The organism is Mycobacterium sp. 852014-50255_SCH5639931 (genome assembly GCF_001665605.1).
Taxonomy (GTDB): domain Bacteria; phylum Actinomycetota; class Actinomycetes; order Mycobacteriales; family Mycobacteriaceae; genus Mycobacterium; species Mycobacterium paraffinicum.
The window spans coordinates 1-115,343 of the sequence record NZ_LZSV01000016.1; the positions used below are offsets into that span (position 1 = coordinate 1).

The following is a 115,343-nucleotide window of genomic DNA, read 5'->3' on the forward strand; positions in this document are numbered from 1 at the left end:
GGCTCCGCAGTCGCGGTGGCCGACGGGATGGTCACGAGGGTGCCCGTGACCGCGGCAAGAACGAGCGTCTTACGGACGTTCTTCAATATCTTTCCTTTCGCGGTGCGCGCGCGCCAAAGCAAGCCCACGGGGGTGGGCTGACGGTCTCTGGTTGATGCGGAAACCTGCTTCGGAACGTGCCGACTTGTTCCGGCACGACAGCGGTGGGCTCGAATCGCCCAGCGGACTGCTGTCCGCCGGCCGCGGACTGGTCTTCGCCGTCCGCAGCCCCGCTCACACGCGGGTCCGTGATTCTGTTTTCAGTTACTCTTCCGTAACCCGTTGGGGGCTAACAGGGACCGTACGAGAACCAGCCGCGTTCGTCATCTTCGGAAAACGGCCATCTCGTTTCGGTAACGGGGTGATCACGGCGCAATACCGCCGTCATTTTGGCAGGTCAGCCGCGCGATTTCGAGAAGTACCCAACAATCGTGCGGCCTTTCAAATCGTGAGCCGAATCACGTCCATTTTGTGAACTGGCGCACGTATTTGCGCTACCACGTTTGGGCCGCTTCGGGTCCAACGGACTCGGGTCCGCCGTCGCGAAGCAGCGTAGCCTACAACAAGTTACGTTGCTTCGCCGCGCGCCACGCCCGACTACGAGAGCGAATTGTGTTGTGCTGCTGGCTAACTTACATCGTTCGAATAACGGGCGCGGACACCGGCGGGCGTCGGCGCGTCGAGAGCGGAGTAAGATGAAACAGTCTTCCGCATAACACTTTTCGGTCACCACGTGCCCCCGATGAGGCCAGACCATGGAAGGCGACTGCTCCGCCGAACGCCTCCGGCACACCGTCCGATTCGGCTATGCCAATTTGCTCACGGGAACTGTGGTTTCGGTCGACGCCCAGGTGCATAGACACCGCGGCCTCCGATGAAGTGGCGGGCAATGGACCTGAAATCTGCGGTGTGCCAACAGATCACGATCCGCGGCCGGATTACCTATTCCACCAATGGCGAGTTACTTAGCCGATATCTAAGCGAGGAGGAGCATTTGTCTTATGTCGAATAGGGCTTGCGCATTCTCGGGCATGGGCGGTGCCCGAATTTACGCAGAATTTATCCGACGCGATTTCGCCGCGGCCGGCTCGCGAGATTGCCGTCAGCTGCGGGGCTGCGCGAGGGCGCGGAGCTCCGCGTCGGTGTTGACGTTGGTCAGCCACCGCGAATCCGACGTCACGACGCGCTGGGCATCCGATGAGTCCACCAAGGCGCGCATTTTGCGCTCGCCGACGGCCACCAACGCGTCGACACGGTCGGCCAGGTCCGTCCGGTACACCGCGGCAAGATAGTGGTCCTGGCCATCCCAGGGCAGCACCACCTCCGCACCGGTCTCCAGCGCCCGGCGCGCGAGGTCGTCGATGAGTTCGACGGCCAGGAACGGCATGTCGACGGCGCAGACGAAGGCGAGGCGGGCGCCGGCATCGGCGGCCGCGCGCAATGCCCGCCCCGTCGCCGGCAACGGGCCCAGGCCGCGCAGTTCGTCGCGCATGACCCGAGCGTGCAGTTCGGGCAACGGCTGCCCTTGGGCGGCCATGACAAGGACTGGGTCGCAACGCTGTTCGAGAATGCCGACGACGTGTTCGACCATCGTGGTTGCGTCGGAGCCCGCGGACCCGGGGACGGGCAGGCTCGCTTTGTCGCGCCCCATCCGTTGCGATGCGCCGCCGGCGAGCACTACGCCGGCCAGTGAACTCGTTTCGCCCACGTCAGTCGACGGTCCAGGTGTCGCGCCCACGCAGCAGCGACTGCAGGGCGGCGTCGTCGAACGGCTTCGCGGCGCGGGCGGCCTGCACCTGCGAGCGCACCGCGTCGTCATAAGTGGGCCGGCTGACATCCCGGAAGATCCCGAGCACGGTGTGATCGAGATTCTGATCGGAGAGCCGCGACAGCGCGAAGGCGTAGGCCGAGTCGTCGGTGTGCGCGTCGTGCACCATGATCTCGTCGACGGACACGTCGGCAGTCTTGGCGAATTCGAGGCCGAAGCCGGACTTCACCACGCAGTACTCGCCGTCGGCGCCGAAGGTGATGGGCTCGCCGTGGCGGATGTTGATCACCCGTTCCTCGGCGCCTTCCTTGCGGAGCACGTCGAACGAGCCGTCGTTGAAAATCGGGCAGTCCTGCAGGATTTCGACCACCGCGGCACCGCGGTGCTCGGCGGCGGCGCGCAACACCTCGGACAGTCCATTGCGGTCGGAGTCGAGCGCGCGGCCGACGAACGTCGCCTCCGCGCCCAGCGCCAATGACGCCGGGTTGAACGGGTGATCCAGCGACCCCATGGGCGTCGACTTGGTGACCTTGCCGACCTCCGACGTCGGCGAGTACTGGCCCTTGGTCAACCCGTAGATCCGGTTGTTGAACAACAGGATCGTGATGTTGACGTTGCGGCGCAGCGCGTGGATCAGGTGGTTGCCGCCGATCGACAACGCGTCGCCGTCACCCGTGACCACCCACACCGACAGGTCCTCGCGGGCCAGCGCCAGACCCGTTGCGATCGCCGGCGCGCGGCCGTGGATCGAGTGAAAGCCGTAGGTCTCCAAGTAATACGGGAACCGGCTCGAGCAGCCGATGCCGCTGATGAACACGATGTTCTCGCGACGCAGCCCGAGCTCGGGCAGGAAGTTTCGGATGGTGTTGAGGATGACGTAGTCACCACACCCGGGGCACCAGCGGACCTCTTGGTCACTGGTGAAGTCCTTGCCCTTCTGCGGCTGATCCGTGGTGGGCACACCGTCGTTTTTCTTCAACCTCGGGGTCAGCCCGAGGTCTGTGCCCGCCAGATTTCCCATCAGGTCGGTCATTCGCTAGCTCCCGCTCCAACCGTTGCTGCCGCCAGTCTGGCGACCATCGTCTTGTCCTGCTCGATTTCGGCGAGCGTGCCGCCCTGTGCGGCGCGGATGAGGCGCCCGATCTCGTCCGCGAGGAACGCGACACCCTGGACCTTGGTGACCGATTGCACGTCGATCAGGTACTTGCCGCGAAGTAGCAGCGCCAGCTGGCCGAGGTTCATCTCCGGGCATACCACCATCGGGTAGCGCCGCAACACATCACCCAGGTTCGCCGGGAACGGGTTCAGGTAGCGCAGGTGTGCATGTGCGACCTTGACGCCCTTGCGCCGCGCGCGCCGGCAGGCTTCACCGATCGGACCATACGAGCTGCCCCAGCCGATGAGCAGCAACTCGGCGTCTCCGGTCGGGTCGTCGACCTCGAGGTCGGGAACCGAGATGCCGTCAATCTTGGCCTGGCGCAACCGAACCATGAGGTCGTGGTTGACAGGCTCGTAGGAAATGGCACCCGAACCGTTCGCCGCTTCCAGGCCACCGATGCGGTGCTCGAGCCCGGGGGTGCCCGGAACGGCGAATTGCCGGGCCAACGTTTCGGGGTCGCGGTTGTACGGCTGGAAGGGCTCGTCGGGTTTGGCGAAGGTGTGCTTGATCGGCTGCAGCGAGCCGACGTCCGGAATGCGCCACGGCTCAGAGCCATTGGCGATCGCGCCGTCGGACAACACGATCACCGGCGTGTGGTAGGACACCGCGATCCGCACCGCCTCGATCGCGGTTTCGAAGCAGTCGGACGGCGAGCGTGGCGCCAGGACCGCAACCGGCGACTCCCCATTGCGGCCGTACAGCGCCTGCAGCAGGTCGGCCTGCTCGGTCTTGGTGGGCAGGCCGGTTGAGGGCCCGCCCCGCTGCACGTCGATGACCAGCAAGGGCAGCTCGGTCATCACCGCGAGGCCCAGCGCTTCCGACTTCAGCGAAATGCCGGGTCCGGACGTGCTGGTGACGCCGAGGGCACCGCCGTACGAGGCGCCGATCGCCGCGCAGATGCCGCCGATCTCGTCCTCGGCCTGGAAGGTGATGACGTTGAAGTTCTTGTGCTTGGACAGCTCGTGCAGGATGTCCGACGCCGGCGTGATCGGGTAGCTGCCGAGCACGACCGAAATGTCGGCCAACTGACCGGCCGCGACGATGCCGTAGGCCAGCGCGGTGTTGCCGGAGATCTGCCGGTATTCGCCGGACGGCAGGGTCGCCCGTGAGACCTCGTAGGTGGTGCCGAATGCCTCGGTCGTCTCGCCGTAGTTCCACCCTGCCTTGAGCGCGAGGACGTTGGCCTCCGCGATGTCAGGCTTGCGGGCGAACTTCTCCTTGATGAATTTCTCGCTGGCTTCGATCGGCCGCCCGTACATCCATGACAGCAGGCCCAGCGCGAACATGTTTTTGGCGCGTTGCCCGTCCTTCTTCGACGCGCCGATCGCCTCGACGGCGCCCAGCGTGAGCGTGGTCATCGCGACGGAATGCACCACGTAGTCGGACAACTCGTCGGACTCGAGCGGGTTCGTTACGTAGCCCACCTTGGTCAGGTTGCGCTTGGTGAACTCGTCGGAGTTCGCGATGACCATGCCGCCGCGCGGGAGGTCACCGAGGTTGGCCTTGAGCGCCGCCGGGTTCATCGCTACGAGCACGTCAGGGCGGTCACCGGCGGTCAGGATGTCGTAGTCGGCGATTTGGATCTGGAAGGACGAGACCCCGGGCAGGGTGCCTGCGGGGGCGCGGATCTCCGCGGGATAGTTCGGCTGGGTCGCCAGGTCGTTTCCGAAAAGCGCTGCCTCCGAGGTGAACCGGTCACCGGTCAGCTGCATGCCGTCGCCGGAGTCCCCGGCAAAGCGAATGACGACTTGTTCCAGGCGCTGGCGGTCTGACCCGCCACCGGAAGGCGACCCGTTCGAGCCGTTGTGAGAATCAGACCCGGCTCCGCTGCCGTTCGGATCCACGTATCCGCCTTCCATTCGCTATCCGGATAGGCACTTCGCTGGAGCTTTACGTTACGCGCTGTTCAAGCGAGTCCCGCACCCTCGCGCTGTGTGTCACTGGTGGTACCAATTATGGCACTTCTTTAAGAGACTCTAAGACGAGAATGGCCGTCTCTAAACCATTACACGCAGCGGTTTTCACCTAAAACCGATGTCAGCCGGGGGACGGTGGCGCCGACCATCAAAAGTGTGGTATTGGTCACTCTTGCGCGGCGGCGGCCAATTCTCTGGGCACCGTTTCCTGCATCGCGATCATTCGAGCGCGCCCGTCAGCCGGCGCGGTACGGGGCTGGGGGTGGCAGCGGCGGCCGGCATGCGCATCTAGTACCAAAATGCGCGGCCGCTCGACCGCCGGGGAGTGTTAGGCGCTCTTGTCGCGGCGCTCGGTGCGCGACGGCTTGCGCGGCACGATCGTCGGCAGCACGTTGTCCTGCACGGTCTCCTTGGTCACCACGACCTTGGCGACGTCGTCGCGGCTCGGGATGTCATACATCACCGGCAGCAGGACCTCTTCCATGATGGCGCGCAGACCGCGGGCGCCCGTGCCGCGGTGGATGGCCTGGTCGGCGATCGCCTCCAGCGCGTCATCGGTGAATTCGAGCTCGACGCCGTCCATCTCGAACAGCCGGGTGTATTGCTTGACCAGAGCGTTCTTCGGCTCGGACAGGATCTTGACCAACGACTCCCGATCCAGGTTGGTCACCGAGGCGACCACCGGCAGCCGGCCGATGAACTCGGGGATCAGGCCGAACTTGATCAGGTCCTCGGGCATGACGTCGGAGAAGTGGTCGGTGGTGTCGATTTCGGCCTTCGAGCGGACCTCGGCGCCGAAGCCCAGGCCCCGCTTGCCGACGCGCTCGTAGATGATCTTCTCCAGGCCGGCGAACGCCCCCGCGACGATGAACAGCACGTTGGTGGTGTCGATCTGGATGAACTCTTGGTGCGGGTGCTTGCGGCCGCCCTGCGGGGGAACCGACGCCTGCGTGCCCTCCAGGATTTTCAGCAGCGCCTGCTGAACGCCCTCGCCGGAGACGTCGCGGGTGATCGACGGGTTCTCGCTCTTGCGGGCGATCTTGTCGACCTCGTCGATGTAGATGATTCCGGTCTCGGCGCGCTTGACGTCGTAGTCGGCGGCCTGAATGAGTTTGAGCAGAATGTTTTCGACGTCCTCACCGACGTAACCGGCTTCGGTCAGCGCGGTGGCGTCGGCGATGGCGAACGGCACGTTGAGCATCTTGGCCAGGGTCTGCGCCAGGTAGGTCTTGCCGCAGCCGGTGGGGCCGAGCATCAGGATGTTGGACTTGGTCAGCTCAACCGGCTCGTGCCGGGAGTCGCGGCCCTTCTCCCCGGCCTGGATGCGCTTGTAGTGGTTGTAGACGGCGACGGCCAGCGTCCGCTTGGCGGTGTCCTGCCCGATGACGTAGCCCTCCAGGAACTCCCGGATTTCAACCGGCTTAGGGAGTTCGTCAAGTTTGACGTCGTCGGCGTCGGCCAGCTCCTCTTCGATGATCTCGTTACAGAGGTCGATGCACTCGTCGCAGATGTATACACCGGGGCCAGCAATGAGTTTCTTGACCTGCTTCTGACTCTTCCCGCAGAACGAGCACTTCAGCAGGTCACCGCCGTCTCCGATGCGCGCCATGGTGCTGAGGGCCTACTTCCTTTTCGCCGTTCGTGTTGCTCTGCCGCATGTATGCCCCGACGCTACCCGCTAGATCGGGCCCGACGCGACCATTAAGGCCGAATCGCGTCGGTGGTATTCATGCTGTCCGTCTGCATGAAACATATAGCCAGACGGCGCCCGTCACTCGCGAAAGACGCGCTTTGCGTGTCTTTGGCGTGTCGCGGTCGTTACCCAACCGAGGCTGGTGCGCCGACCGATCCCCACTTCCGCTGGAGATGCCGACCCCGGAAGAAATGGGCAGATCCCCAAGAAATCACCCTACAGTGGCCGGGTGGAATTGGCTCTGAACAGCGGGGCGGTCCTGATCAACGATGGCGGCCTGGCCACCGAGCTCCAAGCGCGCGGGCATGACCTCTCCGACCCGCTGTGGTCGGCGAGGTTACTGGCGGACGACCCGCACGAAATCGTCTCCATTCACGACGCGTTTTATCGCGCCGGTGCCGCGATCGCGACGACAGCGAGCTACCAGGCGTCGTTCGAGGGCTTCGCTTCCCGCGGGATCGACCGAGCAGAAGCCGACGTGCTGCTACGCCGCAGCGTCCAACTTGCGAAGACCGCGCGTGACCACGCGGACGCGGGCGGGCTCGTCGCCGCCTCGGTCGGCCCGTACGGCGCCGCATTGGCCGACGGATCGGAATACCGCGGACGCTACGGCCTATCCGTGGCGGCTTTGCGGAGATGGCACCGACCCCGGCTCGAGATCCTGGCCGACGCCGGCGCCGACGTGCTGGCGTGCGAGACCGTGCCCGACATCGACGAGGCCGAGGCGCTGGTCGATCTGGTCGGTTCGGTCGGCGCGCCGGCCTGGCTCAGCTTCACCATCGACGGCACCAGAACCCGGGCCGGGCAACCGCTGGCCGAGGCGTTCGCCGTCGCCGCCGGGGTGCGCGACATTGTCGCGATTGGGGTCAATTGCTGTGCACCCGAGGACGTGCTGCCGGCGATCGAGATCGCCTCGGCAACCGGCAAGCCGGTGATCGTTTACCCCAACAGCGGCGAGCGCTGGGACGGTCGAGGCTGGGCGGGGCCGCGTTCGTTCTCCGCGCGGCTGGCCACGCAGTGGGTCGCGGCGGGCGCGCGCATCGTCGGTGGCTGCTGCCGGGTGGGGCCGGCCGACATCGCCGACGTCGCGGCCACCCTGCGCCCGACGTGACCGACAGACCTACGCGTTCTGCGCGGAGAGCTTCCGGTACTCCAGGACGGTGTCGATGATCCCGTAGTCCTTCGCCTCTTCGGCGGTCAGGATCTTGTCCCGGTCGGTGTCCTTGCGGACCGTCGCGGCGTCCCTGCCGGTGTGGCGGGCCAGCGTGGTCTCCATCAGCGTGCGCATCCGCTCGATCTCGGCGGCCTGGATCTCCAGATCGGAGAACTGGCCCTGGATCACGCCCTGAAGCGACGGCTGGTGGATCAGCACCCGCGCGTTGGGCAGCGCCATCCGCTTGCCGGGAGTTCCCGCGGCCAGCAACACCGCCGCGGCAGAGGCGGCCTGGCCCAGGCACACCGTCTGAATGTCGGCGCGCACGTACTGCATGGTGTCGTAAATCGCCATCAGCGAGGTGAATCCGCCGCCGGGCGAGTTGATGTACATGGTGATGTCGCGGTCGGGGTCCAGCGACTCCAACACCAGCAGCTGCGCCATGATGTCGTTCGCCGAAGCGTCGTCCACCTGGACGCCGAGGAAGATGATGCGCTCTTCGAACAGCTTGTTGTAGGGATTCGACTCCTTGACACCGAAGCTCGAGTGCTCGATGAACGACGGCAGGATGTAGCGCGCCTGCGGCTGGATCTGAGGGTGCTGAGTACTCACTGGGCTTCTCCGTTGGTGATGTGGGCGGCGCGCGTGATGATGTGGTCGACGAACCCGTATTCCAGTGCTTCCGGGGCGGTGAACCAGCGGTCACGATCGGAATCGGCCTCGATGCGTTCGATCGACTGCCCGGTGAATTCCGCGTTCAGCCGGAACATCTCCTTCTTGATGACGTGGAACTGCTCGGCCTGGATGGCGATGTCGGCCGCGCTGCCCGTCACCCCGCCGAGCGGCTGGTGCATCAGGATGCGCGCGTGGGGCAGCGCGTAGCGCTTGCCCTTGGTGCCGGCCGCGAGCAGGAACTCGCCCATCGAGGCCGCCATACCCATCGCGTAGGTGGCGATGTCGCAGGGCGCCAGCACCATGGTGTCGTAGATGGCCATGCCGGCGCTGATCGATCCGCCCGGGGAGTTGATGTACAGCGAGATGTCCTTGTCGCCATCCTCGGCGGCGAGCAGCAGGATCTGCGCGCACAGCCGGTTGGCGACCTCGTCGTTCACCTCCGAACCCAGGAAGATGATGCGCTCGGAGAGCAAGCGCTCATAGACCGAGTCCGTGAGGTTGAGCCCTTGCGAGGGCGAACGCATGTCAGACACGACTGGGTTACCTGCTTTCTCGAGTTCTTCTATGCACCGACACTAACCAACCGAGCCCACTCTTTCGCGGCCACGCTCCCCCTCAATTGGGCGCTTTCGCTCACAGCGTCAAACCGGTCACTCCGTTTCGTCGCCGGGGGCCTCAGCTTCGTCGGCGTCTTCGGCTTCCTCGGCCTCGTCCGGACGCTTGCCGAAGAACTCACTGGTGTCGATCGCGTTCCCGTCGGTATCGGTGACCGTCGCCGCCCGCACCACCTCGGCGATGGCCAGCCCGCGTCGCACGTCGGCGAACATGGCCGGCAGCTGGTTGTTCTCCTGCAGGTAACCCAACAGCTGCTGCGGCTCGATGCCATATTGCCGCGACGTCGCGACCAGTCGTTCGGTCAAGTCGTCCTGGCCGACCTGGACCTCCAGCTCATCGGCCAGGGTATCCAGCAACAGCTGCCTCTTGACGTCCGTCTCCGCCGCGGCGCGCGTCTCGGTCTCGAACTCTTCGCGTGTCTTTCCCTGCCCGGCGAGTGCCTCTTCGAGCTTGGCTTCGTCGTGGTCGAGGCTGTGCAGCGCGTCGTGAAGCGAGCTGTCGACCTGCGCCTTGACGATCGCTTCCGGCAGCGGCACGTCGACCTGTTCGAGCAGCGTGTCCAGCGCTGCGTTACGAATCTGGTCGGCCTGCTGGGCGCGCTTGACCCGCCCCACCTGGTCGCGCAGGCTCGACCGCAGCTCCTCGATGGTGTCGAACTCGCTGGCCAATTGGGCGAACTCGTCATCGGGCTCGGGGAGCTCGCGTTGCTTGATCGACTTGACCGTGACCGTCACCTGCGCGTCCTGCCCGGCGTGTTCACCGGCCGCCATCTGGGCGGTGAACTCCCGGGACTCATCGACGGACAGACCGACCAGGGCGTCGTCGAGGCCGGCAATGAGCCGGCCCGACCCGACCTCGTGGGACAGTCCCTCCGCGGCGGCCCCCGGCACCTCTTCGCCGTTGATGGTGGCCGACAGATCGATGGAGACGAAGTCGCCGGTGGCCACCGGTCGGTCGACGCCGGTCAGGGTGCCGAACCGGGCGCGCAGCGACTGCAATTCGGCGTCAACGTCCTCGTCGCTGACATCGATCGGGTCCACCGAGATCTTCAGCGCGCCGAGGTCCGGCAGCTCGATCTTGGGCCGGACGTCGACCTCGGCGGTGAACGCCAGCTCTTCGCCGTACTCCTTCTTGGTGACCTCGATCTCGGGCTGGCCGAGGGGCTGCACTTCCGAATCGACGACCGCCTGCCCGTACCGCGCGGGCAGCGCCTCGTTGACGACCTGGTCGAGCAACGCCTCCCGGCCGAACCGGGCCTCCAGCAACTTCGCCGGCGCCTTACCGGGCCGGAAGCCGGGAAGCCGCACCTGCTTGGCCAGCTCCCGGTAGGCGCGCTGGAAATCGGGCTCGAGTTCGGAGAACGGCACCTCCACATTGATGCGGACCCGGGTGGGGCTCAACTGCTCGACAGTGCTCTTCACGGGGGTGCTCCTCGGTGGTCGTTCCTGGCGTTCGGTGGGCCGTGTGCATGCGGCACGGGGTCGTGCTGGTCGGGGTGACAGGATTTGAACCTGCGGCCTTCCGCTCCCAAAGCGGATGCGCTACCAAGCTGCGCTACACCCCGCGCTGACCTCGATGATCCTAAGGCCCCTCACGTCCGGGTTGGCCACGGGCTTCGCGGCGACCTCGCGGACCCTCACGGAGCGATCACAAGACCGCGTCGATTAGATTTGATCTTCGTCGACAGCTACAGTCACGCTCGACTAGCACATGCGGGCGTAGCTCAATGGTAGAGCCCTAGTCTTCCAAACTAGCTACGCGGGTTCGATTCCCGTCGCCCGCTCGGGGTAAGGATCTGCTCCATAGAAAGGCGCCATGAGCGACGTCGAAATCCATGGCTCATGCGCGTCGGACTTCGTCGGAGTGCGCGACGCGTTCGAGCGCAACTTCGCGCTGGGCGATGAAGTTGGCGCGGCCGTCGCAGCCTGGGTGGACGGGTCTCTCGTCGTCAATCTCTGGGGCGGCTGGGGCGACGCCGCCCGTACCCGGCCCTGGCAGCAGAACACCCTGACCACGGTGTTGTCCGGCACCAAAGGCCTGTCGGCCACCTGTATTCACCAGCTGGCCGACCGCGGCGAACTGGACCTGCAGGCCCCGGTGGCCCGTTACTGGCCCGAGTTCGCGCAGGCGGGCAAACAAGACATCACGCTGGCGATGGTGATGAGCCACCGGTCCGGCGTGATCGGCCCGCGCACCCGGATGCGCTGGGAAGACGTCGCCGACTGGGACTTCGTCTGCGCACAGCTGGCCGCCGCCGAACCTTACTGGGAGCCGGGCACCGCCCAGGGCTACCACATGACCACCTTCGGATTCATCCTCGGCGAGGTGTTCCGCCGGGTCACGGGCCGGACGATCGGTCAGTACCTGCGCACCGAGATCGCCGAACCGTTCGGCGCCGACGTCCACATCGGGCTGTCCCTGGCCGAACAACGCCGCTGCGCCGAGCGGGTCAACAAGCCACACGCCCGCGACCTGCTGGCCGACGCGCAGGCGCCCGGCTACCCGGCCAGCCTGGCCGAGCACCCCAAGGCGGGGTTGTCGATCTCCATGGGGTTCGCCCCCGACGACGAGCTGGGCTCCCACGACCTGCAGCTGTGGCGCCAACTCGAGTTCCCCGGCACGAACGGGCAGGTGTCGGCCCTGGGATTGGCGACGTTCTACAACGCGCTCGCCCAGGAGAAGGTGCTCAGCCGCGAGCACATGGACCTGGTGCGGGAGTGCCAGGGCGGCCTCGAGACCGACTTGGTGCTGGGGCCGCGGGTCGCCGATCACGGCTGGGGTTTGGGCTACATGCTCAACCAGCGGTGCGTCAACGGGCCCAACCCGCGGATCTTCGGTCACGGTGGCCTGGGCGGCTCCTTCGGGTTCGTCGATCTCGAACACCGGATCGGCTACGCGTACGTGATGAACCGCTTCGACGCCACCAAGGCCAACGCGGACCCGCGCAGCCTCGCCCTCAGCAACCAGGTTTACGCCGCGCTGGGCGTCACCTAGCTCGCCGCACGGGCGCGGCGGGTCATTTCTGACAGCTGGGGCACCAGAACACGTTTCGCCCCTCCAGCACGGCCGTGCGGATCGAATCTCCGCAGACCCGGCAGGCCTCGCCGGCGCGCCGGTAGACATACGTCCGGGGCCGCCCGGCCCGGTACGACGGCGCTCCGTGGTCGTGCTCGGGCCGCACCACGATGATCTTGCCGCGGCGCAAGCCGACCTTCATCAGCGCCACCAGATCGGTCCAGGCCGCATCGAACTCAGCCTCGCCGATATCCCGGCCGGGACGGAACGGGTCGATGCGGTGGCGGTAAAGCAGTTCGTTGCGGTAGACGTTGCCCACGCCGGCGATGATGGTCTGATCCATCAGCAGTGCGCCAATGGGTCTGCGGGACTTTGTGATTCGGTTCCATGCCCAGGACGGATCGGCGTCGTTACGCAGCGGATCGGGACCGAGCTTGGCCAGCACGTCGGAAACCTGGCCCTCGTCGATCACCTCGCAGACCGTGGGGCCCCGCAAGTCGGTGCCGTAGTCGGCGCCGACCATGCGCATCCGCACCTGCCCGACCGGTTCGGGAAGGACCGCGTCCGCGCGTGGCCATTCGGTGAAGGCACCGTAGAGGCCCAGGTGCACGTGCACGATCGGTCCGCCGTCGTAGTGGTGGAACAGGTGTTTGCCCCAGACGCTGGTGCGGCGCAACACGCGGCCGTCCACCACGGCCGAATCGGCGAAGCGGCCCTGCGGGCTCGACACCGCGACGGGCGCCCCACCGAAGCGGCGCTGATGCAGCCGGGCCAGCCGGTGCAGGGTATGCCCTTCGGGCATGGGCGTCTCAGCCCTGCGCGCCGGGCACCGGCGGCGCCTGGTGAGTGCGCTCGTACTCGGCGAGGATGTCGATACGCCGTTGGTGGCGTTCGGCTTTCGACCATTGCGCACCCAGGAAGGCGTCCACGATGGCCAACGCCTCGGGGACGGTGTGCATGCGACCGCCGATCCCGATCAACTGGGCGTTGTTGTGCTCGCGGGCCAGGGTCGCCGTCTCGACGCTCCACCCGAGCGCGCAACGGGCTCCCGGCACCTTGTTGGCCGCGATCTGTTCGCCGTTGCCCGAACCGCCCAGCACGATGCCCAGGCTGCCGGGGTCGGCCACCGTGCGCGTCGCGGCCGCGATGCAGAACGCCGGGTAGTCGTCCTCGGCGTCATAGGTGAAGGCGCCGCAATCGATCGGCTCGTGCCCGGACGCTTTGAGGTGCTCGATGATCTGCTGCTTGAGCTCGAATCCGGCGTGGTCAGAGCCGAGGTAGACGCGCATGCCCGCAATCCTTACACGGGCCGCTCATCAGTCGAATTCGGGCTTCTCGGTGCGAGTCCGCTTGAGCTCGAAGAAGTGCGGGTAGGACGCGAAGGTCACCGACGCGTCCCATAGCTTGCCGGCCTCCTCGCCGCGGGGAATCTTCGAGAGCACCGGCCCAAAGAACGCCACACCGTTGACGTGAATGGTCGGCGTGCCGACGTCGTCGCCGACGGCGTCCATGCCGGCGTGGTGGCTCTTGCGCAGCGCGTCGTCGTAGGCCTCGCTGGTCGCGGCCTCCGCGAGCTCGGCGGGCAGGCCGGCGTCGGCCAGCGACAACTTGATGACCTCCTCGAGATTCTTGTTGTCCTCGTTGTGAATCCGGGTGCCCATCGCGGTGTACAGCGGGTCGAGGACCGCGGCCCCGTGGGCCTGCTCGGCGGCGATCGCCACGCGCACCGGCCCCCAGGCGTGCTTCATCATCTCGCGATACTTGTCGGGCAGGCCTTCGCGGTTCTCGTTGAGGATCGCCAGGCTCATGACGTGGAAGTGCACGTCGATGTCGCGGACCTTCTCCACCTCGAGGATCCAGCGCGAAGTGATCCAGCACCACGGACACAGCGGATCGAACCAGAAGTCGGCTTGGTCTTTCTCGGCAGCCTTCTCAGCCATAGCGCAGTCCTCTCGTCGGTCGGTACACCGTTCAGCACAACCGTAGGCGCCGCGCCCCTGTTCCCGCACCGACCGAGATGCGGACCGGGCACGTAAGTTGGACGCGTGGCCCTTCCTAATCTCACCCGGGACCAGGCCGTCGAACGCGCCTCCCTGATCACCGTCGACAGCTACCAGATCGACCTCGATGTCACCGATGGCTCCGACGCACCCGGCGAACGGACGTTCCGGTCCACCACCACGGTGGTGTTCGACGCGCTTCCCGGCGCCGACTCGTACATCGACCTCGCCGCCGCGACGGTGCGCGGCGCCAGCCTCAACGGCCACGACCTGGATGTGTCCGGCTACGACGAATCGACGGGCATCGCGTTGCGCGGTCTCGAGAAACACAACGTCCTCGTGGTCGACGCGGACTGCCGCTACTCCAACACCGGCGAGGGACTGCATCGCTTCGTCGACCCGGTCGACAACGAGACCTACCTGTACTCGCAATTCGAAACCGCCGACGCCAAGCGCATGTTCGCCTGCTTCGACCAACCCGACCTCAAAGCGACGTTCGGCCTGCGGGTGACGGCGCCCAAACACTGGAAAGTGGTCTCCAACGGCGCGACGGTGTCCATCGAAGACGGCGTGCACGTCTTCGCCACCACCCCGCGGATGAGCACCTATCTGGTGGCCCTCATCGCCGGCCCGTACGCCGAGTGGAAGGACAGCTACACCGACGAACACGGCGAGATCCCGTTGGGCATCTTCTGCCGGGAATCGTTGGCGCGCCACATGGACGCCGAGCGGCTGTTCACCCAGACCAAGCAGGGATTCGGCTTCTACCACAAGAACTTTGGGATGCCCTACGCGTTCGGAAAATACGACCAGCTGTTCGTGCCCGAATTCAACGCCGGCGCAATGGAAAACGCGGGCGCGGTGACCTTCCTGGAGGACTACGTCTTTCGCAGCAAGGTCACCCGGGCCTCCTACGAGCGGCGCGCCGAAACCGTGCTGCACGAGATGGCGCACATGTGGTTCGGCGACCTCGTCACCATGACCTGGTGGGACGACCTGTGGCTCAACGAGTCGTTCGCGACGTTCGCGTCGGTGCTGTGCCAGGCGGAGGCCACCGAATTCACCGAAGCCTGGACGACTTTCGCGACCGTCGAGAAGTCGTGGGCGTACCGTCAGGACCAACTGCCGTCCACGCACCCGATCGCCGCGGACATCCCCGACCTCGCCGCGGTCGAGGTGAACTTCGACGGCATCACCTACGCCAAGGGCGCCTCCGTCCTCAAGCAGCTGGTCGCCTACGTCGGGCTGGAGCATTTCCTGGCCGGGCTGCGCGACTACTTCCGCAGCCATGCGTTCGGCAACGCGACCTTCGACGACCTGGTCGCCGCGCTGGAGAAGGCGTCGGGCCGGGACCTGTCCGACTGGGGCCAGCAGTGGTTGAAGACGACCGGTTTGAACACGCTGCGGCCGGATTTCGACGTCGACGCAGACGGCCGGTTCACCCGGTTCGGCGTGACACAGAGTGGCGCCGCCCCGGGGGCAGGTGAAACCCGAGTGCACCGGCTGGCGATCGGGATTTACGACGATGACGGCGCCGGCAAGCTGGTGCGGGTCCGGCGCGAAGAACTCGACGTCGAGGGTCTCGTCACGGAAGTGCCTGCCCTCGTTGGTGTTTCGCGCGGTCAGCTGGTGCTGGTCAACGACGACGATCTGACGTATTGCTCACTGCGGCTGGACGGCGAGTCGCTTCGTACGGCGCTGCAGCGGATCGCCGACATCGCCGAGCCACTCCCGCGCTCCCTGGTGTGGTCGGCGGCGTGGGAGATGACGCGCGAGGCCGAACTGCGCGCCCGCGACTTCGTGGCGCTGGTCTCGGGCGGGGTGCACGCCGAAACCGAGGTCGGCGTGGCGCAGCGGCTGCTGCTGCAGGCGCAGACGGCGCTGGGCTCCTACACCGAGCCGGGCTGGGCGCGCGAGCATGGGTGGCCGCAGTTCGCCGATCGGCTGCTGGAGCTGGCGCGCGCCGCCGACCCCGGCTCCGATCACCAGCTCGCCTTCGTCAACACCCTGTGTTCGTCGGTGCTGTCGACCCGGCACGTCGTGGTGCTGGCGGACCTGCTCGACCACGACCCGGCCGAGTTGGGGTTGGCCGGTCTCGAGATCGACACCGACCTGCGGTGGCGCGTCGTGACCGCGCTCGCCGGCACCGGGGAAATCGACGCGGACGGGCCCGCCACGCCCTTCATCGACGCGGAGGTGCAGCGCGATCCGACCGCCGCCGGCAAGCGGCAAGGCGCCCAGGCGGCGACGGCGCGGCCGCAGCCTCGGGTCAAAGAGGACGCCTGGACAACGGTGATCGAGGACGACACCCTGGCAAACATCACCGCCCGCAGCATCATCGCCGGCTTCGCCCCGGCCGGACAGCATGACTTGCTCACGCCGTTCACCGACCGCTATTTCGAGGCGATACCCGGCGTGTGGGCGCGGCGGTCGAGCGAAGTCGCGCAAACGGTGGTGATCGGCCTGTACCCGCACTGGAACATCAGTGCGGCCGGCATCGCGGCCGCCGACAAGTTCCTGTCCGCCCCGGAGGTGGCGCCGGCGTTGCGGCGGCTGGTGCTGGAGGGCCAGGCCGGGGTGAAGCGGGCCTTGCGGGCCCGCACGTTCGACGCGGCCGATTAGGCCGATGGTGGCGACCCGCAGCGCCCGGCTACGCCGCGCTCGCGATCGCCACTAGAACCGACGGTGGCGACCCGCAGCGCCCGGCTACGCCGCGCTCGCGATCGCCACTAAGCCGGGGAGATCCCCGCGCTGAGGACGCGGATCGCGCTGACCAGTCCGTCCACCAGGTCGCCCCGCTCGAACGCCGACGATGCGGCGGCGACGCCCAGCGGCGCGGACGACTCGGCGCCGCGGCCGCGGACCTGGGAGCCGTACACCACCTCGATGACCTTCTGGTCGGGCGAGACCGCCAGCAGCACCGCGTTGTCCGGCGTGGGCACCTTGGCCAGGATCTCGCGAGCCCGGGCGGCGGTGTCGCCGCCCAGGTCACCGAGGTAGACGGCGAAGCGCGCCTTCGATGCCCGGGAACCGAACTTCAGCGCGTCGTCGATGGCGACGAGGTCCTGGGTCGGGAACGGGAAATGAACGGAGAGCTCGCCGGGCTCGGTGACTCCGGAGAGCCGTCCGCTGGTGGTGATCACCCACCCGTTGGGCAGCTCGCCGGGCTCGATCGTCGCCACATCACCATGTGCCACTGGCGCCACCTCCAACTGAGAACTCGTGTCCGCCGTGCCCGCCGTGGGTCTGGCCGACGTCTTCGTCCGTGGCCGCCCACAGGATCGGCGGATGCGTCCACTTCTCGCCCAACTTGTAGGTCGCCGGGTGCGGTCCCTTGTGCGACCAGATCAGCACCGCCAGCACGGCCACCAGCAGCAACGGTATCCCGATGAAGAACAGGTGAATCTGCAAAAGGCTCACGACGAAACCGTATCCCACGCGGTTCCGTCGGCACACCCGGACACAGGGTGTCGAGCGATCCGGGCGCTATGCCGCGCCTTCGCCGAGGTAGCGCGCCCAGGCCGGGTCGAGCTCCTTGACCGTCGACAGCAGCCGCCAGTGCTGGCCCGTCGGTGGCAGCGGAGTCCGGCGCAGCACCCAGCCCAGTTCGGTGAGCAGTTTGTCGCCCTTGCGGTGGTTGCACGTCGAGCAGCACGCGACGCAGTTCTCCCACGAGTGGTCGCCGCCGCGGCTGCGTGGCACCACGTGGTCGACGGTGTCGGCCTTCGCCCCGCAATACGCGCAGGAGAATCGATCCCGGTGCATCAGCGCTGCCCGGGTCATCGGGACGCGGGCCCGGTACGGGACTCGGACATAGGTCCGCAGCTGAATCACCGAGGGCACCATGATCGAGCTGGTGGCCGAGTGGATCACCGGTCCGGCCGGGTCGTGGTGGACCACGTCGGCCTTCCCGCAGACGACCATCACGATGGCCCGCCGCATCGGCAGCGCAGTCAGCGGCTCGTAAGTCGAATTCAGCAGCAGCACCCGCCGGCGACTCCACAGGGACGCGCTGTCTTGGCGGGTGGGGGGATGGGTGTCGACGCTATGCAGGCATGACGCGGTCGGGGGCCCGGTTAACCCTGCCGCGGCACCAGAACTGCGGTGGCTGCGGCGTCTCTTGCCCTGCGCCATAGATCCTCCGCGGATAGTCCACCATGATTCGCCGCCAATCGCACCCCTATTGCAGGTGAACGGCATGTCGTCCGGGTGAACAGCGGTTGTGCCCTCGGCCCGGCTCAGGCCGCTGCCGCCTCGATGGACCACAATGGAGGCGATGGATGCCGAGCCACAGTCCTTCTATGACGCCGTCGGCGGTGCCGAAACCTTTCATGCGATCGTGTCCCGCTTTTATGCCCAGGTCGCCGAGGACGAAATTTTGCGCCAGCTCTACCCCGAAGACGATTTGGCGGGCGCCGAGGAACGGTTGCGCATGTTCCTCGAGCAGTATTGGGGCGGCCCCCGCACCTACTCCGACCGGCGGGGTCATCCGCGGCTGCGGATGCGCCACGTCCCGTTCCGGATCACTCCCATCGAGCGCGACGCCTGGCTGCGCTGCATGCACATCGCCGTCGCCTCGATCGACTCTCAGACCCTCGACGACGAGCACCGACGTCAGTTGCTCGATTACCTTGAGATGGCCGCCCACTCGCTGGTCAATGCGGCGCTGTGATGTCGGCCCACGAAACTGAGCGGGGTGGGATGAACTCCTCCAAGCCGTGGTGGTCAAGCGCGGTCTTTTATCAGGTGTATCCGCGGTCGTTCGCCGACAGCAACGGCGACGGCGTCGGCGATCTGGACGGCCTGACGGCCCGGCTGGACCACCTGGAACGACTCGGTGTCGACGCGATCTGGCTCAACCCGGTCACCGTCTCGCCGATGGCCGACCACGGCTACGACGTGGCGGATCCCCGTGACATCGACCCGCTGTTCGGCGGGATGGCGGCGTTCGAGCGGCTGGTGGCGGCCGCGCACGAACGGGGCATCAAGATCACCATGGACGTGGTGCCGAACCACAGCAGTTCGGCGCACCCCTGGTTCCAGGCCGCGCTGGCGGCCGGTCCGGGCACCGAAGCACGGGACCGCTATTTCTTCCGCGACGGGCACGGCGCCCACGGCGAGCTGCCGCCGAACAACTGGAAGTCGGTGTTCGGTGGGCCCGCCTGGACCAGGGTGGTCGAACCGGACGGCAATCCCGGCCAGTGGTACCTGCACCTCTTCGACGCCGAACAGCCGGACTTGAACTGGGAGCAACCGGAGATCTTCGACGACTTCGAGAAGACGCTGCGCTTCTGGCTCGAACGCGGCGTCGACGGGTTCCGCATCGACGTGGCGCACGGCATGGCGAAACCGCCGGGCCTGCCGGACGCGCGGGGCGACAGCAGGGTGTTGCACCACAACGACGACGACCCGCGCTTCAATCACCCGAGCGTGCACGAGATCCACCGCGGCATTCGGTCTGTCGTCGACGACTATCCCGGGGCGGTGACCGTCGGCGAGGTGTGGGTGACCGACAACATGCGCTGGGCGGAGTATCTGCGGCCCGACGAACTCCACCTCGGCTTCAATTTCCGGTTGGCGCAGATCGATTTCGACGCGGCCGAGATTCACGACGCGATCGAAAACTCGTTGGCGGCCACGGCAATTGAGAACGCAACACCCACGTGGACGTTGTCCAACCACGACGTGGGCCGCGAGGTCACCCGCTACGGCGGCGGTGAGATCGGGCTGCGCCGGGCGCGCGCCATGGCGATGGTGATGCTGGCGCTGCCGGGGGCGGTGTTCGTCTACAACGGCGAAGAGCTCGGGCTGCCGGACGTGGAACTGCCCGACGAGGTGCTGCAGGACCCGACGTGGGAACGCTCCGGGCATACCGAGCGCGGCCGGGACAAGTGCCGGGTCCCGATCCCATGGTCGGGCGACGCTCCCCCGTTCGGGTTCTCTTCATCGCCCGACACGTGGCTTCCGATGCCGCAGGACTGGGCGGCACTGACCGTCGAGAGGCAGCTCGCGGACCCCGAGTCGACCTTCGCGTTCTTCCAGCACGTCATCGAAGTGCGCAAGGAGCGCACCGAATTCGACGGCGAGGAGATCGATTGGTTGGCCGCGCCCCGCCATGCGCTGATCTTCCGGCGCCGCGGCGGCGGGGCGGTGTGCGCAGTGAATGCCGGCCGCCGGCCGATCCCCCTGCCGCCGGGAGAGCTCATCGTCGCCAGCGCCCCGCTGGTCGACGGCAAACTCGCGCCGGACGCCGCGGCCTGGCTGGCCTGAACGGCAGACCCCAAAGGCGTGACCGAGCAGTCGGTTTCGCAATGCGGTTGGCCGCTTGCCCGGGGTGTCGCTTAGGGAGCGATACCCTGCGGGGGTACTGTCGTGCGATGACAGAGATTGGAGCCGGCTTTGCGCCTTGAGCTGATGCCGGGCGAGCCCACCGGCGAAAGGCGGGTTGGTGGATAACACGTTGCGGTGGGTGGTGACGGCGCTGTTCGCCGTCAGCTTCGCAGCCTACGCGTATTTTCTTGTCGCCCAACGCCGCTGCTGGACGGGCATGGTCAGCCAGCTGCTACACCTGGCGATGTCGGCCGTGATGATCTTGATGGCATGGGGCATGGGAATGACCCTGCCAACCGTCGCGGCGACGATGTGCTTCCTGCTGGGTGGGGCCTGGTTTGCCGGCATTGCCGGCCATGCGCCCTGGGCCGTCGATGGCCGGCTGACGAACTACTACTACGCCGCGATGATGGTGGCGATGGCCTGGATGTACGGGGCGATGAACGGCAGCCTGCCGGGCAGGTCAGGCCACCCCGGCGGCGACGCGATGGACATGACCATGCCGGGGCGGCAGCACGCGGGACACCACATGCCCGAGGCCGCCCCGGACTGGGTCACCATGGTGAACTGGACCGCGGCCCTCGGGTTCGCCGCGGTGGCGATCTATTGGGCGTACCGCTGGGTGGCGCGGCGCTGGACGAACCTGATGCCGCGCGCCGTTCGGCTCACGCACGCGCAACTCGTGACTCAAACGGTCACCGCCGCCGGCACGGCGCTGATGTTCGCCGACATCGTGTGAGCGGATTTTGCGGTCGGCTGGTGCGGCCGACCTTGCGACTCAGCGTTTGGCCTGTCGCTCCTCTATACCTAGTACATGGCGACCTACGCGTGGACAGTGATCGGAGCCGGACCCGCCGGAATTGCTGCGGTCGGCAGGCTGCTCGATCAGGGCGTACCGCCTGACAAAATCGCCTGGATCGATCCCGCCTTCGCCGCGGGAGACCTGGGCGGTAAGTGGCGGTCGGTGTCCAGCAACACCATTGCCGGGACGTTCATGAGTTTCCTGAACGGCTCTGCGGCCTTTCGGTTCTCCCAAGCCCCGCCATTGCCGCTGGCCGAAGTGGACCCGGAGGAGACCTGCGCCCTTGCCCTGGTCGCCGACCCATTGGTGTGGGTCACCGCGCAACTGCGCGAACGGGTACACACCTTCCAGACAACGGCCACCACCCTGTCCCTGCAGCGACGGCACTGGCGGATCGAAACGCAGGATCCGGAATTGGCCTCGGACAACGTGATCCTCGCCATTGGCGCGGCCCCCAAGAGGCTCGACTATCCCCTCGACGAGATTCCGGTCGAGGTCGCCCTCGATGCCGACAAGCTCGCCGAGGTGCCGCTGGAGGGCGCGACGGTTGGCGTCTTCGGCTCGTCGCACTCGTCGATGATCGCATTACCGCACCTGCTGCGGATGCCCGTCGGCAGGGTGATCAACTTTTACCGCAGTCCGCTCAAATACGCTGTCTACCTGGATGATTGGATCCTATTCGATGATACCGGCCTCAAGGGTCGGGCCGCCGAGTGGGCCCGCGAGAACATCGACGGCGTGTACCCGGAACGGTTGGAGAGGTGCTGGGTTGCCGCCCCGGACTTCGAAGAGAAGATCGCCGAGTGCGACCACGTCATCTACACCGTCGGTTTCGAGCAGCGGAAGCTGCCCGAGACGCCCCAGTGGGGCCCGCTGCAATACAACCGGATGAACGGAATCCTTGCCCCCGGCCTGTTCGGGCTGGGCATCGCCTTCCCGGAGTACGCCGAAGATCCATACGGCTACGGGCAATACCGCGTGGGCCTCAAGAAGTTCATGGACTACCTGGACTCGGTTCTTCCGCTGTGGATGGTCTACAGTACGTGACGACTCGCCCCGCATGCCGGGGTTTGACTCAAGGTGATTCGGAACGTGATACGAGTCAGCGCAGCAGCAGCGCCGGGTCGCCGCGGCGCCGGTACACAGAGCCGAACCGGGCGTCGATGCGCAACCAGGTCGGCAGTATCCGGACCCTGATCATTTCGTCGGCGCCGACGGCATCCGGCGACTGCGGTAGGAAACCCATTGCGGTCAAGGCGAACACACACCGCATGGGTACGCCCACACTCGCATCGGAGAAACTCACCTGGATGACTTCCTGGTCGAGCAGGGATACGGGAGGGCCGTGAGAACTGCTGTGTTCCTTGGCAAGTTGTGCGCCGCGCTGCGCCAGGTCGAGCATCACCCGGGCGGGTATGTCCTCGAGATGGGTGAAGCCGGCATCCGGGGGCAACGCACCCCGCCACGCGGAGTCCATCGCGAAGCCGGGATCGACGAAGCCCGAGTCGTCCATCGCGGCCAGGCCGCGTGCCAGGGCGTCCGCGCCCACCGACAGATCCTCGGGTCGCACCTCGCCACTCACCACCCGACTGGCCAAGACGTCGAAACCCGTTGCCACCCAAGCCGTCAGCAGACCGGCCGATCGAGTGCGGAGCCGAATCACCGCCGCGTCGTCGAGGCGCAGCGCGTAATCGACGAACGCTGCCAGATCCCTGCGCTGGGCGGCCCGGTCCGATGGCCCCAGCCAGAGCCCGCGGTCAACTACCGAATCCACCGTTGCAGGTACTCCCGATGGTGTGGGGAGAGCCGCACCAAGCGCTCCTCCTCGATGTGGACCGCCGCCAGTTGCGATTCGGCGATGACGGCTGGCTTAGACTCGGGATCGGCGCTGACCGAGCGCACTTCGTAGCCCAGCGTAAAGTCCACCGCCCGCAACCGCTTGGTCCACATCGTCACCTGCAGCGGCGAATCGACTAGCCGCAGTTGACCTTTGTAGGTCACCTTGACTTCGGCGATTAGCAGCCCGATGGTCAAGATATCGACCTCGAATGCTTCGCGCAGGAACTGGACCCGGGCCTCCTCCAGAATCGTGACCATGGTGGCGTGGTTGACGTGCTGATACATGTCGATGTCCGACCAGCGCACCGGCACGGGGGCGACGAAGCCGACGCTCAACTTGAGGATCCTCTTCCGCTGGTGCGGGTCATGCGCCGGATCTGACGCGCGGCCACCGACAGCGTCGCGAGATCCTTCTCCCCGCTTTCCTGAATTTCGATGAGGGTGCGGCGGGCCCGCTCCACCCGTGATGCGGACAGGTGTTCCCACTCGGCGATCTTCTCCTCGCCGCTTTCGTTCGGCTCGCCCACGGCGAGCACATCGAAGCACAACGATCGCAGCGAAGCGTAGATGTCGTCGCGAATCGCCAAGCGCGCCAGGGAATGCCAGCGGTCATTGCGGGGCAGTTCGGATACCGCGGTCAGCAGGCCGTCGGTGCCCAGCCGGTCCATCAGCGCGAAATGGGTATCCGCGACCTCGGCGGCGTCGATGTCGTTGATGTCGCCGATGTCGATGATGTCCAGCAAACTGAAGCGGTACAGACCGGCGGCGATCATGTACGCCAGGTCGTCGGGTGTACCTTGCGAAGAGAATTCGGCGGCTTCCTTCTCGACGATCGCCTTGTCGTCGCCGCGCAGCCACTCCGACATCCGCGGAGTCAGGTCTTTGACCTTCGCGGCGAACCGGTTGATCTCCGCACCGACGGCCAGCGGCTGCGGACGGTAGTTGAGCAGCCAGCGGCCGGCGCGGTCGATCAACCGTCGGGTGTCGAGTGTGAGCCGGTCCGACAGCGCGACCGGCAGATTCGCCGCGCGGATCCGCCGCCAAATCTCCCCCACGCCGAAGATTGCGTCGGTGGCGACGTACGTCCGCACCGCGTCGACGGGCCCGACCCCGACATCCTCGGTGATCCGGAACGCATAGCTGATGCCGGCGGTGTCGACCAGGTCGTTGATCAGCATGGTGGTGACGATCTCACGGCGCAACTGGTGGGTGCGGATCTCCGCGCTGAACCGTTCCTGCAACGGCGTCGGAAAGTATTGCGGCAACCGGGATGCAAACACGTCCTGCTCGGTCAGTTCGGTGTTCAGCATCTCCTCTTTGAGCCCGAGTTTGACGTGCGCCATCAGGGTGCACAGCTCGGGCGACGTCAGGCCGATGCCGGCCTCACACCGCCGGTCGATCTCCTTTTCCGACGGCAGGGCTTCCAATTCGCGGTTGAGCCCCCGCTCGTCGACGAGGTACTGAATCTGCCTGCCGTGCACCGGCAGCAGGCTGGCCGCGTTGGCGCGGCTGGTGCCGATCAGGTCGTTCTGATCCTCGTTGTCGGTGAGCACCAGTTGCGCGACCTCGTCGGTCATCGACTCCAGCAACTCTTTGCGCTCGTCGGGGTCGACCCTGCCGGCGGTGACCAGCGAGTCGATCAGGATCTTGATGTTCACCTCATGGTCCGAACAGTCCACGCCGGCGGAGTTGTCCATCGCGTCGGTGTTGATGCGCCCACCCGACAGATCGAACTCGACCCGGCCCAGGGCGGTCACCCCCAGGTTCCCGCCCTCGCCGATCACCTTGGCGCGCACCTGACTTGCGTTGACCCGCACCGGATCGTTGGCGCGATCGCCGACGTCGGCGTCGGACTCGGACTCGGACTTGATGTAGGTGCCGATGCCGCCGTTGAACAGCAGATCGACCGGCGCCTGCAAGATCGCCTTGATCAGGTTGGGCGGGGTCATCTCGGTGATCTCGCCGTCGATGCCCAACGCGTCGCGCACCTGCGGGCTGACGGGGATGGATTTGTGCTCACGGCTGTACACGCCGCCGCCCTCGCTGATCAACGACTTGTCGTAGTCCTCCCAGCTGGACCGCGGCAGGTCGAACATCCGCCGGCGTTCCTCCCACGAGGCCGCGGGGGCGGGGTCGGGGTCGAGGAACACGTGCCGGTGATCGAAGGCGGCGATCAACCTGATGTGCTTGGACAGCAGCATGCCGTTGCCGAACACGTCGCCGCTCATGTCGCCGATGCCCACCACCGTGAAGTCCTCGGCCTGGGTGTCGACGCCCATCTCCCGGAAGTGTCGTTTGACGGCCTCCCACGCGCCCTTGGCCGTGATGCCCATCGCCTTGTGGTCGTAGCCCACCGATCCGCCGGACGCGAAGGCGTCACCCAACCAGAATCCGTAGGACTTCGCCACGTCGTTGGCGATGTCGGAGAAGGTCGCGGTGCCCTTGTCCGCAGCCACCACCAGGTAGGCGTCGTCACCGTCGCGCCGTATCACCTCGGGCGGCGGGCTGACCTTTCTCGTTGCGTGATCGACGTTGTCGGTCACGTCGAGCAGGCCCGAGATGAAGAGTTGATAGCAGGCGACGCCCTCGGCGCGGGTGGCGTCGCGGTCCTCCGCCTGATCGCCGGTCGCCAGCGGCGGCCGCTTGACGACGAATCCGCCCTTGGCCCCGACCGGCACGATGACGGCGTTCTTCACCGCCTGCGCCTTGACCAGGCCGAGAATCTCGGTGCGGAAATCGTCGCGGCGGTCCGACCAGCGCAGCCCGCCGCGGGCCACCGGGCCGAACCGCAGGTGCACACCTTCGACGCGGGGCGAATAGACGAAGATCTCGTACTTGGGACGCGGCAGCGGTAGCTCGTCGATGAGCTGCGCATTGAGCTTGAGCGCCAAGATATTTCGGGCGCGGGCCGAACCCTCGCGCGTCACAAAGTAATTGGTGCGCAACGTCGCCTGAACCAGTGATGCGAACGCCCGCAGGATGCGGTCGGTGTCCAGGCTCATCAGCGCGTCGATGTCGGCGGCTACCGCGGCCGCCGCCGCTTGTGCGTCACGGTGGGTTGACGCGCCCGACGGCCGGGGATCGAAAAGCGCCTCGAACAGGGCGACCAGCGACCGCGCGGTGGACGGGTGCTCGTTCAGCACCGACTCGATGTAGGACTGGCTGTACGGAAAACCCGCCTGCCGTAAGTATTTCGCGTAAGCGCGCAGCAGCACGACCTGCTGCCAGGTCAGCCGGGCACGCATGACCAGCTCGTTGAACCGGTCGATCTCGACGCGACCTTGCCAGATCGCGGTGACCGCATCGGCGAACCGCTGCGCGGTCGCGTCGCGGTCCGCCGTGGTCGTCGCCGGCGCGATCGTCGGGTGCGTCGAAATCTTGAATTGGTAGATCCACACCGGCAGCCCGTCCGGGCGGGTGACGGTGAACGGTCGCTCCTCGAGCACCACCACGCCCATGCTCTGCAGCATGGGCAGCAGCTGGCTCAGCGAGGCGGTGCGCCCGCCCAGAAACCAGGTCAGCTGGGCGGCCCCGGCCTCGCCTCGCTCGGAGAACACCAGCTTGACCGAATTATCATGCAGCCCTTCGATGATGGCGATGTGCTCGATGGCATCGGCCGGGGTGACGGCTTGTTTGTAGGCCTCGGAGAAAGCGGTGCCGTAGTGCTCGGCATCGGCCTGTTCGACGGAGCCCTCCGCGGCCGCCCCGATCAACCGGTCGGTCCAGGTCCGCGCGGCCTCGCTCAGCAATCCCTGGATGCGGACCCGGTTGTCTTCGGAGACGTCGACCGGCGCCGCATCTTCCGGCAACCGGACCATGAAATGCATGAGGGCCCAGGGCGATTCGCTGACACGAGCGGTGAATTCCAGCCGCGTGCCACCGAACTCGCGGACCAGAATGTCCTCAATTTGCAGCCGCACCTGCGTGGTGTAGCGATCGCGGGGCAGGTAGACCAGGCACGAGACGAAGTATTGGAGCCGATCGGCGCGCAGGAACAACAACGCCCGCCGTTGGGATCCCAGATCCACCACCGCTTTGGCCATCGTCAAGAGCCGTTCGGCGCTCAACGTGAACAGCTCTGAGCGCGGGACAGTTTGAATGACGTCGAGCAGCAGCTGGCCGGGGTGGATCGGGTCGCTGTCGGCCAAGGCGAGCGCGCCGCGCACTCGGGTCGAGATCGTCGGGATTTCCAGAACGTCCGCGTTCATGGCGGCGACGGTGAAGAGCCCGACGAAGCGGTGCTCGACAACGCCGTCGTCGCCGCCGACATTTTCCCGCACCGCGACGGCGTACGGGTAGGCGCCGTAGCGCAGGTAGCTGCCGACGACCGATTGCGCCAACACCAGCAATTTGTCGTCATCCGTCAGCCGAGGGCGGGAACCGGTGCGGGAGCGCAGGACGCCCAGCCCGGGTGACCCGTCGCCGGAGACGAAACGGTCGTGCACGCGGCAACGTTGGTAGCCGAGCAGCAGGAAGTTACCGTTGCCCAGCCAGCGCAGCAGCGCCGCGACATCGGCGCGGTCGGGGGCTGAGAAGTGGCCCTGCGCGTTGGTTTCCACTTCCGCGGCGAGGCCGCTCAGGGTGGCGATCAACGCGCCCGCGTCGCTGGCGACCTGTTGCACGTCGGACAGGACCTTGGGCAACAGCCGTTTAACCTCGGCGAGGCCCTTGCTGTCGACCGCGGGCAGCAGTTGCACGTGTATCCACGCCTCGCCCACGTACTGCGGGGCGCCGGGCGGTTTCGATTCGACGCTGACCAGGTCGCCCGCGGGGTTGCGGTGCACCTCGAACACCGGGGTCATGATGGCCGCGTAGGGCACACCGAGCCGGTGCAGCAGGACCGTGACGGAGTCCAACAGCATGCCGCCGTGGTCGGTGACGACTTGTAGCGCGGGCCCGAATCCGGCCGGGTCGTCCGCGGGGTAGACCGCGACCCGGCTTTGGCCGGCGGGACGGTGCTGGCCGAGCCGATAGTGCGCGCCGAGCATGGCGGGGGTCACGATGGCGGTCGGGACGGTCAGGTCGATTGGGCCGGATTCCGCCCCGAGCTCGTCGCCGTGCGGGCCGCGATAGCTCTCGATATAGGCCTTCGCGATCCACTCGGGAATGTCCTGTTGCCGGGTGAAGGCGGTCCACGGCTTGAGCGCCTGCTTGGCTCCGGGATCGATCGTCATGCCGATGGCTCCCAACTCGTGACGAACGCCACTGCGCTCAACTGCCCACTCTCCCCCCGCAAGCGGGGTGCACCCGCCGCGACCGTCTGGGCCGCATTGTCGGGGTGCTGCGCAGCTGACACTAGTCGCGCGTGAGCTTCCGGTGGGTCACTCTGTGCGGCCGGGCCGCGTCAACACCGAGCCGTTCGACCTTGTTTTCTTCGTATGCGCCGAAGTTGCCCTCGAACCAGAACCACTTGGCCTCGTTGTCCTCGTCACCCTCCCAGGCCAGGATGTGCGTGCAGGTGCGGTCCAGGAACCAGCGATCGTGGGAAATGACCACCGCGCAGCCCGGGAATTTCTCCAGGGCATTCTCCAGCGAACCCAGCGTCTCGACGTCGAGGTCGTTGGTGGGCTCGTCGAGCAGAAGCAGGTTGCCGCCTTCTTTAAGCGTGAGCGCCAGGTTCAGCCGGTTCCGCTCGCCACCGGACAGCACGCCGGCCGGCTTCTGCTGGTCGGGACCCTTGAACCCGAACGCCGAGACGTAGGCGCGCGACGGGATCTCGTTCTGGCCGACCTCGATGTAGTCGAGGCCGTCCGAAACGACCTCCCACACGGTCTTCTTGGGATCGATGCCGGCGCGGGACTGGTCCACGTAGCTGAGCTTGACCGTTTCTCCCACCTTGACCGTCCCACTGTCCGGCTGTTCCAGCCCGACGATGGTCTTGAACAGCGTCGTCTTGCCCACCCCGTTGGGGCCGATCACGCCGACGATGCCGTTACGGGGCAGGGTGAAGGACAGGTCCTTGATCAGGGTCCGCCCGTCGTAACCCTTGTCCAGGTGGTCGACCTCGACGACCAGGTTGCCCAGTCGCGGCCCGACGGGGATCTGGATTTCCTCGAAGTCGAGCTTGCGCGTCTTTTCAGCCTCGGCGGCCATCTCCTCGTAGCGCTGCAGGCGGGCCTTGTTCTTCGCCTGCCGCGCCTTCGCCCCCTGCCGCACCCAGGCCAGCTCCTCGGTGAGCCGCTTGTGCAGCTTGGCGTCCTTGCGGCCCTGCACCGCCAACCGCTCGGCCTTCTTCTCCAGATATGTCGAGTAGTTGCCCTCGTAGGGATACGCACGGCCGCGGTCGAGCTCGAGGATCCACTGGGCGACGTTGTCCAGGAAATACCGGTCGTGGGTCACGGCCAACACCGCGCCCGGGTAGGCGGCCAGGTGTTGTTCGAGCCACTGCACGCTTTCGGCGTCCAGGTGGTTGGTCGGCTCGTCGAGCAGCAGCAGGTCGGGCTTGGACAACAGCAGCTTGCACAGCGCCACGCGGCGGCGCTCACCGCCGGACAGATTCGTCACCGGCTCGTCCGGCGGCGGGCAGCGCAGGGCGTCCATGGCCTGCTCCAGCTGCGAGTCGAGGTCCCAGGCGTCGGCGTGGTCGAGGTCCTCCTGCAGCCGGCCCATTTCCTCCATCAACTCGTCGGAGTAGTCGGTGGCCATCAATTCGGCGACCTCGTTGAAGCGGTCCAGCTTGACCTTGATCTCGCCGAGCCCCTCTTCGACGTTGCCGCGCACCGTCTTTTCCTCGTTCAGCGGCGGCTCCTGCTGCAGGATGCCGACGGTGGCCCCGCTGGCCAGAAAGGCGTCGCCGTTGTTCGGCTTGTCCAGCCCGGCCATGATCCGCAAGACGCTCGACTTGCCGGCGCCGTTGGGGCCAACGACACCGATCTTGGCGCCCGGGTAGAAGCTCAACGTGACGTCGTCCAGGATCACCTTGTCGCCGTGCGCCTTGCGGACCTTTTTCATCGTGTAGATGAACTCAGCCATGCCGCTGTTGTGCCTTTCTGGTCTGCAGAGTGATCTCGCGGACCATCCTAGGCACCGGCCGACAACCGCCGGCCCGCCCCCAAGCCGACCGTCAAGCCGGCACGGAGAGCGGGGCGCGGTCAGCGGCGGCGTCACCGGAGTCGGCCGGGTCGTCGCCGGCCTTCAGGTCCTCGTCACCACCAACGTCGATGGCCACTACCGAAGTTCCGTTGGCGGCCGCCTGCTCCGGGTTGAGACCGGTGTAACCCGGCTTCTCGATCCGCACAATCGCGCGGGACACGTCGGGCCCGACGGAGGTCGCACGCATCTCCAGTGATGAGCGGCGGTTGCCGTCACGGTCCTCGTACTCGCTGGTATAGACGTGGCCGACCACGATCACCGGGGCGCCCTTGCCCAACGCGGCACCGACGCCAGTGACCAACTTGCCCCAGCAGTTGACGTTGATGAACAGCGAGTTACCCGGCTCCCAGCCGCCGTCTGCCGTGCGCCGGCGGGAATTGCTGGCGACGCGAAACTTGATGACCTCCTGGGTGCCGACCTGGCGGCGTTCGGGGTGGTTGACGATGTGCCCGACGACGGTAAGCGGGGTTTCGAACATTGGAATGATCCCTTCTCGGTTGCTATTGGGCGGTGAACGCGACACCGCCCGTCGTGGCTGCCATTGAGCCCGGCGCCACCGACGGGCCGGCGGGCGAATGGCCCGATCCGGCGGTGCCCCGCCGGCCCTGTGGAAGGAATCGCGACTGTGGATCAGTCCGCGTGGGAGGGCTTCGGCGTGTCGCGCCGCGACAGCTCGGCGAGCATCGCGTTGTAGGCGACCAGCTCGGCGTCGTCGTCGCGGTCGGCGGCGCGGTCCAACCGCCGGGCGGTGCGGTCGTCACTGCGCGCCCACTGCACCAGCAGCGCCAGCATCACGATCACCAGGGGCAGCTCCCCCGCCGCCCAGGCGATGCCCCCACCCAACCGCTGGTCACCGAGCAGGTCGGTGTGCCAGGTCAAACCGAGCGAGCGATAGTAGTCGGCGCCGAGCACCCTGCGGGTGCCCATCAGCACCACCCCGAAGAACGCGTGCAGCGGCAACGACGCGAACACCACGCCCACCTTTGCCAGCGGCGGGATCGGGCGCGGCGTGGGGTCGACCCCGATGACGATCCAGTAGAAGAGGTAGCCGCTGAGCAGGAAGTGCAGGTTCATCGCCAGGTGCCCCGCATGACTGCCCACGGCGTCGTCGAACAGGCTCGACAGGTACAGCCCGTAGAAGCCGGCGACGAAGAGCACGGTGGCCACGACCGGGTTGGTGAGGAACCGCGACAGCCGGCTGTGCAGGGCGGCCAACAGCCATTCCCGCATACCGGGCGGGTCGTCGCGCCCGGCGGCGGGCAACGCCCGCAGGGCCAGGCTCACCGGGGCGCCCAGCACCAGCAGGATCGGCACCAGCATCGACAGGCCCATGTGGGCGACCATGTGCACGCTGAACATCGCCGGCATGTAGCGACCGACCCCCGAGGACGTGACGAACAGCAGCGCCAGGCAGCCGAGCAGCCAGGCCACGGTCCGCCCCGGCGGCCAGGCGTCACCGCGGCGGCGCAGGCGGACCACGGCGGCCACATAGAGGGCGGCGAAGACGATGGCGGCGCTGCCGAAGATCAAGTCGAAGCGCCAGTCGAACAGGATCCGCGCCGGGGTCGGCGGACCGTTGAAGTCGTAGCCGATCTCGGCTTCGGGAATCGAGGGCAGCCGGCTCGGCGGCGGTGGTGGTGGGGTGCGGCCCAGCCCGACGGCGACGCCGAAGGTGAGGCCGAAGACCGCGGCCTCGGCGAGCGCCAGCCGGAGCAGGGCGCGGCGCGCCTCCGGCTGAGCCGGTCGCGCTTGCAAACCGGCGACCGACGAGCGCCGTTGGCGCCAGCCGATCACCCCGAGCACGCACAATGCGACGAACTTGCCGACGACCAGTCGGCCGTAGTCGGTGGTCAGCAGGTCGCCCAGCGGGACGCGCACCGCGGCGTTCACCAGACCGCTGAGCGCCATCGCGACCCAGCACCACAGCGCGATTGCGGAGAACCGCCGCGCCGCCAGGGCGACGTGCCCGCCGCCGCGCAGCCCGTAGGCGGTCAACGCCAGCAGGCCGCCGGCCCACAGGCCCGCGGCGACGAGGTGGATCAGCAGGCTGTTGGTCGCCAGGTCGTGTGAACCGCCCGCCGACGAATGGCCGGTCAGCCCGAGCGGGATGAGCGTCAGCAGCGACCCGGCGAACAGCAGCGGCGTCCACGACCAGCGCAGCACCGAGAGGCTGGCCAGCATCACCAGCGCGGCCAGCGCCGCGGTCCAGCGCCACGCGGAGGCGGTGGTGACCAGGCCGGCGATCGACCAGATCCGCACCGGGTTCAGAAGCGCGACCAACGGGCGGCCCGACACGTCGGAAATGGTCAGCGGAACCAGCAGCGCCGCACACGCCGCCCAGACACCCGACGCCACGGTCCCCAGGCGAAGCGCCCGGTACCCGTCGGCGTCCAGGACGCCGCTGCGTTGCGGCGGCACCAGAAACGCCGCGAACAGGAACGACCCGACGGCCAGCACCGCGGCGATCTCCCCCGCCGCCCGGACGAGCGGTAGCCCCAGCGTGGTTGCCGGACCCGGGTTCGGCAAACCCGTGGCGGTCAGCGCGTCGGCCAGGGAGAGCGCCCCGATACCGGCCGCCGTGCAGCCCGCCAGCAGCGCGACACCGACCAGCAGCGGCCACACCCGCGCGCGGGGTGGCGTCACCGACCGATCGACCGTCATACAGCCAGGGTATGGGCCCCTACCGGGGACTACCGAGCCAGGCGCTCCCGACGTGCCTTGACCTCGCGGGCGACGAACTGGCCGCGCGCTATCCGCCCGACGTAATCCGAATCCCGCAGAATGTCCCGCAGCTCCCCCCGAAAAGCGGCCCGACGTTCGGCGAGGTCCGGCGCGGGCGCGATGAGATCCTGGTCGACGACGACCTGATAGGCCGTGGCGAACAACAGCGTCGACACCGATTCGCTGCTGCGGACCCGGGTTTGCGCCACGTATTGGCGGCCTACGCCGAGCGCCGACTCGGTGAGGTCCTTCTGGCCGACGTCGGCCGGCGCATCCCGCAGCACGTCGGCGACGATCTCGTAGGCCTCGAAGAACACCCTCAGCATCGCGTCCGCCATCAGCGGACGCTTGGCGAACAGCAGCGCGTCGATCTCCTCGCCGCCGGCGCTGACGTGGGCTTCCCAATCGTCGTGCCAAGCCAGCTCTTCGGCGATGTTGTCCCGGAACGCCGCCGAGTCCGCGAAGTAGAAGTCGAACTTGAGCAGGTCGCGCAGCCGCATCGCCTGTTCCCAGAAGGCGCGCATCCGGTCGCCCTCGGCGTGCCGGGCATGCGCCAGCGCCAATTCGACGATCGAGGTCTCCAGGAAGGCATGGATCAGCGAGTTGCGGTAAAACGCGGCCGCGTGTTGCTCGTCGGGGGCGATGTGCCACACCGGTTCCCGGCCACCGTCGACCCGGGTGATCGGGTGCCCGTTGGACAACGCGTCGACCGCCGCTCGAACACCGGCGCGCGAGCGCAGCCGCAGCGCACTCGTCGACATCGGGTTCTGTTTGCGTTCCAGATAGTCGAGCGAGTCCTGCAGGGTGTGGTGCAGCTGATCGAGCGTCAACGCCGCGCCGCGAGTGGTGAGCAGCAACGCGCACACCAGGCCCGTCGCCGTCACGGGTGTCGCCTGCAGTATCCGCCACGCGACCTCGAACGACATCTTCTGCAGCGCAAGCCGTTTGGCGTCCTGGTCGTGAGTCAGCGTGCCGTGCGTCGGGCCCAGGTACTGGCGCATCGAAACGGCCTCCGGGAAGCGGACGTAGATCTTGCCGTAGTTGCGTTCGCCCTGCGCCCTGATGAAGTTGTACAGCCAGCCAACGCCTTCGGGCGTCTTCTCCCCGCCGCGGGCGTAGGCCGCGTACTCGGCGATCTCGTGCAACTGGTCGAAGCTGATGGACACCGGCTGCAGCAGGATGTCTTCACTGCGGCCGTCCAGGTACGCGTCCGCGACGTAGGCCAGCAGGCCGAGCTTTGGCGGCAACATCTTGCCCGTGCGCGAGCGCGTGCCCTCGATGGACCAACTCAGGTTGAACCGCTTTTCGACGATGTACCCGACGTATTCGCGGAGAACATATTTGTAGAGCGGGTTTTCGCCGATGTTGCGGCGAATGAAGATGACACCGGACCGGCGCAGCAACGGGCCCATCGCGCCGAACGACAGGTTGATGCCGGCGAACACATGCACGGGCGGCAGCCGATTCTCCTGCATCGCCACCGGCACCACCGCGCCGTCGATGTAGGAGCGATGCGAGAACAGCAGCACCGCCGGATGGGTCTCCAGGGCGGCGCGCATCGCCGCGACCTGATATCCGTCGTAGTCGATCTCCGGATCGAATCCGCGGCTCAGCATCCTGCCCAGGACGGAAACGAGGTCGACGGACACCCGGCTCCAGCCGGTGGAGAGTTCGTCGAGCATCTCACCCGCTTCGTCGACGGTCGCGCCGGGGATCTTCTTGAGCCCGGCACGAAATCGGCTGGACTCCAAGATCTCCGGCTTTACCAGGCGCGGAGACTTGTACTGCGGCCCCAGGATCCGATACTCGACGCGTTCCAGCGCCAGCAGCGCGCGCCGGATGACGAATCGGGCGAAGTCGCTTTCATTCTCGCCAACGGTGATGTCGCGCCACTGCTCGCGCAGTTCGGAAACTTTCGCGGGTTCGCCGGCCACCACCCGCGCCCGCTGGGGAGCGTTGCGCATGATCTGCAGTTGCCGACGTTCGTTGGGGTGGTAGGGATCTCGCCCCGGTAGCAGGCCGGCCAGCTTGGCGATTCTGCCGCGATCCGGTGGGGGCAGCCAGAACACCCGCACCGGGACGATGGAACGGTCGTCGCCGCCGCCTGCCTCGAGCTGCTCGATCAACGCGGTCAGCGCGTCGCGGGCCGCGGTGGGCGGCGGGAGTTCCAGCACGTCGAATGTCGCCTCGGGCTTATCCGCGCGCTGTTGAGCCATCCAGGCCGTCATCAGTTCCCGCTCTACCGGCGAGGCCATGGACGCCAACACCAGCGAGTCTTGGCCGGTGAGGACCGCGGTGGTATCCGCGGCCGCTTCGGTCACGGCCGCCCTTCGGGCGCGGATTCCGGCGGCTCCGCGCCGGCGGCGGACTCGGCGGGCCCGTGTGCCTCACCGTCTTTGAGGGCGGCCTGGGATTCATGGGGATTCGCCTTGGCGGGCTTGGCTTTCGAGGCGGCCTTCTTCGGCGCGGCCTTCTTCGCCGGTGCTTTCGAGACGGCCTTAGCCGCAGTTTTTTTCGCGGGGGCCTTCGCCTTCTTCGCCGCCTTGTTCTCGGCATATATACCGACCTGGGGCAGCTCGTCGATCGGCCAGTTGGCCAGCGTGTCCAGATACAGCTGGCGAACCTCGGCGATGCGCTCCGAGAGGTTCTCGACGGTCCAGTCCTGCACCGAGATCGGCGGAAAGACGGCGATATCCACGGTACCGGGATTGACTACGGTGGAGTTGCGGGCGGCGACGATTTCCGCGTTGCGGATCACGATCGGGACGATCGGGATGCCGGCCGCCATGGCCAGGCGGAACGGCCCCTTCTTGAAGGGCCCGACTTCGGTGGTGTCGACGCGGGTGCCTTCCGGCGCGATCACGATCGACAGTCCCCTCCGCGCCCGGTCTTCGATCTCGTGCATCGTCTCCACCGCGGCGACGGGGTCGTCCCGGTCGATGAAGACGCCGTCGAGCAGCTTGCCGAGCGTGCCCATGATCGGGTCTTTCTTCAGCTCCTTCTTGCCCACGCCGATCCAATTGTCGCGCACCAGCGCGCCGGCGATGACCGGGTCAACCTGGTTGCGGTGATTGAAGATGAACACCGCCGGTCGCTGCGCGGTCAGGTTCTCCTGACCGATGACGTTGAGCTGCACCCCGGCGATCGCCAGCGACAGCTGCGAGAAGGTCGAGGTGAAGAAGTTGACCCCGCGCCGCCGGTTGCGGGTCAGCACGCCGATGCCCACGGCGCCGGCGGCGACGGGGAACATCGAGCCGAACCCGGCGAGGGTGCGGATCTGCCGGCGCAGGCCCACCGGACCGCGGCTGCTGAACCGCAGGATCGGCCAGCCTCGGCGTTTGGCCACGGCGGCCATCTTGCCCTCGGGATTGGTTGGGCGCGGGTTGCCGACCAGGTACATCAGGGCGACGTCCTCGTCCCCGTCGGCGTAGAAGTAGCTGTCCTTCAGGTCGATGCCGTTCTCGGCGGCAAACCGTTGCACCGCAGCAGCTTTGCCGGGACCCCACAGGATCGGCTTCTGCACACCGCCAGTGAGTATTCCGTCTTCCGTGGTCTCGAACTTGTTGGTGAGCATGTTCGAGATGCCCAGGAACCGCGCCACCGGGTTGACCTGGATGGTCAGCGCCGACGAGCTCAGCACCACGGTATGCCCGCGAGCCACGTGCGCCCGCACCAGCTCGCGCATCTCCGGGTAGATCCGCGACTCGATCCGCTGCACGAACAGCCGCTCGCCGATCTCCTCCAGGTCGTCCAGCAGGCGGCCGGCCAACGCGGCGGCGGCCTTGCCGATGAGGTCCTCGAACTCGATGCGCCCGAGCGTGTGGCTCAGGCCGGCCTGGACCATGCCGAGCAGCTCACCCACGCCCATGTCACGGCGCAGCAGTCGCTCCTGGGTGAGAATCACCGCCGTGAAGCCGGCCACCAGCGTCCCGTCGAGGTCGAAGAACGCCCCGATCTTCGGACCCGGTGGGCTGGCCATGATTTCGGCGACCGAGCCCGGCAAGCGCATGTCCGACCCGGCCGCTCCGCGCTCGTCTCCCTGGTCCTTGGCGGCGCTCATGAGCCCGACACCGCCCGTGCCGAAGTCGCCGGTTCGGTGAACGAGGCGGGCACCGCGTGGGGTGCCCCCTCGCCGGCCAGCGCCAGAATTTCGTCGAAGCCCTCCAGCAGGCATTGAGCGAACAGTGGCTCGTTGCGCACCGACGCCCTGTCATAGCGCACGGTGATGGTGCACCACCCGCCCCGCGAGATCAACACCACCATCATCGCCACCCCCGGTAACGGACCGATCCCGTACTGCCGCAACACCTTTGCGCCGGCGATGTAGGTGTCTCCGGGGTACACCGGGACGTTGCTGGCCTGCACGTCGGAGCCGATCACCGAGCCGGTGAGCCCCTCAAGCACCGCGGTCGGCAGGACGCTGAGCAGTGGTGCGACCGAACCGATGATGTTCATCGCGGGCTCGTCGCGGCGCTGCGTCATCTGCGCGCGGATCTTCTTCATCCGCGAAACCGGGTCGACGGTACCCACGGGCGCGGCCAGGTTGACCCCGGTGAACCGGTTGCCGCCCGCCGTGTCGGCCTCGGCCCGCAGGCTCACCGGCACCGCCATCGGCAGCGTGCCGATCGGCACGCCGAGCGCCTCGTGGTAGCGCCGCAGGGCGCCGCACAAGCCGGCGAGGTAGGCGTCGTTGATCGATCCGCCGCCGGCCTTGGCCGCCCGGTGCAGGTCGGAGAGCGGGATGTCGATCGCCTCGGTGCGGGTGGCCAGGCTGCGGCGCCGCAGCAGCGGAGACGGCTCGGCTGACCGGTTCAGCACCCGCATCCCGGACATGGCATAGCCCACGATCCCGGACACGGTGGACCCCGGTTCCAGGACGGCCCGTCCGGCCGCCGACACCGCACCGGCCACCGCACTCACGACACCGCCGACCACGGCGGTGGGCAGGTGGTTAATGCCTTGCCGCATCAGGTCATTGGGCGTGAGGTCCTGCGGGATGGGCAGCGGGGGCGTCGGCTTGGAAGGCGGATCGCGCTCCAGGTCGTAGATTTCCGCGAACATCTGCACACCGCCGACGCCGTCGGTGACCGCGTGGCTGACGTGCAGCAGCGTGGCGGCTTTGCCGTCGGCCAGACCCTCCACCAGGGTGGCCGTCCACAGCGGACGGGAAATGTCCATGGGCGACTGCAGGATCACCTCGGCGAGGTTGAAGACGTCGCGCAGTGTGCCGGGTTCGGCCACCCGCATCCGGCGCACGTGGAACTCGAGGTTGAAATCGGGATCCACCACCCAGCGCGGCGACGCGGTCGGCAGGGTCGGCACGACAACCTTCTGGCGCAGCCGTAACACCCGTCGGGAAGCGTTCTCGAATCGGGTCAGGAACTCATCCCAGTCCGGCGTGGTGTCGAGAAGTTCCAGCGCCATGATCCCCGACCGAGTCCGGGGATTCGCTTCACCACGATGCATCAGATAGTCGACCGGTCCAAGTTGGTCGGACAATTTCACGACCTCGACGGACTCAGTCATGGTCCTCCGCCCGACGCGCCAGCCCTGTCACCGTCGATCAAGCCTCCTGCCTCGGCCCCGCCAACCCCATAGCCAACACAACGCTAGTCGGGTTGCCGCGCTGGTGAAAGGAGCGGCCGGACCGCGGCGCCGGTGACCGAGGGCCCGGGCTCAGCTGGCCGACGTGGCTGCCAGCTGGTCCAAGTCCAGCAGGGAGTTGACGCGCCGGCCATAGATGACGCCCAAGAAATCGGCGACGGCGTCGGCGGCCAGCCGTGATCGAACCGTGGAGAGGATGTCGAACGCGTGGTGCGCATTGGCGAGCTCCGCGTGGGCCACCGTGGCAGCGCCGGTCGCGCGCAACGCCGCGCAGAAGCCCCGGGCCTGGCCACTGGGAACCAACTCGTCCTTCTCGCCGTGCAGCACGAAGAAGGGCGGCGCGTCGCTGTGCACGTAGGTAACCGGTGACGCCGCCCTGAACCGCTCGGGCTTGTCGGCGTAGCGGGCCTTCACGACGAACTGCTCGAGGAACGGCACCATCAAGTCGTGCATGTTCTCGAAATCGGTGAAGTCGTAAACGCCGTAATAGGGCGCGACGGCCTGAACCGTCGTGTCGGCGCCTTCGAATCCGGGTTGGAACGCCGGGTCGTTCGGGGTGAGCGCGGCCAGGGAGGCCAGGTGTCCGCCGGCCGAGCCGCCGGTGATCGCGATGAAGTCGGGATCACCCCCGTAGTCGGCGATGTTTTGGCGGACCCACGCGATCGCCCTCTTAACGTCGATGAGGTGCGCGGGAAACGTCGAACGTGGGCTCTTGCAGTAGTTGATCGAGACGCAGATCCAGCCGAGTTCGGCCATGCGGCTCATCAGCGTGTAGGCCTGCACTCGTTTGTCGCCGACCGTCCACGCCCCGCCGGGGACCTGGATCAGCACCGGCGCCCGCCGCCCCGGCGCCAGGTCATGGCGGCGCCAGATGTCGAGCAGGTTGTCGCGCCCACCCGGACCGTAGGAGATGTTTGACGTCTGCGCCGCGTACCGGCGATGCGGCCCTGGCCTGTTCAACATGCCGCTGCGCGGCGCGCAGACCGGCTTGATGCTGGTCGGGTGGCACACCTGCTCGCGGAAGTCCGGACCGAACGACTCCTCGAGCGCGGCGGTCAGCGCCCTATCCGCCCGCTGCGCCGCCCAGGATGTGCCGACGCGGCCGATGGACGGGTGCGCAACCCGCGACAACGCGTGCCCGGTCACGACGTGCGGTGGAAACTCCGTCGAAAGCCAGCCCACGAGGCAGCCCAGCGCCAATGGCGACCCCCGCAGCAAAAGGGTGCCGGCCCGGTAGGCATCCATCGCGTCGGCCGCCAGGCGTGCTGCCTGGGTACCAGCCCAAGAGCACCGTGAAGTCAGGTGCGTGGTCACGCTCATAGCAACGCCACCCCTCGACGATCTGCACACGCCTCGTTGCGGTAAACGGCCGATTACCGGCCGGTGTTGTACGTGTGTCGAGGGTCCCAACCATAGCCGATAACCGCGGCGCGGGAACGCTTTTCGCGCGCGTCGCGGCGGCGAGTCGTCTCGCGACACGCCGTTGGAATAGACTGACCTGCACATTGCCTCCGTAGCTCAGGTGGATAGAGCAAGGGCCTTCTAATCCCTAGGTCGCACGTTCGAGTCGTGCCGGGGGCACTATCTGGTGTGTTTCGGCTGATGCTTTACACCCGGTTTCGGTTGATCCTTGACACTCCACTTGATGAGGGCGTTGAGCGTGGCCGGGCGCGGTACACCGCCGTGAGGGCGGTGATGAGTGATGGGTTTGCGTGCGACAGCGCTGCGGGTAACCACCCGGGGTGCGCGCGGAATCTGTGATTCCTGCAGCTGCGGCCGCCGTGGCCATTGCCGCATGCTCGTGTCCCACCGGTTCGGCTGACCCCACGTCCGAGAATCCACCGTTCCCGATCGGTCAGATGGGCGTGCCCGTGCATGCGCGGGCGGCCGGCGGCGCGACCGCCGACATCACTGTCGACAGTGCAACGTGGTTACCGCCGGGGTGCACCTCTCATTTTGCGAATCCGACGTATGGCTCCGCATGCAGTGTGGTGGAAGTGACTATCACCGGTACGTCCCACCGGTTCTTCCAGTTCGACCAGAACTACATATTCGCCCGATACGGCGGCGGCAGTCAGCCATGGACCCATCCCGACGATGCGCCCCAGCCGGCAACGTTTGCGGTCGACTACCAGAGGCTCGACAAGATGCCCCCGCTGCAATCGGGCGGCCTTCACGACGGGCAGACCGCACATGGATTCGTCGGCTTCGGTATGCCGACGGGAGGCGACCTGTACATCACGATCAACGATCCCGCGCAACACGCTCCCTACACCGAAGCCGGCTGGATCGTCCACACCTGACGCGGGCACCAGGCACTAACCGGAGACTCCAGCCAGTTCGTGCGCCACCGCATCGAACGCGCGCAGCGTGTCCAGCATGTGCGGCTCATGGGAGTGCGGCTGGGTGGACACCTTGGCGGCCACCATCTCCGCGGCGCGGTTGACGTAGATCATCTGGCCGCACATGCCCAGGGACAGCACCACGTTGTTGCCCGGGTAGGGGAACCACATCTGATTTCGGTACATCCCGCCGGGCAGGTCGGTGTCGTGGTCGGGGCTGGCGGCGAACGCCTGACGGGAGTCGGCATCGCCGTCGAGGGTGTCGGCGATCCACGCCGCCGGCATCACCTGCTGCCCGGTCAGTGAGACACCGTCGCGCAGGAACAGCGACCCAAACCGGATCATGTCGGTCAGACAGGCGCTGACGCCGCCATCGCAAAACCCGGTACCGACCGGGTCGACGGCAATGGTGGCGTCGCGTTGGGCGCCGATCCGGCTCCACAGCAGTTTCGACATCAACTCGGGCATCCGCTGGCCGGCAGCGACCTCGCAGATCCAGCCGAGGACGTCCGTTTCACACGAGCGGTATTCGAACGGTCCGCCGTGAGCCGACTTCTGCCGCAGGGTCAGCAGGAAGTCGTGCAGCGTGGCAGGGACGTCCGGGCCGCTCTTGGGTGCCCACCCCATCGCCTGGTCGAGACGGTGGATCTCGGCGGCCGGGTCGTCGTAATTTTCGGAGAAGGCGATGCCCGACCTCATGTCCAGCAGGTGGCGCACCGTCGCACCGGCGTAGCCGCAATTGGCCAGGGCGGGAACGTATCTCGTGACCGGCGCGTCAAGATCGATCGCACCGGAGCCGTGCAACCCGCCTGCCACCGCCGCCACCATCGACTTGCTCACCGAGAACAGCAGGTGCCGGGTCGTGGCCGTCATGCCGTCCAGGTACTCCTCGGCCACCGTCGAGCCGCGGTGGGCGACGGCCCACCCGTCGGTGACGGTGGCGGCCATTACCGCGCCGACGGTGGCGGCAGTCCCGTTGGTGTTGGTCACCGGAATTTCGGCCACGGGAGCGCGGGCGGCGGGCAGGCGCGCGACCGGCCCGGCCCCCCGGGGGATTACCGCGGTCGGCACCATGTCTTCGACATGCTGGAAGGACCACCGCGAGTAGGGCGGCGACAGCCAGTTGTGCAGTGCGATGCCGGCCGGCCGGCTCACGCGCGCGCGACGAGTCGCGAGACGATCGGCGCGGCGGGCGTCAGGGGCGTTGAGGTGAACTTCGCCTTCATACCCTTGACCCAGCGCTGGCAGCGCTCGCTGAGCTGATAGTCGTCCGTCTGCAGGTGTGCGCGGGTGACGAGCACGCCGAGTTGGGCGCCCTCGGAACGCAAGTCGCCGGGTGCCGCGACCCGCATGTAAAAGGCCTCGGAGCCGTCGAGCAGCGTGGCCCAGTCGTTGGCGGTCCGCGAAAAGGAGACCCGACCGTCGTCGTCGATACGCCATACCCCGGTGCGTGGCGTCGCGGTGAAGATCTCGATATCCGGCGAGGTCTCGGTGAGTATCACCTGGCCCCAAACCTCGTCTTCGCCGTAGCCGCGCTCCCAGCGGGAGTTGATCTCGTCGATGTCGAGCTCGTACTCCACGTCCATGTACTCGAGCAGGTGAAAGAGGAACAGCGGCATGTCGGCGTAGGCCTCGGTGGTCAAGTTCGTCATCGGACTCGCGCCACTCAGGCGCGGATTCACCTCGCCGAGGTAGAGCTCGTCGGAGTCGAGGTCGTGCAGCAGGTCCACCTCGAAGTAACCGAGGTAACCCTCGCGGCGCATGACGTCGCCCAGCTTTGTCACCATTTCTCGCGCGGCACGCGTCTGGGCGGGCGGCAGCACCTCGTGCCAGATGTCATTGCCACACCAGCTGCCCCGGCTCGGAGTCAGCTCCGAATAACCGACGAGACTGGTCATCGCGGGGCCGACCACAGTGCCGTGGCGGGTCACGGCCCCCTCGAGGCACACCTCCACATTGCGGATCCGCTTCATGACTTTGAGGTCCTGCCCGAACAGGTCACCGGCGTGCTCGTCCCAGTCGCGCTGACCGTGCACAAAGAACGTCCCGCTGCCGGCATTGCCATACGCGATCGAGATGACGAGATCGTCTCCCAAGCCGGCGTTTTGTGCGAGCGCCATCAGTTCGTCGTAGGAGCCGGCCCGCCCAATCGTATTTGGCACGCTCGGCACCCCCGCCTCGCTGGCCAGGCGCGTCATGACGATCTTGGAGCCCAGGCGATTGCGCAGCTCGATCGGCGGATGCATGACCTCGAGGCCCGCGGACCGCGCGAGGGCCTGGATTTCCTCGTTCATCATCACAAAGCAGCACTTGCCGCCGGGACCTTTACCGGCGATGAACTCCAGCGTCTCGGGGTCGGACAGGAGATGGCTGCACACCTCGTCCATCGAGTCGAAATCGCGGCGGTCGCGTCGCCGCGGCACGAACACGCGCGAGTGTGTGCCCTCGAAAGAGTCAAAGTAGGTCAGGTAGAAGAAGTTTCGTATCCAGCGGTCAACGCCCAACAGGTTGAACGGGGTCGGCGAGATGAAGTACAGCGGCACCTTGTTGGTGTGAAAGAACGCGCGTATGTCCGAGAGGCCCTTCAACGGGCGGCGCGGCTCCGGCTCGGCCATGTTCACGCCACCCGTGCTGACGTCGACGCCAGGGGCAGGGGCGCCGGGCTCAGCGCGTCGGCAATGCAGTCACACATGTTCATTGCACAAGTGTGAACCCGCATGGCCTGCGGCACTCCCTTAACGGAGTTCCTTCATGAACTCCTTCGCCAGAGGCCCAGCGGAGGCGGGGTTCTGGCCCGTGAAGAGGTTGCGGTCTCTCATCGTGTAGGGCTTCCAGAGTTCGCCGCGCGAGAAGTCGACGCCCATCTTCACCAGCTCGTCCTCGGCGGTCCATCGCGCCCTTTCCCGCAGCCCGACGGCGTCCTCCTCGTCGTTGGTGAAGGCCGTGACCTTGTAGCCGGCGAACGGTGAAACCCCGTTTCGCCGAGTAGCCATCATGGCGACCGGTGCGTGGCAGACAATGGCCAGCGGCTTGCCGGAAGTGAGCGCCGCGATCAGGAGCCGACCCGAGTCCGCGTCCTGCCACAGGTCCTCCATCGGGCCGTGCCCGCCCGGGTAGTAGACGGCGTCGTAGTCCTCGAGTTGGGCATTGGCCAACTCGATTGGGCGGCGCAATTCCTCAGCGGAGCGCAGGATCTCCTCCAGCTCTTGGGCGATCTCTTCGCTACCGGCCATCGACGGACGCAGGCTCATCACATCCACATGCGGCACAACGCCTTTGGGGGCGGCCACCACGACCTGGTGACCGGCGTTGGTGAGCTCGCGGTACGGGGCGGCGAACTCCTCCGCCCAATAGCCTGTCGGATGCCTCGTGCCGTCGGCGAGCGTCCAGTAACTTGCTCCGGTCACGACGAACAAAACCTTCGCCATCGCGCTTCCCCTCGTTAGCGTGTACCGGATCGACCCGCCCAAGCGTCGCCCATCCCGTGCCCCGCGTGCAACCGCGAACCGCCACTACGATGCCGGTGCGACCTGCCAGACGAGGTCACGCGCACTTGCGGTCGTCCGGTCGCACGAAACCGTGTGGCCGGTCGCGTCCTTCGTGGTCACATTCCGCATGGAACAAGGGTGACCCGCGGCGGGCCTGTTCGCGGAGATCAGACACAGACCGAGCACGATCAGACCGGCGATTACGGCAGTGACTATCGCCAGGCGAACGTAACCGACTTTCTTGTCTGCTGTCTTCTGCTCCGCCACGATTCGCATTGAGTGCTCCTGCCGTCGGCGCCTTGCGTGGGCGCTCTCTGCGGCCCGGTACCAGCATCAGCGGTAGGCCTTGGCGGATTCTCAAAGGCTCCTTGGTGCCCTCGCGCACCGTCGCTGCGCCGCAGGACACAACGGTGTTAAAGCCTCTCAACAAGTGCTGCGTTGCCGCCGGTCGCCAAACGTTTGCCAAATAGACCGTTAGGGAACGACAATTAGCGTGTCGTGCGAGCAGATGACGCTGGTCGGGGGATTATGACTTAGGGCGTCTCTATTCGAGGGGTGGTCGATGTGACGTCGGACGACTGGCAACCGGTGGTGCGAGTTGGAGAACCCAAGTTCGTAGCCGGGCTGGGGAACAGGATCAAAGTTGAGGTCAAGACACGGGGGTGGCTAAGCCGAGACTGGCGCGGCTACTTCGGCGCCCAGGTTTCGCAGCAACGGCTCGATGCCCGGTACTCCTCCTATCCCTGTTGGGATGAGGTCCAGCGCATCGAGGGCACGTGCGCCGTGGACGAAGCGGAGCGTTACATCGAAATGATCGATGCGGCAATCCACTATGCGAATACGAGGCTGCGCTACGACGCGTTGCCAAGCACGGTGATCCAAGGAACGCAGCGGGATCAACGAGCGGGTGCCGTCAGACGGCGCCAAGCGGCGCTCGATCAGCTGGCGAAGAGGTTGGCTAGACCCGATGCGGGTGAGCAAACGAGTCAAGGCTCCAGGCTCAATGCGTGATGCTCCTTGGGCGTCGGGTCAAGCGCGGTCGCGCATTTTCGGTCCTGAATCACATCCCCGTCATTAAACGACGTGCCGTGTCTCGGCACCTTTTCGAGCGTCGCTCGAGCGCCCAGTGGCAAACGTATTCGCCTTTTCACAACCATTCTTTGGAAATGCCCGTAGCCGACCTCCAATAGCGTTCGCGTCCTGAGGGGAAGCGAATCCCCTGCCGGTCAAGACCGAATGCGAAGGCATTAAAGGGTTCCCGCTGGTGCCTATCGGGCGAAACTCGCGGCGACCGCGCTCACACCGGTTGCCATCCGCAAGCAGGTCGCGCAGTACCCTTACCCTGCCCCGGAGTCGCAGCCGACGGCACAGCATCGTGCGTCGCCCGGACCCGACAAACCCAAGCCGCGGAGGTGCCCGATGGCCCAATCCGACCTCGTCTTGTTCACCGTCGACAAACGCGTCGCACTCATCACCGTCAACGACCCCGACCGGCGCAACGCGGTGACCGCCGACATGTCGGGGCGCCTGCGCGCCGCCGTGGAGCGGGCCGAGGCCGATCCCGACGTACACGCCCTGGTGGTCACCGGCGCCGGCAAAGCGTTCTGCGCCGGCGCGGACCTCAGCGCGCTCGGCGCCGCGGGCGGCGACAAGGCCGAGACGGGTCTGCAGCAGCTCTACGACGGCTTCATGGCCGTCGGCAGTTGCCGGCTGCCCACCATCGCCGCGGTCAACGGCGCGGCCGTCGGCGCGGGTCTGAATCTCGCACTGGCGGCCGACGTGCGCATCGCCGGTCCGGCGGCGCTGTTCGACGCCCGGTTCCAGAAGCTCGGGCTGCATCCCGGCGGTGGTGCGACCTGGATGCTGCAGCGGTCGGTGGGCCCGCAGGTGGCCCGCGCGGCCCTGCTCTTCGGCATGCGTTTCGACGCTGAGGCCGCCGTGCGCCACGGCTTGGCGCTCTCCGTCGCCGACGATCCGGTCGCCGCAGCGCTGGAGCTCGCCGCGGGGCCCGCGGCCGCCCCGCGCGAGGTCGTGCTGGCGACGAAGGCCACCATGCGCGCCACCGTCAGCCCGGGATCGCTGGACCACGAGCAACACGTCTTCGCCATGCGCACCGAGCTCGGCCCGCAGGCCTACTCCATCCAGTCGCCGGAATTTGCCCAGCGACTGGCTGCGGCGCAGCGACGGTAGTGCAATCATGGGCTAGCAGGTTGGGATCGGTAGCAGAGCAAACGTTGTGTGCTTGCTGCGACGACGCCAACCGACCTCGCGCATGGACAAAGGACACGTTGCGTGAACATCACCCTCACCCGCATCGCCGCCGGGGCTGTGCTTTCCAGCGGACTCGCCACGGCCGGATTCGCACTGGCTGCCGGCACCGCCCACGCCCAGCCAAGCCCTGCGCCGCAGGCCTACTGGTGCCCCAATCAACCGTGGAACCCGGCATGGGGCGAGAACAAGTACTGGAATCAGTGCTGGGACACCGATAACCCGCCGAACTACCCACCCCCGCCTCCTTCGCGCGAGCCCAATTTCAACTGCGGCCTGTTCTGGTGCCCCGTACCGCCGCACCCCTGAGCTTTTACAGGTCGAGCAACGCGGTCGCGGGCGACTCGACCAAGTCCCTCAGCTCGGTGACGAACCGGGCGGCCTGGGCGCCGTCGGCGACGCGGTGGTCGAACACGCAGGTCAGGGTCATCGTCGGGCGCACCAAGACCTGATCACCGACGGCCAGCGGGCGCGGCTTGATCGACCCCATCCCCAGGATGGCCGCTTCGGGATGGTTGATCACCGGCACGCCGTCGTCGGCACCCAGTGCCCCGAAGTTCGACACGGTGAAGGTGGAGCCACGCAACTCCCCCGGCGTGAGCGTGCCTTCGCGCGCGCCGGTGATCAATTCGGCTGCCCGAGCGGCCAGTTGGCGGGTGGTCATGGTGTGCGCGTCGGTGATCACGGGAACCAGGAGCCCGCGTGGGGTGGCCACTCCGAATCCCAGGTGCACTTGATGATTGATGCGAATCTGCGGGCCCTCGGGCGAGTCGACCCACGCTGAGTTGAGAATCTCGTTGTGGCGCAGCGCAATTACCAGCATTCGCATTGTCAGGACGAACGGCGTGATCCTCTGCTCTGCCGACGCCAGGTCGGACAGCCTCAACAACTCGGTACAGTCAACTGCGACGCTGACCTTGGCCGCGGGGATCTCCCGGTGCGACGCCGTCATTTTGTCGGCCATCCGGGCGTGCACGCCTCGGACCGGTCGAACGTCGGCCCCGTTTTGGTCAGCCGCCGCCAGCACGTCCGCGCGGGTGATGATGTCGGCGGGATCGCGCTGCAGCGAGCGCAGGTCGACCATCAGCTCCTTGGCCAATTTGCGGGTTGGCGGGGCCGCGCGTGGGCGGCTGCTCCGCCGGCTGACATCGATGTCGGCGTCCGCGCCGTAACCGACCAACGTGGGCAGCTGCCCGGAGGGCGCGGGGATGTCGCCGTTCAGCGGTGCGGTGTCGATGCGGACCAGCACCGCGCCCACCGGGAGCACATCGCCTTCGCCGCCGTGGGTTTCGACGATGCGGCCCCCATACGGGCTGGGCAGTTCCACCTCCGCCTTGGCGGTCTCGACGGAGCAAAGCACCTGGTTGAGCTCGACATCGTCGCCCGCGGCGACATTCCAGTGCGTCACCGTCACTTCCTGTAATCCCTCACCGAGGTCGGGAACCCGGAACGACTTGACCCGCCCGTCGGCGCTCACGGCTGCCCCAACGCACGCTCGACGCAGTCCAGCAGCCGGTCGGGCCCCGGTAGCCACAATCGCTCCAGTCGCGCGGGCGGGTACGGAGTGTCAAACCCGCAGGCGCGCAACACCGGCGCTTCCAGTTCGTAGAACAATTCCTCTTGGATCCGGGCGGCCAACCCGGCGCCGTATCCCAGGCTGCGCGGCCCCTCGTGCATCACCACACAACGTCCCGTCCGATGAATTGACGCCGCCACCGTATCGAAGTCCAACGGGACCAGTGACCGCAGGTCAATTACCTCCAGGCTCCAACCACGTTGCCGCTGCGCCTCTTCCGCGGCGCCGACCGCGGTGCTGACCAAGCTGCCGTAGGTCACCACAGTGACGTCGGAGCCGGGCCGGCGCACCGCCGCCCGGCCGATCGGCGGTTCGGGCCGCTCGGTGTCGACGGTGCCGCGGACCTGATAGCGGCGCTTCGGCTCGAGATACATCACCGGGTCCGGGCAAGAGATGGCATGGCGAAGCAGCCAATACGCGTCGGCCGGGTTTGACGGAACCACCACCTTCAGGCCCGCGGTATGCGCCCAATACGATTCGGTGGAATCCGAATGATGTTCGGCGGCACCGATTCCGCCGAAGGACGGGATCCGCACAGTCACCGGCATGTTGATCTCGCCGCGGGTGCGGGTGCGGTATTTCGCCAGATGGCTGACCACCTGATCGAAGGCCGGGTAGGAAAAGCCGTCGAACTGAATTTCCGGCACCGGCACGAAGCCGCGTAGTGCCAGTCCCACCGCGATCCCGATGATGGCGGACTCTGCCAGCGGCGTGTCGAAACATCGCTGCTCGCCGAACGTTTGGGCCAGCCCTTCGGTTACCCGGAACACCCCACCCGCGACCGAGACGTCTTCGCCGAATACCAGCACCCGGTCGTCGGCGGCCATCGCGTCATGCAGGGCACGGTTGAGCGCCTGCACCATGGTCAGCGACTGCGCTCCGGCGTTCTCCCTTGTGGCGGTGAGGGTGTCGTCGGGACTCGCCGGGCGATCAGCAAGCTGAGTCATTCAGGCCTCCCCATCGCTTCGGTCGAGTTCGGCCCGGAGCGCTTGGCGTTGGGCGTGCAGCCCGGGCGTGATCTCGGCGTATACCGTCGTGAACACCTCGTCGATGTCGAAATCGTCTGCGCCGAACACCGCGTCGCGCAGTTCGGCGCGCATCCGCTTGGAGCGGGCAGCGACGCGGTCCTCCAGGCGGTTCGACCACAATCCCTGGTCCTGCAGGTAGGTGCGGTAGCGCGGGATGGGGTCGAGCGCCGACCAGCGGTCCACCTCCTCCTGGGTCCGGTAGCGGCTGGGATCATCCGAGGTGGTGTGCGGGCCGAGCCGGTAGGTGACCGCCTCGATCAGGGTCGGGCCACCGCCGGCCCGGGCGCGGGCCGCGGCCTCGGCCATCACCGCGTAGCAGGCCAACACGTCGTTGCCGTCCACCCGGATCCCGGGCATGCCGTAGCCGATTGCCTTGTGCGCGATGGATGGTGCCGCGGTCTGTTTGTGAATCGGCACCGAGATCGCCCATTGGTTGTTCTGCACGAAGAACACGCACGGCGTGGCGAACACGGCCGCGAAGTTCAGCGCCTCATGCACGTCGCCCACGCTGGTCGCGCCGTCGCCGAGGAAGGCCACCGTCACCGAATCCTCGCCGAGGCGTTGCGCGGCCATCGCCGCCCCGACGGCGTGCAGGGTCTGGGTGCCGATAGGGATCGCGGTCGGGGCGCAGCACTTCTTAGTGAATTCCAGTCCGCCATGCCAGGTTCCACGCCACACCGCGCCGACGTGCCCGGGCGGGATACCGCGCACCAGATAGACGCCAAGCTCACGGTATTGCGGAAACAACCAGTCCGTCTTGCGCAGACAGGCCGCCGCGCCCACCTGGGCGGCTTCCTGACCGCGGCACGACGCGAACAACGCCAACTCTCCCTGGCGCTTAAGGTTGATGAACTCGGTGTCCAGCTCGCGGGTGACCACCATCATCTCGTAGAGCCAGCACAGTGTCTCCGCGGGAAGGTCACGGCCATAGCGGGGTTCGGGCGTCGGTGTCCCATCCGCGGCGACGAGTTGCACCGGCTCAAGGTCGACGCTCATCGGCAGTTGGGGCACCGTCGCCATACCGTCTCCCTACCTCGGTGCCGCAGGGGTCACAGTCTCAGCCGGGACCAACCGCGAAGCCGAAGCCGATCGCCAGCTACACGAAAGGCTCCGCTCGCCGCGACACTGGCGTACTCACCATTATGCGCTCAAATGAGAAGAGACCGCGGTGATCGCGCACGTGTCGCGCCCCCGGCGGCGACGCGGGCCGGGCGGCTTTCGACGGTCACCCCGCGGCGGACTGCTCCGCCCGGCGCACCAGCATTTCCGCATGCTTGAGCACAGGCGAGTCCACCATCTGTCCCTCGAACGCGAAGACGCCGCGCTCGGTCCGCGCCGCCTCCAATACCCTTCGGGCCCAGTCGACTTTCTCCTCGCTGGGGCGGTAGGCATCGCGCACCACCGGAATCTGGGTTGGGTGGATGCAGACTGTCCCGTGGAACCCCACCGCGACGGCGTCGTTGGCTTCCGCGCGTAAACCGTCGATGTCGCGGATGTCCAGATGCACCGCGTCGAGCGCGACCCGGCCGAAGGTGGACGCCGCCAGCAGGACCGTGGATCGGACGTGGCGGGCGAAGTCCCGGTAGGTGCCGTCGGCCAGGCGGCTGGAGCTGCCCCCGAGGGCCGCGACGAGATCCTCGGCGCCCCACATCATTGCGACGGTCCCCTCGGCGGCGGCGATCTCGGTGCTGAAGACCGCACCGCGGGGCGTCTCGATCAGCGCGATGACATCACGCGGCGCCAGCGCCGACACCTGCGCGGCCGATTCGGTCTTGGAGAGCATCACCGTCGTGTAGGGGGTCTCGGCCAGGGCGTCCAGGTCGCGGCCGTGCTCCTCGGTGCCGGCCGCGTTGATGCGCACCACAGTGCGCTCGGGATCCAGCAGGGTCTCCCGCAGCGCCTTGCGCGCGGCGGGCTTGTCCGCTTCGGCCACGCCGTCCTCGAGGTCGAGGATCACCACGTCGGCCGCGGCGGCGGCCTTCGCGAACCGCTCGGGCCGGTCCGCAGGGCAGAACAGCCAACCCGGGCCGGCGGCTTGCAGGTTCACTCGGCCTCCTCGCCGCTCGGGCGTTTCTGGACCAGAGTTGTGCGCGCGGCTCGTGCGACTATGTCGCCGTGCTGGTTGCGCCCGGTGTGCTCGAGGGTGACGATCCCTTCGCCGGGCCGGCTCTTCGACTCCCGCTTAGCGGTGCACACGGTCTCTGCGTACAGGGTGTCACCGTGGAAGACCGGCTTGGGGAACAAGACCTCGGAGAATCCGAGGTTCGCGACGATGGTGCCCAGCGTCAGCTGCGAGACCGACAGTCCGACCAGCGTGGACAGGGTGAACATCGAGTTCACCAGCCGCTCGCCGCGAAAGCCGGGCTGCTCGGCGGCCCACGCCGCGTCGAGGTGCAGCGACTGGGTGTTCATGGTCAGCGTGGTGAACAAGACGTTGTCGGCCTCGGTGATGGTACGGCCGGGCCGGTGCAGATACGTCGTGCCGATCTCGAATTCCTCGAACCACAAGCCCCGCTGGATGATTGACCTAGCTTCGGTCATGACAGCCCCAGCGATCGAGCGATGAGCATCAGCTGGACCTCGGTGGTCCCCTCACCGATTTCGAGGATCTTGCTGTCGCGGTAGTGACGCGCCACCGGATACTCGTTCATGAAGCCGTACCCGCCGTGGATTTGCGTGGCGTCGCGCGCGTTGTCCATTGCCGCTTCCGACGCGATCATCTTCGCGATGGCCGCCTCCTTCTTGAACGGCTTGCCGGCCAACATCTTTGCGGCCGCATCGTAGTAGGCCGTCCGCGCGACATGAGCCCGTGCTTCCATCCGCGCGATCTTGAAGCTGATCGCCTGATACGAGCCTATCGGCTGCCCGAAGGACTGGCGTTCCTTGGCGTACTTGACGCTCTCGTCGACGCAGCCCTGCGCGGCTCCGGTCGACAGCGCGGCGATCGCGATGCGGCCCTCGTCCAGAATGGACAGGAAGTTCGCGTAGCCGGTGCCGCGGGGGCCCAGCAGGTTCTCCTCCGGGACGCGCGCGTCGGCGAAGCTCAGCGGGTGGGTGTCCGAGGCGTTCCAGCCGACCTTGCTGTAGACCGGCTCGACGGTGAATCCCGGGGTGCCGTTAGGCACGATGATCGTCGAGATCTCCTTTTTGCCATCGGCAACAGTGCCGGTGACCGCGGTGACGGTGACCAGCTTCGTGATGTCGGTACCGGAATTGGTGATGAATTGCTTGCTGCCGTTGATCACCCACTCGCCGCCGTCGAGCCGGGCCGTGGTCCGGGTGGCGCCCGCGTCGGAACCGGCGCCCGGCTCGGTGAGCCCGAAGGCGGCCAGGGCCCGGCCGGCCGTCAGGTCCGGCAGCCAGCTAGCCTTCTGTTCCTCGGAGCCGAAGCGGTAGATCGGCATTGCACCGAGGCTGACGCCGGCCTCCAGCGTGATCGCCACCGACTGGTCGACCTTGCCGAGTTCCTCGAGCGCCAGCGATAGCGCGAAGTAGTCACCGCCCATGCCGCCGTATTCCTCTGGGAACGGCAGGCCGAACAACCCCATCTCGCCCATCTTGGCGACGACCTCGTACGGAAAGCTGTGCTCTTCATCGTGTTTGGCCGATACGGGGGCGACGACGGTGCGCGCGAACTCGGCCACCGTGTCGCGAAGATCCTGGTATTCCTTGGGTAGCGTTCCCGCGGTAATCGATGTCGTCATGTTTCGTCCTTACTCGAATCGGCTGCTGCTTCAGGCTCTTCGGGAACCAGTCGGGCCAGCACCTGGTCAACGGTGACCTGATCGCCGACAGACACCAAGAGCTCCACCCGTCCCGAAACCGGCGCGGAGAGCGAGTGTTCCATCTTCATCGCCTCCACGACCACCACCACGTCGCCCTCGGCTACCTCGGCGCCGGAGGCGGCCTGGACCGCGATCACACTGCCGGGCATGGGGCTGACGATCTCGGCCTGCTGCGCACCGGCGGCGCGGTGGATCTTGTGTTCCTCGGCCTCGCGCAGGTGCCACGCTCCCCGCTCGTCGCCAATCCACAGGTGACGGTCAGCCTCCGCCCATCGGTATTCGCGGCGCACCCCGTCCAGCGTGACGTCCATCCGCGCGCCCTCGACTTGCGCGCTCGCGGAATGGATCTCACCCACACCGACCTGTACCCGGGCGTCGTTCGGCGGTCCCCATACCGACACGGTCTCGCTGCGCAGCGGGGTCTGCATTTCGGTGCGTACGGGTGCCGGCGCGCCCCCGACCCGCCATCCGGTCGGCGCCGCCCACGGGTTGCCCGCGGCACGACGGTCCAGTGCCCACTGGCGGTAGAGGCCTCCGGCGGCGAGTACGTCGTCGGGCGCCGGCAGCGGCGCGAAGTCGGCCACGCGCTCGTCCAGCAGCGCCGTGTCCAGGTCACCGGCCTGCACTCGCTCGTCGGCGAGCAGGAACCGGAGGAATTCGATGTTGGTCTGCACACCCAGGATCGCGGTCCGCGCCAGCGCCCCGTCGAGTTTCGCGAGCGCTTCGTCGCGGTCCTCCCCGTGGGCGATCACCTTGCTCAGCATCGGGTCGTAGTCGCTGCCGACCTGCGTGCCCGCCAGCAGTGAGGAGTCGACCCGCACGCCGGCGCCGGAGGGTTCGGCGACGTGCAGGACCCGGCCGCCGGTGGGGAGGAATCCCCGCGCGGGATCCTCGGCGTACACCCGGGCCTCGATCGCGTGGCCCCGCAATTCGATGTCGTCCTGCGCGAACCCCAGCTTCTCGCCCGCGGCCACCCGGAGCTGCCACTCCACCAGGTCCAGGCCGGTAATCGCTTCGGTGACCGGATGTTCCACCTGAAGCCGGGTGTTCATCTCCATGAAGAAGAATTCGTCGGGCCGGTCGGCGGACACAATGAACTCCACCGTGCCCGCGCCGACGTAATCGACACTGCGGGCGGTGTTGCAGGCAGCCGCCCCGATGCGGGCGCGTGTCTGCGGATCGAGCAACGGCGAGGGCGCCTCTTCGATCACCTTCTGGTGGCGGCGTTGCAGGCTGCACTCACGCTCGCCGAGGTGCACCACGTTACCGTGGGTATCGGCGAGAACCTGCACTTCGATATGCCTGGGGCGCAATACGAATCGCTCGAGAAACAGGGTGTCGTCGCCGAACGACGAGGCGGCCTCCCGCCGGGCGCCCAGCAGGGCATCGCGCAGCCGGTTCGGGTCGTCCACCAGGCGCATGCCCTTGCCGCCGCCGCCCGCCGAGGGCTTGATCAACACCGGATATCCGACTTCTTCGGCGGCCGCGACCAACTCGTCGTCGCTCAGTCCGGGCTTGGCCACACCGGGCACCACCGGCACGTCGAAGGCGGCGACCGCGTTCTTAGCGGTGATCTTGTCGCCCATCACCTGGATTGCCCGTGCCGGCGGACCCAGGAACACCACGCCGGCACGCTCGCAGGATGCGGCGAATTCGGCGTTCTCGGAGAGAAATCCGTAGCCGGGATGGATAGCCTGAGCTCCGGTGCGTGCCGCCGCATCGAGCACCTTGCCGATGTCGAGGTAGCTCTCGCGGGCCGCGGCGGGACCCAGGCGCACGGCCGTGTCGGCCTCCAGGACATGACGGGCGGTGGCGTCGGGGTCGCTGTACACCGCCACCGACCGGATGCCCAGCCGGCGCAGGGTCCGCATTACCCGGACGGCGATCTCGCCGCGGTTGGCTACCAATACGGTTTCAAACATGGTCATCACATCCGGAAGACGCCGTAGGAGACCGGCTCCAACGGGGCGTGGGCACATACCGAAAGCGCCAGCCCGACAACCGTTCGGGTGTCGGCCGGGTCGATGATGCCGTCGTCCCACAGGCGCGCGGTCGAGTAGTACGGGTTGCCCTGGTCCTCGTATTGCGCGCGGATCGGCGCCTTGAACGCCTCTTCCTCGTCGGGCGGCCACGGTTTGCCGGCCGCGGCGAGTTGCTCACCGCGCACCGTGGCCAACACCGAGGCGGCCTGCTCGCCGCCCATGACCGAGATGCGCGCATTGGGCCACATCCACAGGAAGCGCGGGGAGTACGCCCGTCCACACATCGAATAGTTGCCCGCCCCATACGATCCGCCGATCACGACGGTCAGCTTGGGCACCCGGGCACAGGCCACGGCGGTGACCATCTTGGCGCCGTGCTTGGCGATGCCGCCGGCCTCGTAGTCGCGGCCCACCATGAACCCGGCGATGTTCTGCAGAAACAGCAGCGGAATCTTGCGCTTGTCGCACAGCTCGATGAAATGGGCGCCCTTCAAAGCGGATTCGCTGAACAGCACGCCGTTGTTGGCGATGATGCCGACGGGATGGCCGTGGATGCGCGCGAAGGCGGTCACCAGCGTCTTGCCGTAGTTGGCCTTGAATTCGCTGAATTCGCTGCCGTCGACCAGGCGCACGATGACCTCGTGCACGTCGTAGGGCACGCGCGGATCCGGCGGCACCACCTCGTAGAGCTCGCTCTGCGCGTGCTTGGGGTCGACCACGGGCTGGACGTCCCATTGGCTGGGTACGCGCGGACCGAAAGTGGCCGCGATGGCGCGGACGATCCGCAACGCGTGCTCGTCGTCGTCGGCAAGGTGGTCGGTGACCCCGGAGACGCGCGAGTGCAGGTCGCCGCCGCCGAGGTCCTCGGCCGAGACGATCTCACCCGTCGCAGCCTTCACCAACGGCGGACCGCCGAGAAAGATGGTGCCCTGTTCGCGGACGATGACGGCCTCGTCGCTCATGGCCGGCACATAAGCGCCGCCCGCCGTGCACGATCCGAGGACGGCGGCCACCTGCGGGATTTCCTCGGCGCTCATGGTCGCCTGGTTGTAAAAGATTCGGCCGAAGTGCTCGCGGTCGGGAAACACCTCGTCCTGGCGCGGCAGGAAGGCGCCGCCGGAGTCCACCAGGTAGATGCAGGGCAAGCGATTCTGCAGCGCGACTTCCTGTGCGCGCAGGTGCTTTTTGACCGTCATCGGGTAGTAGGTGCCGCCCTTGACCGTGGCGTCGTTGGCGACGATCACACACTCGCGCCCCGACACCCGGCCGATCCCGATGATGATGCCAGCCCCCGGGGACTCGTCGTCGTACATGCCGTTGGCGGCCAGTGGGGCGAGCTCCAAGAACGGGCTGCCCGGGTCGAGCAGTCGATCCACCCGTTCGCGCGGCAGCAGCTTGCCGCGGCTGACGTGGCGCTCCCGCGCGCGCTCGTTGCCGCCCAGTGCCGCGGCCGCCAGCCTGGCGTTCAACTCGCCGACCAACCGGCGGTGCTCATCGGCGAACGATGGAGCGGTCATCACGGATGAACTCACGAATGCCTCCCGGTTGTCGCCAGCACAAGCGGCGGTTCGGTCTTGTCGATCACCTCGTCGGTCGAGACGCCCGGCGCCGTCTCGACCAAGTGCAAACCGTCGTCACGGACATCAATGACGGCCAGGTCGGTGATGATACGGTCGACACAGCCCGCGCCCGTCAGCGGAAGCGCGCACCGCTCAACGATTTTCGGGCTGCCGTCGCGCGCGGTGTGCTCCATCATCGCGATCACCTTGCGGGCGCCGTGGACCAGGTCCATCGCACCGCCCATGCCCTTTACCATCTTCCCGGGAATCATCCAGTTGGCGAGGTCGCCGGTGGCCGAGACCTGCATCGCTCCAAGCACGGCGACGTCTAGGTGTGCACCGCGAATGATCCCGAACGAGGTCGAGGAACCGAAGAAGGACGCGCCGGACAACGTGGTGACCGTCTCCTTCCCCGCGTTGATCAGGTCCGCGTCGACGTCCTCGGGCCGGGGATAAGGTCCCACGCCCAGGATGCCGTTCTCCGAATGCACGACCACGGTGACGCCGGCTGGGATGTGGTTGGGGACCAGGGTGGGCATCCCGATGCCGAGGTTGACGTATTGACCGTCCTCCAGTTCGGCGGCCACCCGCGCGGCCAAACCCTCTCTGCTCCATGGCATCAGCGCACCGTCAGCTTCTCGATCGGCTTGACGGGGTCGGGCGCATGCACGACTCGTTGCACGAAGACGCCGGGGGTGTGCACCGTAGCGGGGTCGATCTCTCCCGGCTCGACGAGGTGTTCCACCTCGGCGATGGTGATCCTGCCGGCCTGCGCGCAGTCGGGGTTGAAGTTGGCGGCGGCGCGGTGGTAGACGAGGTTGCCGTGCCGGTCGCCCTTCCAGGCGTGCACCAGCGCGAAGTCCGTGCGGATCGCCCGCTCCAGAACGTAGGTGACACCGTCGAAATCGCGGGTTTCCTTGGGCGGCGACATGACGGCCACCGCGCCCGAGGCGTCGTAGCGCCACGGGAGCCCACCGTCGGCGACGGGAGTACCCACCCCCGCCGGGGTATAGAAGGCCGGAATCCCCATGCCACCGGCACGCAGTCGCTCCGCCAGCGTGCCCTGTGGGGTGAGTTCCACCTCGAGCTCACCGGCGAGGAACTGGCGGGCGAACTCCTTATTGTCACCGACGTAGGAGGCGACAGCACGGCGAATCCGCTTGTGCACCAACAGGTGCACCAGCCCGACACCGTTTCCGCCGCAGTTGTTGGACACCGTCTCCAAGTCACGCACCCCGGTGGCCACCAGCGCGGCGATCAATGCCTCGGGGATGCCACAGAACCCGAAGCCTCCGACCGCCAGGGACGACCCGTCGGTTATGTCGGCAACCGCCTCAGCGGCCGTCGCCACCACCTTGTCCATCGCCGCAGCAGCCTCCTTGCCGTCGGGCGGGGCGTTTTGAGTTAATCCTCATTAACTCAGGGCGACAATACCATCGTCGATCCCGCTGGTCCAGGGACTACTGCACCGAAAGGTCGCCGCACGTTACCGCAGGTTAATCGTGAATAACTCGTGCTAAGTTAGTGGCGATTAACCAACTGGACGGGGGTTCGTCATGACAACGTCCACCTCCGACGGCCAGGCCGGCCCCGCCGATGCCCCAAATCGACGCAGCCAGTTGAAATCCGACCGTCGCCTGCAGCTGCTATCGGCCGCCGAGCGACTGTTCGCCGAGCGCGGCTTTCTCGCCGTGCGGCTGGAAGACATCGGCGCCGCCGCCGGCGTCAGCGGCCCGGCGATCTACCGGCACTTTCCCAACAAGGAGTCGCTGCTGGTCGAGTTGCTGGTGGGCATCAGCGCCCGGCTGCTCGCCGGCGCCCGCGACGTGCGGGCCCGCAACTCCGACGACCCGGCCGCAACGCTCGACGGTCTGATCGACTTTCACCTGGACTTCGCGCTGGGCGAACCGGACCTGATCCGCATCCAGGACCGCGACCTCGCGCACCTGCCCGAGGCCGCTGAGAAGCAGGTACGCAAGGCTCAACGCCAATACGTTGAGGTCTGGGTCGGCGTGCTTCGCGAGCTCAATCCCGACCTCGCCGAGGCCGATGTGCGGCTGACCGCCCACGCGGTTTTCGGTTTGCTCAATTCGACGCCCCACAGCATGAAATCCCCCGACGCCTCGCGCGGCAAGCCCGCCCGCGCCGCACGGTCCCGCGCGGTGATGCGCGCGATGACGGTCGCGGCTCTCGCCGCGGGGAACGAGTGCCCCTAAGCCGCCCATGAGGTGATTCGCCGTCCGAGCGCCCGGCGCAGGTACTCTTGCAAGCTATGAGGTGGACATGAACGATTCACGTCCCACCGAACGGTTCAGTGACTCTTTGCCGGGATCGGGCCAGCAGCGCGCCTGGTACCCGCCGCCCGTCGACCCGGCTTACGCCGATCAGGCGCCCTATGCACCGGCCTATGGCGCGCAAGCTCCGCCGTGGGCGGCCGGGCTGAACGACACCAACACGACCAGGCAGCTGCCCGCGTACTGGCAGCAGGAGCTTCCTCCGTCGGGTCAGCTGCAGCAGCAGGGCTCGGCTCCCCCGCCGCCCGAAGGACCGAAGCCTCCACCGCGATGGCTGTGGATCGTCGCCGGCGCGGCCGTGCTGCTGGTGGTCGCCTTGGTCATCGCTCTGGTGCTGGTGAACAACGCGATCAAGACCCAGACCACCGTCCCGCCGCTGCCCGCCATGCCGGAGACGACTCCCCCGATGCCGAGCCCGTCGACACGCACGTCAGCGCCGCGCATCCCCGCCCCGGTGCCCCCCACCGGCGGATTGCCGACGCCCACCGAGTCGACCGGCCCGGCCGGCCTGCAGGACATCGTCTACAGCGTGGCCGGCGATGGCCGCGCCATCAGCATCATGTACATCGACACCGGGGATCTGATCCAAACCGAATTCAACGTCGAGCTGCCCTGGACCAAAGAGGTCAGCCTCGCCAAGTCGGCGGCGCACCCGGCCAACGTCACGATCGTCAACATCGGTCACAACGTCACCTGCTCGGTCACCGTCAACGGCGTTCAGATGAGCAAGCGCACCGGCGTGGGCTTGACCATCTGCGACACCCGGGGCTAAGCGCTTTACGACGGTTCGCCGGCGAGGGCACCGCGTGCCGGGACCCGGACCGCCAGCATGGCCAGCAGACCGGCGATCAACACCAGCGAGATGCCGCCCAGACCGGCGCGCACGGCGCCGAATACATCCACGAACACGGAGAACAGCCACGGCGCGACGAACGCCACCGCCCGCCCGGTCATCGTGTACAGGCCGAACGCGACGCCCTCCCGGCCGTGCTTCGCCATCTGCAGCAGCAGGGCACGCGAGGACGACTGCGACGGCCCGATGAACATGCACAGCAGTAGCCCGCAAATCCAGAAGGCCACCGAACCGGACAGCAGCATCAGGGTGAGCCCCAGGACGACGATCGCGGCCAGCGACGCCACGATGACGGGTTTCGACCCGATGCGGTGGTCGACGAAGCCACCCAGCACCGCGCCCACCGCCGCCACCACGCTGGCCACCACACCGAAGATGAGCACGTCGCCCTGCGAGATGCCGTACACGTTGACGCCGAGGACGGCGCCGAAGGCGAAGATCGCCGCCAACCCATCCCGGAAAAGCGCGCTGGCGAACAAGAAGTAGACCAGGTTGCGGTCGCGCCGCCATTCGGCGGCGACCTCCGCAAACAGCTTGCGATAGCCGCCCAGCATGCTCGTCGGCTCGTGCACCTCGGTCGAGTCGGGGAGCCGGTGCGCGACCAGCAGCAGGGGCAAAGCCAAAATCGCCAGCCATGCCGCCGCGACCAGCATCGCCTCGCGAACGTAGAGGCCGTCGTGCAGAGGCGTCCGGAACAGCCCGCGCGTGGCATCCGGCCCGGAGCCATTTCCGGAAATGAATCCGGTGTAGACCACGAGCAGTAGCAGGACGCTGCCGATGTAACCGGCCGCCCAACCCAATCCGGAAATCCGGCCGGCGGTCTGTGGCGTCGAAAGCTGGCGCAGCATCGCGTTATACGGGACGCTGGCCAGATCGCCGCAGGCCGCCGTCGCCCCCAGCAGTGCCAGCCCGGCCCATAGGTAGCCGGGGCGGTCATGGATGAAGAACATCCCGCATGTCAGCGCGACGGCCAGAGCGGTCAACACGCTCAGGGCCACCCGCCTGCGATGCGGGGACCCCACCCAGACGCCGACGGCCGGCGCCAGCAGCGCGACGGTCAACCCGGCAATGGCCGCGGCACGCCCCAACCAGCTCGCCGGTGTGGTGCCGCCGGATATACCCACCCCCACGCTGCTGGTCAGATACACGGAGAAGACGAAGGTCGCCACTATGGCGTTCAGGCCGGTGGAGCCGCAGTCCCAGAGCGCCCACGCCACTACCCGGGAGGGCGTGGGCGTGAGTGAATCCGGCGACGGCTGGCACATGCCCGGCACTCTATGTGTTTCGCACACCGCGTGCCGCATGCTTTCGGCAGCCGACCCGCCGCGCCCGGCTACGCCGCGCCGCCTGTCTACGATTGGCTCATGCCGATCCCCGCGCCCAGCCCAGACGCGCGTGCCGTGGTGACCGGAGCTTCGCAGAACATCGGCGAAGCGCTGGCTACCGAACTGGCCGCGCGCGGACACAGCCTGATCGTCACCGCGCGACGCGAAGACCTGCTCAACGAGCTCGCCGCCCGCCTGAGCGACAAGTACCGCGTCGCCGTCGAGGTGCGGCCCGCCGACCTGGCCGACCCGGGGGAACGGGCGAAGCTGTGCGACGAACTGGCCTCCCGACCCATCTCCATCCTGTGCGCCAACGCCGGCACCGCGACCTTCGGCCCGGTGGCGACGCTCGACCCGGCGACCGAAAAGGCGCAGCTGCAGCTGAATGTGCTGGGCGTGCACGACCTTACGTTGGCGGTGCTGCCGGGCATGGTGGAGCGCAAGGCCGGCGGCATCCTCATTTCCGGTTCGGCGGCGGGCAATTCGCCGATTCCCTACAACGCAACCTATGCGGCCACCAAGGCGTTCGCGAACACCTTCAGCGAATCGCTGCGCGGCGAACTGCGCCACTCGGGTGTGCACGTGACGCTGCTCGCACCGGGACCCGTGCGCACCGACCTGCCTGACGACGCCGAGCGGTCGCTGGTGGAGCGGCTGGTGCCGGACTTCCTGTGGATCTCCACCGAGCACACCGCCCAGGTGTCACTGGATGCGTTGGCGCGCAACAAGATGCGGATCGTCCCCGGCCTGACGTCCAAGGCGATGTCGGTGGCGAGCGGTTACGCGCCGCGCGCGATCGTGGCGCCGATCGTGGGCAGCTTCTACAAGAAGCTGGGCGGCAGCTAGCCTTACTTCCGCCGCCGACGGCCGTTGCCGAACTTGACTCGGATAAGTTCGCGGATCCCGGTGTTCACCGCGCTTTGCACTTCCCGATCGTGCCACAGCCGTTCTAACAAGCCGGACCCTTTGGGCTCCGCCGGCTCCGGCATCGGCGGCACCGGCTCGTTCGCCGGAACTGGCGGGTACTCGGACTGGACCTGCGGCGGCTGCGGCCCCGGTTGGGCTGGCGGGCCCGGCTGCGGCGGCACCGGTTGCTGAACCGTCCGGCCGTACTTCGCCTGCAACGAACTGTCTTTCGCCGCCTGCGCGATAGCGTCGGCGCCGATCGAGGCCATCAGCGACCGAGGCACCCGCATCCGGGTCCACGCAACGGGTGTCGGTGCGCCCTTCTCGGACAGCACCGTGACAACGGCCTCACCGATTCCCAGCGACGTCAACGCCGACTCCAGTTCGTACACATCGGTTTTCGGGTAGGTGCGGACGGTCTTGCTCAGCGCTTTCTGATCGTCCGGGGTGAATGCCCGCAGCGCGTGCTGGATGCGGGCGCCCAGTTGGGAGAGCACGTCGTTGGGGACGTCGGTGGGGAGCTGGGTGCAGAAGAACACCCCCACACCCTTGGAGCGGATCAGCTTGACCGTCTGTTCGACCTGTTCGAGGAAGGCCTTGGAGGCATCGGCGAACAACAGGTGGGCCTCGTCGAAGAAGAAGACCAGCTTGGGCTTGTCGACGTCACCGACCTCCGGCAGCACCGCGAACAGATCGGTCAGTAGCCACATCAGGAAGGTGGAGAAAATGACGGGGCGCAACGACTGACCACTGAACTCCAGCAATGAAATGATGCCGCGGCCCTGCCCGTCGACGCGCAGCAGATCGTTGGGGTCTAGCTTCGGCTCGCCGAAGAACGTGTCCCCGCCCTCGCCGCCCAGGTTCACCAGTGCCCGCAGGATGACGCCCGCCGTCGTCGGCGACACCCCGCCGAGATCTTTCAGGTCGGCCTTACCCTCCTCGCTGGTCAGGTGGCTGATGACGCCGCGCAGATCGTCCAGCGTCACCAGCGGACGATTGTTCTCCTTGGCCCAGTGAAAAATCAGTCCCAGCGTCGACTCTTGGGTAGCGTTGAGCCCCAACACTTTCGACAGCAGAACCGGACCGAAGCTGGCGACGGTCGCGCGTACCGGTACGCCCACTCCCCCGGTGCCCAGCGACAGGAACTCGACCGGGAATCCGGTCGCCGCCCAGTCGTCGCCGGTGTCTTTGGCCCGGGCGGCGGTCTTGTCGTTGCCCTCACCTGGCCGGGCCAGGCCCGAAAGATCGCCCTTCACGTCGGCCATCATCACCGCAACGCCCGCCGCGCTGAGTTGTTCGGCGATCAGCTGCAGCGTCTTGGTTTTGCCGGTTCCCGTCGCACCGGCCACCAGACCGTGCCGGTTGATCGTGGAGAGCGGGATGCGGATCTGTGCCGTCGGGTCGGCCGCGCCGTCGACGACGACCGTGCCCAATTCGAGTGCCTGTCCGTCGACGGCATAACCGTCGGCGATCCGGCGTGCGGGTGTCTCCGCTGATTCGGTGCTCATCGTGCTGCGCCCCCCTGTTCTCCAGTGGTTCGGCATGCGGTCCGGCAACGCTCACACTACTTCTCCGGCGGAGTCGGGGGTGACGGACAACGTGAGCGCCACTTGGGCCTAGTCTGAGCGCTGTGCGAGACGAGTTGGTGTGGATCGACTGCGAGATGACCGGGCTGAACCTCGGCTCGGACAAGTTGATCGAAATCGCGGCCCTGGTCACCGACGCCGATTTGAACATCCTGGGCGACGGCGTCGACGTGGTGATCCACGCCGACGATGCGGCGCTGTCGTCGATGATCGAGGTCGTCACCGAAATGCACTCGCGTTCCGGGTTGATCGACGAGGTGCGGGCGTCCACCGTCGACCTGGCGACCGCCGAGGCCATGGTGCTCGATTACGTCGGCAAGCACGTCAAGCAACCCAAGACGGCGCCACTGGCGGGCAATTCCATCGCCACCGACCGCGCGTTCATTGCCCGCGACATGCCCGCGCTGGACTCGTTCCTGCACTACCGGATGATCGACGTGAGCTCGATCAAGGAGCTCTGCCGACGTTGGTATCCGCGGATTTACTTCGGCCAGCCGGTCAAGGGACTCGCCCATCGGGCGCTGGCCGACATCCACGAATCGATCCGCGAGCTGAAGTTCTACCGCCGGACGGCGTTCGTCGCCCCGCCGGGGCCGTCTACCAGCGAAATCGAGGCCGTCGTGGCCGATCTGGACGGCACGCCGGGCCCGTCCGGAGCAATTGATTCGGCGACCGAGCCACCGAACCGCTAATATCGACAGTCGCTGCTCGTGGGCCCCGGCCCGGCGGCGGCCATGGTGGGTGTAGTTCAGTTGGTAGAGCGTCAGGTTGTGATCCTGAATGTCGCGGGTTCGAGTCCCGTCACTCACCCCAATCGGTTGGGAGGCGTTGTCGCTTCCCGACCGCCTGGGCGTAATCGACCCAGCGCAATGCGATCGCGCCCCTACGCAGGAGGGACAGCGGCCCGTGCCGCCGAATCATCGTCGGATACGCCGCCCCCTTGCCCGGCGAGCGGCCATCGCGGGCTGCGCTGTTCTTCTGGCCGGCTGTGGGGGATCGAGCCACACGGCGACCACCGTCACCTCGACGCTGCCCGCAGCGACCAAGACGGTGACCGTGACCGTCGCGCCGCCACCGCCGCCGGGGCCCAAAACGACCATCGCGGCGAATGGCACGTTCATCGTCGGCAGCGATATCGCACCGGGCACCTACCGCAGCGCCGGCAATTACGGATGCTATTGGGCGAGGCTGCGCAGCCTGGACACCGGCGACATCATCGACAACAACGTCAACGACGGTCCCCAGGCGGTGCAGATTCTGCCGACCGATCGCGCCTTCATGACCAGGAACTGCGCAGCCTGGCAGAAGGTCGGCTGATCGCGCGTCAGGTGTTGGCGTTGCCCGCTTTCCACTGCGGCCAGGGCACGTTCCAGTCACCTAGCCCCTCGGTGCCAGGCAGCGTCGGCCCCACGGTGTTGATGACCTCGACGATGTCGCCGCTCTTGCTGTGGTCGTAGAACCACTCCGCATTGCTGGGGCTCACGTTCAGGCACCCGTGGCTGGTGTTGGTATGTCCCTGTGCGCCGACCGACCACGGCGCGGAGTGCACGAACACGCCGCTGTAGGACATCTGGGTAGCCCAGTCGACTTCGGTGCGATATCCGTTGGGCGAGTTGACCGGAACGCCGTACGTCGACGAATCCATGATGATGTGCTTGAACCGGCCGCCAATGATGTAGAACCCGTTGGCAGTCGGCGTGCTGTCCTTACCCATCGACGTCGGCATCGTCTTGACCACTTCGCCGTTGACGCGCACGGTCACCGTCTTGGTGGTGTCATCGGCCGTCGAAATGACCTCGTCGCCAATGGTGAAGTGGGTCTTGACGCTGTCCTCGCCGAACATTCCGTCACCCAGGTCGACGCCGTAGGTGTTGACCGCCACATCGACGGTCGTTCCCGATTTCCAGAAATGCTCTGGGCGCCAACGTACTTCGCGATTGTTGAGCCAGTAGAACGCACCCTCTACGGGTGGGTTGGTGGTGATCGTGATGGCCTTCTGCGCCGCGGCGCGGTTGGCGATGTTCTCGTCGAAGCGGATCGCCACCGACTCGCCGACGCCGACGACATCGCCGTCGCCCGGGTTGACGTACGGCATGGTCAGATGGGCGGGTGAGCTGGTCTGGAAGGTCATCTGCCGATTTGCCGCGCCACCCATGCCCAGTGCTTTGGCGCTCAGCGTGTAGCGCCGGTTGTAGCCGAGCTGCTCGGTGGTCGACCAGCGCAGCCCGTCGGGGCTGAGTTGGCCGCTGATCGACCTGCCGTTCTCGTTGACCATGGTGACCGATGCAAGGACGCCGTCCGCGACGCTCACTGTCACCGGTGAATCGACGGTGACGCCGACGGCGCCGTCGGTCACCGAGGCGGTGAGCTTCGGGACGAGCAGATCGGCAAACGGAGTGCCCTTGTCGAAGATCACCTTCTGCGGCGCCGCGGTGTTGCCGCCGCCGCAGGCAACGCCGAAGACAGCAACCGAAGCGATCGCGGCAGCCAGCCACGATCGTCGTTTGCGCAAAGGCGTCATCGACCGACCTTCCATGAAATTTGATGAGTTGGTCACCGCTGACCAGAAACAGTGCATGAATTGTAATGGGTTTTTGGGCGCTCACGTGCCGTCCTCGGCAGGTCCACGATCCGGTGTCACGCGATCGTGACGAATTGCGCCGTCAGGCCATTTCAGCCGGGTCTTCAGGCCGGTTGATCGACCGTCTCGTGGAGTTCGGCGTCGCCGGACCACAGAACTGCGGCCGGGTGCGATACACGACTTGGATGCCGCCTTTCGCACCGACCGGGCACCGTACTGCGGGACGCTGTTCTGAGCACGCTGCGCTGCAGGCCATTTCGTCGATCGAGGTGACCGGAGCGTCCGGGCGGGGGCCTGCCATCTTCTCGGTGGCTACGCTGGAGAGGATTCCAAGGATTTCACTCCGCGGCAGGACGCCTGTTATTGTCGCGTACGCGGTCTCGACCGTCGAAAGCGCCGTTAGCTCAGTTGGTAGAGCAGCTGACTCTTAATCAGCGGGTCCGGGGTTCGAAACCCTGACGGCGCACAACCCATAACCCGAGGTCAGAAAAACTTTTTCTGGACTTTGGTGTTTGGCGACATGCCGGGCACCGGTTCGGTGAACATCCCCCACGCTGGGGCGGGCGGCCCCTGCAGCAATGGCACGCCGGTGCGTTGTCTTTAACTTGAACGACTATTCGACCCCATGCCGTCGTACCCGCCGCAGGCGATGATGGTGGGGATGAGGGCAGCGCCAATCGAATTCAGTCGGACGGCATTCCCATGCATCGTCTCCAATCGGGGTTTTGGGGGTCCCCGTTATATAGGGCGGCGCAGTTTCGTGGGGCGTTGCTTGTCGGGGTCGGGTCGGGGCTGGCTTTGGATTCGCTATGGCAGCCGCCGACTACCGTCGCCACCGCCGCTAGAGCGACCAGCGCGAACGCGGCGCGCTGGGTTGACCGCAGAACGGACATGCATACCTCCCGAGGGCGATGTCGACATCCGGTCGACGCGGTGACGGACTGACCTAGAGGGAACCCGACCAAACCGGGCGAGCTTGCTGCGCTACTTGCCGATGACGAGATTTGGGCGCGTGAAACTAATCAGAGCGCCAATAACTTGCAGCATGCCACAGCAAACCCCGTGGCGGTATCTGTATCACGCGCGCTGGTCCGGACGGCGTGCGACTTCAGCCCGTCCATGCATAGCGACTACGTCGGTGGGGCCGAGAGGGCCTGGATGACCGCATTCAGCGGCTCCGGCGAGGTCGCAGTGTCGCCGATATACGGATGGGCGAGTTCCAAGACGAGAAACAGGTCGGTGGCCAGCAGCACGGCCACAGTCGCGACCAACGAGTAGTGAATGACGGGGTTTTCGACGCTGTAGACGATGACGCAGCCAAGTACCAGCCCGCTGAGCAGGAAGAAGACTATCCACATCGACGAGGGCAGCCCGTTTGCAGTGCGAGCCCGGATCAGCCGATCCGTGCGTGCCTGACCGATCTTGTCAAGGGAGTCGGAAGACGCAGCGAGAGAAGCCTTTTGGATATCGGTGCGCGGCTGAACTACCTGATATGCGGCGCGAAGGCGCTGCAGCGCCTGGCCGGCCGCAGGGTAGGCGTGGCCGTTGGCGGCCATCGGCCACTCAGCTACGGCCGCGCGTTCATAGTCCAGCAGCGCTTGGCGGATTCGGTCGCTGTCAGCCTTGTCGAACACGGTGAGGCCGTTGGCCAGCTGTACCCCAGTCGTGCCCTCGGCCCGCATCGCGTCGTCCGCATTATTGTTCTGACCCCACATCGCGGTAACGATGAAACCTGTGAAAAACGCGTACACGAACCCGACCAACAAGAAGGCGAACTGCGTGACCTCGCTGCGCTCGTCCCCCCTCAGGCCGGGAAATCGATGCCGGACATACACCAGGGCGAGCACTGCTGCGCCCGCGATGAGGACGTTGAGCCCGACTAACAGCAACCACGACGGGACATTGCTCACGATCCAACCACTCACAAGCCACACTCCTCGAGACCACACCCCGAAAACCCGGGCGGAGATGGAAAATTGGGCCAGTCGTGGATACGCGGCCGGCCGTTCGACTCTAGGCGTGTGTCCACCGCGCGACGTCCACTTCGGCCACATTCTGCCCGGTTTCCGGAGTTTGCTGAAAACAATCCATCCAGGCGTCTAGGGTCCGTGGTGCCCCTTGATGGAAGGTGACGCGGCGAACGGGGCAAAACCTTCGACGGCGCCCGGAGAGGCACGCGTCCCAACCTGATCGCCCGCCTGCTTGATCGCAACGGCGCGGCGTACTTCTCAAGAATGCTGATCTTCAACCGCGGCGTGCTGGAGACCGGGCCCTCAGACGCCGATCCCTTCGCAGCGAATTCAGGAGTGACGGAATGACTAGCAAGCTGACGGGCGAGGTGGTGCGCGCGGGCGACCCCGGCTACGAGGCAGCGCGGGTGGGCTGGAATCGCCTGTATTCGCGCTACCCCGAGGCAATCGTGTTCTGCGCCGACACACAGGACGTGGTCAACGCGGTCGGGTGGGCGCGCGAGGAGGGCATAGCCCTGCGTGCCCGCAGCGGGCGCCACAGCCTTGACGGCTGGTCCTCGATCGACGGCGGCCTGGTTGTCGACGTCAGTCGCATGAAGAGCGTCACGATCGACGAAACGGCGCGCACGGCGACGGTCGGCACCGGGCTCACGCAGAAGGAGATCGTCCCGGCTCTCGGGCAGCGCGGCTTTGTCATTCCGACCGGCTCGGAGGGGGGCGTCGGGCTCGGCGGCGTGGTTCTCGGCGGCGGCTTCGGATTACTCACGCGCAGTTTGGGATTGGCGTCCGACAACCTGCTCGCGGCCGAGATGGTGGTGGCCGACGGCCCGCGCTCGGCGAAGGTTGTCGAGGCCTCCGAACACAGCAACGCCGACCTGCTGTGGGCGTGCCGCGGCGGGGGCGGCGGCAACTTCGGGATCGCCACGTCATACACGCTGAAGCTGCACGAGCTCTCGCGGGTCGACTTCGCGATTGTCAGGTGGACCGGTCTCGACGATCTGGGCGCGATCCTTCGCACGTGGCAGCGTGACGCTCCGATCGCCGACGAGCGCCTGACCAGTGCCCTGGAGGCGGGCTCCGCCGCGGTGGAGCTCTCGGCGGTGCTACACGGCGGCTCACGCGAAGAACTGGACGCCGAGCTGCGTTCGCTACTGGCGATCGGCAAGCCCGAGGTGACCTACACGAACGAGGCCTGGCCGACCATCTACGGAAATATCGACAGGGCGGCGGATCTCCCGTTCTGGAAGTTCTACTCTCAGTTCGTCACTCGCCCATTCCCCGATGAGGCGATTGACCTGGTCGTTCGCTTCATGGCGAACACACCCAGCGCGCCGAGCAATTTCTTCTGTTCGAGTTTCGGCGGGGCCGTGCGCCACGCCCCGCCCGGCGGGTCGGCGTTCCCGCACCGTGACGCGCTGTTCTACTGCGAGCCCGGCGCGGCTTGGGACGACCCCGCGCTGAACTCGAAGGCTCTAGGCTGGGCCGTCGACTTCTGGCGCGCACTGCGCCCCTTCGGCGACGGCGCCTACGTCAACGTCCCTAATGCTCCCGCGTCCGACTGGGAGCGTGAGTATTACGGCTCCAACTGCGAACGGCTCCGCGAGGTTAAAGCCAAGTACGACCCGGCGAACGTTTTCTGCTTCGAGCAGAGCGTGCCTCCCGCCGGCTGACCCGGTTGTGGCGTCGGAACTGGCTCGAGCAGCAGCCACACCGCCACCGCCGACGCGAGCAGCAGCGCCGAGCCGACCCCCGCGGCGATGGCCAGCCCGTCGGTGAATGCTGCCTTCGCGGCGGCCAACAAGCTTCGTGCCTTCTCGGCAGGCAGACTTCTCGCAGCCACGGTCGCAGCGGCAAGCGAATTCCGCGCTTGCGACGCCACGGCATCCGCGGCGCCGGACGGAATTTCCAGCCCGCGGTAGACCGCGCTGACGATGGATCCAAGTGCCGCGATGCCGAGCGCCGAGCCGAGCTCATAGGCGGTCTCCGAAACCGCCGCTGCCGCGCCGGCTCGGTCCGGCATGACGCTGGCGATCACGACGTCGCTCGCCGCGGTGAAAGCCAGTCCGAGGCCGACGCCGACGACAAAGAGTGCGACGCCGAGCTGCGGATAGCCGGTGGATGGGCTGATCAGCGTCAGCGACGCCATCGCGCCACCGACCAACGCCAGACCGGTCGCGAGGACCGCGCGCTGCGACCAGTGGCGCACGGCGACACCGGCCAACAGGCCGAACACGGTCGCGGCGACCGCGGCGGGCAGTTCGGCCATCCCGGCCCTCAGCGGGCTGTATCCCTGAACCAGTTGAAAGAATTGCGACAGGAAGAACACCAGGCCCGAAAGGCCAAGCACGGAAAGCAGATTAGCGGCGACGACACCTGAAAACGCGCGATTGGCGAAAAGCCGTACGTCGATCAACGGTGTGTTCAGCCTGAGCTGCCGCCGGACGAACACCGTCAGCGCCGCGGCGCCGACGACACCGGCCGCCGCCACTTGCACCCGAAGCCCATTGGTGGCACCTTCCTTGCCGGCGTAGACGACGCCAAGCATGCCGACGAGCGCCAGCGTGACGCTGGGCAGGTCCCACGGCCCCGGCGTAGGGTCGCGCTGTTCCGGCAACAAGACGATGCCGCCGACAAGGAGCATGAGCATCACCGGGACGTTGATCAAAAACACTGAGCCCCACCAGAAGTGCTCCAGGAGTAGCCCACCCACCACCGGGCCCATTGCGGTACCCGCCGAGAACATGGCGGCCCACACGCCCACAGCCACGCTGCGTTGCCGTGGTTGGGGAAACAGGCCGCGGATCAACGCCAGGGTCGACGGTGCCAACACCGCCCCCGCCACGCCCAGCAGTGCCCGCGCGCCGATCAGCAGGATGGCGGTCGGGGCATATGCCGTCGCCGCCGATATGCAAGCGAATGCCGTTGCGCTGCAGAGTAACAGCTTCTTGTGGCCGATCCGGTCGCCGAGGCTGCCCATCGTGATAAGCAGACCAGCCAGCACGAAGGAGTAAATATCGCCGATCCACAAGACCTGCGTCGCCGTCGCCCCGAGATCGGTGATTATCAGCGGGGTGGCGACGGCCAGTACCGTGCCATCGACGCCGATCACCAGCACTCCGAGGCTGAGCACCCCGAGTGCCAACCCACCCCGGGTCATGACCGGCTCACCCCGTGTAGCAGCAGGTCGGTGATCATCGGGGTGAAGTCTCGGCGCGCGGCCCGTCCCGCCTGGATGACCCACGCCGCGCCCGCGACAAGGTCGTAGAACGCCTCGGTCAACCAGACGGCACTGAGATCGGGGCGGAATTCGCCTTCTCGCTGGCCGCGCTCGAACAGTGCCCTGATCTCGGCGTCGATCTCGGCCCACCCTTCCTGCGCATGATCGGCGTCGAAACCCTGACTCTGGGTGCACAGAAAGGTGAGGTATCCGGCCACGGGTTCGCACGCGGTCACCAAGCGCTGCAACGCTTCTGTGGCCGAGCCCTCCTGCCAGCGGGCGGTCCCCAGGGCCTCACGCATCTGCGCCACCGCGAGTTGGTCCAGTGCCTCGAGGAGTGCGCCCCGCCCGGCGAAGTGACGATGCAGGGTCGCCCGGCTGACGCCGACCGCCGCGGCGATCTCGTCCTGCGTCGCGTTGGGACGCCGACCGAGGAAATCCGCGGCGGCACGCAACATCTGTTCACGATCCGGCGTCATGAGACAAATATATCTCAAGTGAGACGATTATGTCTTACCCTCGTCAGGCACGCGCCCTAACAGCGCCGCGGTGACGGTGGCAAACCCTCGTGTACCACTGTCCAGTCAGGCACACTGAGCCACGTGGGAATGAGCACGTTCGTGCGCACTCGGAGACCGGCGGTAGCGCCATGAGCTGGGAGACCGTGCTCACGACCACTCTGGTGCCGGTCGCGTCCGTCTTGTCGACTGCGACGGTGGCGGTCTGGACGAAGCGTATCGACGCCAGAACCAAGCGGGAGGATCGAGACCACGCTCTGGTGCTCGACTACGAGAAGCGGGCCGGCGAGGACAAGAAGGCGGTGCTGAAGCGTCTCATCTCGGCAACCCTTCACCTCAAGCGCGGGGCGGAACCCCTCGCGGGCACCGAAGTCACCGACGAGAGCATCAGCCGAAGGCGGGCGGCGGCCACCAGAGAGTTGTACGAATTCCGCGCACGGCTGGGTCTCGACGACGGAGTCGCCGAGCTGATGATCTACGCCGCAGAACCGGTTCGTGACCTCACCGAATTGATCCTCGACGAATGGGACCGCCAATTCCGCGAGCACGGCTACTCGCTGACGCAGCTGGATGCGTGCAAGGAGCAACTCCAGACCGCCGTCGACGTCCCACAAAACAGCGATGAGGCGATGGTCGAACGGAAGCGAAAGTGGACTGCGCTGAAGGACGAAGAAGCAACGTTTCTCAAGCAACTCGGCGATGAGTCGGACCTTGACGTCGATGCGCTGGTGGTGCTGTGCAACCAGTTGTTGAAAGCCGCCCACACGGACCTGCGCGGTGGCTACGGCATAGACACGTGACATGCGGCGGGCCCGTCCCGACTTTTTCGACGTAATTCGCCTGCCGCGCGGATGATCCGGCCGGTAGCTTCTCCTTCACAGCGAACGCCCCTGGAAACGAGCCGCGTCGAAGGAGCTGCAATGGGGTTCATCCAGCCGAATCTGCCCGTCGTCGACGTGGCCGAATGGAGCAAGCAGAGCCGCGCCGAGCGGATCGTGCCGATGGTGCGCCACATCGCCGAGAACGGCTTCGGCACCCCACTGGTGATGCACGTGATGTACGGCGTGAAGATCGCGCTGTATATCCTGGGCGGCTGGGTGTTCGGGTGGTGCACGGCCGGCATCGGCAGCTTCACCGGCGTCGCCGCCTGGTGGTCGGAACCGATCGTATTCGAGAAGGCCGTGCTGTACACGATGCTGTTCGAAGTCATCGGCCTGGGTTGTTGCTTCGGGCCACTGGCCGGCCGTTACTTCCCGCCGATGGGCTCGATCCTGTACTGGCTGCGGCCCGGCACCATCCGGTTGCCGCCGTGGCCCGATCGGGTGCCGCTGACCCGGGGCAGCGTCCGCAGCCCAATCGATGCGGCGCTCTACGGCGCGCTGCTGGTGTTGCTCGCCATAGCGCTGGTGGCCGACGGCACCGGGCCGATTCCCGCCCTGCACACCGAGATTGGCGTGCTGGCGCCCTGGCACACCGTCGCGATCCTGGCGGTCCTGGCCGTCATCGGGCTGCGCGACAAGGTGATCTTCCTGGCCGCGCGTGGCGAGGTCTACGCGCCGCTGGCGCTCGTCTTCCTGTTCGCCGGGGCGGACTCCATCATCGGGGCCAAGGTGGTCTTCATGGTGATCTGGCTGGGGGCCGCCACCTCAAAAACCAACCGGCACTTCCCGTTCGTGATCTCGACGATGCTGGCGAACAACCCGTTCATCCCGTCTGGTCCGCTGAAACGGTCGATGTTCAAGCACTATCCGGACGACCTGCGGCCCAGCTCATTGGCGGGTTTCATCGCCCACTTCTCCACCGCGGTGGAAGGCTTGGTACCGCTGGCGCTGCTCTTCTCCCATGGCGGCTGGCCGACGGCGATCGCCGCGTTCGTGATGATCGTCTTCCACCTGAACATCCTGCTGGCCTTCCCGATGGGGGTGCCGCTGGAGTGGAACGTGTTCATGATCTTCGGGGTGCTGTCGCTGTTCGTCGCGCATGCCCCCCTCGGCTTGTCCGGCCTGGCCAACCCGTTGCCGGTGGCGATCCTGTTCGTGGTCATCGCCGGCACCGTCGTCGTCGGCAACCTCTACCCGCGCAAGGTGTCCTTCCTGCCGGGCATGCGGTACTACGCGGGCAACTGGGACACCACCGTGTGGTGCGTCAAGCCGTCGGTCGACGAGAAGTTCCGCACCGGCTCACGCGCGCTCGGGCCGATGCAACACCTGCAACTCGAGCGCCTCTACGGCTCCAAAGAGGAGACCCTGGTCCCCCTTCACCTGGCCATGGCGTTCCGCGGGATGAACACCCACGGGCGCGCGCTGTTCACCCTGGTGCACCGCGCGCTGGCCGGCTACGACGAGGACGACTACAACCTCTGCGAGGGCGAGGTGCTGTGCTCGATGGTGCTCGGCTGGAACTTCGGCGACGGGCACATGCACAACGAATGCCTCATCGCTGCGCTACAGCAGCGGTGCAATTTCCAGCCCGGCGACGTGCGGGTGGTGATTCTCGACGCGCAGCCCATCCACATCCAGCGGCAGGAGTACCGGCTCGTCGACGCGGCGACCGGCGAATTCGAGCGCGGCTATGTCGACGTCGAGGACATGGTCACGACGCAGCCCTGGGCCGACGATATTCCGGTGCACGTGCAGAGCGGCACGGGTGCCGGCATGGCGTGACGCGTCAGCGGTTGCGCACCCGATGCACCACCACCACGACGACGAGGACACCGACGCCGGCCAGTGACACCGCCACCGCGGGCTTCTTGACGAACTCGACCGCCTTCGCCTTCAGGTCGCCGGCGAGGCGGCGCGGGTTGGCCCGCACCGCGAGCGAGTCGACGGTGGCCGCCAGCTGGTCGCGGGCGACGTCGATGTCCCGCTTGATCGCCTCGGGGTCCCGGTCCGCCACGTGTCTGTCCTCCCAGTCGGCCTGATGCACCTGACGCACTACCCTAGATCAGCTGGCGATAACCCCAACGCTCCGGTGAACAGAAAGGGGCCCAGAAATTGGCCGAGACCACGCGGCTTGCGCCGGGCGACAAAGCGCCCCCCTTCAGCCTGCCCGACGCCAACGGCAACCAGGTGTCGCTTGCCGACTACAAGGGGCGTCGCGTCATCGTGTACTTCTACCCGGCGGCCTCGACGCCGGGCTGCACCAAACAGGCCTGCGCCTTCCGCGACAACCTGCACGAACTCGGCGACGCCGGCCTCGACGTGGTCGGCATCTCCCCCGACAAGCCGGAGAAGCTGGCCAAGTTCCGCGACGCCGAAAAGCTGACGTTCCCGCTGCTGTCGGATCCCGACCGCAAGGTGCTGACCGCCTGGGGCGCCTACGGCGAGAAACAGATGTACGGCAAGACCGTGCAGGGCGTGATCCGCTCGGCCTTCGTGGTCGACGAGAAGGGCAAGATCGCCGTCGCGCAGTACAACGTCAAGGCTGCACATACGTCGTCCTTCATCACAAAGCTGCTCAGCGCCTCGTAATTGAGGCGCGATCGTCACGTGCGCGGAAGGGGACCATCGGCCCTACAGAAAGCCGAGATCTGAGCGCATTCTTGATGCCGAATCATTCAGCGTTGAGTTTTTGCAGCCATTCCTTAGGGAGCGATCATGGCAGAAGACACCGAGAAGAAGACGGCGGCGGACCGAGCGTCGGACCTGACGGAACGAGTAGCAGGCCTGTCCGACGAAGTGCTCAAGTCAGTCGAAGCCGGACAACGCACCGCGATCGATGCCGTGCGCAAGTTCGTTGGCGCTGTCGATGAGTCGTTACCCGGGCACGGAGACGACCATCCGTCGAGACGCAACACCATCGTCGACGCCGCCCTCGATATGGCCGATAAGCTCGTCAAGACGCAGTACGAGTTCATCCGGAGCGTCGTCAGCAGCGCGAGCGAGACGCTGAAGAAACAGGGCGACGACAAGCCGGGTGCCTGAGCAAGTCCCGCTGCTTTCCTTAGGGTCCCTTGGTGGGTGGTTGACGCCGGCAATGCGGAGGATCCCGGATCGGTTCAACGAGGGTGGATAAACCGCTGCGTTTTCCAGTGCGGTAGCCCAGTGCACCGAAGGAGAAAGCCACCATGAGTCAACGGTCCCCCGTCACGGCCGTCGGATCTCTCGACCTCAACCGCTACAGCGGCCTGTGGTACGAGCTCGGCAGGCTCCCGCTGAGATGGGAGGAAGCGGATGCCTCGGACATCACCGCCGAATACACGCCCCAAGAGGACGGAAGCGTGCGGGTCGACAACCGGTGCATCGACAAGGACGGCGCGCCGTCGCAGGCGATCGGTCATGCGACCCCTGTGAACGGGAGGGCGGGACGGTTGGAGGTGTCGTTCCTTCCACAGTTCCTGCGATGGATCCCGTTCACCAAGGGTGACTACTGGGTGCTGAAGATTGATGACGCGTACACGGTCGCTCTTGTCGGCACACCCGACCGCAAAAACCTGTGGCTTCTGGCTCGCGAACCTCGCATCGACGACGCCACGAAAGCCGCCTACCTCGCCGAAGCGACCCTGCAGGGGTTCGATCTCGAAAAGTGGATCACACCTAACCAGTCGGGTCGGCGCGTCACCGACGATCTGCTCAACGGCTGACCTTCCGTCGCGCATTACAACGTCAAGGCCACCTCCTAGGTCGCCAGACTGCGCCGCGACCTTTCGGTCTGACAATCTTTCGACGCTTGCACCTCACTCGTACTTCTTCGCGCCAGCGTCGATCTGGACGCGTCACTGGGCCAGGTTGGCCAGCAGCAGCGCCTCGGCGATCGCGGCGCGTTCCAGCACGCCGAGGTGCAGGCTCTCGTTGATGCTGTGGGCTTGGGTGCCGGGGTCCTCGACGCCGGTGACCAGGACCTTGGCTTGCGGGAACGCTTCGGCGAACTCGGCGATGAACGGGATCGAGCCGCCCATGCCCATATCGATGGGCTCGGTCCCCCACGCCTGCCGGAACGCCGCCCGCGCGGCGTCGTACACCGGGCCGCTGGCCTCGATGGCGTAGGGCTCGCCGATGTCGCCGCGGGTGATGCTGACCTGGGCGCCCCACGGGGCATGCTTTTGCAGATGCGACGTCAACGCGTCCAGGTGCGCTTCGGCGTCACCGCCCGGCGCGACACGCATGCTGATTTTGGCGCGGGCCCGCGGGATCAGCGTGTTCGACGCCTTGTCGATGGGCGTGGTGTCGATACCGATCACGGTGATCGCGGGCTTGGCCCATAGCCGCTGCGGCGCCGAGCCCGAGCCGGTCTCGGACACCCCGTCCAGCAGCCCGGAGTCGGCACGGACCCGCTCGGGCGGATAATCCACAGCGGCAGCGGTACTTTCGTGCAGGCCGGCGACGGCCACGTTGCCGTCGTCGTCGTGCAGGCTCGCCAGCATCCGCACCAGCGCGCTCAACGCGTCGGGTACCACCCCGCCCCAGAGCCCGGAGTGCAGCCCGTGGTCGAGCGTGGCGACCTCGACCACGCAGTCGACCAGGCCCCGCAGCGAAACCGTCAGCGCCGGAACGTCGGTGCTCCAGTTGTCCGAGTCGGCGATGACGATCACGTCGGCGGCGAGCGCGTCGCGGTGGGTGGCCAGCAACCGGCCCAGTGACGGGGAGCCGGATTCCTCCTCGCCCTCAACGAAGACCGTCACGCCCACCGGCGGCTGGCCGCCGTGCGCCCTGAAGGCCGCCAAATGCGTTGCGATGCCCGCCTTGTCGTCGGCGCTGCCGCGCCCGTAGAGCCGCCCGCCACGTTCGGTGGGCTCGAAGGGCGGCGACGCCCACTGGCCGGCATCGCCTTCGGGCTGCACGTCGTGGTGGGCGTAGAGCAGCACGGTCGGCGCGCCCGGGGGCGCGGGATGGCGCGCGATGACCGCCGGCGCGCCGCCCTCGCTGACGATCTCCACGTCGCCAAAACCGGCCTGCGACAACAGATCCGCCACTGCCCGCGCACTGCGGTGCACCTCGTCGCGGCGGCCTGGGTCCGCCCACACCGATTCGATGCGCATCAAGTCCTCGAGGTCGCGGCGCACCGATGGCAACACCTCGCGGACGCGTTCAACAAGATCGCTCATGATCCCGAGGCTAGTCGGCGGTCGTCTCCAGGATCGCGACGGCGGCGGCGGTGTCCCCCTCGTGCGTCAGCGACACGTGAATGGTCACGTCGGCCAGATGTTTGGCGATGTCACCACTCAGCCGCACCCGGGGGCGCCCCCACATGTCGGTGACCACCTCGATGTCGCGGTGGATGTCCTCCGGTAGCACGGGCCGTTGCGCGAAGCGGGATCCCGACCAGGCCTTGATCACCGCCTCCTTCGCCGCCCACCGGGCCGCCAGGTGCCGGGCCGCCGAAGAGCTCTTGTCCGACGCGTCGCGGCGCTCACCCGGTGTGAACGTCTCGGAGAAGACGGTTCCCGGCTGGTCGACCTGCTCGGCGAAATCAGGGATGGAGACGACGTCGATCCCCACACCGACAATTCCCATGGGTCGCCAGGCTAACGGACGGTCGAAGACGTCATCCGGCCGAGACCTCGTAGGCCTCGCCCTCACCCAGCCGCGACGCCGGGTTCAGCAGCATCGCCGCCTCCTGGCGCTTCTCCGGCGCGTCATGGTCGAAGCGACGACCCGACGGCCGCTCGTACATCGGCGCACCGCCGGCGATGGCCGAGGCCAACCGGCGCTGACCGGCCAGCAGCCGCCCCTCCGCACGCCGCTGGTAGTCGGCGCGCTGATCAGCGTCCAGCGCGGCGATGAACGCCTGCGGGTGCACCAGCGCCACGAGTCCGGACACGTGGCCGAAGCCGAGGCTGGTCACCATGCCCGCCTTGAGCGGGAACTTCTTGCCGAGCCGCAGCGTCTCACGCACCCAGACGAAGTGGGCCGAACCGGCCAGTTCGTCGTCGACACAATCCAGGCTGCGGTTGGGCGGGATCACCCCGTCGCGCAGCATCTGGCACAGGCCCATCATCTGGAACACCGCGGCACCGCCCTTGGCGTGGCCGGTGAGGCTCTTCTGCGACACCACGAAGAGCGGGGCGCCCTCGGAGCGGCCCAACGAGTCCGCGAGCCGCTCGTGCAGCTCCGTCTCGTTGGGATCGTTGGCCAGCGTGGACGTGTCGTGCTTGGAGATCACCGCGATGTCGTCGGCCCCGACGCCGAGCTTGGCCAGCGAGCGCGCCAGCGCCGAGTCCCTGCCGCCGCGGCCGGCGCCCAGGGCGCCCAGACCCGGGGCCGGGATCGAGGTGTGCACGCCGTCGGCGAACGACTGCGCGTAGGCCACCACAGCCAGCACCGGCAGACCCATCTTGAGGGCCAGGTCGCCGCGCGCGAGCAGTATGGTGCCGCCGCCCTGCGCCTCGACGAAGCCGAGCCGCCGCCGGTCGTTGGGCCGGGAGAACTTCGAGTCGTGAATGCCCCGGCCCCGCATCATGGAAGTGTCGGCCGTGGCCGCCATGTCACCGAAGCCGATGATCGCTTCCAGTGTCAGGTCGTCGAATCCACCGGCCACCACCAGTTCGGCCTTGCCGAGGCGGATCTTGTCGACGCCCTCCTCGACCGACACCGCCGCGGTGGCGCACGCACCGACGGGGTGGATCATTGCGCCGTAGCTGCCCACGTAGCTCTGAATGACGTGCGCGGCAACGACGTTCGGCAGCACTTCCTGCAGGATGTCATTCGGCTTGTTCCGGCCGAGCAGGTTGCCGTGATACATGGTCTGCATCGACGTCATCCCGCCCATGCCGGTGCCCTGGGTGCTGGCCACCAGGCCCGGGTGCACCCACCGCATCAGCTCGGTCGGGGTGAATCCCGAAGACAAGAACGCGTCGACGGTCGCGACGATGTTCCACAGCGCCACCCGGTCGGTGGAGCTGGCCATGTCCTGGCTGATGCCGTACACGGTCGGATCGAACCCGCTGGGGATCTGCGCGCCGACGACCCGCGACAACTTGGTCTTGCGCGGCACCCGAATCTCGGTGCCCGCCTTGCGCGTCACCTGCCAGTCGCTTGAATCGGGAACCGGCCGCACCACCGTGTGCTCGGGATCGAACTCGACGAACCCGCGAGCATCGGCCTCCGACGAGACGACGAAGGTGAAGTCCTTGTCCAGGAACACCGACACCAGCAACGGCGACGCGTGATCGGGGTCGATAGCGCCGTCATCGACGAACTCGCGAATGCCCACCCGCTCGACCACGATGTCGTGGTAACGCTCGACCAGCTCGGCTTCGTCCACCAGGTCGCCGGATTCCGTATCGTACCAACCCGGTTGGGGGTCGTCCTCCCAGCGGATCAGTCCGGTGGTCCAGGCCAGTTCCAGGACGCCGGCGGCCGAGAGTTCGTTGTCGACCTCCATCTCGAAGCGGGTGCGCGACGAACCGTACGGGCCGATCTCGGCGCCACCGACGATCACCACCAGGTCGGCCGGATCGACGTCCAGGTCGTCCCATTCCGGGGGCGGCGCGGGGGTGAAGCCGCGCGGCGGCGACGGCAGCGCGGCGATGGTGCCTTCGGCAGCCGCGTCGCCCGTGGCCTGCTCGCCCGACGTGGCCTGCTCGCGCGCCTTAGCGGCCAGTTCGGCCATGTCGAGGTTGGCCTCGGCGAGGCCGCCGGTCAGATCCGCCTTGATCGGCGCGCCAGCCGCCGCGACCTTCGACTCGACGTCGCAGAGGTCCAGCAGCATGGCCGCCATCTGCTCGGTGGAATACGTGGTGACACCGGCCTCCTCGACGGCCTCGACGATGGCGTCGTTGTGGCCCATCAACCCGGTGCCGCGGGTCCAGCCGATCAGCGCGTGGGCGAGGCTGACCCTTGCGGCCCAGGAGGACTCGGCGTGCCAACGACTCACCAGCGCGTCCAGCGCCGACTTGGCCTCGCCGTAGGCGCCGTCCCCGCCGAACATTCCGCGGTTGGGCGAGCCCGGCAACACCACATGCAGCCGCGACGCGATGTCGCGCTCGGCGCCGATCTTGGACAGCCCGCCGATCAATCGCTGCACCGCCCAGAGCAGGACCTTCATCTCCATCTCGGAGCGCGAACCGGCCTCCGACAGGTCCCCGGCGACGCGCGGCGCCGCGAACGGGAAGAGCAGTGTCGGGGTCTGCGCGTCCTTGATGTGAATGGATTGTGGCCCAAGGCTTTCTGTCTGCTCCGTACCGATCCATTCGACCAGTGCGTCGATGTCCGAGTAGGACGCCATGTTGGCGGCCACCACCCAGAGCGCCGCACCGTACCGGGCGTGGTCACGGTACAGCCCGCGGTAGAACGCCAGCCGCTCATCGTCGAGCTTCGACGTGGTGGCGATGACGGTAGCGCCGCCATCGAGCAGTCGCGCCACGACCGACGCCGCGATCGAGCCCTTCGAAGCGCCTGTCACGACGGCGACTTCGCTGCTGTAGGGGCCGGGATCGGGGTTCTCGGCGCCGGCGGCGATGCGGCCGTACAGCGACGCGTGAATCTGGCGACCGGCGGCCAGCGATTTGCCCTGCCACCAGGTGGCCTGGGTCGCGACGACATGGCCTGCGCCCTCGAACCTTTCGGACAGGCTCTTCCACTGGGCGTCGATGTCACCCTCGTCAGTCAGCCAGAGATTGACCAGGTCCTCCCGGGCGCTGGCCCACCGGTCGTCGAAGACGACGGCCTTCTTGGCGTCGAAAGCCGGCGCCACCAGACGCGGCCAGTCCGCGCCGAGTTCGGCGGTGACCAGGTCGATGAGCTCGGCGTCGGTGGCCGCCGGCGCCGCGCTGACCGGGTCGTCGTGGCCCAACTGGCCCAGGATCAGGCGGGCCGCCGAAGCAAGCACCCCGTCGCGACCGGTGATCTGATCGGTGAATTCACTCAACGCGGCCGCGTCGACGGTCGCCCCGCCGCCGCCACCCGACGATGGCAGCGCCACCGAGATGCCGCGGCGCGCGGCGACGGATGTGACCGCGGCGTCGATGACCTTGTCGACCGAGGCGGCGTCGGCCAGCGCGCCCTCATGCAGGTGGCCCATGGCGCCGCCGCGCACGCTGGTGCCCTCGCGGGTTCCCAGCGCCACTTCGACCGTGACGTGCTTGGCCCAACCGTCGCCGAGCTCCCACGTCTTCTTGACCCGCTCGGCAATGGCGCCGGGCCGCTTGCCCGAGGGCCCCAGCACCGTGCGCAGCTGATCGTTGATCGCGTCGGAAAGCACTGGGCCGAAGGGCTTATAGGTGCGCGCCAGCTTGGTCACCTGCGACCGCAGCCCGGCCAGGTCGGCCTCGGCGGCGCCGTCGATGGCGCCCAGGTTCAGCTCCGAACCGAGGTCCACCAGCAGCTGGTTGCGCCGAGACGAGGCACCGTCGGTGATGGACTCGATGGAGTCCAGCTCCTCGATTTGGTCGATGCGCATCTTGGCCGACAGCGCGATCAACGCCAGGGTGGCGTCGGCGGCGTCGAACCCGATGTCGTCGGGGCGTGGAGTCCCGGACGGAGCTGCGGCAGGAGCCGCAGCGACGGCAGGGACGACATCGGACATGGGTGCACCGTCCGATGAGGCCGGAACGGCCGAATCGGAATCAACGTCTTCCGCCTCCGGCTCGGGGTCGGTGTCGGTGGCGAACAGCACCGCGGCGTCGCGCTCGGCGTTGAGCACTTCGACTGTGCTGTGGGCATATTCGGGAAGCTTCAGGGTGTTGGTGGCCAGTCCGGCGACGGTCGGCGCCGACTTCACGCCGATCTCGACGAACCGTTCCACGCCCAGGCCGCCCGCGGCGTCTTCGGTGAACAGCAGGTCCTGAGTCTCGATCCAGCGCACCGGGCTCGCGAACTGCCATGCCAGCAGCTCGATCAAGACGATGCGCGCCATGTCGTTTCGGCGTTCTGCGAGCCACGTGTCGTAGTCGGCGAGGATCTCGTCGAGCGGCTCGGCGGGCACCAGGTCACGGATCTCCTGGATGAAATCGCGGTCCAGGGTGAACGGCCGCGGCACCAGGTTGGGGATGTAGCGCCCGATGATGACGTCGGGATTCTTGTCCCGCGGCATGACGCGTTCCAGCGAGCGGCGGAATTCGGCCACCCCGACGCGCAACACCCGCGAGTGGAACGGCACGTCGATGCCGGGCACCAGGATGAACGAGCGCTTGCCGCCGGTGAGCTCGCGACGGCGCTCGACCTCGGCTTCCAGCTCCTCCAGACCGCGGACCGTGCCGGCGATCGCATATTGCGAACCACGCAGGTTGAAGTTCACGATCTCCAGGAATTCCCCGGTGCGGTCGGCGATTTCGGCGACGAACGCGGGCACCTCATCATCTGGCAGGTCGATCTGCGACGGCCGGATCGCCGCCAGTCGGTAGTTGGAGCGGCCGAGCTCGTCGCGCGGCACGATGTCGTGCATCTTGGAGCCGCGGTGGAACACCGTCTCCAGCAACGCTTCCAGCTCGTAGATGCCGGTGACGCAGGCCAGCGCGGTGTACTCCCCGACGGAGTGGCCGCAGGCAATGGCATCTTCCACGAACGCGCCCTGCTCACGCATCTCGGCGACCTGTGCCGCCGCAACGGTCGCCATCGCGACCTGGGTGAACTGCGTCAGGTACAGCACGCCCTCGGGGTGGTTGTAGTGCACGCCGCTGGCAATGATGCTGGTCGGGTTGTCGCGCACCACGTGCAGCACCGAGAAGCCCAGCGTGTCGCGGGTGAACTTGTCCGCTTTGTCCCACACCTTGCGGGCGGCCTTGGACCGGGCGCGCACATCCATGCCCATGCCCTTGTGCTGAATCCCCTGGCCGGGGAAGGCATAAACCGTGTGCGGGGCGGCCAGTCGGGCCGTCGCCGACATCACCAGGTCCGAGCCTATGCGGGCGGAGACATCCAAAACCTCTGCGCCCTGGTCGATTCCGACACGCTCGACGCGGAAGTCGACCTCATCGCCGGGGCGCACCATGCCCAGGAACCGCGCGGTCCAGCCGACCAGCCGGGCCGGGGGGCGCGCCTGGCCGTCGGTGGCGGTCACCGCGTGCTGCGCAGCGGCCGACAACCACATGCCGTGCACGATGGGCGATTCCAGGCCGGCGAGCAAGGCGGCGGCCCGGTCGGTGTGGATCGGGTTGTGGTCACCGGACACCACGGCGAACGGCCGCATGTCGACCGGGGCAGTCAACCGCACGTCGCGGCGGCGGCGACGCGGCGTGTCGGTCGCGTTCTCCGACACTGCGCCGCCGGCCCGCACCGGCTCGGTGAGTTCGGCGGCACCCGTGCGGCCTAGGATCGCGAACCGCTCATCGAGGGTGGCGATCGTCGCGCCGCTGGGGTCGGCGATCGTCACCGAGACGCGGACGACGCGGCCCATGTCTGTGTCGATGGCCGGCGAAGCCGTTGCGGTGACGGTCAATTCGGCCGCGACCTTGGGCAGCGCGCCAACCACGTGGGCGGCGTGGTCGAGGTGGACCAGACTCAGCAGGCCCTCCACGACCGGGATGCCGGCGTCGGTGACCGCCGAGCCGATCGCCGCGAAGACCGCGGGCCAGCACAGGCCGACCAGCGCGTCGGGCACGGTGGTGAGACCGGGCGCCAACGGCTCCCCGAAGGTGGCGGTGACTCCGGTGTGGTCGGCGACCCGCTCGGGGTCCCAGTCGACCGCAACGGTGGCGGTCCTGTCGACGACGGCCGGCAGGAATTCCGGCCCGTCGACGCCGGCGGCGATCGCCAGCACCGCGCGCATGGCGGTCGCGGCGTCTTCGGTGGAAACCACCGGGGTGCCACCGTCAATCGTGTTGGGGGGCAACGTGAACGGGATGTCGATCCAGTTGCCCGACACCGGGACACTCAGCACCACTCGGTCCCCGTCGACCTCGAGCCGCGCCCCGGTGAACGAGTGGGTGGCGCGACGGCTTTCGGGGCCTTCAGAGCCTTCGTGCACCAGCCAGTCGGCGGGGTCGGCGATTCGGTGTACCGGGTTGATCGCGGTGCGGCCGGCCCACTGCACGTCGGGAGCGTCGAGCACGACGGCGAGCGGCCCGGTCACGTCGGGGCGACCCAGCCGACGCGACGCGACGGCCCGGGGCTGACCACCGGAGGACAACACCTCGTCAATGGCGGTCTGCTCGAAGCGGTCCAGCAGTTCACCGACGGGCTCGTCCATGCGGGTGATGCCGGCCACGGCCGCGGTGCCCGGGATGATGCACACCTGGTCGGCGTCGTAACGGGCATCGTGCGCCTGCCACAGCGAGTCGCTGCGCCACCAGCGCCGCACGTCCTTGTCGATGACCGGCACGAAGTTGACCGGCTTACCCAGCGTCTTGCACAGGGTGACAAAGAACGGGACGTCGGCCGGGTGCAGCTGCACGGTCTCGGCGTCGGGGTATTCCGCAAGCAGCGTGGCGATGGCCTGCTGGGGGCTCTCCAGTAGCGCCGGGTCATCGAACAGCGTCTCGATCGGGCCGGAATCGTTTGCGTGCAAACGGGCTTCGGCGCGCTGCAGCATCTGCTGGAACCGGTCGCGCCAGGTGTCGGCCAGCCACGGGCTGCCCGGTGCGGCGGTGTCGGCGGTGGAGTTGCCCTCGCCGATGGTCAGCTCGACGTAGCGCTGCAACCACTGCAAGTACGTCATGTCGGCGACGTCGCCGAAGTACGGCTTGGCGGTGTTGGCCATCGCCGCGATGATCTCGTCGCGACGCTCGGCAACGGCCTCCGCGTCACCGGCGACCTCGTCGAGCAGCCGGCCGCACCGCGAAGCGCTGTTGTCGATCTCGTGAATGTCGGCACCCAGCTGGCTGCGGCTGGAAGCCATGCCGCCCGCGGCTTTTCCGGCGCCGACCCACTGTTCGGTGCCTTGCGTCTCGACCAGCATCCGCTTGACCGAAGGCGACGTGGTGGCCTCCTTGGTCGCCATCGCCGCGGTGCCGACCAGGATGCCGTCGATCGGCATCAGCGGGAAGCCGTAGGCCTGCGCCCACCGCCCGGACAGGTATTCGGCCGCCCGCTCGGGCGTGCCGATGCCACCGCCCACACAGACGGTGATGTTGGGGCGCGACCGCAACTCCGAATACGTTGCCAGCAGCAGGTCGTCGAGGTCTTCCCACGAATGGTGACCACCGGCGCGGCCACCCTCGATGTGCATGATCACCGGCTTGGTGGGCACCTCGGTCGCGATGCGGATGACCGAACGGATCTGTTCGACCGTGCCGGGCTTGAAGACGACGTGACTGATGCCGACGTCGTTCAATTCCTCGATCAGCTCGACGGCATCCTCGAGATCCGGGATGCCGGCACTGACCACCAGGCCGTCGATTGCCGCGCCGGACTGACGCGCCTTCTGCACCAACCGCTTTCCGCCAACCTGCAGCTTCCACAGATACGGGTCGAGGAACAGCGCGTTGAACTGATATGTGCGGCCGGGCTCGAGCAGCGTGGCGAGCTCATCGACGCGACCGGCGAAGATTTCCTCGGTGACCTGCCCACCGCCCGCCAGCTCGGCCCAGTGCCCGGCGTTGGCTGCGGCGGCGACGATCTTGGCGTCGACGGTGGTCGGGGTCATGCCCGCCAGCAGGATCGGCGAGCGTCCCGTCAACCGAGTGAACTTCGTCGAGAGCTTGGCCCTGCCGTCGGGAAGACGAACGACGGTGGGGGCGTAGGTCGACCACGCCCGCGCCACCTCGGGGACGGCCCCGACGGTGAAGAGGTTGCGCTGCCCGCCGCGGGTCGCGGCGGGCACGATGCCGACGCCCAGGCCGCGGATCACCGGCGCGGTCAGCCGAGTCAGGATGTCGCCGGGTCCCAGGTCGAGGATCCAGCGCGCACCGGCCTCGTGCACACGGCTGATCTCTTCGACCCAGTCGACACGTCGCACCAGGATCGCTTCGGTCAGCTCACGGGCCAGCGCGACATCGAGCCCCACCTTCTCGGCCCAGCCGCCGACGATGTCGATGCCGTCGGCCAACCGGGGCGTGTGGAAGCCGACCTCCACCTGCACCGGATCGAAGACCGGCGAGAAGACGTCCCCGCCGCGGAGCTTGTTCTTGCGGGCGGCCTCCTCCTTCTCCGAGATCTGCTGGCAGTAGAGCTCGAACCGGGACAGCTGTTCGGGGGTGCCGGTGATGACGACCGAGCGACGGCCGTTGCGGATGGACAGCACCGGCGGCAGCACGGTGCGGACGTCTTGCGCGAACTCGTCGAGCAGTCGGCTGATGCGCTCGGGGTCGGCGTTGGTCACCGACACCATGGGCGGGCGGTCGCCGAGCACAGAGATGCCGCGCCTGCGGGCGACCAGCGTCCCGGCCGCGCCGATGAGCTGAGCCATTGCCAGCAGCTCTGCGTCGCGGGCGCCCGCGGCCTTGAGCACCTCGACCGCGAGCACCCCTTGCGAATGCCCGGCGACGGCCACCGGCGGGGTGGCTTTGAGGTCCATGCCTTGGCGGGCCAGCGCGCGCACGGCCGCGATCTGGGTGAGCAGCACGCCGGGGATGGACACCGCGGCGGACGTCAGGTGCTTGTCCGAGGGGACTGGATCCTCGGCCGCCAACGCGCGCACCCAGGCGAGCGGCTCGAAACCGATCGGCCGTACCACCACCAACTCTTTGGCGACCGGCTCGAGCAGCAGCTCCACCTCACCGGCCAGCGTTGCCAGGTCGGATTCGATGCCGGCGGACGACACGAGTTCTTCGAGGGTTTCCAGCCAGGCGCTGCCCTGGCCACCGAACGCAACGGCGTACGGCTCGCCGGCCGTCAGTCGGTCGACCAGAGCGTGGGTGTCACCGGCTGCCGCGTGGGGGCCTTTTCCATCGCGGTCAGCGGACACCTCCCCTCGCTGCGCTGGGGGACCCCAGTCATGCCTCTCGTGGATCGTCACGTCTGTATCTCCCTCAATGCCTCATATGCGTCTTACGTATCAGTGCGTTCAGCCGGTCCGAAGGGGACAGGAACTCACGGAGTCCGTCGATTCCGCATCGAATCGCGACCGAAAATCTGTCTGGCTGGTGCGTTGTCGGCGGACCCCCCGTGTGGGTTGAGCGGCGCGGCGGACTGCATCGGCTGTACTAAGAGTGTCATAAGGACGGACCCCCGTTTTGTGTGGTGATCGGTTACTGATGAGTTCTACGCACGGGTAACCGTGTCGTGGATAACACCGCGTTTGATCCGCCGCGCGGGCGCCGCGAACAAACCTGCTGCGTGCAGGTGGTTACGGTCGAGTAGCTATAACTGCCCTGATCAAAGCAGTTTTGTTATGTAATCGTTATGTAAAAATTTCGAGCCCTGGAGTCGCGTCGAGCGCGCTTCCGTCGCGTCATCGAGGTGGCCCACGCGCCCGCTGCGCCGGAGAATGAGCGAACGAGTGTTTGCTGGGATCTCTAAGAGTCGCGGCCGGCCGGTGGCCGGAGAGGGTGCAAGGAGGCTAGGCCCACTGCCCGAATTCCGGCTTGAGGATCTCGTTGATGTCGACCCCGACCCCGCCAACGCTGCGTTTGTCGATCTCGACCTGGTGTAAATGGGCGGCCGGGTGGGCGAACCCCTTGGGTGAACCCCAGTTGTGCTGCCAGAAATAAGTGCCCAAACCGTCGTGCAGCGCCCAGTCGATGGTCTTCGAATTGGCGTACACACCTGTGCGCTGATGACCGATCACCGACTCCCAGGACCGCAGGTAGGGAGCTATCTGCTGTTTGTACTGGTCATAGGACGGGTCGTCGTCGATGGAGGCGTAGATCGGCGCGCTGGCGGGCCCGCCAGCGGCGGCATGCAGTTGCATTCCGCGCTGCGCGTGCTGGAGACCGGCGTTGGCTCCGCCGAGCCAATCGGCGGTGTTGCCCTTGCCGTACTGGTAGCACGAGACGATCTTGAGGCCATTGCTGTTGAGGTCACGCGCCTCGGCGACCTGGATCGGCTTGCCCAGCATCCAGTTGCCGCCGGGGCGCCGGTCCGACACGTACCTGATCGAGCCCACGGCGCCGGCGGCCCTGATCTGGCTGGCTGGGATGACCCCGGCCGCGTAGTCCAACAAGGTGCCGAGCGACGCCGACGCAGGCGCCGGACGCAGCGACGCACCGGCAACGCCCAACCCCATCAAGGCAGGGGCCGCTGCGGCCAATTTGAGTACGTCGCGTCGCGAAACCGATGACACAAGCATCAGAGTACGACAGGAACACCACCTGACACATTGACCACACGGGACACATCTGCATCACGGTGGCGCATCGTTGGTTTGGGTCCGCGCCGCAGTGGGCAGCACGATGACGCTCACGGCCTCCAGGCCGCGGCGAGCGGTCTGACGAGCGATCTCGTCGAGGAAGTGGGCGGCCGCGGTGTTGATCGATCCCGCCCATGCACGGAACCCCTGCACGATCACGGGGTCACGCTCCAACGACGGCTGCACCCCCCGAAGCACGTTGACCACGTCGTCGGGCAGCGGGTCGGCGAGCTGCCGGTCGATCCAGCTCTGAGCGAGTTCCGTTGCGGCCGCCCGGTCGTCGGCCAGCCCGATCACGTCGCCGGCGAGGTTGCGCAACCGATCGAACAGCACCTGACGTCCCGGGGTCTCGGCCAATTGGGCCAGCAGGGTGCTGGCCGCCGGCGGTAGCACCATCTGCCCGAACAAGACCGGTACCGGCAAGTCCCACTCGTCGAACAGGTCGGCATACATGGTGGCGATGGGCGCGGACAGCGGCGCGGTGAGCCGCCCCATGACCCCGATGCTGTCGCGGTGGGTGGTCGCCAGCCTGCGCAGGATGTCCTCGCTGACGTCGGAGTCGGCGCAATCGGTGGCGGCGCGGGATTGGTCGATGGCCGCGATCAACTGATCCAACCGGTCCCGCTGGCGCATAAGCAATGTTCGGTGCTCGTCGAGAACACCCGCCAACGTGGTGCGCCCACCCGCGATCAAGCGCTGGATGTCATTGATGCTCACGCCGAGACTTCTCATCAGATCGATGCGCAGCAGGTCGAGCACCTGTTCCACGTCGAAGACCCGATAGCCGTTGGACAGATGCTCGGCGCGCAGCAAACCGATTTTCTCGTAATGGCGGATGCGACCGGAAGCGATCCCCGTCAGGGCCGTGACGTCGCCGATCAGCAACTGCTCAGCCACTCCTTGACCTTACAACTGTCGCAAGGTCTGTACTGAGCGGATGGAACGTGAGCAGCTGATCGACCTCACCCGCCGTGCCTTGAAGTTGGCGCGCGACAAGACCACCGATCTCGCCCCCGCCGAGCACCGCGTCGAGGCGACGTCCTATACGTCGGCCGGGCGCCACGACCGAGACCGGGCCATGATCCTGGCCAGCCCCCAGTTGGTCGGCTACGTCTCGGAGCTGCCCGCCCCCGGCGCCTACTGCACGAAGACGGTGATGGGTCGGTCAATCCTGCTGACCCGAACGGCCGATGGATCGGTCAAGGCGTTCGACAATGTCTGCCTGCACCGCCAGTCGCAGGTCGCAACCGGCTGCGGCAGCGCGAAGCGGTTCACCTGCCCGTACCACGCGTGGACCTACGACAACACCGGCCGGTTGGTCGGCCTGCCCGGCCGCGAGGGCTTTAGCGGCGTGACCGTCAAGGCCGACGGCCTGACCGAACTGCCCGCCGCCGAATTCGCCGGATTCCTCTGGGTCGCACTGGATCCCGGGGCCAGCCTGGATGTCGCCGCACACCTGGGCCCCCTGGCCGACGAGCTCGATTCGTGGGGCATCGGGCGGTGGGCGCCATTGGGTGAGAAGGTGCTCGACTGCCCGATCAATTGGAAGCTCGCGGTCGACACCTTCTCGGAGAACTATCATTTCGCCACCGTGCATCAGCAGACGTTTGCCACCATCGCCCGCAGCAACTGCACGGTGTTCGACGCGTTCGGACCGCATCACCGATTGATCTTCCCGCTCAACACGATCCTGGCACTGGACGACGTCCCCGAAGAGCAGTGGGACCCGTTCCAGAACATGGTGGTGATCTACGCACTGTTCCCGAACATCGTGTTGTCGGTGACTATCGCCAACGGCGAGCTGTTCCGGATCTACCCCGCCGACCGGCCCGGGAGATCGATCACCGTGCACCAGAACTCGACACCGCTGGACCTTTCCGACGAATCGGTCGCCGCCGGCGCGCAGGCTGTGTTCGACTACGCCCACGCCACAGTGCGCGACGAGGATTACCGGCTGGTCGAACGCCTGCAGACCAACCTAGAGTCCGGCGCCCGCGACCACCTGCTGTTCGGCCGCAACGAGCCCGGCCTGCAGCACCGCCACAACGCCTGGGCCCGTGCGCTTGGCGAGTCAGCCGCTCTCGGTTGACGCGTCGGCGGATAGCACCGCCACGAGGTCGTCCAACAGCGTTGCCAGCGGGTCGGTTTGCGCGGGACGCACCGTGGTCAACAGCCCTACGGCTTCGCGTCGGCGGCCGCGGGCCAGCAGCTGCACCAGCAGTCCCGCCGCCATCTGTAGGTCCCGGTCGGCCGGTTCCATGTTCGCGACGGTGGTGGCCAGCACCTCGACCAGCTCCCAGTCCCGATAGAGGGCCAGCGAGCGCTCGTTGAACGCGAAGCCGGTCACCGGCTGGCCCCACAGGGTTCCGCGGTAGCGGTACGGGCCCTCCATGTATTCGATGGGCAGGCCGTGCGCGGGGGCGGGCACCAGCGGCTCCCCGACGATGTCGAGTTGCATGGTGCGGCAGGTGATCCGGTGCCGGTCCGGCATGTAGCGGGCGGCCGCCTGCGGCCGCACCAATGGTTGCACCGCGTCCGGCCACCGCACGTAGCTGCTGACCGTCACCTCGACGTCTTCGGCACACTCCGGCGGCATGCCCGGGTCCGGATGGCTCGTCGTCACACCCGTAAACGGCTGCAGCGCATTGCCATTGGTGCGGTCGAACTGCCGCCAGATGCTCAGGTCCACGCCGTTGTCGAAGTTGATGGTGCGCCATTCGTGGGATCTGGCCCGCGGGTCTCCCCCGTTGCCTCCGCCGCCGGCGTATTTCGGGAACCACTGCCGGTCGATGTGCCCGCTGCTGCCGGAGACCTGCTGGACGAGGTCGCCCCAGCGCAGGGTGCCCGTCATCGCCATGCCGGTCTGGAAATACGAGTAGGTTTCGGTCTGGCCGAAGCAGCAGATCTTCCCGTTGTAGGTCGACGCACCCACCGGTGTCGGTGCACGCGTTGGCGTTATGGCCAGGTCCAGCCGCATGGGCCGACCCGACTGGTCCTCGCCGACCAGGCTGACGCGGTACGTGTAGGGCAGCAGCTCTCCATCGCCGTCGCGGCAGGTGGTCCACGACGCGGTGCCCGCCGCGCTGGAGTAGTGGATGTCGAGATGGCCCGGGGCCAATGTCAGCTTGTGCCGCGCCCCGGGTTCCAGGTTCGCCGGCGGCATGTCGTAATCCGTGAAGGTGCCGTAATCGCCGGTGTCCAGATCGAAGAGCGCCATCGTGTAGAAATCGGCGACCAGGGTGCCGCCGGGCCGGTTCTTGTTGAAGATGGTCAGGAAGGCAAACGACCGGTCGGTCTCGGCCGCATCGAGCTGCCCGGCGATGAACCAGGTGTCCGACTCCTGATCCGGGTGTTCGCCCTCGGCGGCGGGGAAATCCAGTTGGGCGTCGCCGGGCACCAACTGGAACGGGTAACTACGCCAATCGCTGGTCATATCGGCCCTCGCTGCTTTTTTCGCTATGTTAGCGTCAATAGAGAAATCCCGGTCACTGGCTACTTGCGCCCAACCCTCGAGGAAGTGCCCGATGACAGAAAACTCCGGCCACCGGTCTTATGACGAACTCTTCATCGGGGGTCAGTGGCGCAAGCCCGCCAACCCCCAACAGCTCGCCGTCATCTCCCCACACTCCGAAGAACCGGTCGGCCATGTCCAGCTGGCCGGGGCCGAGGACGTGGACGCCGCCGTCACCGCCGCGCGACACGCCTTCGACCGCGGGCCGTGGCCGCGGATGACCCATGCCGAGCGGATGGCCAAGGTCGAACAGCTCGCCGCGATCTACGCCGGCCACATCGAGGAGATGGCCGACCTGATCACCGACGAGATGGGCTCGCCGCGCAGTTTCAGCCGAATGGGCCAAGCGGCGGCCGCGGCGTCGCTCATCCATCTGGCGTTGGCCGCCGCGCGCGAGTTTCCGTGGGAGGAACGGCGCCAGGGCGTGCTCGGCGAAGTGCACCTGCGCAGGGCCCCGGTCGGCGTGGTCGGCGCGATCGTTCCGTGGAACGTTCCGCAGTTCCTGATCATGCCCAAGCTGATCCCGGCGCTGATCGCGGGCTGCACGGTCATCATCAAGCCGGCCCCCGAAACCCCTTTGGACGCTTTGTGGTTGGCGGAAATGATCGAGCAGCTGGACCTGCCCGACGGGGTGGTCTCGGTGTTGCCCGGTGGACCCGAGATCGGTGAGGCGCTGGTGCGCCATGCCGGGGTGGACAAGATCGCGTTCACCGGCTCCAGCACCGTCGGGCGCCGCATCGCGGCCCTGTGCGGTGAACAGCTCAAGCGGGTGAGCCTGGAACTCGGCGGCAAGTCCGCGGCGATCATTCTCGACGACGCCGACATCGGCAAGACCGTCACCGGACTGAAGACCGCCGGCCTGATGAACAACGGCCAGGCGTGCGTCGCCCAGACCCGCATCCTGGTCAGCGATCGGCGGCACGACGAAGTCGTCGACGCGCTGGCCGACATGATGTCGGCCCTCAACGTCGGCGATCCGTCGGACGACGCCACCGACATCGGACCCCTTGTCGCGCAACGACAACAACGCCGCGTCCAGGACTACATCAAGTCCGGCCAGGCCGAAGGCGCCCGCGTCGTCCTCGGTGGCCAGGACAGCCCGTCAACACGTGGCTGGTATGTGCAGCCAACGCTGTTCGCCGACGCGACCAACGACATGCGCATCGCCCGGGAGGAGATCTTCGGTCCGGTCCTGACCGTGCTGCGCTACCGCGATGAGGACGACGCCATCCGAATCGCCAACGAGAGCGACTACGGCCTGGCCGGTTCGGTGTGGACCTCCGACATCGCACACGGCCTGGAAATCGCGGCGGGCGTGCGCACCGGCACGTACGGCATCAACATGTACACGCTTGATATCGGCGCCCCGTTCGGTGGGTTCAAGCAGTCGGGCATCGGGCGCGAGTTCGGTCCGGAGGGCCTCCACGAATACGTCGAGCTGCAGACGCTGGTGTGCAAAGGGCAGCTGCCGCCGCTATCCGGCTGACGCTCAACCACTTTCGGGCATCTGCAGGGTGAGCTCGACCGGGCAGCACAGCGCGCCGTGCTGGTTGCTCACCTGGATCTCGATGTCGACGAGGCAGCGCGGCGGGTCCACCGCGGTGTCCCGCCGCTTGGCCACCGCGCGTCCCCGGCCGATCATCGTGTCACCGGCATACACCGAGCCCGCCAGCCGCAAGGAGCGCCGCACCACCCGGCTGCTCGGGCCGGCCCAATCGGTCGCGACGCGGTCGGCGAAGCCGGCGAGGTGCATCGTGTTTACGTAGATCGTCGGATTGCCCTGGCGCTGCGCGTATTCGGGGTCGAAGTGGCCCGGGAAGTAGTCCCACGTCGCTCCCGCGTTCTCCACCACTCGCTGGTAGCTGATGTGGTCGACCACCTCGGGCAGGTCGACGGGAACGGTGATCTCGTTGAAGTCCAGGTCGTCGCCGGTCACGGGGATGCTCCGGGCGTGAAGCGGAACAAAGTGTTCCTGCAGGTGGCAACCAGGGTTCCGTCCTGGCGGCGGTAGGTCTCCAGCGTCTCGACGAAATGGCCCACGCCCAGCCGCGTTCGCTTCTCCGGCGACACCGACACCAGCTCCTCGACGACGGTAAGGACGTCGCCCTCAACGATGGGCACCACGAACTCGACATCGTTGGCCGCGTTGATGAACGTGGTGCCCGGCAGCGGCACTCGCAGCACCAGGGACGCCGTCGGCGGCCTGCCCTGTGGCTGCCAGGGCGGAGGGATCAGCCACCCCATCAGCAAGGCCGGGGGCGCCAGCAGACCTCCCCATTTCCGGTGGGCGAACTCGGCGTCCCAGTAGGACCGATTGCCGTCGTGGACCATCGCGGCGAACAACTGGATGCGTGCACCGCTGACCGCCGTGGCCGCGGTGCGCGGCTCGCTAGTCGCGCCGACCATGCGCAGCGCGTCTTCATAGGTGCCGAAAGCCAGCTGGTAACTGAGGTCCGGGTCCACGCGGCTCACATAACGAGCGGGTGCCGACTGGGCACCGAATCCCATTGCAGCGCACGGGAAGTGAAGTACCAGCCGCCACGCTCGTAGATCAGCGTGTCCCGGAATATCCCCGTGGCACGCAGCGTGGTGTCGCCGTACATGCTGGCGAAAAGCAAGACGACGCAACGCTGGACGGCGTTGACCCCGTCGACCCGGATCTCGTGGTCGACCGTCACCAGCCGTTGTCCGTCGCCGCCGTCGAAGGCCGCACGCAGATCGTCGAACGTGTCACCGTCACGTTGGTAGGTGGCGCCGGCGTGGCGGAACGTGGCAATCCAGCGCTCGCGATCGCCCTCGGAGTATGCCCGGTTATGGCGGGCGTTCAGATTGAGGATGGCAGCGCGGCCCGTGGCGGCCTGCAGCATTTGCTGTTCCTGATAGGACATGGTCATTTCGGTCTCCAGCCTCTCCCGGGAAACGACTGCCAACGAGCGGACGGATGTAACGATAAAGTCACTTGCCGACTAATACGTAACATTAACGTAACTTACCGGCTAACGATATAGCCCTGAGCTTCACGATCCCACGCCTCTCGAGTCACCCCCCGCTCGCGCAACAAGTCCTTACGTATCCGCCCGATGACAGTCTTCGGGAGTTCACTGACGGTCTCCACGTATCGGGGCACGCAGAAGTACGGCATCCGCGCCGAGCAGAAATCGAGCAGCTCGGCGTAATCCACTGTGGCTCCGGGTCGCAACGTCACGATCACCAGGATGTCGTCTTCGCCCAACGCGCTGGGCACCCCGACCGCGGCGGCTTCCGCCACGGCGGGATGGCTCGTGACCACGGTTTCCACCTCGATCGAGGAAACGTTTTCACCGCGCCGGCGAAGCGAATCTTTCGTGCGGTCGACGTATGTCAGGTTTCCCTCCGCGTCGAGCCGGCCGACATCGCCGGTGCGAAACCATTCCGGGTGTGGAATGACCCGCATGCCTTGCGCGACATAGCCTTCGCTCATCACGTGCGGGTACCGGGCCCGACAGGCGATTTCCCCGGCCGCGCCGGCGGGCACCGGGTCACCGCCCGCGTCGAAGATCCGCACGTCGAAATTCGGATTGGGCCGGCCCGATGTTCCGGGCACCCCGTCGTCGGCCAGGGCCTTGACGGCGATCGGAAACGCCTCGGTCATCCCGTACATCGTGACGATGCGGCAGCCGTAACGCTTTTCGATGTCGCGATAAGCCTTGGCGTCGATCGGAGCCGCCGAGATGAACCGCAGCGGCAACTGGGCGTCACGCGGATCCGCGGGCAGGTTATGCAACATCGACACCATCGCGCCGGCGCCGGCGAAGCCGACGGCACCGCGGGCGCGTATGTCGTCCCACACCTCGGCGGGGTGAAACGCTTGCGCCAGCACAGTCGTCGCGCCGAGCAGCATCGGGGCGAGCACGCTGGGGGCCGCGCTCAAGTGAAACAGCGGCATCGCCGTCCACAGCACCTCCCCCGCGCGCAATTCCCAGGCCGAGGCGACCGTCGCGGCCACCGTGAACAGGTAAGGCCAGGTCGTGGCAACCGCCTTCGACGACCCGGTGGTGCCCGACGTGTAGAAGAGACAGCCCACGTCGTCCGCCGCCGCGTCGACGTCTGCGACCGCACGGGCGCCGCCTCGGCTCAACTCCACGTCAACTGAATCACCTTGCAGCACAACGGTCGGCGCGACCTCCAACGCCCCGGCAACCTCGTCCACCCGGGGCCGGCGCTCGGCGTCGGTCAGAATCACCTTGGCCTGCGACAGCCGCAGGGCGTGCAGCAGAAAATCCCCTTTGTTCGCGGCATTGACGGCGGCGCTCACCGCGCCGATACGCGCCGCTCCCAACCAGAAGTAGACCCATTCCGGGCAGGTTCCGGTGAACAACGCCACGCAATCGCCGCGGCCGACACCCAACTCCGTGAGCATGTTCGCGGCGGCGCAGGAGCGCTGCCGCATCTGCTCGAAGGTCACGTCAACGCCGGCGATCGACATCATCACCCGGTCGGGACACTGCCCGGCCCGCCGATCGAGCACGGCCGGGACCGTGAAACTTTCGACGCCGAAATCGGCGGGCCCGAGAGGTCCGCTCCGGTCGGGACTCATGGGGCTTCCAGGGGCTTTCGCTCAGGCTTTCGCGGCCGCCGGGTCGGGCTCACCGTCGGCCGTGTACCCGAAGTCGGACGGCGACGGCTGCGTGCCCGGGTAAAAGCGGTGCGCCCAGCGGCGAAGGGCGGCATAGTCGTGCGCCTCTTCGGGAGCCAGGTTCGGCTTCTCCAGGTACTTCATGTTCTCCCACGTGAAGAAGTCCTGTTTGATGACCTCTTGCTGCAGCGCCAGGAACTTGGCCGCGCGACCGGTCGGCGCGTCACCGGTGTCGCCGGGCTCGCGGACGGACGCCTGCGTGTAGAAGTAATCGGTGTAGTCCTCGTCGACCGGCGTCTGCCCGGTCACCTGAACCGTGGCCACCAGCTCGCTGGGGAAGCGGACGACCCCCAGCCCCAGCGAGTAGTTGTCATAGATGATCTTGGCGTCGACCGGCCCATTGGGGGTCAGCCAGGTCGACGCACGGCCGCCACCGAAATGGGCGTTGACGGTCGCGTGCAAGTGGTAACCGGACACCTCGAACGCCGCGGTGGTGGCCGGATTGGCTGCCTTGTGCACGTATTGCACGTGATACGGGTCCGCGGCGTTCTCGATGATCATCTGCGGGTGCACCTTGACCCGGTTGATCATCTGCGTGTGCGGGTGCAGTGGGTAGTACTCGTTCGTTTCCAGCTCGGGCAGCACCGGGGGTTGCCAGTACGGCGCCCGCCCGTGCCGCTCGTGCCACACCAGCACGAAGCCGTACCACTCCATGCTCGGGTACGTGCGGATGCGGACGTTGTTCTTGCACCCGATCTTGCTGTACGGGATCAGCGCGTTGCTGCCGTCGCCACGCCAGCGCCAGCCATGCCACGGACAGACGATGTTCTCGCCCTCTACGGTGCCGCCGACGCCGAGGTTGGCGCCGAGGTGCTGGCAGTAGGCGTCCATCACGTGCACCTCGCCGGACTCGGTGCGGAAGATGACGAGTTCCTCACCGAAGTAGTGAGCGCGCTTGACCTGACCGGCGGCCAGGTCCGAGCCGAAGGCGACGATGAACCAGCCCGTCGGGAACCGATACGTCGACAGCGCAATGCCCGACTGCCCGAACTCGCGTTCCGATGGATCCCCGGCCGAATCCGACACCGGGTCAGAAATTGTGTGCGTCACAAACTCTCCATATCCCGCCAAGACCAAGGCGAGCCGAGCGCAACTTGGCCGCCCTTCACTCACCGCGGTTCGACGACAAGGTCTATTTTTACTATTTTAAGCATTGAACGTCAACGCGGCACCAGATGCGCCCGGGCAGAGCGGAGTTTCAGATGACGGCTGCGGCAGTGGACCTTTCCGGTTTCGCCCTGTGGCGCAACGGGTTTCCCGACGAATTGTTCACGGAGTTGCGCCGCAACCGGCCACTTTTCCGTCACGACCTGACCCCGGGCGTAGCCAAGACGGTCCAGCGCCAGTTCTGGGTGGCCACCAAGCACCGGCACGCGGTCCGGCTGCATCGCGATGTCGAGTCCTTCACCGCGGTCGACGGCCCGCTCATCCAGCCGGTCGGGATGTTCTCGTCGTACCCCACCATCATCAACATGGACCCGCCCGGGCTGAACAAGCGCCGCAAGCTGATCTCGAACGCGTTCAATCCGCGGGCGATCGCCAAGCTCGAGGACGGCATCCGGGCGAGGGCCGCGCGCATGATCGACCGCCTGCTCGCCGAGGGCGGCGGCGATTGGATCGAGGACGTGGCCGATGCCCTGCCGATGACGGTCATCGGCGACATCATCGGCATACCGGAGGACGACCGGTCCCGAATCTTCGACGGCCTGGACCGCATATTGAAGGCCAACTCACCGGAGGTGCAGCTGAGCCGGCAGGACGAAACCGACCTCTACGCCAACATCTTCGGGTACGCAATGGACCTCACCGCGGAGAAACGACGCAATCCCACCGACGACATCTGGAGCACGTTGGCGACCGCGGTGATCACCGGCGAAGACGGTGATCACTTCAGCTTGCCACCTCACGAACTCGAATTTTTCTTCTTCGTGCTGGCGTTCGCCGGCAGCGACACCACCAAGAATGCGCTGGCCATCGGGCTGCAGGCATTCGTGGCGAACCCGGAGCAGATCGAGCGCTATCGCGAGCAGGAAGCGCTGCGGCCCAGCGCCATCGAGGAAGTGTTGCGCTGGGCGTCACCGGTCGCGTACTGGACGCGCACCGCGAAGGTCGACGTCGAGATGGACGGCCAGCGCATCGCGAAGGGCGAGCGGGTGGTGTCGATGCTGCGTTCGGCCAACCGCGATGAGGAGGTCTTCGAATCTCCGTTCACCTTCGACATCGGTCGTCAGCCGAACCCGCAGGTGGCCTTCGGTGGCGGCGGGCCGCATCACTGCCTGGGCGCCATGCTGGCGCGCGCGGAACTGCGCGCCGTGTTCGACGAGCTGTTGTTGCGTTGCGACAACATCGCGCTCGGCCCGGCGAAAGTGGCTTATCCGAACCTGACCACGAACATGTCGATCTACGACGAAATGTCGATCTCGCTGGGCGAACGCGCATGATGATTGCCCGACTTCTTACTCGCGCCGTCCCGGTGCTCGCCGTCGTCAGGCGCTGATCCCTCAGTCGGTCAGCCGCAGCGCGGCCTTGGGGCACTGGTCCACCGCGGCGCGCACATCGATCTCCAGCCGCGGCGGCACGGGCCCGTCCGCGATCTGCACCACGTCCTCGTCCCCCAGCTCGAAGACTTCCGGTGCCAGCGATTCGCAGAAGCCGTTGGCCTCACAAAGGTTTTCGTCGACTGTCACCCGCATCAGATGCCCTCCACTTCTCACAGCCCCTTGGGTCGGGTCCCGATCACCCCGCTGGTTGCGAGGCGTGTCAGTTCTTCGCCGGTCAGCCCGCACCGCTCGCGCAGTATCTCTTCATTGTGCTCGCCCAGCCGCGGCGGTGGCCGCAGCAGCCACCTGTCCTGGCCGGTCAACTGGGCGAACGGCGGGCACGGATAGAGACCGGCGCCGGTGCTGGGGTGGTCCAGGGTCTCCAAGAATCCCCGATGGCGCAGTTGGGGATTCTCGATGACCAACGACGGCGACACCACCGGCGCGGCGGGGATGCCGGCGGCGGCCAACCGCTCCACCGTCGAGTCGAGGGGTTGGCGGGCGAACCAATCCGCCAGCCGGCGATCGACGTCGTCGGCCCGCTGGCGCCGCCCGGCGGCGGTGGCCAGCTCCTCGTCGCACCACGCCGGTCGATCCATCACCTCGACCAGGGCACGCCAGTGCCGGTCGTCGCGCACGGTGACCGCGATCCAGTCGTCGTCACCCGCACACCGGTAGATGTTTTGGATCGAGTCGCCGTGACCGCGGTTGCCCCGCCGGGTCAGGGTTATCCCGAAGACCTCGGATTCGATCGCCTGTATCGCGGTGGCGTTCAGCACCGTTTCGAGCATCGGCAGCTCGAGTTGCTGCCCCGACCCGGTGCGTTCGGCGAAATTCAGCGCGGCCAGCACGGCGAACGCGGCGTGCACACCGGCCAGCGGATCGCAAGCGCCGCGCGGTGTGACCGGCGGAGTCTCGGGCAGCCCGGTCACCCAGGCCAGGCCGGCGATCTGCTCCATGGTGGGGGCGAATCCGACGCGGTCTCGCCACGGTCCGTCCAGCCCGAACGCGGGCATCCGGGCGACGACGAGCTTGGGGTTGACGTTCAGCAGCGCATCGGCCGTCAGGCCGAACTGGTCCATCACGCGCGGCGAGAAGTTCTCGATCACCACGTCGGCGCCGGCGGCCAGCTCGGTGAATAGGCGGCGCCCGTCTTCGGAGCCCAAATCCAGTGTGACGGAACGCTTGTTGGTGTTCATGGCGTGGAAGACCCAGCCGTATTCCCACCAATCGTCGACATCGGTGCGCATGCCGCCCGAGTATCGAATGCCGTCGGGTCGCTGTATCGACTCCACCTTGATGACGTCGGCGCCGAACGCGGCAAGCAGGTGGGTGGCCGCAGGACCGGCCCAGAACGCGGTCAGGTCGACGATGCGCACACCCGCCAGCGGCAGCCCGGCCGGCGTTGCGGCCGCCGCGGATTCGCTTCGGGGCCAGACGGTCTCGTCATTGGCCTCGCCGAGCGCTGGGGCGGCCCGCGGCGGGGCGGGCGCGCACGCTGACATCAACCAGGGTGGCCGGGGCTGATGGAAGCCGGCGGGGGTGCGGACGAATGCCCCACGCTCGGTCACGTATTCCATCTCCCGGATCGTCGAACCGTTGCCCAGCGCCGCGATGGGCAGCCGGAACAGTTGGCCGAGCTCCACGATTTCCTCGACGGTGCGTTCGGCCAGCCATGGGCCGACCTGTTCGCGGATCAGGTCACGATAGGCCCACCTGCCGATCTGGAAGCGGAGCTGTTCGATCTCCTCGAGCTGCGGGCATTCGACCATGGCAACGAAGTCGAGCCATTGCTGGCCGGTGACCATGGTGATCCCGACGTAGCCGTCCTTGGCGGGCTCGATCGATGGCACTTCGAGCGTGCGGCGGATCGGGGGCACCCGCAGCAGCTGGGAGTGCAGCCATTCGCTGCTCTGCATTGCGGTCAACGCCTCGAGCATGGACAGATCGAGGTGCTCACCAGGGCCACCGCGCTCGACGCGGCGGCGCACGGCCAAAACGCCGAACGCGGCGTAGACGCCGCCCATGTACTCCCCGAGGTCGCCACCGATCGAGATGGGCGGCCCCGCCGGATCGCCGCGGAAGCCGGGCGAGCCCGCCCACGCCTGCAGGGTGAATTCGCTGGCTGCACGCTCGGCGTACGGTCCGGTCCAGCCGAAGTCGGAGATCGTGACGATGATTGCGCGCGGACAGTCTGCCAGCAGCCGCTGCGGATCAACGCCCAACGCCGCGGCCTGCCCCCGGCCGGCACTGACCACCACCACGTCCGCGGCGGACAGTTCGGCGGAGAAGCGCCCGGCGTCGGGCGGGTAAGTCATGCTGCGCTTGCCGGCATTGAGGTAGGCGAAGAACGGCGAGCTCTCGCCGTCCGGCACCGAAGATCCGGTCGCGGAATACCGGCGGAGCCAATCGCCTTGCGGCGGTTCAATTTTGCACACCTGCGCCCCGGCATCGACCAGCAGCTTCCCGCAGTAACTGCCGGCAATCCGGTCACTGATCTCGACGACACGCAGGTCGTGCAGCGGTGTGGGCCGGCTGTCGGACCGCTCGCTCACTTACACCCGCCCCTCCCGATCGACACGCGATCGAAGAAGCTATTTATACCATTACTGCTAAAATAGCTAAGCCAGCGAGTTGCTATGCATCGAGGATCGGATGACCGCCTTGGGAATTGGGAGCGACGCCCGTCGCCGATTATCGGCACCGCGGATCGCAGAAATCGTAGCCGACGAGTTGCGCCGCCAGATCATCAACGGTGACCTCGCCGACGGCGATCTCTTGCCGCGTCAAGAGGTGCTCGTCGAGCAGTTCAACGTGAGTCTGGTTTCGCTGCGCGAAGCGCTGCGGATTCTGGAAACCGAGGGCCTGGTTTCGGTGCGACGGGGGAACCGTGGTGGCGCCGTTGTGCACGCCCCGGCGAAGACCAGCGCCGCGTACATGCTCGGGCTGTTACTGCAGAGCGAGTCCGTAGCGGTCGCCGACCTCGGCATGGCCTTGCAGGAACTCGAGCCCGCGTGCGCCGCGCTGGCCGCCCGCCGGCCGGACCGGGCGGACACCTTGGTCCCAGAGCTGAACCGGGTCAACGACTCCATGGCCGAGAACATCGAAGACGGCGGGTTGTTCACCGAAATCGGCCGTGAATTCCACGATCTCGTGGTCCGCGGTTGTGGAAACCACACCATCATCGCGGTGGTCGGCAGCTTGGAGACGCTCTGGACCAGCCACGAACAACAGTGGGCGGACGAGAGCGCGGCGCGCGGCACCTACCCCTCGCTGGCCCAGCGCCGCGCGGTGCTCAGCACGCACGTCAAGCTGACCGAGACCATCGCGGAAGGCGACGTCGATCGGGCGCGCCGCATCGCGGGCCGCCATCTCGCCGACACCCAGACCTACGTGCTCTCCGGTCGGCACGATCAACGAATTCACGCGCTGTCGCCGCAGGCATTGTCGCGGACGCGGGATTTCCGCCAAACCTGAGAGGCAGCCCGTGAGAACCGCATTGGTCACCGGCGGCAGCGGCGGGATCGGCAAAGGGTGCGGTCGCAAGTTGGCCGAGCTGGGTTACGACGTGGTGCTGGCGGCGCGTCGCGAGGCCCCGTTGCGCGCGGCCGCCGAGGAGATCGGCGCGCGCCACATCGTGGCCGATGCCTCGGATCCAGACGGATTCGCCGCTGCGACAAGCACATTGGAGACAATCGACCTCGTCGTCCACGCCGCCGGCACGCTGGGTGGAACGTACGCGCGCAAGCAGACGTTCGAGCAGTGGCGGACCATCATCTCGGCCAATCTGGATTCGTGCTTCGTGGTGACCGCCGCCGCCCTGCCCCGGATGCGCGCGGGTTCGCGGTTCGTGTTCATCTCGTCGTCGGCGGCGCACGAACCGATGATGGCGCGAACCGCCTACTCGGCGTCCAAAGCCGGGATGAACGCCTTCGCCCGGGCCTTGGCGCTGGAAGTCGACCGTGACGGCATCAGCGTCCACATCGTCACCCCGGGCCCGGTGGAAACCGAGATGCTTCAGGACGTTCCCTTCGAGATGTACGCCATCCAGGTCTCGGATGTGGCGGACGCGGTGGCCTGGCTGGACACCGTCGACCCGTCGGTCGACCTGCCGGAGATCCGGCTCAGCGCGGTCCAGCGCGGACCGTTCGCGCGGCCGCCGGTCGTCCCCACGGAAGCGCGGCGGCGCGCAGAGCAACGGGGTTGACGGCTACGGCGCCGGGAACGCTTTGATCACCGTTTCGCCGAACTCGTGCAGGGAATCGGGTACGGCGAAATCGGCGAACCACACGTAGAACCGCTCGACGCGCTGGGACGCCAGCCCGGTGAAGTGGCCGATGAGCTCGTCGGCATCGCCACACACCAGCCCTGCGCCCAGGTTGCCGAATCGCCGCGTGCTGACCTCGCGCACCGTGTCGGGGTCGGTACCCGATCGCACGAACCCCACCATCTGCTGAACGGAGAGCCGGGCCGTGCCGGCCGCCGGGGCCAGCGTGGGCAACTTGTCGAGGTGGTTCGCCGGCAGGTTCCACCAATCCGCGTATCTGCGAACGAGTTCCATCATCCGGCGGCCCGTGCCGCCGAGGACCAGCGGTATCGGATGAGACCTCGGCGGGGCTTGCGCAGCCGAGCCGGCGCCCGGATGGTCACCCCAGTACTGCCGCAGCAGCGCCAGGTGCCGATCCAGCTGCTCGACCCGGGCGACCGCGTCCTGCAGGCCGACATCGAATCTGGTGAACTCCGCGGGCCAGGACCCCGCCCCGAGGCCCAGGTCGAACCTGCCCTCCGATGCATCCGACAGGGTGACGGCTTGTTTGGCCAGCACGGCGGGGTGGCGGAAGGCATCACAAAGCACCAGATGACCGATGCGCAGCCGCTCGGTCTTGGCCGCCACCCAACTCGCAATGCCCATTGCCTCCCAAATGCTTTCATCGGGCAGACCGGGCGCCTCGAGGTGATCGATGAACGCCATGCCGTCGAAGCCACTGGCCTCGGCGTGGCGTGCCCGCCCCACGATGTCCGTCGCCGACAGCCGCACCTGCGGCAGGAACAAATACCACTCGACCATGCACCCACCTATGCGTTTGTTCCTGTGCGATTGCGACAGGGCCGCTAGTTTACTATTTTTATTATGTTAGGGGTCTTATGGATGTCGGACTGAATTCGGAGCAGTTGTCGCTGCGCGACACGGTGCGCGACGTCCTACGCACCGAGTGCCCGCCCGACGCCGCCCGCCAGGCGATGACGGATCCGGAGCGGTGGCGCACGCTGTGGAAGACGGTGGTCGATCTCGGTTGGACGGAACTGGCCGCGCCCGGGGCCGGCGACTACGGACCGGTGGAGCTCGCAGTAGTGCTCGAGGAATGCGGTGCCGCCATCGCGCCGATCCCGCTGTTGAGCAGTGTCGGCCTGGCCGCCGGTGCGCTCCGGGGCACAGGTCTCGAGGCGATTCTCGACGACATCGCCGGCGGCGCCGTCGCCACCCTGGCCGTGCACGCCAGGGGATCTCGGCTGCCCGGGGTGCCGATGACCCTGCGCGGCGGACGCCTGCGCGGACGCGCGGTCGCGGTCCCCAACCTGACCCGCTCCGAGCTGCTCGTCACGCTAGCGCGCGCCGACAGCGGCCCTGATGACACGGTGGTGGCGGTCGCGCGCTGCGGCGACGGGGTGACCGTGATCGGGGGCGAATCGACGGATCCCGCGCAGCCGCTGGCAGAGGTCGAGGTCGACGCCGAGCCGTTGGCAACCGCGCCCGTCGATATCGAAAGCGCGTTGACGGCGCCGTTGGTGGCCGCGGCAGCCGACCTGGTAGGCACGGCGAGCGCAGCCTTGCACCGCGCCGTGGAGCATGCCAAGACGCGTCGTCAGTTCGGCACCCCGATCGGCGCGTTCCAGGGGATCAAGCATGCGCTCGCCGACAACTACGTCGGGCTGGAGCGCGCCCGCAGCCTCACCTACGCCGCAGCCGCCCGGCTCGGCGATCCGGCCACCACGCCCGCGGACGCCTGGACCACTGCGGCGCTCGCCAAGGCGGCGGCCGGCGATGCGGCCGCCAATTGTGCGAGAACCGCGGTCCAAGTGCACGGAGCGCTCGGGCAGACCTGGGAGCACGACGCCCACCTCTATGTCCGCCACGCCTGGCAGGCCGCCGCGATGCTGGGCGACAGCCGCGTGCTCTATCACGAGGTGGGCCGCCGTTTCGCGGGAGGCGCGGCATGACCGCGGTCATCGACGAATTCGGCGCCTGGTTAAGGGAGTTTCTGCCGAAGGACTATTACGAGAATTATCGCGAGTACCGCTGGGACCTGAAGCTGCGGCGCGATTACCAGCGAGCGGCCTTCGAGGCCGGATGGATACAGCCGACCTGGCCGCGCGAACACGGCGGCCGATCGCTGGGTCTGCGCGATGCGATGGAGGTCCGGCTCGAGGCGGCGCTGCGGTCCGCGCCCAAGCTGCCCAACATCGCGGGCCCCAATGTGGCCGCACCCGGCATCCGTCAGTTCGGCACCGCCGCCCAGATCGACCGCCTGCTGGCTCCCCTGCTGCGCGGTGACGAATGGTGGGCGCTGGGCATGTCGGAACCGGAAGCCGGATCCGATTTCGCCGGCCTGCGCACGCGCGCCGAACGCGACGGAGAAGTGTTTCGGGTCAACGGCCACAAGATCTGGACCACCCAAGCCCACGAGTCGCGGTGGTGCACCCTGTATGCCCGCACCGATCCGGAGGCACCGAAACATCGGGGCATTTCCTGCCTGATCCTGGACCTGCATTCGCCGGGGGTGCGCATCGAGCCCATCCGGATGGCGTCGATTTCCGACGAGACATTCTGCGAGGTCTTCCTCGACGATGTCGAAGTTCCGATGGAAAACCTGCTGGGCCCGCTCCACGGTGGGTGGAACGTTGCGCTGTCGTCGTTGCACCACGAACGCCAGATGATCTGGATCATGAACTGGGTCGAGATCAAGCGTGGACTCGAATCGGTACGCAGGGCACAGCCGACCGCGGATATCTGCACCGAGCTCGGTTCCCTGCTGGCCGATGCCGAAGCGTTGCGGGCCACCGGATACCGCGCCCTGGGCAACGAATTGGCGGGCCGACCGAGCCCCGAAGCAGACACCATGAAGCTGCTGGGATCGATTACGTTGCAACGGGTTTGGGAGCTTGCTGCCGTTGCCCAAGGAACAGAGTCGCTCAGCGACTCGGATCTGATCTTCGAACGCCAGGACGCGCTGGCCGCGACCATCTACGGCGGAACGTCGGAGGTCCAGCGCAACATCATCGCCGAGCGGCTGCTCGGGCTGCCGAAGGGATGACGACGATGGATTACGACCTCGGCGACGACGCCGCAGAACTGCGAAACCACCTGCGGGAGTTGGTATCCAACCACATCCCCGCCGACTTCCTGGGCGCCTGTACCGAGAACCCGCAAGATCTCGCCACCACCGAGACGTTCTGCAAATTGCTGGCCGCCGAAGGCCTGCTGGCGCTGGCGTGGCCGAAAGAGCATGGCGGCGGCGGTGGTTCGGTGTGGCAGCAGACGGTGCTGCGCGAGGAGATGTGGGCCCAGCACGAGCCCCGCGGTCCCCAATACATGGGGATCAATTGGGTGGGCCCGGCACTGATGCGCTACGGAACCGCCCAACAGAAGGCCAGGCACCTGGCCGCCATCGCCGCCGGCGACGTGATCTGGTGTCAGGGTTTTTCCGAGCCGGAGGCCGGTACCGACCTTGCCTCGTTGCGTACCCGCGCCGTGCGGGACGGCGACGGCTGGCGCATCACCGGACAGAAGGTGTGGACGTCGTATGCGTTGATGGCGTCCTGGTGTGTGCTGGCGGCCTGCACCGATCCCGAGGCCCCAAAGCCCAAGCGGCTCACGCTTTTTCTGATTCCGATGGATCGGCCCGGCTTCACGGTCCGGCCTATCGGGTCGATGCTGGGGCCGCATCACCTCAACGAGATGTTCCTCGACGACGTGCAGGCGTTCCCCGATGATGTTCTCGGCGAGGTCGGCGACGGCTGGCGGGTCATGCGCGAGGCGCTGGCATTCGAGCGTGTGGGCATCGCCCGCTACGCGCGCTGCGAATCTTTGCTCGACCGGATGAGCACCCTGCTCGGCGACGATTGGGGCGCGCTTCCCGAATCGCTTCGCTCGCGGTGGGTGCGGGCGCTCGTCGATCTACGGGTCGCCCGGCTGCTGGCCTATCGAGCCGTGTCGCTGCAAGATGACCCGGCGGCGGGCGCGGCGGCCAGTGCGGCCCGCATCGCCACCACGACGTGCGACCAGCAGGTCGCCGAGCTACTTTTCGACGTGTTGGGCCCGGTCGCGCTGGACAGCGGTGCCGGCGCTGCGCTGCACGGGGCGATCGAAGACCATTGGCGTTACGCGCAGGCCGCCACCGTGGCATCGGGCACCATCGAAGTGCAGAAGATGTTGGTGGCCAGGGACGTGTTGGGAGAACACCGGTGAAAACTGATCTGCCACAAGACATCAGCGACTTCGCTGCGGTCGCGGCCAAGCGGCTGGGCCGACTGGGCGGGCCGCAGGCAGCGTTGCGCGCCGAAACCGACGATGGCATCCGCGACGCGGCGCGCACGGCCCTGGCCGAGGTCGGCGCGTTCGAGCTCGATGTCCGATCGGCGCCCGACGACCTGCTCGCCGCGGCCGTGCTGTGCCGCGCCGCCGGCGCTACCGCGTTGCCCTATCCCCTCGTCGAAGAGTTACTGGCGATCGACGGCGCCCGCCTTGCCCTGGTCGACCCCGCTGCGCCGCGCATCGACCATGGCGACCTGCCCGGTGACTGGATCGCCGCCGACCTCGACGGCACCCGATACCACCCGCGGCCGGCTTCGCGGACCAACGCCAAGCTCGGCCCGTTCCTGGTGCCCGCTTCCCTCGGTGAGCCCGATGGAACTGTTCCGGCCGGCGACGTTAACCTTCATCTCGTGCTGGGATCATGGCGGATTCTGGGATCGGTGCAGCAGGCGCTGCAGATCGTCACCGATCATGTGCGTGCCCGCATTCAGTTCGGTAAGCCACTGGCGGACTTTCAGGCCGTCCGGTTCGCCGTGGCGGAGGCCGCGGTCGCGGTGCGCGGACTGCACGAGTTGGCGAAATTCACCATCTGCCGTCCGGAATCGCTACCAACAGAGGTCCGTTCGGCGGACGCGCTTGTCCTTCGGCTCAAGGCGTCCGACGCCGCGCGCCAAGTGCTACGCACCTCGCACCAACTGCTCGGCGCGCTGGGCTTCTGCGATGAGTCCGATGTCAGCGTGCTCGACCGGCATACCCAGCCGCTGATCCGTCTGCCGCTGAGCGCCGAGGCGCTCGCGTTGCGCCTCATCCCGGGCATCCCGGACGGCTCCTTCGAGACACTGTTCAGCGGGCCGGTATCGGCGTGAGCGCGCCGGCGACGATGCAGTGGGGGCACCGCCCGCTTGCGGGGGACGAAGCGATGAGGAGGAGCGGCGCTCGTGACTAAGCCTGCGGCGGCCGAGGTGGCGGCCAACCCGCTAGCGGACGGAATCCCCTTCGGAACCAAACTTCAACAGCTCGCCGAACAGCGTCGTGACGACATCGGGGTGACGGTCGTCGCCCTCGACGGCACCGCGCAGTCGCTGAGCTTCGGTGAACTCGACGCCCGCGCCAATCAGTGGGGCCGCGCACTGGCCGCCTACGGCGCGGAGACGGGTTCCCTTGTCGCGCTGGCGATCCCGAACTCGATTCACCTGGTGCTGGCCACCCTGGGGTGCTGGAAGATCGGCGCCGTTCCCATCCCCATGCACTGGGACCTGCCCGAGTGGGAGCGAGACAGAGTCCGCGAGGTGATCAACCCCGCGGTCGTCGTGGACGAGGTGAGTCGGTGGCGCCTCGAGGCGCAGGCGGCGGGCGAATCCGCCGGCGCGCTGCCCGAGGCGGTGTCCCCCAATGTCAACGGAATCTGCAGTAGCGGTTCGACCGGGGTACCGAAAGTGATCCTCAGCCTGGCGCCGTCGCTCTGGACCCCCCAGCACGGCGAGCCGTTCCTGTCGAACTGGACGCCGGTCGCTCAGCCACAGACCATCATGGTGCCCGCGCCGATGTATCACACCAACGGCTTCGCCACCTTCTTCTTCCTGCTGGCCGGCGACCGTTTGGTGGTGCTGGAAAAGTTCGATGCCGCACTGGTTCTCGATGTGATCGAACGCTTCAAGGTCACCAACTTCACCGCCACGCCGACGATGCTGGCGCGCATCGCGGCCCGGCCGGAAGTCCGGGAGCGGGACCTGTCCAGCATCGTGTTCATCCTGCAGGGCGCCGCCGTGATGCCGCCGTCGCTCATGCATACCTGGTTCGAACTGCTGAGCCCGCAGCAGATCGTGTCGGCATACGGCATGACCGAAAACCTTGGGCTCACGGCCTTGCGCGGCGACGAGTGGCTCGCCCACCCGGGCAGTGTCGGCCGCGGCTTCCGGGATACCGAAATCCGGATTCTCGACGCCGGAACGAAACAGCTTGGCCCCGGTGAACACGGCGAGATCTACCTGCGCGCACCGATGAGCGCGGGATCGCGCTATGTGGGCGGCGCGGCGCCGCTACCGTCCACCGAAGACGGCTTCCGCTCCGCCGGCGACATCGGCTACCTGGACGAGGACGGCTACCTCTACATCGTCGACCGCCGAGTCGACATGATCGTCACCGGCGGCGCGAATGTCTTTCCGGCGGAAGTCGAGTCGGCTTTAGCGGGACATCCCGACATCGCCGACGTCGTCGTCATCGGCCTTGCCGACCCGCAATGGGGACGCCGGGTGCACGCGGTGGTGCAGCTCGCCGGCGGTGCGGCGCTCACCGAAGAGCAGGTGATCGAGTATGCGAAGACCCGGCTCGCCCACTACAAGGCCCCCAAGACCATCGAGTTCGTCGACGCGATTCCCCGCACCGCGGCGACCAAGGTCAATCGCTCGGCGATGATCGAGGCCCGGGGCGGCTGAGAGGACCGGACTCTGGAATGGTCAGCCGACCGGTGTGATCCCCGAGCTCGAGATGGTGAAGCCGCGACCCGAAACGACGGTACATGTCACCCCGCCGGTCTCCGACCGGCATGTGAACGGGCCGGCTCCCATCGTCTGCCCGTAACCGAGGATCGGAGTGCCCTCCGCCGGATTCGCCAGACAGCTCTCCCCCGCGCAGCGGGACAGGCCCCCACCGGTGTCCATCCGTACGGACGCCGGTGGCGACAAGGTGAAACAGAACGTTTCGTCGGGTAGACCGCGACGCTGGTAGTCGATCTCGCAGCTGATGTTGCGTGACGGGGACAGGAAAGCCACGTAGTTGTCCTGATCGGCGGCGGCCAACGGCGTGAACGCCTGCGGCGCAAGAACGGTTCCGGCGCCGCCCAGTACGGTTGCTGCGGCGGTCAGCGCTTTTCTCAACACATGCCAACCGTGCCACAACGAGGCAACCGGCGGACCGATTTATCGAATCGGTTCGTCACCGAGCACGGTCGTGCGCAGCATCTCGCGTTGCGAGGTGGGGTCGTAGGGGGCCGCGCGGTGGAGCACTCCCCGGTTGTCCCAGATGACGGTGTCGCCCACCGACCAGTGGTGGCTGTACACCTGGTTCGTTCTAGTGGCGCGCTCGAGCAGCTCCTCAAGCAGCGCTCGGCCCTCGTCGAGATCCATGCCCACCACGTAGTCGGCCGACGCGCCCAGCACCAGCGATCTGCGGCCGCTGCGGTGCGTCCACACCAGCGGGTGTTCATGGGTGCGCCGGGATCGCCAGCGGGCCACCTGTTCTGGCGAGGCGTCAGGATGGGCGCGCCGCTGAGAGGCCTCCAGCGAGTGCACGACGCGAAGCGACCCGAAGCGATCCTTGTCTTCTTCGGTCAGTTCGTCGTAGGCGGCATAGGAGTTGGCGAATTCGGTTTCGCCACCCCACTCGGCCACCTGCACCGCCGACAGGACGGTGGCCTTCTGCGGGCACTCGTCGTCGAGCGGCGTGCATCCATCGATGTGCCAATCGAACGTGGCCTTCAAGATTTCCGCCGAGGAGTTCTTGGCCGGGTTCAGTGAGATGGGATAGATGCCGGCGACCGGGTGATGGCCGTCGGCGGAGTGATCGACCTCGCCCAGTAGACGACAGAACCTGACCTGGGCCTCTGGATCGAGCTGCAAACCGCGGAAGACCAGGACTCCGTTGTCCTCCAACGCATCCAAGACCGCCTCACCGACCGGGTCGTCGGAAGCCAGGCGGCCCGGATCGAGGCCGCTGACCTCCGCGCCGACGGACGCGGTGAGCTTGTTGATGGTGAGCAGACTCATGGCCTGTCCTTCCTGATCAATGCCTTGCCGTTAGGGCGACGGCTCGACGGTGCGGATCATGACCGCGTCGGCGGCACTGACGGGCGCGGGCTGATGCATGATCTCCACCGCCATCGCGACCATGATCAACGAATAGATCATGTGCAGCAGGTTGAGCGCATCGTCGGGCAGGTTGTCGAGCGGGAACTTGTCGCAGTATTCGATGGCCTCTTCAAGCCGTGGGAAGAACGCGTCGTAGAACTCGCGCATCTCGGGCATCGTGCTGGCGATTCGGGCGTTCCAGCGTTCGGTTTCGGTTGCCAGGCACCACTGTTGGGCGTACTTCTCCAATTCGGCGAAGGCGCTGGGCAGCATGGCGTCTGACACGGGTTCACACTCCTGCCGGCGCCGAAGCAGATTCGCGCTGGTACGCGTCGACCCAGTCGGTGACGACCTTGTGCAGGTGGCGTACCAGGATTTCTTGGTCGCTGAGTGGAAACGCATCGACGATTCCGTATTCCAGTGCGGCCTGCGTGCCACCGAGCATCCCCGCGTCCTGCAGCGCAAACTCCTTGAGCACCACCGACGCCACTTCGTGTTCGATGCGTTCGCGCACGCTGCGGGCCGGGTGGAAGTAGGTATAGGCCTCGAAGCGATGCGTGTTGTGTGAGGTGGGCCAATACCGGTAGAGCAGATACCAGCCGCCGTAGATCAATATTTCGATGTTGGGGAAGATCTGGAAATTGCTGATGCCCCATGGCTCGATGCCGCCCGGGTTGAGGCCAGGCGGTAGCGCACCGATATCCGGTGTGCGCCACGGGCCGACCAGCCCGCTCTGGGTGGTCCGCTCGATCGGATACATGTACTCGGGAGGCAGCAGCCACCGCCGCCGCCCGGCGGTCGACACCAGCCGGTGCGGACCGTCGAGCTGGAAGTGCCCACAGGTGAATCCGGCGTTGGGGTCGCGCACGTCGGGAGGCACTTGTTGCGGATGCAGCGAAGGTACGTGGTAGTACTCCTGAAAAGCGTCGGCGAAGATCTTCCAGTTGCTGTTGTTATGCGCCACCCACTCGTAGCGTTCGGTCAATTTCTCGAACGGGTACCCGTCGAGACCCGTGACCATAGGCCCGAGGAATTCGCGCAGGCTCTGTCGGGGTTGGGCGTCGAAGTTGATGAAGACGAACCCATTCCAGACGTCACAGTGCACGGGTCGCAGCCCGTAGTCGGACGGGTCGAGGTCGAAGAATTCGGATTCCTGCTGCACGAATGTCAACGCCCCCTCGAGGTCGTAACGCCACCCGTGGTACTTGCAGGTGAATTGCCGGCAGGTGCCTCGGGTTTCCTGGGCGGGAAAGTCGTTCCACACCAGCTTGTTTCCCCGGTGACGACAGACGTTGTAGAAGGCGCGGATGCGTTCGTCTCGCGCTTTCACCAGAATGACCGAACTCCGGACCACCTCGAGCTCTTTGGTGAGGTAGCTGCCGACGCGGGGCAACTCCTCGACCCTGGCGACGTTCAGCCAGGCGCGTTTGAAGATCGCTTCGCGTTCGAGCTCGTAGAACTCCGGGGACGTGGAGTCGCCGAATGACACCGGGCCGGTGCCCAGTTCGGGATAGTGCTCGGTCCAGGATCCCTCCGGTGGCCTGCCCGATCGCGTCATCTGAACCTCCTGATCGACGTCACAACACCGCTCCGCCGTTGACGCCCAAAACCTGGCCGGTGATGAATCTGGCTTCCTCCGAACACAGGAATCCCACCGCAGCGGCGACGTCAGCCCCGGTGCCCAGATAGCCCAGCGGGATGTTGGCGGCGATCTGGTCGTTGGACGGCAGGTAACCGGCCGCCTGCCCCTGATGCTGCATCGGCGTTTCGATGCCCGACGGCGGGATGTTGTTGACGGTGATCCCGTGCGAGGCATATTCGCGTGCAAGCGATTTGGTCAGGGTGATCACACCGCCTTTGGACGCCGCGTAATGGGCGGCGAACGGTGAGCCACGTTGAGCGCTTGACGACGAGATCATGACGATCCTGCCCCAATTCGCATCGACCATGTCCGGGAGCGCAAGTTGGCAGCAATGAAACGTCCCGGTCAGATTGACGTCGATGATCCGCGCCCACGATTCGGCGGTGATGTCGGCGAAGGCCGAAAAGCCGAACAGCCCGGCGCTGGTCACCAGCACGGTGACCGGGCCCAACTCGCTGCGGACCTTGGCGAATGCCTGCTCGAGCGCGGGCCGGTCGGTGACATCGGCACCCACTCCGATCGCGGTGACACCCTCGGCACGCAGATCCTCGGTGACACGCTGCGCCGCTTGCTCGTTGACGTCCAGGACCGCGACCTTGTGTCCCCGCCGGCCCAATTCGTGGCAGGTGGCTTCGCCCATACCCGAGGCGCCGCCCGTCACCACGGCCACCCGGCTCATCGACTGCGCCCCATTGCGGTTGTTCTCCCCTTCACTCGTAGACCACGCGTACGGTGCGGCTGGTCGGCAACGCCTGGCAGGTCAGGACCCACCCGTCGTCCACCTCGTCGTCATCGAGTGCGTCGTTGTTGAGCATTCGGGCGCTGCCCTGCGTCAGCCGCGCCATGCAGGTTGCGCAGGAACCGGTTTCGCACGAGGACGGCGCGGCCAAGCCCGCCATGCGGGCGGTCTGCAGCAAGGTATCGCCCGCACTGTAGGGCACCGTCGTGGCGCGCCGGTCCAGCTCTATGGTCACTTCCTCGGTCACGACCCCGTCGCTATCGTGCGACCCCGACGCGGCGGTCGCTCTGGGCTCTGGCATCTCTCGAACAGTATCAACTACTTGCGATTAATATCAAGTACTAGAGAATCGGCCCTAGTTCTCCACGCGGTCGTTGAAAAGCTCGTGGCCGGTGCCCTTTTCGACCACGCGGCCCAGCAGTTCACGCAGGGTTTGCTGCTCCTGCTCGCTGAGGACACCGAACACCTCTTCGTGAGCGGCGATCGCGTCGTTGACGACCGTTGCGGCGACTTTGCGGCCCTCCCCCGTGAGGTAGGCCTGCAGAATGCGGCCGTGCTGGGGATCGCGCTTTCTTTCCACCAGGCCGCGGCGCTCCAGCGCGGTCAGCGCGAGCTGAACCCCCTGCGGGCTGATCAACAGGCGGCGGGCCAGTTCGGCGCCGGAAAGGCCGGGCTCATTGGCGAGTTGGCGCAACACGCCGATCTGGGCAGTGCTGACACCGTGCACTCGCATCGCGTCGTTGATGGTGGTCAGCGAGTAATAGAAAGCCTGCTTGAGCAACCACAGGATGTTATCGGTGAGTTCCATGGTTGCCTCCCTGTTTGAAAACCTCGCCGCCCTTCATGACAAACGGCACGTCGAGTGTGGCGTCGATGTCCTGCGCGGGATCGCCGGGTACGGCGATGATGTCGGCGAGGTAGCCGGGCGCCAGTCGGCCCAGTTCTTCGTCGGCATCGATGAGCTCCGCGGCCACGACCGTGGCCGCCCGGATCGCCTGCATCGGCGTCATGCCGCGCTTCACCAGCGCGCCCAGCTCCTTGGCGTTGTGGCCGTGC

At 67.0% G+C, this 115,343-nt stretch carries 96 protein-coding genes, 5 tRNA genes and 2 pseudogenes (1 of these 103 running past the window's edge); 37 read left to right on the forward strand and 66 right to left on the reverse strand.

What is annotated here, in order from left to right; translation table 11 throughout:
• Positions 1 to 1,141: 1,141 nt before the first annotated feature.
• The 4 genes from mobA to clpX form a co-directional block, all read right to left on the reverse strand.
• Entirely contained in the window at positions 1,142 to 1,747 is a 606-nt protein-coding gene (gene mobA, locus A5758_RS07835; RefSeq protein ID WP_067211563.1) for a molybdenum cofactor guanylyltransferase, read from the reverse strand.
• 1 nt (position 1,748) lies between these two features.
• Positions 1,749 to 2,840, reverse strand: a complete 1,092-nt coding sequence (locus A5758_RS07840; protein ID WP_067738641.1) for a 2-oxoacid:ferredoxin oxidoreductase subunit beta — start codon at positions 2,838 to 2,840, stop codon at positions 1,749 to 1,751.
• Entirely contained in the window at positions 2,837 to 4,810 is a 1,974-nt protein-coding gene (locus A5758_RS07845; protein WP_156622543.1) for a 2-oxoacid:acceptor oxidoreductase subunit alpha, read from the reverse strand. The genes A5758_RS07840 and A5758_RS07845 overlap by 4 nt, the downstream gene beginning before the upstream one ends.
• Positions 4,811 to 5,210: 400 nt before the next feature.
• Positions 5,211 to 6,491 carry an ATP-dependent Clp protease ATP-binding subunit ClpX gene (gene clpX / locus A5758_RS07850; protein ID WP_066958367.1) on the reverse strand — a complete coding sequence of 427 codons (1,281 nt, stop codon included), beginning with the start codon at positions 6,489 to 6,491 and terminating at the stop codon, positions 5,211 to 5,213.
• 319 nt (positions 6,492 to 6,810) lie between these two features.
• Here clpX and mmuM point away from each other — a divergent pair, with 319 nt between their 5' ends.
• Positions 6,811 to 7,686: a homocysteine S-methyltransferase gene (gene mmuM / locus A5758_RS07855; protein ID WP_197503830.1), complete on the forward strand. Its 876-nt coding sequence runs from the start codon at positions 6,811 to 6,813 to the stop codon at positions 7,684 to 7,686.
• A gap of 9 nt (positions 7,687 to 7,695) precedes the next feature.
• Here mmuM and clpP2 read toward each other — a convergent pair whose 3' ends face one another.
• The 4 genes from clpP2 to A5758_RS07875 all read right to left on the reverse strand — a co-directional run bounded on the left by clpP2 (position 7,696) and on the right by A5758_RS07875 (position 10,582).
• On the reverse strand, positions 7,696 to 8,340 hold the full coding sequence (gene clpP2 / locus A5758_RS07860; protein ID WP_067211546.1) for an ATP-dependent CLP protease proteolytic subunit ClpP2: 645 nt from the start codon (positions 8,338 to 8,340) through the stop codon (positions 7,696 to 7,698).
• Entirely contained in the window at positions 8,337 to 8,927 is a 591-nt protein-coding gene (gene clpP1 / locus A5758_RS07865) for an ATP-dependent CLP protease proteolytic subunit ClpP1 (protein WP_067211543.1), read from the reverse strand. Before clpP1 ends, clpP2 begins: the two co-directional genes overlap by 4 nt.
• Before the next feature lie 126 nt (positions 8,928 to 9,053).
• On the reverse strand, positions 9,054 to 10,439 hold the full coding sequence (gene tig / locus A5758_RS07870; RefSeq protein WP_067738650.1) for a trigger factor: 1,386 nt from the start codon (positions 10,437 to 10,439) through the stop codon (positions 9,054 to 9,056).
• A gap of 66 nt (positions 10,440 to 10,505) precedes the next feature.
• Positions 10,506 to 10,582, reverse strand: a tRNA-Pro gene (locus A5758_RS07875).
• A 148-nt stretch (positions 10,583 to 10,730) separates the two neighbouring features.
• On the opposite strand from A5758_RS07875, the gene A5758_RS07880 reads away from it, so the two are divergent.
• Positions 10,731 to 10,801, forward strand: a tRNA-Gly gene (locus tag A5758_RS07880).
• A 32-nt stretch (positions 10,802 to 10,833) separates the two neighbouring features.
• Positions 10,834 to 12,012 carry a serine hydrolase domain-containing protein gene (locus A5758_RS07885; RefSeq protein ID WP_067738653.1) on the forward strand — a complete coding sequence of 393 codons (1,179 nt, stop codon included), beginning with the start codon at positions 10,834 to 10,836 and terminating at the stop codon, positions 12,010 to 12,012.
• 22 nt (positions 12,013 to 12,034) lie between these two features.
• Here A5758_RS07885 and A5758_RS07890 read toward each other — a convergent pair whose 3' ends face one another.
• The 3 genes from A5758_RS07890 to A5758_RS07900 are packed head-to-tail and all read right to left on the reverse strand — an operon-like array spanning position 12,035 to position 13,973.
• Entirely contained in the window at positions 12,035 to 12,835 is an 801-nt protein-coding gene (locus A5758_RS07890) for an Fpg/Nei family DNA glycosylase (protein ID WP_067211533.1), read from the reverse strand.
• 7 nt (positions 12,836 to 12,842) lie between these two features.
• The gene (locus tag A5758_RS07895) at positions 12,843 to 13,322 is read right to left on the reverse strand and encodes a ribose-5-phosphate isomerase (RefSeq protein ID WP_067738658.1); all 480 of its coding nucleotides are present in this window, start codon (positions 13,320 to 13,322) and stop codon (positions 12,843 to 12,845) included.
• A 27-nt stretch (positions 13,323 to 13,349) separates the two neighbouring features.
• Entirely contained in the window at positions 13,350 to 13,973 is a 624-nt protein-coding gene (locus tag A5758_RS07900) for an Rv2466c family mycothiol-dependent reductase (protein WP_067211527.1), read from the reverse strand.
• Between the two features lie 105 nt (positions 13,974 to 14,078).
• Between A5758_RS07900 and pepN the strand changes: the two genes are divergently transcribed.
• The gene (gene pepN / locus A5758_RS07905) at positions 14,079 to 16,655 is read left to right on the forward strand and encodes an aminopeptidase N (protein WP_067738662.1); all 2,577 of its coding nucleotides are present in this window, start codon (positions 14,079 to 14,081) and stop codon (positions 16,653 to 16,655) included.
• Between the two features lie 107 nt (positions 16,656 to 16,762).
• Here the strand turns inward: pepN and A5758_RS07910 are convergent, their stop codons facing one another.
• The 3 genes from A5758_RS07910 to A5758_RS07920 all read right to left on the reverse strand — a co-directional run bounded on the left by A5758_RS07910 (position 16,763) and on the right by A5758_RS07920 (position 18,167).
• Positions 16,763 to 17,230: a DUF5130 domain-containing protein gene (locus A5758_RS07910; RefSeq protein WP_067211520.1), complete on the reverse strand. Its 468-nt coding sequence runs from the start codon at positions 17,228 to 17,230 to the stop codon at positions 16,763 to 16,765.
• Positions 17,217 to 17,444, reverse strand: a complete 228-nt coding sequence (locus tag A5758_RS07915; protein ID WP_067211628.1) for a hypothetical protein — start codon at positions 17,442 to 17,444, stop codon at positions 17,217 to 17,219. The genes A5758_RS07910 and A5758_RS07915 overlap by 14 nt, the downstream gene beginning before the upstream one ends.
• A 75-nt stretch (positions 17,445 to 17,519) precedes the next feature.
• Positions 17,520 to 18,167 (reverse strand): HNH endonuclease, encoded by a 648-nt coding sequence (locus A5758_RS07920; protein ID WP_067738665.1) that lies wholly within the window; start codon positions 18,165 to 18,167, stop codon positions 17,520 to 17,522.
• Between the two features lie 142 nt (positions 18,168 to 18,309).
• On the opposite strand from A5758_RS07920, the gene A5758_RS07925 reads away from it, so the two are divergent.
• The 4 genes from A5758_RS07925 to A5758_RS07940 all read left to right on the forward strand — a co-directional run bounded on the left by A5758_RS07925 (position 18,310) and on the right by A5758_RS07940 (position 22,212).
• Positions 18,310 to 18,705, forward strand: coding sequence for a globin (locus tag A5758_RS07925; RefSeq protein WP_067211623.1), 396 nt, complete (start codon positions 18,310 to 18,312; stop codon positions 18,703 to 18,705).
• A gap of 29 nt (positions 18,706 to 18,734) precedes the next feature.
• Positions 18,735 to 20,303 (forward strand): glycoside hydrolase family 13 protein, encoded by a 1,569-nt coding sequence (locus A5758_RS07930; RefSeq protein ID WP_082939618.1) that lies wholly within the window; start codon positions 18,735 to 18,737, stop codon positions 20,301 to 20,303.
• Between the two features lie 178 nt (positions 20,304 to 20,481).
• The gene (locus A5758_RS07935) at positions 20,482 to 21,102 is read left to right on the forward strand and encodes a DUF5134 domain-containing protein (protein WP_082939619.1); all 621 of its coding nucleotides are present in this window, start codon (positions 20,482 to 20,484) and stop codon (positions 21,100 to 21,102) included.
• Between the two features lie 96 nt (positions 21,103 to 21,198).
• On the forward strand, positions 21,199 to 22,212 hold the full coding sequence (locus A5758_RS07940; RefSeq protein WP_067739391.1) for an FAD/NAD(P)-binding protein: 1,014 nt from the start codon (positions 21,199 to 21,201) through the stop codon (positions 22,210 to 22,212).
• 55 nt (positions 22,213 to 22,267) lie between these two features.
• On the opposite strand, the gene A5758_RS07945 is transcribed toward A5758_RS07940, so the two are convergent.
• The 10 genes from A5758_RS07945 to A5758_RS07990 all read right to left on the reverse strand — a co-directional run bounded on the left by A5758_RS07945 (position 22,268) and on the right by A5758_RS07990 (position 39,741).
• Positions 22,268 to 22,939, reverse strand: coding sequence for a hypothetical protein (locus tag A5758_RS07945; RefSeq protein ID WP_067211508.1), 672 nt, complete (start codon positions 22,937 to 22,939; stop codon positions 22,268 to 22,270).
• Positions 22,927 to 23,340 (reverse strand): thioesterase family protein, encoded by a 414-nt coding sequence (locus tag A5758_RS07950; RefSeq protein ID WP_055400158.1) that lies wholly within the window; start codon positions 23,338 to 23,340, stop codon positions 22,927 to 22,929. Before A5758_RS07950 ends, A5758_RS07945 begins: the two co-directional genes overlap by 13 nt.
• Positions 23,337 to 28,178, reverse strand: a complete 4,842-nt coding sequence (locus A5758_RS07955; RefSeq protein WP_067738676.1) for an NAD-glutamate dehydrogenase — start codon at positions 28,176 to 28,178, stop codon at positions 23,337 to 23,339. Before A5758_RS07955 ends, A5758_RS07950 begins: the two co-directional genes overlap by 4 nt.
• Positions 28,179 to 28,299: 121 nt before the next feature.
• Positions 28,300 to 29,976, reverse strand: coding sequence for an energy-dependent translational throttle protein EttA (ettA, locus tag A5758_RS07960; RefSeq protein ID WP_067211500.1), 1,677 nt, complete (start codon positions 29,974 to 29,976; stop codon positions 28,300 to 28,302).
• A 91-nt stretch (positions 29,977 to 30,067) separates the two neighbouring features.
• The gene (locus tag A5758_RS07965) at positions 30,068 to 30,574 is read right to left on the reverse strand and encodes a single-stranded DNA-binding protein (protein ID WP_067211497.1); all 507 of its coding nucleotides are present in this window, start codon (positions 30,572 to 30,574) and stop codon (positions 30,068 to 30,070) included.
• Between the two features lie 152 nt (positions 30,575 to 30,726).
• The gene (locus tag A5758_RS07970) at positions 30,727 to 32,757 is read right to left on the reverse strand and encodes a cytochrome c oxidase assembly protein (protein ID WP_067738678.1); all 2,031 of its coding nucleotides are present in this window, start codon (positions 32,755 to 32,757) and stop codon (positions 30,727 to 30,729) included.
• 29 nt (positions 32,758 to 32,786) lie between these two features.
• The gene (locus tag A5758_RS07975) at positions 32,787 to 35,138 is read right to left on the reverse strand and encodes a glycerol-3-phosphate 1-O-acyltransferase (protein WP_067211491.1); all 2,352 of its coding nucleotides are present in this window, start codon (positions 35,136 to 35,138) and stop codon (positions 32,787 to 32,789) included.
• Complete coding sequence (locus tag A5758_RS07980) at positions 35,135 to 36,877, reverse strand: HAD-IB family hydrolase/lysophospholipid acyltransferase family protein (RefSeq protein ID WP_067738681.1); 1,743 nt, start codon at positions 36,875 to 36,877, stop codon at positions 35,135 to 35,137. Before A5758_RS07980 ends, A5758_RS07975 begins: the two co-directional genes overlap by 4 nt.
• Positions 36,874 to 38,343 (reverse strand): wax ester/triacylglycerol synthase family O-acyltransferase, encoded by a 1,470-nt coding sequence (locus tag A5758_RS07985; RefSeq protein WP_067738684.1) that lies wholly within the window; start codon positions 38,341 to 38,343, stop codon positions 36,874 to 36,876. Before A5758_RS07985 ends, A5758_RS07980 begins: the two co-directional genes overlap by 4 nt.
• A 150-nt stretch (positions 38,344 to 38,493) precedes the next feature.
• A complete protein-coding gene (locus tag A5758_RS07990; RefSeq protein ID WP_067738687.1) occupies positions 38,494 to 39,741 on the reverse strand; it encodes an alpha/beta hydrolase in 1,248 nt (415 codons plus the stop codon).
• Between the two features lie 187 nt (positions 39,742 to 39,928).
• Between A5758_RS07990 and A5758_RS07995 the strand changes: the two genes are divergently transcribed.
• Positions 39,929 to 40,002: transfer RNA gene (locus A5758_RS07995), tRNA-Arg, on the forward strand.
• A 161-nt stretch (positions 40,003 to 40,163) separates the two neighbouring features.
• Entirely contained in the window at positions 40,164 to 40,724 is a 561-nt protein-coding gene (locus tag A5758_RS26505) for a hypothetical protein (RefSeq protein ID WP_067738690.1), read from the forward strand.
• A 15-nt stretch (positions 40,725 to 40,739) separates the two neighbouring features.
• Here the strand turns inward: A5758_RS26505 and A5758_RS08005 are convergent, their stop codons facing one another.
• From A5758_RS08005 to A5758_RS08015, 3 genes are all read right to left on the reverse strand, one after another.
• Entirely contained in the window at positions 40,740 to 41,918 is a 1,179-nt protein-coding gene (locus A5758_RS08005) for a serine hydrolase domain-containing protein (protein WP_067738692.1), read from the reverse strand.
• Positions 41,915 to 43,378: a biotin carboxylase gene (locus tag A5758_RS08010; protein WP_067739394.1), complete on the reverse strand. Its 1,464-nt coding sequence runs from the start codon at positions 43,376 to 43,378 to the stop codon at positions 41,915 to 41,917. Before A5758_RS08010 ends, A5758_RS08005 begins: the two co-directional genes overlap by 4 nt.
• 120 nt (positions 43,379 to 43,498) lie before the next feature.
• Complete coding sequence (locus A5758_RS08015) at positions 43,499 to 44,191, reverse strand: type 1 glutamine amidotransferase domain-containing protein (protein ID WP_067738693.1); 693 nt, start codon at positions 44,189 to 44,191, stop codon at positions 43,499 to 43,501.
• Between the two features lie 624 nt (positions 44,192 to 44,815).
• Here A5758_RS08015 and A5758_RS08025 point away from each other — a divergent pair.
• The 3 genes from A5758_RS08025 (at position 44,816) to A5758_RS25665 (ending at position 46,828) form a co-directional block, all read left to right on the forward strand.
• Positions 44,816 to 45,262, forward strand: coding sequence for a hypothetical protein (locus tag A5758_RS08025; protein ID WP_067211611.1), 447 nt, complete (start codon positions 44,816 to 44,818; stop codon positions 45,260 to 45,262).
• 408 nt (positions 45,263 to 45,670) lie between these two features.
• A complete protein-coding gene (locus A5758_RS08030; RefSeq protein ID WP_067738697.1) occupies positions 45,671 to 46,441 on the forward strand; it encodes an enoyl-CoA hydratase in 771 nt (256 codons plus the stop codon).
• Positions 46,442 to 46,543: 102 nt separating this feature from the next.
• Positions 46,544 to 46,828, forward strand: a complete 285-nt coding sequence (locus tag A5758_RS25665) for a hypothetical protein (RefSeq protein WP_156622545.1) — start codon at positions 46,544 to 46,546, stop codon at positions 46,826 to 46,828.
• 4 nt (positions 46,829 to 46,832) lie between these two features.
• On the opposite strand, the gene A5758_RS08035 is transcribed toward A5758_RS25665, so the two are convergent.
• The 10 genes from A5758_RS08035 to A5758_RS08080 form a co-directional block, all read right to left on the reverse strand.
• Positions 46,833 to 47,996 (reverse strand): dihydrolipoamide acetyltransferase family protein, encoded by a 1,164-nt coding sequence (locus A5758_RS08035; protein ID WP_067738701.1) that lies wholly within the window; start codon positions 47,994 to 47,996, stop codon positions 46,833 to 46,835.
• Positions 47,993 to 49,042 carry a 3-methyl-2-oxobutanoate dehydrogenase subunit beta gene (gene bkdB / locus A5758_RS08040; protein ID WP_067738704.1) on the reverse strand — a complete coding sequence of 350 codons (1,050 nt, stop codon included), beginning with the start codon at positions 49,040 to 49,042 and terminating at the stop codon, positions 47,993 to 47,995. The genes A5758_RS08035 and bkdB overlap by 4 nt, the downstream gene beginning before the upstream one ends.
• Positions 49,043 to 50,143 (reverse strand): pyruvate dehydrogenase (acetyl-transferring) E1 component subunit alpha, encoded by a 1,101-nt coding sequence (gene pdhA, locus A5758_RS08045; RefSeq protein ID WP_067738708.1) that lies wholly within the window; start codon positions 50,141 to 50,143, stop codon positions 49,043 to 49,045.
• A gap of 205 nt (positions 50,144 to 50,348) precedes the next feature.
• The gene (locus A5758_RS08050; RefSeq protein ID WP_067211454.1) at positions 50,349 to 51,170 is read right to left on the reverse strand and encodes a CoA ester lyase; all 822 of its coding nucleotides are present in this window, start codon (positions 51,168 to 51,170) and stop codon (positions 50,349 to 50,351) included.
• Positions 51,167 to 51,664, reverse strand: a complete 498-nt coding sequence (locus tag A5758_RS08055; protein WP_067738714.1) for a MaoC family dehydratase — start codon at positions 51,662 to 51,664, stop codon at positions 51,167 to 51,169. The genes A5758_RS08050 and A5758_RS08055 overlap by 4 nt, the downstream gene beginning before the upstream one ends.
• On the reverse strand, positions 51,661 to 52,827 hold the full coding sequence (locus A5758_RS08060; RefSeq protein WP_067211447.1) for an acyl-CoA dehydrogenase family protein: 1,167 nt from the start codon (positions 52,825 to 52,827) through the stop codon (positions 51,661 to 51,663). Before A5758_RS08060 ends, A5758_RS08055 begins: the two co-directional genes overlap by 4 nt.
• Positions 52,824 to 54,830, reverse strand: a complete 2,007-nt coding sequence (locus A5758_RS08065; RefSeq protein ID WP_067739398.1) for an acetyl/propionyl/methylcrotonyl-CoA carboxylase subunit alpha — start codon at positions 54,828 to 54,830, stop codon at positions 52,824 to 52,826. Before A5758_RS08065 ends, A5758_RS08060 begins: the two co-directional genes overlap by 4 nt.
• Before the next feature lie 5 nt (positions 54,831 to 54,835).
• Positions 54,836 to 56,407: a carboxyl transferase domain-containing protein gene (locus A5758_RS08070; RefSeq protein ID WP_067738717.1), complete on the reverse strand. Its 1,572-nt coding sequence runs from the start codon at positions 56,405 to 56,407 to the stop codon at positions 54,836 to 54,838.
• 11 nt (positions 56,408 to 56,418) lie between these two features.
• On the reverse strand, positions 56,419 to 57,069 hold the full coding sequence (locus A5758_RS08075; RefSeq protein WP_067211604.1) for a 3-oxoacid CoA-transferase subunit B: 651 nt from the start codon (positions 57,067 to 57,069) through the stop codon (positions 56,419 to 56,421).
• Complete coding sequence (locus A5758_RS08080) at positions 57,069 to 57,812, reverse strand: CoA transferase subunit A (protein ID WP_067738720.1); 744 nt, start codon at positions 57,810 to 57,812, stop codon at positions 57,069 to 57,071. Before A5758_RS08080 ends, A5758_RS08075 begins: the two co-directional genes overlap by 1 nt.
• Before the next feature lie 193 nt (positions 57,813 to 58,005).
• On the opposite strand from A5758_RS08080, the gene A5758_RS08085 reads away from it, so the two are divergent.
• Positions 58,006 to 58,665, forward strand: coding sequence for a TetR/AcrR family transcriptional regulator (locus A5758_RS08085; RefSeq protein WP_067211437.1), 660 nt, complete (start codon positions 58,006 to 58,008; stop codon positions 58,663 to 58,665).
• A 61-nt stretch (positions 58,666 to 58,726) separates the two neighbouring features.
• On the forward strand, positions 58,727 to 59,515 hold the full coding sequence (locus tag A5758_RS08090; RefSeq protein WP_231987251.1) for an MmpS family transport accessory protein: 789 nt from the start codon (positions 58,727 to 58,729) through the stop codon (positions 59,513 to 59,515).
• Between the two features lie 5 nt (positions 59,516 to 59,520).
• On the opposite strand, the gene A5758_RS08095 is transcribed toward A5758_RS08090, so the two are convergent.
• Positions 59,521 to 60,861: an MFS transporter gene (locus A5758_RS08095; RefSeq protein WP_067738723.1), complete on the reverse strand. Its 1,341-nt coding sequence runs from the start codon at positions 60,859 to 60,861 to the stop codon at positions 59,521 to 59,523.
• Between the two features lie 99 nt (positions 60,862 to 60,960).
• On the opposite strand from A5758_RS08095, the gene cmrA reads away from it, so the two are divergent.
• Positions 60,961 to 61,767, forward strand: a complete 807-nt coding sequence (gene cmrA, locus A5758_RS08100) for a mycolate reductase (protein ID WP_067739404.1) — start codon at positions 60,961 to 60,963, stop codon at positions 61,765 to 61,767.
• Positions 61,768 to 61,769: 2 nt separating this feature from the next.
• Here cmrA and A5758_RS08105 read toward each other — a convergent pair whose 3' ends face one another.
• Positions 61,770 to 63,335 carry a helicase HerA-like domain-containing protein gene (locus tag A5758_RS08105; protein ID WP_067738726.1) on the reverse strand — a complete coding sequence of 522 codons (1,566 nt, stop codon included), beginning with the start codon at positions 63,333 to 63,335 and terminating at the stop codon, positions 61,770 to 61,772.
• A 122-nt stretch (positions 63,336 to 63,457) separates the two neighbouring features.
• Here A5758_RS08105 and orn point away from each other — a divergent pair, with 122 nt between their 5' ends.
• From orn to A5758_RS08120, 3 genes are all read left to right on the forward strand, one after another.
• Positions 63,458 to 64,105: an oligoribonuclease gene (gene orn, locus A5758_RS08110; protein WP_067738729.1), complete on the forward strand. Its 648-nt coding sequence runs from the start codon at positions 63,458 to 63,460 to the stop codon at positions 64,103 to 64,105.
• 45 nt (positions 64,106 to 64,150) lie between these two features.
• Positions 64,151 to 64,226, forward strand: a tRNA-His gene (locus A5758_RS08115).
• A 165-nt stretch (positions 64,227 to 64,391) separates the two neighbouring features.
• Entirely contained in the window at positions 64,392 to 64,730 is a 339-nt protein-coding gene (locus A5758_RS08120) for a hypothetical protein (protein WP_231987263.1), read from the forward strand.
• 7 nt (positions 64,731 to 64,737) lie between these two features.
• Here the strand turns inward: A5758_RS08120 and A5758_RS08125 are convergent, their stop codons facing one another.
• The gene (locus tag A5758_RS08125) at positions 64,738 to 65,949 is read right to left on the reverse strand and encodes an Ig-like domain-containing protein (protein WP_067738732.1); all 1,212 of its coding nucleotides are present in this window, start codon (positions 65,947 to 65,949) and stop codon (positions 64,738 to 64,740) included.
• A gap of 438 nt (positions 65,950 to 66,387) precedes the next feature.
• On the opposite strand from A5758_RS08125, the gene A5758_RS08130 reads away from it, so the two are divergent.
• A tRNA-Lys gene (locus A5758_RS08130) sits at positions 66,388 to 66,460 on the forward strand.
• Between the two features lie 664 nt (positions 66,461 to 67,124).
• On the opposite strand, the gene A5758_RS08135 is transcribed toward A5758_RS08130, so the two are convergent.
• Positions 67,125 to 67,904, reverse strand: coding sequence for a DUF4239 domain-containing protein (locus A5758_RS08135; RefSeq protein WP_067739410.1), 780 nt, complete (start codon positions 67,902 to 67,904; stop codon positions 67,125 to 67,127).
• A 404-nt stretch (positions 67,905 to 68,308) separates the two neighbouring features.
• Between A5758_RS08135 and A5758_RS08140 the strand changes: the two genes are divergently transcribed.
• Positions 68,309 to 69,634 carry an FAD-binding oxidoreductase gene (locus A5758_RS08140; RefSeq protein ID WP_067738735.1) on the forward strand — a complete coding sequence of 442 codons (1,326 nt, stop codon included), beginning with the start codon at positions 68,309 to 68,311 and terminating at the stop codon, positions 69,632 to 69,634.
• On the opposite strand, the gene A5758_RS08145 is transcribed toward A5758_RS08140, so the two are convergent.
• Together A5758_RS08145 and A5758_RS08150 are read right to left on the reverse strand one after the other, a co-directional pair.
• Positions 69,538 to 71,121: an MFS transporter gene (locus tag A5758_RS08145; protein WP_082939620.1), complete on the reverse strand. Its 1,584-nt coding sequence runs from the start codon at positions 71,119 to 71,121 to the stop codon at positions 69,538 to 69,540. The genes A5758_RS08140 and A5758_RS08145 overlap by 97 nt on opposite strands.
• Positions 71,118 to 71,660, reverse strand: coding sequence for a TetR/AcrR family transcriptional regulator (locus tag A5758_RS08150; RefSeq protein ID WP_067738738.1), 543 nt, complete (start codon positions 71,658 to 71,660; stop codon positions 71,118 to 71,120). Before A5758_RS08150 ends, A5758_RS08145 begins: the two co-directional genes overlap by 4 nt.
• Before the next feature lie 170 nt (positions 71,661 to 71,830).
• Between A5758_RS08150 and A5758_RS08155 the strand changes: the two genes are divergently transcribed.
• Complete coding sequence (locus tag A5758_RS08155) at positions 71,831 to 72,499, forward strand: hypothetical protein (protein WP_067211419.1); 669 nt, start codon at positions 71,831 to 71,833, stop codon at positions 72,497 to 72,499.
• 120 nt (positions 72,500 to 72,619) lie between these two features.
• Positions 72,620 to 74,362 (forward strand): DUF3556 domain-containing protein, encoded by a 1,743-nt coding sequence (locus A5758_RS08160; RefSeq protein ID WP_067738741.1) that lies wholly within the window; start codon positions 72,620 to 72,622, stop codon positions 74,360 to 74,362.
• A gap of 4 nt (positions 74,363 to 74,366) precedes the next feature.
• Here the strand turns inward: A5758_RS08160 and A5758_RS08165 are convergent, their stop codons facing one another.
• Positions 74,367 to 74,594 carry a DUF3618 domain-containing protein gene (locus tag A5758_RS08165; protein ID WP_067211587.1) on the reverse strand — a complete coding sequence of 76 codons (228 nt, stop codon included), beginning with the start codon at positions 74,592 to 74,594 and terminating at the stop codon, positions 74,367 to 74,369.
• A gap of 98 nt (positions 74,595 to 74,692) precedes the next feature.
• On the opposite strand from A5758_RS08165, the gene bcp reads away from it, so the two are divergent.
• The 3 genes from bcp to A5758_RS08180 all read left to right on the forward strand — a co-directional run bounded on the left by bcp (position 74,693) and on the right by A5758_RS08180 (position 76,281).
• Positions 74,693 to 75,169 (forward strand): thioredoxin-dependent thiol peroxidase, encoded by a 477-nt coding sequence (bcp, locus tag A5758_RS08170; protein WP_067738745.1) that lies wholly within the window; start codon positions 74,693 to 74,695, stop codon positions 75,167 to 75,169.
• 126 nt (positions 75,170 to 75,295) lie between these two features.
• Complete coding sequence (locus A5758_RS08175) at positions 75,296 to 75,622, forward strand: hypothetical protein (RefSeq protein WP_067211412.1); 327 nt, start codon at positions 75,296 to 75,298, stop codon at positions 75,620 to 75,622.
• A 143-nt stretch (positions 75,623 to 75,765) separates the two neighbouring features.
• Positions 75,766 to 76,281: a lipocalin family protein gene (locus A5758_RS08180; protein WP_067738748.1), complete on the forward strand. Its 516-nt coding sequence runs from the start codon at positions 75,766 to 75,768 to the stop codon at positions 76,279 to 76,281.
• Positions 76,282 to 76,413: 132 nt separating this feature from the next.
• On the opposite strand, the gene A5758_RS08185 is transcribed toward A5758_RS08180, so the two are convergent.
• The 5 genes from A5758_RS08185 to A5758_RS08205 all read right to left on the reverse strand — a co-directional run bounded on the left by A5758_RS08185 (position 76,414) and on the right by A5758_RS08205 (position 89,699).
• A complete protein-coding gene (locus A5758_RS08185) occupies positions 76,414 to 77,742 on the reverse strand; it encodes a dipeptidase (protein WP_067738751.1) in 1,329 nt (442 codons plus the stop codon).
• 10 nt (positions 77,743 to 77,752) lie between these two features.
• The gene (locus A5758_RS08190; RefSeq protein WP_046182674.1) at positions 77,753 to 78,151 is read right to left on the reverse strand and encodes a holo-ACP synthase; all 399 of its coding nucleotides are present in this window, start codon (positions 78,149 to 78,151) and stop codon (positions 77,753 to 77,755) included.
• Between the two features lie 31 nt (positions 78,152 to 78,182).
• A complete protein-coding gene (locus A5758_RS08195) occupies positions 78,183 to 87,470 on the reverse strand; it encodes a type I polyketide synthase (protein ID WP_067738754.1) in 9,288 nt (3,095 codons plus the stop codon).
• Positions 87,471 to 88,013: 543 nt separating this feature from the next.
• Complete coding sequence (locus A5758_RS08200; RefSeq protein WP_067211402.1) at positions 88,014 to 88,736, reverse strand: DUF1906 domain-containing protein; 723 nt, start codon at positions 88,734 to 88,736, stop codon at positions 88,014 to 88,016.
• Positions 88,737 to 88,796: 60 nt separating this feature from the next.
• Entirely contained in the window at positions 88,797 to 89,699 is a 903-nt protein-coding gene (locus A5758_RS08205; RefSeq protein ID WP_067738757.1) for a MerR family transcriptional regulator, read from the reverse strand.
• Between the two features lie 40 nt (positions 89,700 to 89,739).
• Here A5758_RS08205 and A5758_RS08210 point away from each other — a divergent pair, with 40 nt between their 5' ends.
• Positions 89,740 to 90,891 (forward strand): SRPBCC family protein, encoded by a 1,152-nt coding sequence (locus A5758_RS08210; protein WP_067211396.1) that lies wholly within the window; start codon positions 89,740 to 89,742, stop codon positions 90,889 to 90,891.
• Here the strand turns inward: A5758_RS08210 and A5758_RS08215 are convergent.
• Positions 90,874 to 92,235: a lipocalin-like domain-containing protein gene (locus A5758_RS08215; protein WP_067738760.1), complete on the reverse strand. Its 1,362-nt coding sequence runs from the start codon at positions 92,233 to 92,235 to the stop codon at positions 90,874 to 90,876. The genes A5758_RS08210 and A5758_RS08215 overlap by 18 nt on opposite strands.
• Before the next feature lie 91 nt (positions 92,236 to 92,326).
• Here A5758_RS08215 and A5758_RS08220 point away from each other — a divergent pair, with 91 nt between their 5' ends.
• On the forward strand, positions 92,327 to 93,799 hold the full coding sequence (locus A5758_RS08220; protein ID WP_067738763.1) for an aldehyde dehydrogenase: 1,473 nt from the start codon (positions 92,327 to 92,329) through the stop codon (positions 93,797 to 93,799).
• A gap of 3 nt (positions 93,800 to 93,802) precedes the next feature.
• Here the strand turns inward: A5758_RS08220 and A5758_RS08225 are convergent, their stop codons facing one another.
• From A5758_RS08225 to A5758_RS08245, 5 genes are all read right to left on the reverse strand, one after another.
• Entirely contained in the window at positions 93,803 to 94,249 is a 447-nt protein-coding gene (locus A5758_RS08225; protein ID WP_067738766.1) for a MaoC family dehydratase, read from the reverse strand.
• Positions 94,246 to 94,719, reverse strand: a complete 474-nt coding sequence (locus A5758_RS08230) for a MaoC family dehydratase N-terminal domain-containing protein (protein ID WP_197503832.1) — start codon at positions 94,717 to 94,719, stop codon at positions 94,246 to 94,248. Before A5758_RS08230 ends, A5758_RS08225 begins: the two co-directional genes overlap by 4 nt.
• Positions 94,720 to 94,781: 62 nt before the next feature.
• Positions 94,782 to 95,207, reverse strand: coding sequence for a nuclear transport factor 2 family protein (locus A5758_RS08235; RefSeq protein ID WP_067211385.1), 426 nt, complete (start codon positions 95,205 to 95,207; stop codon positions 94,782 to 94,784).
• A 95-nt stretch (positions 95,208 to 95,302) separates the two neighbouring features.
• A complete protein-coding gene (locus A5758_RS08240; protein ID WP_067738768.1) occupies positions 95,303 to 96,889 on the reverse strand; it encodes an AMP-binding protein in 1,587 nt (528 codons plus the stop codon).
• 21 nt (positions 96,890 to 96,910) lie between these two features.
• Positions 96,911 to 98,038: an aromatic ring-hydroxylating dioxygenase subunit alpha gene (locus A5758_RS08245; RefSeq protein WP_156622548.1), complete on the reverse strand. Its 1,128-nt coding sequence runs from the start codon at positions 98,036 to 98,038 to the stop codon at positions 96,911 to 96,913.
• Between the two features lie 152 nt (positions 98,039 to 98,190).
• On the opposite strand from A5758_RS08245, the gene A5758_RS08250 reads away from it, so the two are divergent.
• Positions 98,191 to 99,429, forward strand: coding sequence for a cytochrome P450 (locus tag A5758_RS08250; RefSeq protein WP_067739414.1), 1,239 nt, complete (start codon positions 98,191 to 98,193; stop codon positions 99,427 to 99,429).
• 60 nt (positions 99,430 to 99,489) lie between these two features.
• On the opposite strand, the gene A5758_RS08255 is transcribed toward A5758_RS08250, so the two are convergent.
• Positions 99,490 to 99,681, reverse strand: a complete 192-nt coding sequence (locus tag A5758_RS08255) for a ferredoxin (protein ID WP_067211377.1) — start codon at positions 99,679 to 99,681, stop codon at positions 99,490 to 99,492.
• A 17-nt stretch (positions 99,682 to 99,698) separates the two neighbouring features.
• Positions 99,699 to 102,083, reverse strand: a complete 2,385-nt coding sequence (locus tag A5758_RS08260) for a CoA transferase (protein ID WP_067738775.1) — start codon at positions 102,081 to 102,083, stop codon at positions 99,699 to 99,701.
• Positions 102,084 to 102,183: 100 nt separating this feature from the next.
• Between A5758_RS08260 and A5758_RS08265 the strand changes: the two genes are divergently transcribed.
• On the forward strand, positions 102,184 to 103,005 hold the full coding sequence (locus A5758_RS08265; RefSeq protein WP_066958635.1) for a FadR/GntR family transcriptional regulator: 822 nt from the start codon (positions 102,184 to 102,186) through the stop codon (positions 103,003 to 103,005).
• A 10-nt stretch (positions 103,006 to 103,015) separates the two neighbouring features.
• Positions 103,016 to 103,735, forward strand: a complete 720-nt coding sequence (locus A5758_RS08270; RefSeq protein WP_067738776.1) for an SDR family oxidoreductase — start codon at positions 103,016 to 103,018, stop codon at positions 103,733 to 103,735.
• 3 nt (positions 103,736 to 103,738) lie between these two features.
• On the opposite strand, the gene A5758_RS08275 is transcribed toward A5758_RS08270, so the two are convergent.
• Positions 103,739 to 104,596, reverse strand: coding sequence for an LLM class flavin-dependent oxidoreductase (locus A5758_RS08275; protein ID WP_067738778.1), 858 nt, complete (start codon positions 104,594 to 104,596; stop codon positions 103,739 to 103,741).
• Between the two features lie 77 nt (positions 104,597 to 104,673).
• On the opposite strand from A5758_RS08275, the gene A5758_RS08280 reads away from it, so the two are divergent.
• The 6 genes and pseudogenes from A5758_RS08280 to A5758_RS08300 all read left to right on the forward strand — a co-directional run bounded on the left by A5758_RS08280 (position 104,674) and on the right by A5758_RS08300 (position 110,496).
• Complete coding sequence (locus A5758_RS08280) at positions 104,674 to 105,747, forward strand: acyl-CoA dehydrogenase family protein (RefSeq protein ID WP_067211366.1); 1,074 nt, start codon at positions 104,674 to 104,676, stop codon at positions 105,745 to 105,747.
• Complete coding sequence (locus tag A5758_RS08285) at positions 105,744 to 106,841, forward strand: acyl-CoA dehydrogenase family protein (RefSeq protein ID WP_067738780.1); 1,098 nt, start codon at positions 105,744 to 105,746, stop codon at positions 106,839 to 106,841. Before A5758_RS08280 ends, A5758_RS08285 begins: the two co-directional genes overlap by 4 nt.
• A complete protein-coding gene (locus A5758_RS08290; protein ID WP_197503809.1) occupies positions 106,838 to 107,995 on the forward strand; it encodes an acyl-CoA dehydrogenase family protein in 1,158 nt (385 codons plus the stop codon). The genes A5758_RS08285 and A5758_RS08290 overlap by 4 nt, the downstream gene beginning before the upstream one ends.
• On the forward strand, positions 107,992 to 108,927 hold the full coding sequence (locus tag A5758_RS08295; RefSeq protein WP_067211359.1) for an acyl-CoA dehydrogenase family protein: 936 nt from the start codon (positions 107,992 to 107,994) through the stop codon (positions 108,925 to 108,927). The genes A5758_RS08290 and A5758_RS08295 overlap by 4 nt, the downstream gene beginning before the upstream one ends.
• A 1-nt stretch (position 108,928) precedes the next feature.
• Positions 108,929 to 109,003: pseudogene (locus A5758_RS25670) on the forward strand (16S rRNA (guanine(966)-N(2))-methyltransferase RsmD); the annotation flags it as partial.
• Positions 109,000 to 110,496 (forward strand): class I adenylate-forming enzyme family protein, encoded by a 1,497-nt coding sequence (locus tag A5758_RS08300; RefSeq protein ID WP_067738782.1) that lies wholly within the window; start codon positions 109,000 to 109,002, stop codon positions 110,494 to 110,496. The pseudogene A5758_RS25670 and the gene A5758_RS08300, both read left to right, overlap by 4 nt.
• A 21-nt stretch (positions 110,497 to 110,517) precedes the next feature.
• On the opposite strand, the gene A5758_RS08305 is transcribed toward A5758_RS08300, so the two are convergent.
• The 8 genes and pseudogenes from A5758_RS08305 to A5758_RS08340 form a co-directional block, all read right to left on the reverse strand.
• On the reverse strand, positions 110,518 to 110,940 hold the full coding sequence (locus A5758_RS08305) for a hypothetical protein (RefSeq protein ID WP_231987252.1): 423 nt from the start codon (positions 110,938 to 110,940) through the stop codon (positions 110,518 to 110,520).
• Between the two features lie 39 nt (positions 110,941 to 110,979).
• Positions 110,980 to 111,825 carry a TauD/TfdA family dioxygenase gene (locus A5758_RS08310; protein WP_067211353.1) on the reverse strand — a complete coding sequence of 282 codons (846 nt, stop codon included), beginning with the start codon at positions 111,823 to 111,825 and terminating at the stop codon, positions 110,980 to 110,982.
• Positions 111,826 to 111,855: 30 nt separating this feature from the next.
• Positions 111,856 to 112,179, reverse strand: coding sequence for a hypothetical protein (locus A5758_RS08315; RefSeq protein WP_067738785.1), 324 nt, complete (start codon positions 112,177 to 112,179; stop codon positions 111,856 to 111,858).
• 16 nt (positions 112,180 to 112,195) lie between these two features.
• Positions 112,196 to 113,464, reverse strand: a complete 1,269-nt coding sequence (locus tag A5758_RS08320; RefSeq protein WP_067738787.1) for an aromatic ring-hydroxylating dioxygenase subunit alpha — start codon at positions 113,462 to 113,464, stop codon at positions 112,196 to 112,198.
• 19 nt (positions 113,465 to 113,483) lie between these two features.
• Positions 113,484 to 114,227 carry an SDR family NAD(P)-dependent oxidoreductase gene (locus A5758_RS08325; protein WP_067738791.1) on the reverse strand — a complete coding sequence of 248 codons (744 nt, stop codon included), beginning with the start codon at positions 114,225 to 114,227 and terminating at the stop codon, positions 113,484 to 113,486.
• 31 nt (positions 114,228 to 114,258) lie between these two features.
• Positions 114,259 to 114,525, reverse strand: a pseudogene (locus A5758_RS08330) (2Fe-2S iron-sulfur cluster-binding protein); the annotation flags it as partial.
• 117 nt (positions 114,526 to 114,642) lie between these two features.
• The gene (locus tag A5758_RS08335) at positions 114,643 to 115,095 is read right to left on the reverse strand and encodes a MarR family winged helix-turn-helix transcriptional regulator (RefSeq protein WP_067211336.1); all 453 of its coding nucleotides are present in this window, start codon (positions 115,093 to 115,095) and stop codon (positions 114,643 to 114,645) included.
• Positions 115,079 to 115,343 carry the end of an amidohydrolase family protein gene (locus A5758_RS08340; protein ID WP_067738794.1) on the reverse strand. 998 nt of this gene lie beyond the right edge of the window, so only the last 265 of its 1,263 coding nucleotides appear in the window; its start codon lies off the right edge, out of view; its stop codon occupies positions 115,079 to 115,081. The genes A5758_RS08335 and A5758_RS08340 overlap by 17 nt, the downstream gene beginning before the upstream one ends.

Bases quoted from the DNA above. Each gene is read 5' to 3' on its own strand.
- A5758_RS07955 (WP_067738676.1), bottom strand. From the start codon at position 28,178: ATGACGATCGATCCCGGAGCCAAGCAGGCGCTCAAGCCGTGGACCGCC.
- A5758_RS08215 (WP_067738760.1), bottom strand. From the start codon at position 92,235: ATGACCAGCGATTGGCGTAGTTACCCGTTCCAGTTGGTGCCCGGCGAC.
- A5758_RS08290 (WP_197503809.1), top strand. From the start codon at position 106,838: ATGACGACGATGGATTACGACCTCGGCGACGACGCCGCAGAACTGCGA.
- A5758_RS08220 (WP_067738763.1), top strand. From the start codon at position 92,327: ATGACAGAAAACTCCGGCCACCGGTCTTATGACGAACTCTTCATCGGG.
- A5758_RS08060 (WP_067211447.1), bottom strand. From the start codon at position 52,827: ATGACGACATCGATTACCGCGGGAACGCTACCCAAGGAATACCAGGAT.
- A5758_RS08155 (WP_067211419.1), top strand. From the start codon at position 71,831: ATGAGCTGGGAGACCGTGCTCACGACCACTCTGGTGCCGGTCGCGTCC.
- A5758_RS08210 (WP_067211396.1), top strand. From the start codon at position 89,740: ATGGAACGTGAGCAGCTGATCGACCTCACCCGCCGTGCCTTGAAGTTG.
- A5758_RS08230 (WP_197503832.1), bottom strand. From the start codon at position 94,719: ATGGTCGGCGCGACTAGCGAGCCGCGCACCGCGGCCACGGCGGTCAGC.
- A5758_RS08265 (WP_066958635.1), top strand. From the start codon at position 102,184: ATGACCGCCTTGGGAATTGGGAGCGACGCCCGTCGCCGATTATCGGCA.
- A5758_RS08275 (WP_067738778.1), bottom strand. From the start codon at position 104,596: ATGGTCGAGTGGTATTTGTTCCTGCCGCAGGTGCGGCTGTCGGCGACG.
- A5758_RS08185 (WP_067738751.1), bottom strand. From the start codon at position 77,742: ATGAGCGATCTTGTTGAACGCGTCCGCGAGGTGTTGCCATCGGTGCGC.
- A5758_RS08320 (WP_067738787.1), bottom strand. From the start codon at position 113,464: ATGACGCGATCGGGCAGGCCACCGGAGGGATCCTGGACCGAGCACTAT.
- A5758_RS08250 (WP_067739414.1), top strand. From the start codon at position 98,191: ATGACGGCTGCGGCAGTGGACCTTTCCGGTTTCGCCCTGTGGCGCAAC.
- A5758_RS08065 (WP_067739398.1), bottom strand. From the start codon at position 54,830: ATGTTTGAAACCGTATTGGTAGCCAACCGCGGCGAGATCGCCGTCCGG.
- A5758_RS07895 (WP_067738658.1), bottom strand. From the start codon at position 13,322: ATGCGCGTCTACCTCGGCTCTGACCACGCCGGATTCGAGCTCAAGCAG.
- cmrA (WP_067739404.1), top strand. From the start codon at position 60,961: ATGCCGATCCCCGCGCCCAGCCCAGACGCGCGTGCCGTGGTGACCGGA.
- clpP1 (WP_067211543.1), bottom strand. From the start codon at position 8,927: ATGCGTTCGCCCTCGCAAGGGCTCAACCTCACGGACTCGGTCTATGAG.
- A5758_RS07885 (WP_067738653.1), top strand. From the start codon at position 10,834: ATGAGCGACGTCGAAATCCATGGCTCATGCGCGTCGGACTTCGTCGGA.
- A5758_RS08315 (WP_067738785.1), bottom strand. From the start codon at position 112,179: ATGCTGCCCAGCGCCTTCGCCGAATTGGAGAAGTACGCCCAACAGTGG.
- A5758_RS07920 (WP_067738665.1), bottom strand. From the start codon at position 18,167: ATGGCGCAGGGCAAGAGACGCCGCAGCCACCGCAGTTCTGGTGCCGCG.
- A5758_RS08280 (WP_067211366.1), top strand. From the start codon at position 104,674: ATGGATGTCGGACTGAATTCGGAGCAGTTGTCGCTGCGCGACACGGTG.
- A5758_RS07930 (WP_082939618.1), top strand. From the start codon at position 18,735: ATGAACTCCTCCAAGCCGTGGTGGTCAAGCGCGGTCTTTTATCAGGTG.
- A5758_RS08030 (WP_067738697.1), top strand. From the start codon at position 45,671: ATGGCCCAATCCGACCTCGTCTTGTTCACCGTCGACAAACGCGTCGCA.
- A5758_RS07890 (WP_067211533.1), bottom strand. From the start codon at position 12,835: ATGCCCGAAGGGCATACCCTGCACCGGCTGGCCCGGCTGCATCAGCGC.
- A5758_RS08085 (WP_067211437.1), top strand. From the start codon at position 58,006: ATGACAACGTCCACCTCCGACGGCCAGGCCGGCCCCGCCGATGCCCCA.
- A5758_RS08240 (WP_067738768.1), bottom strand. From the start codon at position 96,889: ATGAGTCCCGACCGGAGCGGACCTCTCGGGCCCGCCGATTTCGGCGTC.
- A5758_RS08180 (WP_067738748.1), top strand. From the start codon at position 75,766: ATGAGTCAACGGTCCCCCGTCACGGCCGTCGGATCTCTCGACCTCAAC.
- A5758_RS08145 (WP_082939620.1), bottom strand. From the start codon at position 71,121: ATGACCCGGGGTGGGTTGGCACTCGGGGTGCTCAGCCTCGGAGTGCTG.
- A5758_RS08235 (WP_067211385.1), bottom strand. From the start codon at position 95,207: ATGACCATGTCCTATCAGGAACAGCAAATGCTGCAGGCCGCCACGGGC.
- pdhA (WP_067738708.1), bottom strand. From the start codon at position 50,143: ATGGCGACGGTGCCCCAACTGCCGATGAGCGTCGACCTTGAGCCGGTG.
- bkdB (WP_067738704.1), bottom strand. From the start codon at position 49,042: ATGACTCAGCTTGCTGATCGCCCGGCGAGTCCCGACGACACCCTCACC.
- A5758_RS08310 (WP_067211353.1), bottom strand. From the start codon at position 111,825: ATGAGTCTGCTCACCATCAACAAGCTCACCGCGTCCGTCGGCGCGGAG.
- clpX (WP_066958367.1), bottom strand. From the start codon at position 6,491: ATGGCGCGCATCGGAGACGGCGGTGACCTGCTGAAGTGCTCGTTCTGC.
- A5758_RS08175 (WP_067211412.1), top strand. From the start codon at position 75,296: ATGGCAGAAGACACCGAGAAGAAGACGGCGGCGGACCGAGCGTCGGAC.
- A5758_RS07990 (WP_067738687.1), bottom strand. From the start codon at position 39,741: ATGAGCGTGACCACGCACCTGACTTCACGGTGCTCTTGGGCTGGTACC.
- A5758_RS08335 (WP_067211336.1), bottom strand. From the start codon at position 115,095: ATGGAACTCACCGATAACATCCTGTGGTTGCTCAAGCAGGCTTTCTAT.
- A5758_RS08325 (WP_067738791.1), bottom strand. From the start codon at position 114,227: ATGAGCCGGGTGGCCGTGGTGACGGGCGGCGCCTCGGGTATGGGCGAA.
- A5758_RS08160 (WP_067738741.1), top strand. From the start codon at position 72,620: ATGGGGTTCATCCAGCCGAATCTGCCCGTCGTCGACGTGGCCGAATGG.
- A5758_RS08095 (WP_067738723.1), bottom strand. From the start codon at position 60,861: ATGTGCCAGCCGTCGCCGGATTCACTCACGCCCACGCCCTCCCGGGTA.
- A5758_RS07840 (WP_067738641.1), bottom strand. From the start codon at position 2,840: ATGACCGACCTGATGGGAAATCTGGCGGGCACAGACCTCGGGCTGACC.
- A5758_RS08190 (WP_046182674.1), bottom strand. From the start codon at position 78,151: ATGGGAATTGTCGGTGTGGGGATCGACGTCGTCTCCATCCCTGATTTC.
- A5758_RS08080 (WP_067738720.1), bottom strand. From the start codon at position 57,812: ATGGACAAGGTGGTGGCGACGGCCGCTGAGGCGGTTGCCGACATAACC.
- A5758_RS08255 (WP_067211377.1), bottom strand. From the start codon at position 99,681: ATGCGGGTGACAGTCGACGAAAACCTTTGTGAGGCCAACGGCTTCTGC.
- A5758_RS08075 (WP_067211604.1), bottom strand. From the start codon at position 57,069: ATGCCATGGAGCAGAGAGGGTTTGGCCGCGCGGGTGGCCGCCGAACTG.
- A5758_RS08125 (WP_067738732.1), bottom strand. From the start codon at position 65,949: ATGGAAGGTCGGTCGATGACGCCTTTGCGCAAACGACGATCGTGGCTG.
- ettA (WP_067211500.1), bottom strand. From the start codon at position 29,976: ATGGCTGAGTTCATCTACACGATGAAAAAGGTCCGCAAGGCGCACGGC.
- A5758_RS08070 (WP_067738717.1), bottom strand. From the start codon at position 56,407: ATGACCGCTCCATCGTTCGCCGATGAGCACCGCCGGTTGGTCGGCGAG.
- A5758_RS07970 (WP_067738678.1), bottom strand. From the start codon at position 32,757: ATGACGGTCGATCGGTCGGTGACGCCACCCCGCGCGCGGGTGTGGCCG.
- A5758_RS07985 (WP_067738684.1), bottom strand. From the start codon at position 38,343: ATGACTGAGTCCGTCGAGGTCGTGAAATTGTCCGACCAACTTGGACCG.
- A5758_RS08105 (WP_067738726.1), bottom strand. From the start codon at position 63,335: ATGAGCACCGAATCAGCGGAGACACCCGCACGCCGGATCGCCGACGGT.
- A5758_RS08150 (WP_067738738.1), bottom strand. From the start codon at position 71,660: ATGACGCCGGATCGTGAACAGATGTTGCGTGCCGCCGCGGATTTCCTC.
- A5758_RS08285 (WP_067738780.1), top strand. From the start codon at position 105,744: ATGACCGCGGTCATCGACGAATTCGGCGCCTGGTTAAGGGAGTTTCTG.
- A5758_RS07980 (WP_067738681.1), bottom strand. From the start codon at position 36,877: ATGAGCGCCGCCAAGGACCAGGGAGACGAGCGCGGAGCGGCCGGGTCG.
- A5758_RS07925 (WP_067211623.1), top strand. From the start codon at position 18,310: ATGGATGCCGAGCCACAGTCCTTCTATGACGCCGTCGGCGGTGCCGAA.
- A5758_RS08010 (WP_067739394.1), bottom strand. From the start codon at position 43,378: ATGGCCGAGCCGGAGCCGCGCCGCCCGTTGAAGGGCCTCTCGGACATA.
- A5758_RS07900 (WP_067211527.1), bottom strand. From the start codon at position 13,973: ATGGCTGAGAAGGCTGCCGAGAAAGACCAAGCCGACTTCTGGTTCGAT.
- A5758_RS07965 (WP_067211497.1), bottom strand. From the start codon at position 30,574: ATGTTCGAAACCCCGCTTACCGTCGTCGGGCACATCGTCAACCACCCC.
- A5758_RS08140 (WP_067738735.1), top strand. From the start codon at position 68,309: ATGACTAGCAAGCTGACGGGCGAGGTGGTGCGCGCGGGCGACCCCGGC.
- A5758_RS08015 (WP_067738693.1), bottom strand. From the start codon at position 44,191: ATGGCGAAGGTTTTGTTCGTCGTGACCGGAGCAAGTTACTGGACGCTC.
- A5758_RS08055 (WP_067738714.1), bottom strand. From the start codon at position 51,664: ATGACCGAAGCTAGGTCAATCATCCAGCGGGGCTTGTGGTTCGAGGAA.